The sequence below is a fragment of the Pseudomonas sp. NPDC088368 genome (assembly GCF_044753445.1).
Lineage (GTDB): Bacteria > Pseudomonadota > Gammaproteobacteria > Pseudomonadales > Pseudomonadaceae > Aquipseudomonas > Aquipseudomonas bambusae.
In genome coordinates, this window is the sequence record NZ_JBIVNG010000005.1 from 171239 (window position 1) to 282414 (window position 111176).

A 111176-nucleotide genomic window follows, 5' to 3' on the forward strand; every position below is an offset into this window, starting at 1 on the left:
TCGGTGTTCGACGTCGATGACATCGATCCCGGTTACCTGATCTTCCGCGCCCAGCTCGACACCGCCAGCTCCTCGCAGGCGTTGCCCGAGTCCCTGCGTTTCTTTCCGGTCGATCAGCTCCCCTACGACCTCATGCCCAGCAACGAAATGCGCTCCGTGATGCGCCGCTACGTTCGCGAGCGCAAGGATCAGCGTTTCAGCATTTACATGGGTTCGAGCGACGGCGGCCGCGTGGCAATGATCGACGGCGCCGCCCGGACCTGGGCCGACTTCTCCCGCGAACAACAACTGTGACAGCAGGAAGACTCATGAAAACGACGGTTAATTCACTGGAAGGCAATCGCCTGGACCTGTTCATTGACGGGCAGTACGTGGCGCCCAGCAAGGGACGCTATGTCGATAGCTTCGACCCCACCACCGGGCAGGCGTGGTACCAGTTTGCCGAAGCGGATGCGGATGACGTGGATCGCGCCGTTCAGGCGGCCCGTCGAGCGTTCGTCAATCCGGCCTGGCGGCGCATGACCCAGACTGATCGCGGCAAGCTGGTGCGTCGTCTGGCCGAGTTGGTGCTGGAAAACGCCGAGGAACTGGCCCTGCTCGAAACCCGCGACAACGGCAAGCTGCTGCGCGAAATGCGTGCCCAGATGCGGGCCCTGCCTGACGCGTACACCTATTTCGCCGGCATGGCGGACAAGCTGCAAGGCGACACCATTCCCGTCAACAAGCTCGACCAGCTCAATTTCAACATTCGTGAACCGTTGGGTGTGATCGGCATGATCACTCCTTGGAACTCCCCGCTCATGCTGCTGACCGGCACCCTGGCGCCCAGCCTGGCCATCGGCAACACGGTCGTCATCAAGCCTTCCGAACACGCCACGGCGTCAACGCTGGCGCTCGCGGAGCTGATCATGGAAGCCGGTTTCCCGGCGGGCGTGGTCAACGTGGTCAGCGGCAACGGTGCCATCACTGGCGAAGCACTGACCCGCCACAAGGACATCGATAAATACGTGTTCACCGGCAGCACTGACACCGGTCGACGCATTGCAGGCAACGCGGCGAACAACCTCGCGCCGTGCCAGATGGAACTGGGCGGCAAATCCCCGCACGTGGTGTTCGCCGACGTGGACATCGAGAAAGCCGTGAACGGCGTCGTCTCGGGTGTCTTCGCCGCCGCCGGACAGACCTGCGTGGCCGGGTCGCGCTGCTTCGTCGAGGCCAGCATTTACGACCAGTTCGTCGAAGCGCTGGTCGCCCGTACGCAGCGCATCACCGTTGGCCATCCGATGGAAGACAACACCGACATCGGCCCGCTGGCCCTGCAAGCCCAATTGCAAAAGCTCCAGCACTACATCGCCTCCGGCTCCAGTCAGGGGGCACGGGTGGCCATCGGTGGCAAGCGCCCCGACACTTCGAACCTGTCCCAAGGCTGGTACTTCGAACCGACGGTCATGGCCAACGCCACCAACGACATGACGTTCATGCGCGATGAGCTGTTCGGGCCTGTGGTGGGCGTGGTGCCGTTCAACTCCGAAGAAGAAATGATCACCTTGGCCAACGACAGCGCCTACGGCCTGGCTTCAGGGGTCTGGACTCAGAACATTGATCGCGCCATGCGCTTCGCCAGCCGCATCGATGCCGGGACCGTGTGGATCAATACCTACCGCTCGGCCGCCTACATGTCGGCCAACGGCGGGTTCAAGGACAGCGGCTACGGGCGGCGCGGTGGGTTTGACGTCATGCGCGAATTCTCCCGTGCCAAAAACATCGTCATCGATTACTCAGGCGCGATGCAGGATCCGTTCGTGATCCGTCTGCGCTGATTTATTCCACGCGTCTGCCCAGGGGGAATACGCATGAAATTCGCTGTCTCGATCAGCATGGAACGCGCGTCGCCGAACGTGCCCATGCACACCGTTATCGCCAACGTGCTGGAACTGGCGCGCATGGCCGATGAAGGCGGTTTTGAAACGCTGTGGACGTCCGAGCACCACACGCTCGAATGCACCATCGCGCCCAACCCGTTTCAGACGCTCGTGTGGCTGGGCCAACACACCCAACGCATTCGGCTGGGCACCGCGACGATTGCGGCCGCCTACTGGAACCCGATTCGTCTCGCGGCCGAAGCGGCGCTGTGCGACCACCTTACCAACGGGCGGCTCGAATTCGGCATCGCCCGTGGCTCGTATCAGTATGAGTTCGACCGCATGAACCCCGGCGTCGTCCAGCAGGAAGGCGTGGCGTACATGAAGGAGCTGGTGCCTGCCGTGCAAAAGCTCTGGCAGGGCGATTACGCACACGAGGGCCATTACTGGAATTTCCCGCTGACCGCTGCTGTGCCAAAACCTTTGCAGAAAGCCCCGCCGATCTGGGTCGCGGCCCGTGATCCCGGCACCTTCGACTGGGCCTTGAGCATCGGTGCGAACATTCTCTCTACGCCGCTTTCTCTGCCCGCTGCCGAGATCAAGGTGCTGAGCGACAAGTTCGAAAAGGCCGTGGCCGATCACCCGGAAGTGCCGCGTCCCCGCTTTATGATGCAACGCCGCACATGCGTGTATGCCCGTCAGGACGACTGGGAAATTCCGGTGCGCCACAGCATGGATTTTGGTCGCACGTTCGAGAATCTGATGCAGAACATCGGCTCGGTTCACGACGGTTTCCCTGAAGCGGTGCCATTCGAAAGTGTGAAAGGCAAAGAGAACTACAATCCGGAAAACATCCGCCGCAACCTGATGTTTGGCACCCCCGAGGAAGTGATCGAGAAGCTACTGGATTACGAGGCCGCCGGGGTGGATCAGTACTGCCTGGGCCTGAGCTTCAACCTGCCGTTTGAACTGCAGAAGCAGACGCTTCGGCTGTTCATCGATGAAGTCATGCCGTTCTTCGCCGAGCGTGAACGCACTCGCCAGCGGGCCGTGAATCAATGAACGCCGTGGCTCAGGATCGGCAACTGACCGTGGGACGCGTCAGCCTGAATTACCGCGTGGACGGCGAGGGCGCCGAGCGGCTGGTGTGCATTCACGGCGTCGGCTCCAGCCTGCTGGCGTGGGAAGGCGTGGTGGAGCGACTGAAGGAGCGTTTCACGATTCTGACTTTCGACTTGCGCGGCCACGGGAATTCCACCCGACTCAAGGGTCGCTATGACATCGACGAGATGGTCGATGAGGCGCTGGCACTGGCCGACGCCATCGGGTTCTCGCGCTTTCATCTGGCGGGGTTTTCACTGGGTGGCCTCATTGCTCAGCGGCTGGCCCTAACCCACCCCGAGCGCGTGCGTCGGCTGGTGCTGCTGTCCACGGTCGCGGGGCGCAACGCGCAAGAGCGTGAAAGGGTCATGGCGCGTTTGGCAGCTTTGCAAGCAGGTGAGCCGGGCTCGCACTACGACGCTTCGCTTTCGCGCTGGCTCACCGAAGATTTCCAAATGAAGAACCCGCAGTTGGTCGCGCAACTGCGCGAGCGCAACGCCCAGAACGACCCCGAATGTTACGCGGCGGCATATCGAATTCTGGCCGAGACTGATTTTGGCGACGCACTCGATCAGATTCAGTGCCCGACGTTGATTGCCACAGGCGCTGACGACGCCGGTTCCAATCCGCGCATGGCGGCTTTCATGCACGAGCGCATAACCGGTTCGCAGTTGCGGATTCTGCCGGGGCTGCGGCATTCGATCCTGACCGAGGCTCCCGAGTTGGTGGCCTCAATGATGCAAGGCTTTCTGCTGGAAACCGCGACTGAACCCGAGGCGCAATCATGATTCTTGAAGAGCGCATTTACCGAATCCGCTCGGGGCAGATGAGCAACTACCTGGCGTTGGTCCGCGAAGAAGGCTTGGCGATTCAGCAGCCGATTCTGGGCCGCCTGATCGGCTACTTCGTCAGCGAAATCGGCCCGCTCAGCCATGTGGTGCACATGTGGGCCTATGACAGTTTCGAGGAACGGGTCAGGCGCCGACAGTTGCTGGCGCAGGATCCGCGATGGCAGGTATTCATTCCCAGACTCACGGCGCTGATCGAGAGCTCGGAAAATCGTATCTTGTTACCCACTGACTTTTCACCGCTGCAATGAACAAAAAACGAGCGTGGTCACGAGGCCGCGCCACTGAGCCTGTTTGCTGATGCGTGCTTGCTCACCGATCGATAAGGCAGCGCCTGGAAGCCAGATTAACGGCTCCGGCGCGAATGCCAGCAACTGCCATCGCCAACAGATTACGGTTTGAATTTCCGCATCTTGGAAAAAATGGAGGCACGGGTGAGTGAACGTCTGAAGATTGAGAACCTGTACAAGGTCTTTTCCTCCACCCCGCAAAGAGCCATGCAGCTCTTGGCGCAAGGGGCGAGCAAGGACCGGATTCTGGCGGAGACCAGCACGGTCGTCGGCCTGAACAACGTCTCGCTGTCGGTCCCCAGTGGCGCGATCTACATGATCATGGGGCTGTCCGGCTCGGGGAAATCCACGCTCGCCCGTTGCATCAATCGCTTGAACGAGCCGACAGCGGGCAAGATCCTGCTGGACGGGCAAGACATCGTCGGCCTGAATGAAAAGGACCTGCGAGAGGTGCGCCGTACGCGCATTTCCATGGTCTTCCAGCATTTCGCGCTGTTGCCCAACAAATCCATCATCGAGAACACCGAGTTCGGCTTGAAGCTGCGTGGCATTGCGCCCGCCCAGCGCCGTCAGCGGGCCGAGGAAGTATTGTCAGTGGTAGGGCTGTCGAAGTGGGCCTATCACTACCCGCATGAGCTGTCCGGCGGCATGCGCCAGCGGGTCGGGCTGGCGCGGGCGCTGACCACGGACGCCGACGTGTTGATCATGGACGAGGCCTTCAGCGCACTCGACCCGCTGATCCGCTGTGAAATGCAGGACGAATTGTTGCGCCTGCAACGCAGCTTGAAGAAGACCATTCTGTTCATCACCCACGACTTTCAGGAAGCGCTCAAGCTCGGCACGCGCATCGCGATCATGGCCGACGGGCAGGTGGTGCGCGAGGGCACGCCGCAATCCATCGTCATGGAGCCGGGCAGCGAGTACGTCTGCGGTTTCACCCGTGAAGTTGATCGCTCGCGGCTGTTCGATGCGCGCTCGGTGATGCAACCGGCCTCGACCTTCCTGGATGACGCGCTGGGCCGTGTGGTGGGTAATCAGCAAGCGTTCCGCAAGGATGCCTTCGTGCTGACACCGGGCAACAAAGTCCTCGGCGTGCTGGACGCGCAATCGCTGCTCAAGGTCCGCGCGGGCAGCCCGGCGAGCAATCTGGTGTCGACCAATTTCGTCACGGTCTCGGCCAACACCAAGCTGGTGGAGATCTCGCGGATGATGAAGGCCGATCAACCGGTCGCGGTCGTCGATGAAAGCGGTGCCTTCATCGGCACGCTGGAGCCGGAAAACATTCTGGAATGCATCGGCACCGTTGCCTCTCCACGAAACCTCACACAAGAAGGTGCACACCATGCTTGAGGCACAAGACCTGGCCGTTTTCCCCGTCGATGAATGGGTGTCGGATGGCGTGCAGTGGCTCGGAATCCACTTCCGGCCCATCTTCCTGGCGATTCGCTGGCCGATCGAAAACCTGCTGGCGTTCAACGACTACCTGCTACACGCCGTTCCGTTCCCGGTGATGGTGGTGCTGATGTTTTTGGTGGCGTACCGCGCCGCGAGCCTGGGCATTGCCTTTTTCAGTGCGGCGTCGCTGATCGCCATTGCCGCGCTGGGCGTCTGGGACGAAGCCATGACCACGCTGTCGCTGATCACCACAGCGATTGTCATGTGCATGATCATCGGCATCCCGATGGGCATTCTCTGCGCCCGCAGCGAGAAGGTCTGGAGCGTCGTCCGGCCGATTCTCGACATCATGCAGACCACGCCCACCTTCGTTTACCTGGTGCCGGTGGTGATGCTGTTCGGCGTCGGCACGGTGTCCGGTGAAGTGGCCGTGGTCATCGCGGCTGCGCCACCGCTGATCCGCTTCACGTACCTGGGCATTCGCATGGTTGATCAGGAAATCGTCGAGGCGGGCCTCGCGTTCGGTGCGGACAAGCGTCAGTTGCTCTGGGAAATCCAGTTGCCGATGGCCATTCCGACCATGCTCGGCGGCCTCAACCAGACGGTTCTCACGGCCATGGTGATGTCGGTCGTGGTGGCAATGATCGGCGCCGAAGGGCTGGGGCTGGTGGTGTTGCAGGGTTTGGGTCGACTGGACGTAGGGCGCGCCGCCGTGGGCGGTATCGCCATCGTGCTGCTGGCCATGATGCTCGACCGCATCACGCAGAAACTCGCGCTGCCAGTCAAACGCGGCAAGCGCCAATCACTGTTCAAACGGCTGGTCAGCCCGAACCGGGTCAACGCCTGATTCATCCGAGGTCCGCACTCACCGAAAAACCGTTCACCCAACGTTGTACCGATCACTGCACCGATTCGTGAAACCACTAAAACAACAATGCGTGCCTGATCTTCATCGCCGTGCTTAGGCTGCAAGAAGCAACTGCCATCACTGAAGAAACGGACACGCCAAGGGGAAACCATGAAACAGATGCTAAAGCGCTTGCTTGCAACGATGACCGCCGCAGTCCTTGTCAGCGCCTCGGTCCTTGCCGTGGCGGCCGACGAGCCTGGCAAAGGCAAGACGGTCCGTCTGGCGCAATCCGACAGCATGGGCGGCAACTACGTGTTGACCACCATCACCGCCGAAGCCCTCAAACAGCTGGGCTACGACGTTAAAGTGAGCACCGTCAACTCGACGCTGTTCTTCCAGGCTGCGGCCCAGGGCGATCTGGACATCGCCATGGACCTGAACTTCCCACAGCGTCAGCCGGGCTTCGACAAGGTCAAGGACAAGGCGCAAATGGTGGGCAAAGGCTCGATTCAGGGTGGCGGCTACAACGGCTACCTGATCGACAAGAAGACCGCCGACAAATACAACATCACTTCGCTGGAACAGTTGAAGGACCCGAAAATCGCGGGGCTCTTCGGCAAGAACGGCAAGGCTGAGCTGATCAACTGCGATCCGGGCTGGAGCTGCGGTGATGTGGTCGAATACCAGCTCGATAAATTCGGCCTCAAAGACACCATCACCTCCGTGCGTGGCAAATATGAAGCGCTGATGTTCGAAGTCGTCGCCCGCGAGAAACGCGGCGAGCCGGTGTTCTTCTACGCGTGGATTCCGTCGTGGATGACTAATGCCCTGGTGCCGGGCAAAGACGTCGTCTGGCTGCCGACCCCGTTCGACGCGCTGCCGCCGAACGTGCCGAATGCCGGCTCCGCGTCGATTCCCGGCGTTCCTGGTTGTGCGGGCAATGCCGACCCATGCCGCATGGCAATGGCGGTCTGGAACTGGAACGCCGTCGCCAACAACACCTTCATCGCGGCTAACCCGGCTGTGAAAGCGCTGGCTGAGCAGATTTCGTTCTCCCGCGAGACGTGGTCCGCCTGGGAAAAAGCCATCAGCACCGGCGGCGGCAGCGACCGCAAGATTCGCAAAATGGCCGAGGACTGGATGAACGAAAACAAGACCACTTTCGATGGCTGGGTCGCCGCTGCGAAGAACGCCGGTTGATTCGCCTCCGCTGACGAAGCGGGCGGGTCCGACAGCACAGTGTGCTGCGTGACAAGCTCAGTTCGGCAGGTCCTGTGGTCCCGAACCGCGATACGGCATCCGCCGTTCGCGGTTTTTTTTAGACTTTTTTCACCCTCCCAGACAAGGCGCTCGTCATGCTCAAACTGCGACTCAAAGACCCCTCCCTGTTCGCTGATCATGCCTACGTGGGCGGCCACTGGATTCAAGCGGACAATGGCGTGACACTCCGTGTGACCAATCCCGCCACCGGCCACGAGCTGGGGCTGATCCCCGCGTTGGGCGTCAACGAGACGCGGCGTGCCGTGGAATGTGCGAACGAGGCCTGGAAAGACTGGCGCCACGTGACGCCCGCCGAGCGCGCCAAACTGCTGGAAAAGTGGCACCAGCTGATTCTGGAGAATCAGGAAGACCTCGCGCAGATCATGACGGCGGAGCAGGGCAAGCCGCTGGCAGAAGCTCGGGGCGAGATCGCCTACGGCGCCAGTTTCGTCAAATGGTTCGCTGAAGAGGCCCGGCGCATTTACGGCGACACCATTCCCGCGCCGACGGCGGATCGCCGCATTCTCACGCTCAAGCAGCCAGTGGGGGTGACGGCCGCCATCACACCGTGGAATTTCCCGAACGCGATGATCACCCGCAAATGCGCCCCGGCCTTGGCGGCAGGCTGTACGGTCATCGTCAAACCCTCCGAGATGACGCCGTACTCCGCATTGGCCTTGGCGGTACTGGCCGAGCGGGCGGGGTTTCCCAAGGGCGTCATTCAGGTCGTCACCGGACTGCCGACGGAGATTGGTGCGGAGCTGACCGGCAATCCGCTGGTGCGCAAGCTGTCGTTCACCGGCTCCACCCGCGTCGGCCAATTGTTGATGAGCCAGTGCGCCAGCAGCATCAAACGCCTGAGCCTGGAGTTGGGTGGCAACGCGCCTTTCATCGTCTTTGATGACGCTGACCTTGAGCTGGCGATTGCCGGGGTCATGCAGAGCAAATTTCGTAATGCCGGACAGACCTGCGTCTGCGCCAATCGCATTCTGGTGCAAGACGGCATTTATGAGCGGTTTGCCGAGCGGCTGGCGGCCGAGGTGGCGAAGCTCATCGTCGGCAACGGGCTGGAGCAGGGCGTGACCATTGGCCCGCTGATTAACCGTGCTGCGGTCACGAAAGTGGCGTCGCACATTGGCGATGCGCTGGAAAAAGGCGCGACGGTGCTGGCGGGCGGGATGCCGGAAGGCGAAGGTTTGTATGTGCAGCCGACCGTCCTGCTGGAAGCGACGCCCGACATGCTGATGGCCAACGAGGAAACGTTCGGCCCCGTTGCGCCGTTGTTTCGGTTTACCGATGAGGCCGAAGCGATCGAAATGGCCAACGCCACGCCATTTGGCCTCGGGGCGTATTACTTCACCCAGGACATGCGTCGCTCGTGGCGCGTCGGCGAAGCGCTGGAATTTGGCATGGTGGGCTTGAACACAGGGATCATCTCCATGGAAGTCGCGCCGTTTGGCGGGGTGAAGCAATCCGGCATTGGACGGGAAGGCTCGAAATACGGCCTCGATGAATTTCTGGAGGTGAAGGCTTGGCACATTGGTGGGTTGGGGTGAGCACACCACCGAAAATAAGGGGTGGCTCCTGCGGGAGAGCGTGGCGGCCTCATAACCTGAGGCGCCTGCAAATTCTGAAGGAGCGAATTCATTCGCGAAAAACGGATCAGGCGATAGAGATGTATCGATTGTCCCGGCCAATCGCGAATAAATTCGCTCCTACAGGGATACGCCTCGTGGGCCCATAACGTGTGACGCCTCTGAATTTCATGCGCCATTTCTTCGATTCAATGGCTCAGCCCGGCTTGAGCAGACTGCGCAACGGCAATGCATTTCTCATGACTGGCGACTTGATCACGATGTAGCTGAAGTACTTCTCGATGCCAATGTTCTTGTCGAGCAACGACTCCATCAACTCCTGGTAGTACTGAATGCTGCCCGTGACGAAGCGCACGAGGTAGTCGTAACCGCCGCTGATCAAGTGGCACTCCAGCACTTCGTCGATGTTGCGGATGCACGACTCGAACTTCACGAAATCGCTGCGTTTGTGATCCGACAGGGTGATCTCGGTGAACACCGTCACCGTGTTCACCAACTTCGAAATGTCCACCTGCGCTTCATAACCGCTGATGTAACCCGCCGCCTCCAGACGTTTGACCCGTTGCAGGCACGGGCTCGGCGACAGTCCCACCGCCTCGGCGAGAGCAATGTTGGTCATTCGCGCATCCTTTTGCAGATGAACCAGAATGTTGATGTCGATCCGGTCCAGCTTCATGCCTGCATGCATCTGACATACCTCGAACACCAAAAGTGAATGGCACCGCGCGAACCCCGGCGCTGGCGTAGTTGTACTGTGTCGAAGGGATGCCCTGCAAACAGAAGCTCGCCAGCCCCGGCAATCGTTATCGCCTTGCCGGGACCGGCGACGGGAAGATCAGGCCCCGGCCTTCAGCAATGCCTGCTTGAGTGCCTGAAGGGCTTCGTCGATCTGTTCAGGCGTGGTCGTCAGCGGCGCCAGGAAACGCACGATGTTGCGATGCACGCCACACTTGATCACCAGCAACCCGGCTTCGCGCGCGTGATCGATCACGTTCTGCGCCAGCACGGCATCCGGGGTTTGCGCCGCATCCGCCGCCACCATTTCAATCGCCAGCATGAAGCCGAGACCCCGTACCTCCCCAATGCGTGGATGGCTTTTCTGCAAGTCCAGCAAGCCCGCCCGCAATTGCGTCGCGAGGCGTTCGCCCTGGGCCAGCAGGTCTTCCTGTTCGAACAGATCGAGCACCGCGAGCGCCGCCGCGCACGCCACCGGGTTCCCGCCATAGGTGCCGCCCAAGCCTCCGGGCGTCGGCGCTTCCATGATCTCGGCGCGCCCGACCACACCGGACAGCGGCAGACCGCCTGCCAGGCTTTTCGCCGTGGTCACCAGATCAGGCTGAACCCCAGAATGCTGGAAACCAAACATCGTACCGGTGCGCCCGAACCCCGCCTGAATCTCATCGCAAATCAGCACGATGCCATGCCGCGTACAGCGTTCTCTGAGGGCTCGCATGAATTCCACCGGTGCCGCGAGAAATCCACCATCGCCCTGTACCGGCTCGACGATGATCGCCGCGACCCGCTCTGGCGCCACATCAGTCGCGAACACCTCGTCCAGCGCCTGCAAGGCTTTTTCGGTGGTCATGCCACGGAACGCATCAGGGTAGGGCGTGTGGAAAATGTCTGCGGGAAACGGACCGAAGTTCTGCTTGTAGGGCTGACTCATCCCCGTCAGCGTGACGCCCAGCAACGTGCGGCCATGAAAGCCGCCGCGAAACGAAATGATCGCCGGGCGATTGGTGTAGCCCCGTGCAATCTTGATCGCGTTCTCCACCGCTTCCGCGCCGGAGGTGAACAGCACGCTTTTGTAGTGCTCGCCGCCGCCGACCAGTTTGTTCAACCGGGCACAGACGTTGATGTAGCTCTCATACGCCACCACCTGAAAGCTCGCGTGGGAGACCTCACCGACCTGCTTGCGCACGGCTTCCACCACCCGAGGATGGTTATGGCCGGTGTTCAACACCCCGATGCCGCCCACGAAATCAAGATAGCGCTTGCCATCGACGTCCCATAACTCGGTGCCTTGGGCGCGGGCGACGACAACCGGATGTGCCGTCGCGACGCCGCGCGCCACATGCTGCTCGCGCAGGGCCAGAAGTTGGTCATTTCGCGTGTTTGCAGAAGTCATGTCGCTCTCCCTCACGGGCCGCCGGAATGGCTGCCAACCTGCTAAGAGGGTAAGCAGACGGCCGCGTGGAGGACGCTGAAGTTGACTGGGCGACTGATCGAATTGGCCGTTTTCATGCCGTCAAACAGCATAAATGACTGGATGATCGATGGGCGCGATTCAGTACCCTCTGAGCCGTTCGATCACGCCTGTCATCGCCTCGCCTCGCTGATGCCGTCGGATGTTGTCCAGCAACGCGCCGAAGGCCGATTGCGGGAAGGTCATCGCGCCGATATGGGGCGTCAGCCAGATCTTGGGGTGATCCCAGAAAGGGTGCTCTTCGGAAGGTGGCTCCTGCTCCAACACGTCAATGACCGCTTGATCGAGGTGCCCGCTGTCCAAAGCCGTCAGCAGATCGGCGTCGACCAGTTGAGCGCCGCGCCCCAGATTGATCACGCTGGCGCCAGAGGGCAGCGCCGCGAACAGGTCGGCATTGAGTATCCCTCGGGTCTCGTCGGTCAATGGCAGCAGACACAGCAGAATGTCGCACTGACTCAGAAACGCGGTCAGTTGCGCTTTGCCCGCATAGCAATCAACGCCTTCGATGTGATGCGCCGACCGCGCCCACCCCAAACGCTTGAACCCATAGGCACCCAAGTGCTGCAACACCGCCGTGCCCAGATTGCCCAGGCCCATGACGCCAATCCGACGCTCGCTGGCCGGCGTCAGCGCGTGGGCTGTCCATTCATGCTGGTGTTGTTGGCGCAGGTAAAGCGGCACGTGTCGATGCAGGCTGAGCACCGCAAGGCTGGCGTATTCGACGATGCCTTGCGCAATGCCAGGGTCCAGCACGCGAACCACCGGCACATGGGCGGGCAGCTCGCTCAGGTCGAACTGATCGACGCCAGCGGACAGCGCATAAATGACTTCCAGGTTGCTGAAGTCCGCGAGATTTTCCGGCGGCAACCACGCCGCCAGATAACGAATCTCGCTCGGGTCGCCCACGTCGGGCCACAGGCGGACTTCGATGTCAGGCGCGTGTTCCGCGAACAGGGCTTTCCAGGTCGGGCCACGGCTGGGGTCGGACTTATAAAGTAGGGCCATAGAACGCTCCTCGAGGATGAGTTACGGCATATTGCCCTGTTGGCGCAGAAGGTTTGCCTGAATGAGGGGGGCTAAACGGCAGATTACGTGGGCCGTTCCTCAACTGATGGAAGGCCGATACTGCAATGCCTCCGCAATGTGGCTTCTGGAAATCGCCTCGACTCGCTCCAGATCCGCCAGCGTGCGCGCGACTTTCAGCAGTCGATGGGCCGAACGAAGTGACAGGCTCAAGCGCTCACAGGCCGTTTCGAGCCAGGCTTCGTCTTCTGGCAGCAAGGCGCAGTGCTGGCGTAAGGCGGGAAGGTCGAGAAAGGCATTGGCGCAGCCCTGGCGCTTTTGCTGGCGCTCGCGGGCTTCGGAGACCAGTCGAGCGGCGCTGGCACTGCTTTCGCCGGTTTGAGCGGTGGCGGCCAGTGATGTCGCTTCACGGGCGACGGTCAGGTGCAGATCGATGCGATCCAGCAACGGCCCGGACAGCTTGTTGCGATAACGCTGAATTTGATCGGTGGAGCAGCGGCAACGCCCGGTCGGCTCGCCGTGATAGCCGCAGGGGCAGGGGTTCATCGCCGCCACCAATTGAAAGCGTGCCGGAAAGCGCACCCGATCCCGGGCGCGGGAAATCACGATATGGCCGGATTCCAGCGGCTCACGCAGCACTTCCAGCACGCGCCGATCAAACTCGGGCAGTTCATCGAGAAACAGCACGCCGTGGTGAGCCAACGTGATTTCGCCAGGTTGCGGGCGACTGCCACCGCCGACCAGCGCTGGCCCCGAAGCAGAGTGGTGGGGTTGTCGAAACGGCCGCTGGGGCCAGCTGGTGAGGGGCGCATGACTGGCCACCGACTGAATCGCCGCGACCTCCAGCGCTTCACGCTCGTCCAGCGGCGGCAACAGCCCCGGAAGACGACTCGCCAGCAGGGTTTTGCCCGTCCCCGGTGGACCACTGAACAGCAAGTTATGCGCCCCGGCCGCGGCCACCAGCAACGCACGTTTGGCAGCGGGCTGGCCCTGAACCTCGCTCAAATCCGGATAAGGCTGGGTTTGCAGAATCAGGCCGTTGGATTTGTACGGCGCAATCGGGGTGTGGCCATTGAGGTGAGACACCAATTCCAAGAGATGACTGACCGCAATCACCTTCAAACCTGACGCCAGACACGCCTCTTCAGCGTTCACCGCCGGGACGATCAGCGTATGCCCCGCCTCCCGCGCCGCCAACGCCGCCGGCAACACGCCTTGCACGGGCCGAATAGCGCCGGACAACGCCAACTCGCCCAGACATTCCACGCCATCGAGCGCCAGCGTGGGTAGCTGCCCACTTGCCGCCAGCAAGCCCAATGCAATCGCCAGGTCGAAACGCCCGCCATCCTTGGGAAGATCGGCAGGCGCCAGATTCAACGTGATCCGCCGCGCCGGAAAGTCCAGCCGACAATTCAGAATCGCCGAACGTACCCGATCCTTGCTCTCCCTCACCGCCCCTTCCGGCAACCCCACCAGCGTCAACGCCGGCAGGCCGTTGGCCAGATGAGTTTCGACGGTCACCGCAGGGGCTTCGACCCCGACTTGAGCGCGGCTGAGAACAATGGCGAGAGACATGACTGATCCTTGAAGGCAGCACCGCTTCCTGCGGCGTGCTGAAGGATAGTCAGGGGAGTGGGGTGAAGGCGGGGGTAAGTTCGACGGGGTGTTTCTGGCGCTTTGGTTGTTGTGTTCGTAGCGATCGCTGTCTACAATTCCGCGTTAATGAATAACGTTAAGCGTTAGCAATGATTGCAAGTTTCAGATGTAGGGATACTGAATCACTTTTTTACCACGGCAAAACACGAGTGTGGTCCTCGATCCTTTCGGTCGTGGAACGCAAACTGACCATGCTGGATGCGGCTACTTCGCTAGCAGATCTAAGGTCTCCACCCGGGAATCGGCTTGAGGCTCTGGACGGCGACCGTAAAGGGCAGCACAGCATACGGATCAACGCCCAATGGCGGATTTGTTTCGTTTGGGGTGCGAATGGGCCGGAAGACGTCGAAATCGTCGATTACCACTGAGGCAACCATGACCAAGAACGGAATGCGGCCGGTACATCCTGGCGAAATTCTCAAAGAAGAGTATCTGGAGCCTCTGGGGCTCACGGCTGCGGCGTTGGCGCGGGCATTGGGTGTTTCTACGCCGACGGTCAACGATATCGTTTTGCAGCGAAGAGGCGTGAGCGCGGACGTGGCGTTGCGCCTTGCCGCTTGCCTTGAAACCACCCCGGAGTTCTGGCTGAACCTGCAACTGACCTACGATCTGCGCAAGGCAGAAATCGAACGAGGAGCGGCCATCAAGGCACAGGTCCAGCGCATCGCGCACTGTGCTTGAGCACACATGACATGCCCGATCAATGACGGGCATGCGGCGATTTCACTATTTCGGCTGCCCCGCCAACTGCGCTTCCATCTCCGCCATCTTCGCTTCCAGTGCCTCAAGACGGGCACGGGTTCGGGCCAGGACGATCATTTGGCTGTCGAATTCTTCCCGGCTGACCAGATCCAGTTTGCTGAAGCCGCTTTGCAGCAGGGCCTTGAACTGGGTCTCGAATTCGTTGCGGGGCAGTGGGGTCTCGCCGTTGAACAACCGCGAGGCGTGGCCGCTCAGGGCATCTAGAAAGGCTTTTGGCGGGAGCATGTTCGTCTTCCGGAATCAGAGGGGCGGCAGTGTATCACGCAGCGTCTATAGTCATTTCACACCGGCGGCGCTGCACGCTTTTCGAGCATTTGGCCGTGCACGTTCGCACTGTTGTTGTGCGACGAGATTGGATGATGGCGATCTGAAGTCGCGTGGAGTGAGCTGAGGGGCCGTAATTCGCGGGTTTTCACGAGATGGCAAGGTTTCTGCTTAGTGGCATATGACCCATGCACTGATGCAGTCGCTGTGACGAATGCAGTGCGGCAGGCGGAGCGGGGAAGTGTTTCGTCAGAAGCGGTTTTCTGGAGTTGACCTGTTTCGCGCCAACGACGCGTTACAAAGCCAGACACTGCGCTTAGACTTGAGACGGGTTTGTTTTCCTGGGGCAAGTCCACCAATTCGGGAGAAAGTTTCATGAAGCTAGTCACTGCCATCATCAAGCCGTTCAAGCTGGACGACGTACGCGAGTCGTTGTCGGAAATCGGCGTGCAGGGCATCACGGTAACTGAAGTCAAAGGCTTCGGACGTCAGAAAGGCCACACCGAGCTGTACCGCGGTGCGGAATACGTTGTCGACTTCCTTCCCAAGGTGAAGATCGACGTTGCGATCGATGACAAGGATCTGGACCGCGTTATCGAAGCGATAACCAAAGCGGCCAACACCGGCAAGATCGGTGACGGAAAGATCTTCGTGGTCAATCTGGAACAGGCTATTCGCATCCGTACCGGCGAAACCGATACCGACGCAATCTAAGCCGCCAAACCCCAACGCCCCAGGAGAAAACAATATGACTCTGCGTCAATTCGCAGGGCTAGGAGCCCTGTTGTCCCTCGTAACCCCTGGCTTGGCCATGGCGGCAGACGAAGTGGCAGCCCCCGCAGCACCTGTACTCAACTCAGGCGACACCGCCTGGATGCTGACGTCTACCGCATTGGTGCTGTTCATGACCGTCCCCGGTCTGGCACTGTTCTACGGCGGCATGGTTCGTCAGAAGAACGTGCTTTCCGTGATGATGCAGTGCTTCGCCATCACCGGCCTGATCAGCATCCTGTGGTGCATCTACGGCTATAGCCTGGCATTCGACACCACGGGAATGGAAGCCAACGTCATCAATTTCAACTCCTTCGTCGGCGGTCTGTCGAAGGCGTTCCTGGCGGGCATCACACCTGCCAGCATCACCGGTGCGACGGCGCTGTTTCCTGAAGCCGTGTTCGTCACCTTCCAGATGACTTTCGCCATCATCACCCCGGCTCTGATCGTCGGCGCTTTCGCAGAACGCATGAAGTTCTCCGCGATGCTGATCTTCATGGCCATCTGGTTCACCCTGGTCTATGCGCCAATCGCGCACATGGTCTGGAGTGGCGTCGGTGGTCTGCTGTGGGACTGGGGCGTTCTCGACTTCGCAGGCGGCACCGTTGTTCACATCAACGCCGGTGTGGCTGGCCTGGTAGCGTGCCTGGTACTGGGCAAACGCAAAGGCTTCCCGACCACCCCAATGGCTCCGCACAACCTGGGTTACACCCTGGTCGGCGCAGCAATGCTGTGGGTAGGCTGGTTCGGCTTCAACGCAGGCTCTGCTGCTGCGGCCAACGGCACTGCCGGTATGGCGATGCTGGTCACTCAGATCGCAACCGCCGCCGCTGCACTGGGCTGGATGTTCGCCGAGTGGCTGACCCACGGTAAGCCAAGCGCACTGGGCATCGCCTCGGGCGTGGTTGCCGGTCTGGTTGCCATCACCCCGGCGGCCGGTACTGTCGGCCCAATGGGCGGCCTGATCATCGGTCTGGCGGCCGGCGTGGTCTGCTTCTTCTGCGCCACCACCCTGAAACGCAAACTGGGCTACGACGACTCTCTGGATGCCTTCGGCGTTCACGGTATCGGCGGTATCCTCGGCGCGATCTTGACCGGTGTCTTCGCAGCCCCTTCGCTGGGCGGCTTCGGCACTGTGACTGACATCGCTGCACAAGTCTGGATTCAGTGCAAAGGTGTGGGCTTCACGATCATCTACACCGCGATCGTGACCTTCATCATCCTCAAGGTGCTGGACGCTGTCATGGGTCTGCGTGTCACTGAGGAAGAAGAAGCGGTCGGCCTCGACCTCGCGCAACACAACGAGCGTGGCTACAACCTGTAATCACGACTCTAAAAAAAAATGCCCGGGTTTCCGGGCATTTTTTTGCCTGGCGTTTGTCGATAGGCAAGACCGCTGACGAGTGATCCGCGAAGCCTGTTCCGGCCCCGTTTCAGGGCATGCTTTGCAATGTTTGCAACGGCTTGCAGTTCCGGGCTTTCGGCTTACAAAAAACGTCACTCATTACGCGCTTTGTTTTTTTTTCCAGCGCGTTAGAATGCGCGCCGAAGGGCGGAGAACGGTATGTGGCAACAGACCAGAATCACGCTGCGGGCCAGGCCTCGCGGATTCCATCTGGTAACCGACGAGATCGTGGCAGGGCTTCCATGGCTGCGTGAATGCCGAGTGGGCCTGCTGCACGTGTGGCTGCAACATACGTCGGCCTCGTTGACCATCAACGAGAATGCCGACCCGGCGGTGCGCCGTGACTTCGAGCGTTTTTTCAACCGGCTCATTCCGCAGGATCAGGCTGGTTTTGAACACGACGACGAAGGACCCGACGACCTGCCCGCGCACTTCAAAGCCAGTTTGCTAGGCTGCCAGCTGACCCTCCCGGTAACGGATGGACGGTTGGCACTCGGGACCTGGCAAGGTGTTTATTTAGGAGAGCATCGCGATTCAGGCGGTGCGCGTAAAGTCCTCGCAACCCTTCAGGGCGAGGCGTACGACCGCTGAGGGTTGGCGGTGGTTGAATTTTTTCTGGCTGTCTTAGAAATTATGTGCAGCTGGGCTATAACTAATCTGCTTTCGCAAGTCATGAGGTAGAACATGAGCGACGACGACAACGACGATCTGGTTGAAGACGGTCTGGAAGACGAGGATGACGGTGAGGAGCTTGCAGCTGCTCCCGAAGACGACGGCTCCGAGATAGACGACAGTCCTGAAGCGGCGGCCACCCCCACCAAAGGCAAGGCCAAGGCTGCGGTCTCGGTCGATGAGCTGCCTAGCGTTGAGGCCAAGAACAAAGAGCGTGATGCTCTGGCTCGCGCGATGGAAGAGTTCCTCGCCCGTGGCGGCAAAGTGCAGGAAGTGGAGGCCAACGTGGTCGCCGATCCGCCCAAGAAGCCTGACAACAAGTACGGTAGCCGCCCTATCTAAAGGGTGTCAGATACCTGCTGAAAAAAGCCCGCTGTCGCTGCGGGCTTTTTTTTGGCTGCCGGAACGTGCTCCTGCAGTCGGCGTCACCCCCAACGCGCCAGAACCCCAGGCAACTGCGTCAAACTCCTGATCTCCGCATCCGGCAATTTGTCGGCCTCCCACGCCTTGCCACTCGGGTTGTACCAGATGGCGCGCAAGCCGGCCTGCTGGGCGCCAGCGATGTCGTCGCCGGGGTGATCCCCAACGTGCACGGCATGGGCGGCTTCGGACTTTCCGCGTTTCAGCGCTTCGAGAAATGGCGCAGGATCAGGTTTGCCGATGCCCAGGTCTTCCGCGCACAGCGCGAACGCAAAATAATCGGCCAGGCCCAGTCGGCGCACGTCGGCGTTGCCGTTGGTGACCACACCCAAGGTGTAGGACTTGGTCAGAATCTCCAGCGTTGGCACCACCTCCGGGAAGATATCCAGCTTGTGCCGCCCTTGAAGGAACACTTCGAAACTCTGTTCGGCGAGGTCTTCGGCTTCGGTATGGCCGTAACCGGCATCCTCCAGCGCGTGAAACAGTACGCGACGACGTAGCGCACTGATGCGGTGCTTGAAGCTTGGGTCCGCGTCCACCAGCCGCGAGCGGATTTCCCACAGGTGTTCCACCGGGACCGGACCCAATTTAGGGGCGTTCTCGGCCAGCCAATCCCGCAACATGGCCTCCGCGCTCACGATAGCCGGTGCGGTTTCCCACAGGGTGTCGTCCAGGTCGAAGGTGATCAGCTTGATGCTCATTCGGAAGAATCCTTGCGTTTGGCCCTTGGATGGGCGCTGTCGTACACCGTCGCCAGGTGCTGGAAATCCAGGTGGGTGTAGATCTGAGTCGTTGTGATGTCGGCGTGGCCGAGCAATTCCTGTACGCCACGCAGGTCTTGAGAGGACTCCAGCAAGTGGCTGGCGAACGAGTGACGCAGCATGTGCGGGTGCAGATTCTGCCCCAACTCGCGCTCACCTGCCGCCTTGACCCGCAGCTGAATTGACCGCGGCCCGAGGCGTCGGCCCTGCTGGCTGATGAACACAGCATCGTCTTTGGGATTGGCGAACTCGCGTTGTTTCAGCCATGCCTCCAGCGCTTCCCGAGCCTTGCGGCCCACGGGCAAAACGCGGGTCTTGCTGCCTTTGCCGAGCACTTCGACCAGCCCGTCGGCCAGATCGAGCTGGGCGCAATTCAGCCCCGTCAGCTCAGAGAGGCGCAGCCCTGACGAGTAAAACAGTTCGAGGATTGCATGGTCGCGGCGGGCGAGAAATTCGTCCTCAACGCCGCCTTCCAGCAGCTGCAAGGCGCGGTCGGCATCCAGCGTTTTGGGCAGTCGGCGTTCGCCTTTGGGCGGCGACAGGCCGTTGGCCGGGTCGTGCTCGCACAAGCCTTCACGATTGAGGTAGTGATAGAAGCCGCGCACCGCCGACAGCAGCCGAGCAATGCTGCGCGATGACTGACCGTCCTGATGCAGACGCGCAACGAGACTGCGCATGGACTGTACGTCCAGCGCTTTCCAGCTCTCGATGCGTTGTTTTTCACAGAACCCGAGCACTTTGCTCAGGTCGCGGCGGTAGGCTTCCAGCGTGTGGCCCGACACTTGGCGCTCACTGCGCAGGTGCGTGCAGTAAGCGTCCAGCTGCCGTTCCATGACTAGCGGACCGAGCGCAGGGCGTTGGTGAAACGCGGCAGGAGGCGGCTCAGCACATCGGCGATGTAAGTGAGAAACAGCGTGCCCACCGAGCTTTTGTAGTGCTGCGGATCGCGGCTGCCGATGGCCAGAACGCCGTGCAGGCCCTGATGGTTCAGCGCGACGATGGCGGTTGAGCCGACTTCCTTGCTCTGCTCGGCGCCAAACAGAAACTCCAGCTCATGCTCGCGCAACGCGCCACACACGGTCTTGCCGCCAGAAATCAGGCCGCCGATGGCTTTTTGCGCTTCGGCGCTGCTGACCCAGCGGCCCACGGTCATCGGGTTATCGCTGAACAGAATCAGGCTCACGAACGGCACCTGAAACTCCTGACGCAGACTGTCTTCTACAGCGATGACAATCTCTTCAAGGCTGGTGGCGTCCATCAAGACGAGGATCAGGCGACGGGTCTTCTCGAACAGACGGTCGTTGTCGCGCGCGACGTCCATCAGCTGCGACAGGCGGTGGCGCATCTCGATATTGCGTTCACGCAAAAGTTTGAGCTGGCGCTCGACCAGCGAAACGGTGTCGCCGCGCTGGTGGGGGATGCGCATCGCGGTGAGCAAATCGTCGTGCTCCGCGAAGAAGTCCGGATGTTGTTGCAGCCAGGCCGCAACGGCCTCGGCTTCAAGGGCAGGCACTTTGGTATCGGCAGGTTCGCCGGGCGTGTCGGTTGAAGTCTGAGGCAAATCGGTCATCGGATACTCTCACTCATAGACGTACTTGGCCTTCGTAGACCCGGACGGCCGGGCCGGTCATCACGACCGGATGACCCGGACCCGCCCACTCGATGGACAGACGCCCACCCGGCAGATCGATCAGCAGTGGCGAATCCATCCAACCCTGGCTGATGGCGGCGACCGCAGCGGCACACGCGCCGGTGCCACACGCCTGGGTTTCGCCCGCGCCGCGTTCCCACACGCGCAATTGTGCACGCTGGCGATCGACGACGTGGAGGAAGCCCACGTTCACCCGCGCCGGGAAGCGCGGATGGTGCTCGATTTTCGGACCGAGGCTGTGAACCGGCGCATTGTTAATGTCGTACACCCGGAGCACGGCGTGGGGATTGCCCATCGACACTGCGGCCAGTTCAACGCTCTCGCCCTCGACATCCAGTGTGTAACTGAGTGCCTGTTGCGGCGCCTCGAAGGGGATGTCCGCAGGGACCAGACGCGGTGCGCCCATGTCGACGCTGATCTGGCCGTCGTTACGGATGTCCAGCTCGATGATGCCGCCTTTGGTCTCGACGCGGATCTGCTTTTTGGCCGTCAGGCGCTTGTCCAGCACGAAGCGGGCAAAGCAGCGGGCGCCATTGCCACACTGTTCGACTTCAGAGCCGTCGGAGTTGAAAATCCGATAGCGAAAGTCCACGTCGGGGTTGCTCGGCGCTTCAACCAACAGCAGTTGATCGAAACCGATGCCGGTGTGCCGGTCGCCCCATTGCTTGGCGTGCTTGGGCAGAATGTGCGCGTGCTGGCTCACGAGGTCCAGCACCATGAAATCGTTGCCCAGGCCATGCATCTTGGTAAAACGCAGCAGCATGGGGATTACTCCGGCAGCAGGCTTTCGCCGGCATACAGCTCAGTCACGGTTTCACGACGACGCACTTCGAACGCCTGATCGCCATCGACCAACACCTCGGCGGTACGGCCGCGCGTGTTGTAGTTGGAGCTCATGACGAAACCATAGGCGCCTGCGGAGTGCACAGTCAGCAGATCGCCTTCGGCCAGCGCCAGTTCGCGATCCTTGGCGAGAAAGTCGCCGGTTTCGCAGATTGGGCCGACGATGTCGTAAGTGCGCGCAGCGCCGTCGCGGGGTTGCACGGCCTTCACGTCCATCCAGGCTTGATACAGGGCCGGGCGGATCAGGTCGTTCATCGCGGCATCAACGATGGCGAAGTCTTTGTGTTCGGTGTGCTTGAGGTATTCGATGCGGGTCAGCAGCACGCCAGCATTGGCGACGATGAAACGGCCCGGTTCGAACATCAGCGCCAGGTCACGACCTTCGATACGTTCACGCACGGCCTTGATGTAATCGCCTGCCAGTGGCGGCTCTTCATCGCGGTAACGCACGCCCAGACCACCGCCCAGATCAAGATGGCGCAGATGAACACCGCAATCGCTCAGGCGATCGACCAGATCCAGCAGGCGATCCAGCGCATCGACGAACGGGGAAAGCGTGGTGAGTTGAGAGCCGATGTGGCAATCGACACCGATCACTTCCAGATTCGGCAACTGCGCGGCGCGAATATAAACGTCTTCGGCGTCAGCGATGGCGATGCCGAATTTGTTTTCTTTCAGGCCGGTGGAAATGTACGGGTGAGTGCCCGCATCGACGTCCGGGTTGACGCGCAGAGACACCGGGGCGCGTTTGCCCATCTCGGCGGCCACGATCTGCAGGCGTTCGAGCTCGTCGGTGGATTCGACGTTGAAGCAATGCACGCCAACTTCGAGTGCGCGGCGCATGTCGTCACGGGTCTTGCCGACGCCGGAGAACACGATTTTGTCCGCCTGACCGCCTGCGGCCAGAACACGCTCCAGCTCGCCACGGGACACAATGTCGAAACCGGCGCCGAGGCGCGCCAGGACATTGATTACACCCAGGTTGGAGTTGGCCTTGACCGCGAAGCAGACCAGGTGCGGCATGCCGCTCAATGCGTCGGCGTACGCGCGGTACTGGGCCTCGATGTGGGCTCGGGAGTAGACATAGGTCGGCGTGCCGAAACGCTCGGCAATGGCAGACAATGCAACTCCTTCCGCGAACAGCTCACCGTCGCGGTAGTTGAAGGCGTCCATGGTCAATCCCTAGTAGGTCGAGGTCTGATGCTTGTGCGAGTGCGATGAGGTCTCGCTGCCAGGCGCATTGGACGTTTCGCCATCGGGCAGGTACAGCGGACCTTTTTGACCGCAGGCAGAGACCAGGCACGCAACAGCGAGGAGCGCGGCCAGGGAGGAAATCAGGCGCTTCATGGCGAAATCCTTTGTATAAGCATTAATTGCGCCCGAGTATACCGACCACCCGACAGATTGCCTATGCGCCACGGCTCCCGTCCGGCGGGGCTTTGACGCAACTGCCGGATATGTTGGCGATGGTCGCGCATTTTTTGGCGCGTCGACCTGCAAATGGGCGGGTATGCTTTGCAATTGGCTGGAAGCGACCGTATCTTGCGTCGCTGCGCCATCCGTAGACACTTTCGAGGTTCCTGCAATGAGTTTGACCGAAGCCCGCTTTCACGACCTGGTCGATGCGACCCAAGAAAAGCTCGAAGACATCTTTGACGAGAGCGATCTGGACCTGGACCTTGAGAGTTCGGCCGGCGTGTTGACCGTCAAATTCGAAAACGGCACGCAATTCATCATCAGCCGCCAGGAGCCACTGCGTCAGCTGTGGTTGGCGGCGCCTGCCGGTGGTTTCCACTTCGATTACGACGAAGAAGCAAAACGTTGGGTCTGCGACAAGAGTGAAGAGCTGTTGGGCGAGATGCTTCATCGTCTGGCGTTGAAGCAGGCCGGTGTCGAGATCGAGTTCGACGATGTTGACGGTCATGAAGACGGAAACCGCCAGTGACCAACGCTGCACCTGCCAAAGCACCCAAGCCGTTGTTCAGCAACGTCAGCCCTGCCGTACCGTCGCCCTGCATCAGCGTCTGCCGACTCGATGAGCAGAAAGTCTGTACCGGCTGTCATCGCCATGTCGAAGACATCCGCGAATGGCGTGCGGCGACGGATGAGCGCAGACGCGAGATTGTGAGCCAGGCCGATCAACGCCGGGCTCAATGCTGATTCAAGGTTGAAGCCGAACGGCCGCGGGAGCGAACTGGCTCCCGATTGGTCGTTACAGCCGATACGTCTCCGCCGCCTGATCTACCTTCGCGAATGAATTCGCTCCCACAGGATTCGCAGCCACCTCAAATCTCCGGCCTGCGACAGGTGCCATCTGTGGGAGCGAATTCGCAGGCACCTCAATTCTTCGGTCTGCCACCGGAGCCATCTGTGGGAGCGAATTTATTCGCGATTGGCCGGTACAGCCGATGCATCTCTGTCGCCTCGTCTACTTTCGCGAATAAATCCTCTCCCACAGGGATCAGCGTTCTCGGATATCGACGCCCTGGCGGCTCACGCCTCTTCCATCGCATCATTCAGCGACTTCTCAAGCTCGGCCTTGTACCGCAGGAACAGTATCGTCTGCCCTCGCGTGTCCGCCAGAATTCCCGACAAATCCAGGTCCGTGATGTAGCAGCGATAGCGTTGCGGCTCCCGGCGCTGATCGAGAATCTGCCGCGCCACGACGCTGAACAGTTGCTCGCCAAACTCCAGTTCCGAAAACTCCATGCCGTCGCAATACAGCGTCACGCTCACCTGGCCCGGTGACGCCTCTTCGACGATGGCCTGCACGTCGTAAAACGGCTTGTCGGTGGACATGACCGGCCCCAGCCGTTGCTCGACGCGCCGCGCCCGGCCCGCGCCATCCGGCGTTACGCGGTAATACAAGGTTTCCAGGTTTTGCGGCTCAAGCGGGTTATCCAACGGTAACAGCGCACCGCGCCGAAACATCAGCGATTGCAGAAAACGTTGCAGTGGCACCAGCAGGCTGGGCTCATCGTGATACGGCACGCGCTGATGCCACAGTGCGTTATGTTCATCCAGCACGTACAGGTCCGCGTTGGGTTCGTTGATCCGGTAGAACACCTGAATGCATTCCGGCTGACCATGAGGAATGATCAGCGAGAGGTCACTGTCATTCAGCGCCTGCGGGTCGAGATGAATCGGGCTGTAGGCGGGTAGCTCTTCACCCAGGTACTCGTAGAGCGTTGGCAGGTCATCGAGCGTGACGTGGGTGACTTGGCCCGGCGTCATCTCCATGACGTGATAGTGATGCTGAACCTGAATCAGATAGCGATGGTTCAGGCCGCGAGACAGCAGCAATTGCGCCGTCTGAATCAGCTCTTCAACACGCTGGGCGATGGCGGGCGCGCGGTTGTGGCAGAAGCAGCGCACGCTGATCACCGGTTTTGGCAACGTCGCGGGCAGGTTGTTGAGCAAGTCGGTCATGCAATCGAGCAACGCATTGGGCCCGTCGAATCGATTGACCAACACCTCGTTCCAACTGTTGAGCGTGATCTGGTCGAAGGTCAGCACCAGGTTTTCCCGGACCCCGGCGTAACTCAGGGAGTCGGTCCGCTCGGTGGTCATCAGGATGTTCAGGTCCTTGTGGTGTTTGAGCGGATCGACGCCCACGTTCACCAGCAGCAGGATTTCGCTCGGCACGCTGGGGCGCAGCAGCACGTCTTCGGCCACCGTGCCCAGCGGCATCGGGATGCTGTGTTGCAGCGCACCCTGGAGGTTAAACAACTCGAACTCGGTCAGGTCGCTGCTGCCGGGGTGCAGGGCCAGGCGGGTGCTGCTGTCGATCACGTTATTGCGGTGGCACCACGCGAGCAGTTCCAGCAACTCGCGGCTGCGCTTGATCGGAGCGAAAGATTCCCACTCGTGGGCGCCGAGGTTGCCGTTGTACAGGCCCCATTGATATTTGCCAGGCTCGCGTTTGTTCGGTGACTGCACCAGCGTCAGCGTGTCTTCGGCCAGGTCCGGCGAAATCCCGGGATTGATGAATTCGACCTTGCCCGCCTTGCGTTCAAACGCGGCGTACAGCCGACGACCCAGGATGTTGAGGTCGCGTTTGTTGATCGAGTTAACCGTGTTTTGCTCGCGGGCAAATTGGGTCAGGAAGCGGTAGCTGTAATTCAGCTCGCTGACCAATGCGCGGCGTTCGCTGGCCACCTGACGCACCTTCCACTGGCTGCGGCTGTCGAGCAACGCCAGTTGGCGCTCATCCCACTTCCATTCTTTCGCCAGACGCTCCAGCAACAGCCGCTGCCAGCTCGTGGTGCGTTGACGGGGCAAGCCGGTGAGCTTCTTGTTCACTTTCAGGTACAGGCTGCGGCGCACCAGTTCGAGTCGTTCCGGTTCGCCTCGGGCCAGCAGATATTCCTCAATCCGGCGATACACCATCATGTATGGATCAAGTTCGTCGAGGTTTACGCGATTGGCGAACACCTCTTTTTTCAGGCGCATGCTCAAGCACTGCACCTGCGGGTGCTCACTGGCGTAGGCCTCGGTCAGCAGCAGCTTGAGGACGGACTTGTAGGGCGATTCGATCCCTTTGAACAGCTGCCAGAGGCCCGCGCCGAGGAATTCCCCCGGCGGGATGTGGGACATGTTGCCAAGGTCCAGCACTTCATCCTCCCGGATGAAGCGCTTGGACAGCAGCGTGTGGGTGTATTCCGCGTAGCGCGTTTCTTCGTAGACCGGCACCAACCACCAGATGGGGATGCGCCCGGCCAGCCAGATCGCAGTGCGGTAGAACTCGTCGAGCAACAGGTAATGCTGAGTCGTTCCGCAATCCTCGCCACTGAGCTGCGCGTCGCGCTCGCCGAGCACGAAACGTTCAGGGTCGATCAGGAAAAAATGCGCTTCTGCCCCCATCGTGGCGGCCCAGACTTCCAGCGCGTGGCACTTTTTGCGCAGCTCCAGAATTTCGTCGGGCGAGAGGTTCGTGTCGTGACAGATCCACACGTCCATATCGCTGTCGTCGGCCTGCGCCAGTGTGCCCAGGCTGCCCATCAGGAAAATGCCGCGGATCGGCTGCGGCGGGTTGCCTCGGCGGGGTTTGTAGGAAAACGAGCGCGTGAGCCGTTGCGCTTCGGCGAGGGCCTGGGCGTCAGGTTCGTAATGTGAAACCCCGGCCGGGGTTGCGCTGGAAACGTAGCCAGGCAACAGCGGGTGGTTGACGTGGAAAAACAGCGGCAGCAGCGCCAAAACTGATTGTTGGCGGGTGGACAGCCCTTCGTTGGCGCGGCCGAGCCGCCCTTCGTTGAGGGTCAGAAATCGGTTGCGCAACTGGCTGAGGACCTTACGGTCGATGCCCTCATCCAGATCGGGGCGGATCTCGAAACTACGGGTCATCGTGACTCAAGGCCGACGAACGGCACTGCTGGGGAACAAGAATGGCGACGGCAAGAAGACCCAGCATCAGGCGGCTGTGAGTTTTTATGGCGCCAATTTTTTATCGGCGCAGCATCTTACAAATGAAGGGTTCGCGAAACCTTTATTTAATGCCTCTTGGTAAAGGTTTCGCGAGGCGGTGATGTCAGGCCGCTTCCTGGGTCGTGGCAAGGATGATCAGCAGGGATTGCGCGTGTTCGGCGGCATCCAGTCCCAGACTGGTGAGGTAGCCCCCGTCGACCTGAGTTGTCAGGCCTTTCTCGAAAAGACGTTTGGCGGCGGCAACGGCAGAAGGCGCGGCCACGTGATGGACCTTGAGGCCCTCCTGGGTATTGCGCAGATTGAACAGTGACAGGATTTCCAGTTCGGCAACCAACTCAGGGGTATACGACATAGAGGCTCCAGACTTTTTGTAATGGATGACGCGGCGAAGGAATCGCAGACGTGACAGCCCCGTAGGTCAAGCGGCAGCGAGGCCTCTGCAGTGTAGTTAGGGTCTGGGAATTTTGCAGGAAGTATCTGGCCGGTCGTCAGGTTAAGCGTCCTCAGACCTGAAAGTCCGCCCCCACGCGTTCGGCAGAAGCGGGCCGCACGTTATTCATGGGGTATGCAAAGCCGCTCTTGATTCAAGCCGAAGGCCGTGGGAGTTGGCTTGCCTACGATCTGCCGGGAACCGGCAGCCAATCCTGCGCATGCGGCGTATCTGACACAGCCGAGGTGTTTGGTGGTGCTGCCGCTGCGCGCCAGATCGTAGGCAAGCCAACTCCCACGGCCTGCGGCCAAAAACCAGACCGCATACGGCGGGAGGGCCACGCCGTTACTCGCTGTCGTCCAGCTTCACGCCCGGTGGCAGTTCTGGCAGGGCGCGAAGGGCTTTTTCGTACCATTCGGTGTTGAACGGGCGGTCTTCTTCGAGAATGCCGTCAATCTCGACGGCCAGCACGTGAGCCATCATTTCCAGAATGTCTTCACACTCGTAACCCACCAAGGTCAATTTGTTGAACGTGGCTTTGGCGGCAGGCGGGTTGTCGCTCTCGATCTGGTTTTCGATGGCCTGGATCAGGGTCGATTCAGCGAACTCTTCTTCGTCGTTGTCGATGCGGTCGCTCATGGCGGACTCCTCAGGAAAGGCCGGCAGTTTAACTGCAATCGGGCGTCAGGTGATCGTCAGTGCGCATGACGCACGTCAAGCCCGAAGACGTAACCGGTTGTTAGGGTTCCTTCGCTCAGGTCCGGCAACGCGTGTCGGACAGGGCTGAAATGACCGCTTCAAAAGGCCAAGGAGGCCTGCCAATGTTCAAGCTTTACGGATTCGCCTCAAGCAACTATTTCAACATGGTCAAACTGGCGCTGCTGGAGAAGCAGCTGCCGTTTGAAGTCGTGTCCATGCACGGCTGCCAGAACCCGGAAACCCTCGCCGTCAGCGCGCGGGGCAAGGTACCGGTTTTGCAGACGAACGAGGGGTTCATCAGCGAAACCGACGTCATCCTGCGCTACCTCGAAGACACCCATCCTCACATTCGTCTGTTGCCCGCTGACCCGTTCCGCCGTGCTCAGGTCTGGACGACCGCCAAGGAAATCGAGCTCTACATCGAACTGCCCGCACGGCTGTGTTATGTCGAAGTGCTGTTCGGCGGTCGTGCGACACCTGACGCGCTGAAGGCCAAGGCCAAACGGGATCTGATCAAGGGATTTGCGGCGCTGGCGAGACGGGCGCGCTTCGCCCCCTATCTAACGGGCGCTGACTTTACGTTGGCGGACATCTATTTCATGTACAGCGTGGATCTGGCGCAGCAGGTGGGCGAGCGCCTGATGGGCTTGAATCTGCTCGATGAGGTGAAAGGGGCGAGGGAGTTGCTGGCGCGACTGAATGACCGGCCGAGTGCGCGCATCGTGGCGGCGGATCGGGAGTTGGATTATCCGGTGTTTCTGGAAAGGGTCAGGCCCACAGGGGCAGCGTAGCGGGGCCTTTGAGGAGCGCGCTTGCCCACATCATGGGCAAACGCGCTCCTACTGAGCCAGGGTCAGCGGGCCGCGAGCAGTTGCTTGCCGCGTCCGACCGCTGCTTTCACTTGCGCAGGCGCAGTGCCGCCGATGTGGTTTCGGGCGTTGACCGAACCTTCCAGCGTCAGAACAGCGAACACGTCCTGTTCGATCTGATCGCTGAACTGACGCAGTTCCTCCAGCGTCATTTCCGCCAGGTCCTTGCCGGTTTCCACGCCGTATTTAACGGCATGACCCACGATTTCGTGGCAGTCACGGAACGGCAGGCCACGACGAACCAGATAGTCGGCCAGGTCGGTCGCCGTCGAGAAACCACGCAGGGCCGCTTCACGCATGATCGCGTGTTTAGGCTTGATCGCAGGAATCATGTCGGCGAAGGCTCGCAGCGAGTCGCGCAGGGTATCGGCAGCGTCAAACAGCGGTTCTTTGTCCTCCTGATTGTCCTTGTTGTAGGCCAGCGGTTGGCCCTTCATCAAGGTCAGCAGGCCCATCAGCGCGCCGAACACGCGGCCGCTCTTGCCACGGACCAGCTCCGGCACGTCAGGGTTTTTCTTTTGCGGCATGATCGAGCTGCCGGTGCAGAAGCGGTCCGGCAGGTCGATGAACTGGAACTGCGCACTGGTCCACAGCACCAACTCTTCGGAGAAGCGCGACAGGTGCATCATCGCCACACTGGCCGCCGAGCAGAATTCAATGGCGAAGTCGCGATCGGACACGCTGTCCAGCGAGTTGCCGCCCACGGCTTCGAACCCCAGCAACTGGCAGGTCAGTTCGCGATCAATCGGATACGTAGTGCCGGCCAGCGCGGCGCTGCCCAGCGGCATGCGGTTGGTGCGCTTGCGGCAATCGACCAGACGCTCGTAGTCGCGGCTCAGCATCTCGAACCAGGCGAGCATGTGATGCCCGAAGGTCACAGGCTGTGCGGTTTGCAGGTGGGTGAAACCCGGCATGATGGTGTCGGCTTCGCGCTCGGCCAGACCCAGCAGGCCTTCTTGCAGGCGAGTGATCTCAGCCAGAATCAGGTCGATTTCATCACGCAGCCACAGGCGAATGTCGGTGGCTACCTGATCGTTACGGCTGCGACCGGTGTGCAGCTTCTTGCCGGTGATGCCGATGCGGTCGGTCAGACGCGCTTCGATGTTCATGTGCACGTCTTCCAGGTCCACGCGCCAGTCGAACGCACCTGCTTCGATTTCGCCCTGAATAGTCTTCAGGCCATCGATGATGGTGTCGCGTTCGGCATCGGTCAGCACGCCGACTTTGGCCAGCATCGTGGCGTGGGCAACCGAGCCCATGATGTCGTGGCGGTAAAGGCGCTGATCGAAGGTGACGGAGGCGGTGAAGCGTGCGACGAAGGCGTCGACGGGTTCACTGAAGCGGCCGCCCCAGGACTGGTTGGTCTTGTCGGTGCTCATGGTTTCGCTCGCTGCTCTGCTGATGGCTGTGCTGATTTAAAAAAGGCGCGGGCGATGATAACAGCATTGCCGCTTTTTTATCCCGGACAGCTTGCCCACCGGGGTGCGAGCGCAGAGACTGGGCCCATGCAAACCGAGCGCAACAAACCGGGCCAGAGCGCTTCTCCCGGCAAAGAGTTCTTCCTTCCGGAACTGTGCCTGCCTCAGGCGCTACTGGTGCTGGTCGTGCTCGCCGAGCTGCTGGTGCTGGTCCTGGTGCTGGTGGAGCCGATGCATCCAGGCTTCGACTGGGTACGGCTGGCGCTGATTTCACTGTTCGTGCAGTGGATCGTGTTGCTGTCGGCGGCGCTGCTGTGCGGTTTGCGCCCTTGGTTGGCGCGTCTGAAACCCGGCGTGGCAGGCGCGATGGGCTGCTTGCTGGTGGTGGCAGTCACGCTGGCTTGCACGGCCGTGACTGACTACTGTCAGTTGGACGGAGCCTTGCCGGTCGACAGCGACATCGAACGCTACCTTCGTTATTCATTGATTGCGCTGATCATGTCGGCGCTGATGTTGCGCTACTTTTACTTGCAGAGTCAGTGGCGCAAACAGCAACAGGCCGAATTGCGAGCCAGGATCGAGTCTTTACAGGCCCGCATCCGGCCGCACTTTCTGTTCAACACGCTCAACAGCATCGCGAGTCTGGTCACCAGCGACCCGCTCAAGGCCGAGCAGGCGGTGCTGGATTTGTCGGACCTGTTCCGCGCCAGTCTGGGCAAGCCCGGCAGCCTGACGACATGGGGGGAAGAACTGGAGTTGGCCAGACGTTATCTGTCGATTGAGCAATATCGACTTGGCGAGCGTCTACAGTTGGACTGGGACGTCAGCGCAATTCCCGACGACTTGCCGATTCCCCAGCTAACCTTGCAGCCATTACTTGAGAACGCGTTGATCTATGGCATCGCTCCCCGTGTGGAGGGTGGCGTGGTCAGGGTCGAGGCGAACTACGAACGGGGAGTATTTATATTGCGCGTCAGTAATCCCTATGACGAAGTCGCCCTCCGGCAGACTTCAAGCGGCACTCAGCAGGCCTTGGCAAACATCGGCGCTCGAATCACGGCACTTTTTGGCCCTCTCGCGAGTCTGAGCGTGGAGCGCCGTGACGGTCGTCACTTCACCTGTCTACGCTATCCTTGTGCGAGACTCACGCAGGAAGCCAGAGCAATATGAATGTCCTGATCGTTGATGACGAACCCCTAGCCCGTGATCGCCTGAGCCGTCTGGTTGGCGACCTTGAGGGTTACCGGGTCCTTGAACCCAGCGCCACCAATGGCGAAGAAGCCTTGACGCTGATCGATAGTCTGAAGCCCGACGTGGTTTTACTCGACATCCGCATGCCGGGCCTGGATGGTCTGCAGGTTGCGGCCAAACTATGCGAACGCGACACACCACCAGCCGTGGTTTTTTGCACGGCTCACGACGAGTTTGCCCTGGAGGCATTTCAGGTCAGCGCCGTGGGGTATCTGGTCAAACCGGTGCGTCCTGAAAACCTGCTTGAAGCACTGCGCAAGGCCGAGCGCCCGAACCGCGTGCAACTGGCGGCGATGACCCGTCCGGCCGCCGAGAGCGGGAACGGCCCACGCAGCCACATCAGTGCTCGCACCCGCAAGGGTATCGAGCTGATTCCGCTGGACCACGTGATCTATTTCATCGCGGACCACAAATACGTGACCCTGCGCCATGAAGATGGTGAGGTCCTGCTCGATGAACCGCTCAAGGCGTTGGAGGATGAGTTCGGGGATCGCTTCGTGCGCATCCACCGCAATGCGCTGGTGGCTCGCGATCGCATCGAGCGTTTACAGCGCACGCCTTTGGGGCATTTCCAGTTGTTCCTCAAGGGGCTTAATGGCGATGCCTTGATCGTCAGCCGCCGGCACGTGGCCGGTGTGCGCAAGATGATGCAGCAGCTGTAGCTCGTGTCTGTCTGGCGTGTGGGGATCTTCTGTGGGAGCGAATTTATTCGCGAAAAATAGTCCAGGCGACAACGATGTGTTGAATGTACCGCCGCTTCGCGAATGAATTCGCTCCCGCAGGTCTATGTGCAGTGAGGCGAGCAGTGGAAAGCGACACGCCGTCGCATGGCTTCCGTGCATCGATTGAGAACATGATGCGAGCAGATTGACGACAGTCATTCGGCCCGATTGGGCCGAGCTGTTATTATCCGCCGCATTCACTCAGTACGGATTGATCCATGTCCACTCGCGAAATCCGCATCGCTACGCGCAAAAGCGCGCTGGCACTCTGGCAAGCCGAATACGTCAAGGCTCGCCTGCAGGAAGCTCACCCCGGTCTGACTGTAACGCTGGTGCCAATGGTGAGCCGGGGCGACAAGCTGCTGGACTCACCGCTGTCGAAAATTGGCGGCAAGGGCCTGTTCGTCAAAGAGCTGGAAACCGCGCTGCTGGAAAACGAAGCGGACATCGCCGTTCACTCGATGAAAGACGTGCCGATGGATTTTCCGCAAGGCCTGGGTCTGTTCTGTATCTGCGAGCGCGAAGACTCTCGCGACGCATTCGTCTCCAACACCTTCGCCAGCCTCGATGAGCTACCAGCGGGCAGCATCGTCGGCACGTCGAGCCTGCGTCGTCAGGCGCAATTGTTGGCGCGGCGTCCCGACCTGAAAATCCATTTCCTGCGTGGCAACGTCAACACGCGTCTGGCCAAGCTCGACGCGGGCGAATACGACGCGATCATTCTGGCAGCCGCAGGCCTGATTCGGCTGGGCTTCGAAGACCGCATCACGTCCGCGATCAGCATTGAACATAGCCTCCCGGCAGGCGGGCAGGGCGCCGTCGGCATCGAGTGCCGCAGCGTCGACACTGAACTGCACGCTCTGCTGACTCCGTTGCACCACACCGACACCGCTTTGCGCGTCACCGCCGAGCGGGCGCTGAACAAGCACCTCAATGGTGGCTGCCAAGTGCCTATCGCCTGTTACGCCGTACTGGAAAACGACCAGTTGTGGCTGCGTGGCCTGGTGGGCGATCCGGCCGGCAGTGTGCTGTTGCACGCCGAGGCCCGTGCACCCCACGCTGATGCCCAAGCGTTGGGCGTGCAGGTTGCTGAAGCGTTGTTGGCACAGGGCGCCGCAAAAATTCTCAAAGCAGTCTACGGCGAGGCGGACGAGGAGTGACGGGCTGGCGCCTGCTGCTGACGCGGCCAGCCGAAGAGTCGCAGGCGTTGGCCGAGACCTTGGCGCAAGCGGGCGTTTTCAGCGCCAGTCTGCCGTTGCTGGACATCGAACCGTTGCCGGTCTCGGAAGAAAATCGCTCGATCATTTACGACCTCGCGGCCTACTGCGCGGTGATCGTCGTCAGTAAGCCAGCCGCGCGACTGGGGCTGGAAATGGTCGACGAAATCTGGCCGCAGCCGCCCATGCAAACGTGGTTTACCGTCGGCGCCGCCACCGCGCAGATTCTCGACGACTACGGCCTTCGCGTGTTCTTTCCCGAACACGGCGACGACAGCGAAGCGCTGCTTGATTTGCCTCAGCTTCAAGACGCCATTTCCGGTTACGACCCCAAGGTGCTGATCATGCGCGGCGAAGACGGCCGCGAATTGTTGGCCGAGCGCTTGCGCGAACGAGGTGTTAGTGTCGATTATCTGCCGCTGTACCGCCGCAACCTGCCGCAATACCCGGCGTCCGTCTTGCCACAGAGGGTGGCGGCGGAACGCTTGAACGGGCTGGTGGTCAGCAGTGGACAGGGTTTTCAACATCTGCGTGATTTGGCGGGCGATGCATGGCCGTCCCTGGCGCAGATGCCTTTATTCGTACCGAGCCCTCGGGTCGCTGAACTGGCGCGTGAAGCCGGGGCTCTGACCGTAGTGGACTGCCGTGGCGCCAGCGCTTCGGCCTTGCTGGCAGCGTTGCGGGCTCAGCCTGCACCTGCCTCTCAGGCGTAATGATCGACGGGTCGGATTACGCGATTACGCCCAAATGCAAAGGATGGATACGTGAGCGAAACAGTCTTGCCAAAAGATGACGTTGAACCGGTACTGGTCAAACCTGAGCCGCTGCCTGATTCCGCGCAAAAAGAACCTTCTCCCCGCCGTTCCAGCAACGGGCTGGCCGTTTTGGCACTCTTGTTGGGTGCGGCAGGCGTGGCGGTCGGTGGCTGGAGCGTGTGGCAACTGCGCGCGATCCAGGCCGGTCATCAGCAGCAGTCAGGGGAGCTGCAGGACCTCGGTTCGCAAACCCGCTCCCTCCAGCAAAGCGAGCAGCAATTGTCGGCACGTCTGGCGCAACTGCCGCCTGCGCAGGAGCTTGAAGACCGCCGCCGTCTTGTCACTCAATTGCAGGGCGATCAGCAGCGTTTGAGCCAGCGCGTCGAGACAGTGCTGGGCGCGAGCCGCAAGGATTGGCGTCTGGCCGAGGCTGAGCATCTGCTGCGTCTGGCAAGCCTGCGGTTGTCTGCGCTGCAGGACATCAACAGTGCCCAGGCGCTGGTGCAGGGTGCCGACGAAATTCTGCGCGAACAGGATGATCCGGGCGCCTATGCCGCACGTGAGCAGTTGGCGAAGAGCCTGGCGGCCTTGCGCAGCGTCGACCAACCGGACCGCACCGGGCTGTTCCTGCAACTGGCCGCCCTGCGCGATCAGGCCCTTCAATTGAACGCGCTGGCGCCGGAATACAAAGACAAAGGCGAGTCGCTGCTGGGCCTGACCGATGGCAGCGAAGACAGCTACTGGGCGAAATGGTGGGACAAGATTTCCCAATACATCCGTCTCGACTTCCACGCCGACAAAAACATTCGTCCGCTGTTGGCGGGCCAGAGCCTGACCCAAGTACGACTGGCGTTGAGCCTGACGCTGGAGCAGGCGCAGTGGGCCGCGCTCAATGGTGAGCAGCCGGTTTACGCCAAAGCCGTTGCCGAAGCGCGTAGCGTGCTGGACGCCAACTTCAATCAGGACAACCCACAAAGCAAGATGCTGGGCGAGCGTCTGGACGAACTCGCCAAACAGCCTGTGGCTGTCATCACGCCTGACCTGACGCAGAGCCTGAGCTCCGTGCAAGCCTACTTAGAGCAGCGCCACACCCCGGTGGGCGGAGCATTGGGGCAACCTGCTGAAGGGGCGCAGCCGGGGAGCAAACCATGAAGCGCGGCTATGTGATCGTCTTCGTCCTGATCGTCGTCGCGGCATTGGTCGGCCTGGCGATTTCCCGTCACGCCGGTTACGTGCTCATCGCCTATGACACCTTCCGCTACGAGTCGAGCCTGTGGGCCGCCTTGGCGCTGTTGGTCGCCATTGTGATCCTGGCCTGGCTGGTGCGGGGTCTGATACGGCTGCTGACGACCTCGGGCGGTGTGGTCAATCCGTGGTCGCGCCGTAACCGCAGCCGTCGTGCGCAGATTGCTATCGAGCGTGGCCAGATGGACCTCGCCGAGGGGCGTTGGGCCAGCGCTCAGCGCCACCTGCACCGCGCGGCGGAGGCTGAACCTCAACCGCTGCTGTATTACCTCGGTGCCGCCCGTGCGGCGAACGAGCAAGGCCGTTATGAGGAGAGTGACAACCTGCTTGAACGCGCCCTTGAACGTCAGCCTCACGCCGAGCTTGCGATTGCCCTGAACCATGCTCAGTTGCAGCTCGACCGTGGAGACAGCGACGGTGCGTTGAGCACACTGCAGGCGATGCACGAACGTCATCCGCACAACCCTCAGGTGTTGCGTCAGTTGCAGCGTCTCTATCGTCAGCGCGGCGAATGGTCTGAGCTGATTCGACTGATGCCTGAGCTGCGCAAGGACAAGGTGTTGCCTGCGCAAGAACTGGCTGAGTTGGAAAAGCGCGCGTGGGGCGAGAACCTGTCGCTGGCGGCTTATCGCGGAAACGATAGCGAGACGGGTCCGGCGGGTCTGCCTGCTCTGGAAACGGCTTGGCAGCAACTGACCTCGGCTCAGCGACAAGAGCCAGCGTTGATCCTGGCGTACGCCGAGCAACTGCGTCGCCACGGCGCTGACGTGCAAGCCGAAGAGGTGCTGCGCAACGCAATGAAGCGTGACTACAACAGTCATTTGGCGAGACTCTACGGTCTCGTCCGAGGGAGTGATCCCGGCAAGCAATTGCAAACGGCGGAGGGCTGGTTGAAGCAGCACTCAGACGATCCTGGCCTGTTGCTGACGCTGGGGCGCCTCTGTTTGCAGAGCAGCCTGTGGGGCAAGGCGCGGGATTATCTTGAAGCGAGCCTTAAGCTACAACGCAATCCCGAAGCCTGCGCCGAGTTGGCACGGTTGCTCGGTCAGTTGGGGGAAACCGACCGCAGCAATCTGTTGTTTCAGGAAGGCTTGGGCTTGTTGGACGAGCGTTTATTGGCGCGACCGCTTCCCGCACTCGCGCGCGCCTGATCCTCGGCAGGTTTGCCGCAAAAGGCCCGCTCTGCGGGCCTTTTTGTTGGGTTGTCGCCAATTCGTGTAGGGCGTTTCTCAAAATGCGACAGGATTTTTTCTCGCTTGATGCCAGTTAGCGTAAATTCCTATTTGTGTGGTCGGTAAATCCTTACTCACGCTAAGAAATATCCTCCTCTGGTTGCCTTGAAAGCGAGTCTCGCTTTCCTCTACCGTAACCGCCTTCGTCTTTTGTTACGGATTTTCCATGCATCTGGCCCGCACCCGCACCCTGTTCTTTCTGGCGTTTATCGCCTGTGCGTTGATCGTGTGCGCGACGTTTTATCTGGAACGTGTGGTGGGAAATGCCCCATGCCCACTCTGTTTTGCTCAGCGCGTGCTGTTGCTCAGTTGCTCGGTCGTTTGTCTGGTGGCTACGGTCCACGCGCCTCGCGCGCTCGGTTGGCGTATCTATTCCGGCGTTCTTCTGCTGGCTTCCTTGACGGGAGCGGGGCTGGCTGGGCGGCAGGTCTGGCTGCAGGCCTCACCGCCTGAAAACCCCGCCGCTTGCCTGGTCAACCTCCAATATCTGCTCGATACCCAGCCTTGGCTAAAGGTGTTGGCCATGATTTTCGCAGGCCACGCCGGATGCTCGGAAATCACTTGGTCGTTGTTCGGCATCAGTCTTCCGGAGTGGAGCCTGCTGGCATTTTCGGGTGTTGCGCTGTTTGCGATGTATTACGCGTTCATCGAATTTTGCCGATTCAGATCAATGGATACGGACATGACAGATTAAACACTTGTATGAACTTTATCGTCTGCGTACCTTGAAGGCCTGGTCGCACGGGCATAATCTGGCCCGCACGCGTCATCGGAATAATGCTGCTGTCGACGTATTTCAGAGCCGGTTTTCATACGCATCCGGCCGTATCGCCAAGCGATTACAGGCAGCATGCCCCTGAAGGGAAGAGAGAACATCATGCTCGAAAGTTGTCAGAACGCTCAGGAACGCTGGGGTGGGGTTCACAAGCTGATTGATCGTTGGTTGCTGGAGCGCAACGAACTGATCAAGGCTTACGATGTTCTAGGTGCAGAGCCGAACGCGTTGTCTGAAACCACGAAGCAGCTGCAGGAATTTTGCGGCACGCTCGTCGACTATGTGTCGGCCGGTCATTTTGAAATTTATGAGCAGCTGACAGGCGAAGCCAAGGCGTTCAATGACCAACGCGGGCTTGAGTTGGCGGACACCCTTTACCCTCGCATCGATGTGATCACCGAGAAGCTGCTGGCTTTCAATGATCTGTGTGATGAAGGGAAGTGCGTGGCGGAGAAGTTCAAGGAGCTGGGTGGTTTGCTCCATGAGCGTTTCGAGCTGGAAGATTGCCTGATCGAAGTGCTGCACAACGCGCACAAAGAACAGGACGCGGTTCAGGCCTGATTCGGTTCAGGTTAAAAAAGGGCGCCATCGAGGCGCCCTTTTTTATTGCGTGGGGGTTCTACTGAGAGACCGCCAGCAGTTCGATCTCGAACACCAACGGGGTGTAGGGATCGATCAGGTCGCCTGCGCCCTCTGCGCCGTAGGCTTGTGCGGAAGGGATCACCAGTCGCCATTTCGCACCGACCGGCATGTCCACCAACGCGGTGGTCCAGCCCGCGATGACGCTGTCCAGACGGAACCATTGAGGCTGTTGGCTCTGATCGAAGATCGTGCCGTCAGGCAGGCGTCCGACGTATTTCACTTGGACGCGGCCATTGATATCGGGCTTGGCACCGCTGCCGGGCGTCAGTTCGGTCATCAGGATGCCGTCGGCCAACTGGCGAACGCCAGGCTTGGCTTTTTCGGCGTCCATGAATTTGCGTTCTTCTTTCAGCGCGGCTTCGGTCTGGGGTTCGGACTGGCCGGAATTTTCCGCTTGCGCGAGCGCCGCATCGTGATCGCTGAGGATCTGCTCCATGCGCTCCGGCTTGATGGCGAGCGGCTTGTTTTGATACGCCTGTTGCAGGCCTTCGATCAGCGCAGGCAATTGCAGGTCCGGCGCCTCCTGGCGCAGCCGTTCACCCAGGCTCGCACCCAGGCTGTACGACAGATCGTGGGCGTTGTCGGAAGCGGGAGCGTCGGTCGCGTGGGCAAGGTTTACCAAGAGGAACAACGACATTAACAAATAGCGCGACATGAATGCTCTCCGGCCTGGGAAGTGGCGATTATGCCAGCGCCGGCTGCCAAATGTGATGACGATGTGAAGGGATTTTGGCCGAACTGCAACAGAGCCCGATTTGTAGTGTCAAGATGCCCTAGCGGCGGTGCGGGCAGAGGTCTAGTATGAGCCGCATTCAAATCAGCCAGGAGGTAAGTCATGTCGGCCACCAAGAAGCCAGTAAACACTCCGTTGCATTTGCTCCAACAGCTTTCGAGCAGCTTGCTCGAACACCTTGAAGATGCCTGTTCCACAGCGTTGGCTGATGCCGAGAAATTGCTCGCCAAGCTTGAGAAACAACGCGGCAAGGCGCAGGAAAAACTGCACAAGTCCCGCATTAAATTGCAGGACGCCGCTGCCGCTGGCAAAGCCAAGGCGCAAACCAAGGCGAAAGGCGGCGTCGCGGAGCTCGAAGCTCTGCTCGACGCGTTGAAAGATCGTCAGACCGAAACGCGCGCCTACATTCTCAACCTCAAACGCGATGCCCAGGAAAGCCTCAAGCTGGCGCAAGGCGTGGGTCGTGTGAAAGAAGCGGTAGGCAAAGCATTGAGCGATCGTGCAGCCAAGGCACCCGCTAAAGTGACCAAACCTGCTGCTAAAGCGGCTGCCAAACCTGCCGCGAAGGCTCCGGCGAAAGCGCCTGCCAAGGCCGCTGCTAAACCAGCCGCCGCTGCCAAGCCCGCTGCGAAAACCACTGCTGCCAAGCCCGCCTCTGCGAAAGCGCCTGTGAAAGCTGCCGCTGCGAAGCCAGCTGCGAAAACCGCCGCTGCTAAACCGGCTGCCGCCAAAGCGCCGGTTGCTGCCAAGCCAGCGGCTAAGCCAGCTGCCAAGGCTGCGAGCAAACCTGCTGCAAAACCCGCCGCGAAAGCACCTGCCGCTGCGAAGGCGCCTGCTAAAACTGCAGCCGCAAAACCTGCTGCCAAACCTGCGACCGCTGCTGCCAAGCCGGCTGCTAAAGCTCCGGCTGCAAAAACTGCCCCTGCCAAGCCAGCGGCTAAAGCTCCAGCTGCAAAAGCTGCCGCCGCCAAGCCAGCGACTGCCGCTGCCAAACCGGCCGCCAAGCCAGCGACTGCCGCTGCCAAACCGGCCGCTAAGCCCGCCGCTGCCAAGCCCGCTGTCGCCAAACCAGCCGCTGCGAAACCAGCCGTGAAGCCAGCGGCCAAACCTGCCGCCGCGAAGCCTGCTGCGAAACCAGCGGCCAAGCCTGCCACTCCGGCAGCGGCTGCGAAGCCCGCGACTTCGGCTCCAGCAACGTCCGCTTCGACCACGCCAGCCGCTCCTGCTGCGCCGACCGCGCCAGCGGCTACGCCAGCGACCGGTTCGACGTCGAACAGCGCGTCCTAAGTAAGATCCTCACCGACGCGTTGCAGCACGTGCAGCGCGTTGGGAGCTTCTTTTCCAGCGTTACCCGCGAGCGCATTCAGCCAGACAGCCGCATGCTCCGCGTCATGCTCAGGCCAGTCCTGAATCAGCCGCTGCAATCGCACCAGCAATTCCCGCTCGGCATCCAGCTCCAACCCCTTCACACGTTCCCGTAGCGCACTGAGTTCTTCGTCCGTCACTGCGGCGGCTTTCCATTGCGTACGCACAGCCCGTAGCGGCCCAACAACCTGGTCGTGCCAAGGCGTAGCCAATTGTCTGATTTCCTCTGCCCGTTGCGGATTGAACGAGATGTTGCGCTGATCCAGCCAGACGCCACACAGCAAGGCGCAGACGTTGCCGCCCTTGGCCTGCAGCGCCAGACACGCCTGCTCGACGCCCGGTCGGGCATAGAAATCGAGGGTGAAACTCCAAAGGTCGGAAGGCATAGTCATCTACCTGTTTTGGACGAAGCTGGTAGACTCCGCCGCCATTATGATCAGACTTCAAAGCCTTACCTTACAGCGTGGTCCGCAACGTCTGCTAGAAGACGCCGAGCTGACCCTGCACGCTGGCCAGAAAGCCGGCCTGATCGGCGCCAATGGCGCCGGCAAATCCAGCCTGTTCGCTTTGCTGCGGGGTGAACTGACCCCCGACAACGGCGACTGCTCGCTGCCCGCCGATTGGCGCATCGCGCACATGCGCCAGGAGGTCGATACCCTCGAACGTCTGGCCGTGGACTATGTGCTCGATGGCGACCTGCGTCTGCGTCAGGTGCAGCACGACTTGGCAGCGGCCGAGGCCGCCCACGACGGCGCGGCTCAGGCACGTCTGCATTCGGAGCTCGACAGCGCCGATGGCTACACCGCCGACGCCCGTGCCCGCAAATTGCTCGCGGGCCTGGGCTTCACCAATGAGCAGATGGAACGACAAGTCGGCAGCTTCTCCGGTGGCTGGCGGATGCGTCTGAACCTGGCGCAGGCACTGATGTGCCCGTCCGACCTGCTGTTGCTCGACGAACCGACCAACCACTTGGACCTCGACGCCATTCTCTGGCTTGAGGACTGGCTCAAGGGTTATCCGGGCACGCTGCTGCTGATTTCCCACGACCGGGATTTCCTCGACGCCGTGGTCGATCAGATCGCTCACGTCGACCAGAAAAAGATCACGCTCTATCGCGGCGGTTACAGCGCGTTCGAACGTGCCCGCGCCGAACGTCTGGCCCAACAGCAGCAGGCCTACGAGAAGCAGCAAGCGCAGCGTGCGCACATGGAAAAGTACATCGCCCGCTTCAAGGCGCAAGCCACCAAAGCCCGTCAGGCGCAGAGCCGGATCAAGGCACTGGAGCGGATGGAAGAGCTGTCGGCCGCCCACGTCGATTCGCCGTTCAACTTCGTTTTCCGCGAGTCCGACAAGATTTCCAGCCCGCTGCTGGACCTGTCTGACGCACGTCTGGGCTACGGCGACAAAGCCGTGCTGCAGAAGGTGAAGCTGCAACTGACGCCGGGAGCGCGGATCGGACTGCTCGGCCCGAACGGTGCCGGTAAATCCACCCTGATCAAGAACCTCTCCGGCGAACTTGAGCCGTTGAGCGGGCGCTTGGTGAGGGGCGAGAACACGGTCGTCGGTTATTTCGCCCAACACCAATTGGACTCCCTCGACGCCAAGGCCAGTCCGTTGCTGCATTTGCAGCGCATCGCGCCGACCGAGCGTGAGCAGACGCTGCGCGACTTCCTCGGTGGCTTTGACTTCCGTGGTGCGCGTCTGGAAGAGCCGGTGCTGAATTTTTCCGGTGGCGAGAAGGCTCGTCTGGCGTTGGCCCTGATTGCCTGGGACAAACCGAACCTGCTGCTGCTTGACGAACCCACCAACCACCTGGATCTGGAAATGCGCCTGGCCCTGACCATGGCGTTACAGGAATTCAGCGGCGCGGTACTGGTGGTTTCTCACGATCGTCATTTGCTCAAAAGCACGACCGACAACTTCCTGTTGGTCGCCGATGGCGTGGTCGAAGAATTCGACGGCGATCTGGACGACTACACCCGCTGGCTCGCCGATTACCGTCAGCGCCATGCGCCGGTCAGCAACACCCCGGTCAACGCCGACAAGACCGACAAGAAAGCCCAGCGTCAGCAGGCCGCAGCGCTGCGTCAGCAACTCGCCCCGCACAAACGCGAAGCCGAGAAGCTGGAAAAGGAACTCGGCACGGTTCACGAAAAACTGGCGAAGATCGAAGCGGCCCTTGGCGACAGTGCGATCTACGAAGCGGCCAACAAGGACAAGCTGCGTGATTTGCTGGCCGACCAGGCCAAGCTGAAAACCCGCGAATCCGAGCTGGAAGAGGCGTGGATGGAAGCCTTGGAGCTGTTGGAATCGATGCAGGCCGAGCTGGAAGCGTTGTCCTGATGGAGGCGTTGGCGCTACCGGTTCCGGCGTACTGGATCGAGCCGATCCTGATTGGCTTGCAGATTCTGTTGATCCTGCTGATCGGCTACACCTTGCAACGATTCGTCGCGCGTTTCCTGACTCGGATGGCCGAGCGTTATCCGCTGCTGCCACCCGAGCTTTTGGTGATGGTTCGCGGCGGGTTGCGCTGGTTGATCATGGGCACGGCTTTCGTGGCTGTCCTCGGTCGTCTCGGTGTTTCCGCTTCGGTGTTGTGGGCGGCGCTTTCGGGGTTCGTGGCCGTGGCAGCTGTGGCGTTCTTTGCCATGTGGAGCGTGCTGTCGAACCTGCTGTGTGCGGTGTTCATCTTCACCATGGGGCCGTTTCGCATTGGCGATGTGGTCGAACTGGTGGACACCACTGACAAGCCCGGCATCAAAGGCCGCGTGACCGCCATCAACCTGATGTTCACCACACTGGTCGAGCCAGCCGAGTTGGGCGGCACATTGGTGCAGGTGCCTAACAGCCAGTTCTTTCAGAAGTCGATCCGCCGCTGGCGGGGCAACGACGGCATGGCGATCATCTCTGGCGAAAAACGCTCAAGCGACGGGCCCGCGCCGAAATCGCCTCACAGCTGAGTGCAAAACAGCTATTCGTGAATCTGGCGTAACAGTTAGAAATCATTGGTCTTTGGGCCGCGTAAACACTAGGTTAGACGGAGTTTCCGTTCTGCCTGAGGTGCGTCATGTCGCTCGAAACGTGGTTGGCCTTTTTCGCCGCCTGTTGGGTCATCAGTCTTTCTCCGGGGGCCGGTGCCATTGCATCGATGTCCAGCGGTCTTCAATACGGATTCTGGCGCGGTTACTGGAATGCGCTTGGCCTGCAACTCGCGTTGATCGTCCAGATCGCGATTGTTGCCGCAGGCCTCGGCGCCGTGCTGGCGACGTCGGCATTGGCGTTTACGCTGATCAAATGGTTTGGTGTCGCGTACCTGGTGTACCTCGGCGTCAAACAATGGCGCGCCCTGCCAAGCGATCTTTCTGACGATGCGGCTATTCGCCCGATCGGCAAACCGCTGGCATTGGTCACCCGGGGTTTTCTCGTGAACATCAGCAACCCCAAGGCGCTGGTGTTCATGCTCGCGATCCTGCCGCAGTTCATCGACACCCACCTGCCGTTGCTGCCGCAGTACCTGACGATTGGCGTGACGATGGTCACCGTGGATTTGATCGTGATGGCGGGCTACACCGGGCTGGCGTCGAAAGTGTTGCGCGCGCTCAAGACGCCGAAGCAACAGCGCCGAATGAACCGCACGTTTGCCGGTTTGTTCGTGAGTGCGGCGGCGTTTCTCGCGACCCTGCATCGCGCATAAGCCCCGATGCAGCGACCTGTAGGAGCGAATTCATTCGCGATGGGCCGGAACATCCGAAAGAGATCGATTGGATGTACCGCCGCATCGCGAATGAATTCGCTCCTACTGGTGATAGGCGTGGGGCTTACGCTCAACGCAGGATTTTCGGCGCCTCATCACGTGGCAGGTTGTTGCGTGGCGCAGGCTGATCCTGTGAATACTCAACCTCACCACGCAGTTGCTCTCGCAGCTGTCGCGCCACATCCAGTCCGAAGGACTTCGACACTTCCTTCACCACCCGACCCCGATTCGGCGTGACGCGTACGTCATTGCCATTCAACAGCTTGGTGTCCTGACCTTCGCCCATCGCCGTGAACGCCGAGGTGATTTCGAAGGTGCGGGTGTTGATCAGGCTGAAGTCGCCCACCAGCGTGAGGCCCAGCACCGCAGAGTGGGCGTTGGTGTTGGCGATTTCGTTAACGTCCTGACGGAAGTCGATGTCCGACACGGTGCCGAACAGCACGTAATCAGCCCCTTTGAAGTTGCCATTCTTGATGCGCTTGATCACGTCGTATACGTCTTCCTTAGCGCTCGCCGTGTAAGGCGTGCCCTGCACCAGCTGGAACATCCCGGACTTGAGAATCTCGCCCTTGATGTCGCCGCTGAATTTTCGCAGCTCGCTTTGTTCGATGTACGTGGTGCGCGCTTCGTATTCGTTGTAGCTCGACGAGCCGCTGGCACCGTAGCGATTGACCTGAACGTTGGTCTGCGCTGACACCGTGTGGATGTATTCCTCCACCTGTTGCTCGAACGCCAGGTCAGTGACCGCGATTTTCGGTGCGGCCTGGGCGCCGAACGCGCACACCAGACCCAGAATGCCGATCCATGCACGCATCATCAGCGCTCCGTGGTCTTGCGGATTTCTTTCTCGTCCATCCACTCGGCCAGACCGCTTTCGACGTCGATCAATTGCAGGCTGAATTTGTAGAAGACGTCTTTGTAGTCGCTGCTGCGCTTGACGATGGAGCTGATCGAGCCTTCAAGGCGGTATTTGGCCGCGACCATGTTGCCGGTTTTGCTGACCGTAGACTGTTTGTACAGGCCACTCTGGTTTTGCAGCTTCAGTTGATCGACCTGGCTCTGCATGTCGGTATTGTCGCTGGCGAAACGCGCGGTGCCGGACTTCATGAGCTGGGTCTTGATCGACGTGGTGATTTCGCGCGTGTCGATGTATTCGCTGGTCTTGTTCTTCACGTCATAGACCTGCACCACCGGGCGCCCCTGTAAAGTGCCGGACTGCGCCAGTGAGCGGGTCATGCTCTCTGCGATCATTTGCAGGTCGGTGGAGCCGAATTCGTTGGTCACGGTTTCAACAGCCTTGGTGTCGCCGTAGCTGATGTTCTTGCTGCCCAATGTGGGCGAGTTGTTGGCGCAGCCGGTGGCCAGCAGGGCGACGGCAGCGAGCAGAGAAAGGCGAATGAATGGCATGAAAGGGGTCTCTTTTGCTGAGCGAATAAGGGGCATCAAGGGGTTTTGACTTCGAGGCGGAAGTCCGTGGCCCTGGGCACGGGCGCGATGGCGGGGAGGAAACTGCTCTGCGAGCCGTACAGTGTCAGGCTTTTCCAGGTCTCGGGCTCAGCGACCGGGAAGCCGTCATTGCCCAGCCAGGCAAAGCGGTAGTACATCGTCTTGTTGTAGCTGCTGGTGTTGTTCAGCGAGACGTTGACGGTCAGGAAGCCGTTTTCACGGGCGACCCGCATCGGCCCGATGTCGATGTTTTTCAGGTCACCCAAAGCGACCACCTTGCTGGCGGCGCTGCCCGGGGCGGGTGGCGGCGGGGTGGCGCAACCGGCGAGCAACGCCAGGGCCATCAGGGCGCAGATCTTGCGAAGCATGTTGTGTCTCCGTTCAAGGGGTGTTGAGTGCCACGGCTTGCGGCAGGGTCGACGGGATCACCTGCGCGGCCAGGCCGCTGGTGAACACCTGATTGCCGATGGCACGCAGGGTGACCACTTGGTAAGGGCGGTCGATGTTGAGTTGCACATGAGCACCGCCCAGCGAAGAGGGCAGAGTCACCTGATGCTCGCCCGGTTTGAGGCGCATGCGTGCCACCAGGGTGTGGTCCGGTAAGGTGCGCCAAGTGCGGGTGTCGGCGCCTTCCGTGACGGCGGACGCAATGCCGACGGCCAGCCCTGCCAGCGGATTGACTTCGTTGAGCTTCTTCTGCGCGACGCCACGGCTGATGGCCCGCACGGTGGTGCGCAGCAAAATGCCCGGCATGTCGTCACGCAGGGCGCGGCGGGACATGGCGGTGGTGCTGTTGAGCGACGTCAGGTTGACGGGCTGACCGTCCACGCCGACCTGATTGAAGAACGGCGTCGAGTTGTCGGCTTTGATGACTGGAAACGACAAAGTGGTGATGACCAGATTGTTGTCGATCGGCAATGGAAGCGGGATACGAATCGAATCACGCGCAGGTGCGAGGCCGACCTGCACCACCAGCAATACGTCGCTGCCGTCGGTGGCGGTGTTTTTGCTGCCTGCGGCATCGAGGTCCAGCAGGGCCTGATCCAACAGCGGTGTGTTGGGGCGTAGCTCAGCCGCCTGACGATAGCCCGGCGCTGCCAAGTCTTTTTCGCCCAGCGCTTCGTACACGAAACCGGCAAGGTAGTGACTGAACGCGCTCTGATAGCTGTTCTTCAGGTTTACGACTTCCGGTGCGTCGAGGGTTTCGACCGGATAGCCCTTGAGGTCCTTGTACTGGAACGTCATGCCCTGGCTTCGGGCGTCGTCTTCGCTCTTGAGGTACTGCTTGTCGCGCAGCTCGGCGATCACGGCTTCGCGCTCGTGGGTTCGCTTGATGTCAGTGCGAGCGCCATCGAAGTCGTTTTCCGCCAGCCGGTTCAGCGCCATTTGCGTGGTCAGCATGACTTTTTCGTAGTCGTAGCCTTCATAGCGCCGCACTTTGTCGTTCACCAGGTAGCTGCCGAACCCGGCCAGGTACTTGCCGCTGTCCAGCTTGACGGCGTCTTCCCAAGCGATGACCGTCTGGTCCGCACGCCCCCACGCCAGTTGGCTACCCGCGAGATCGCCTTTGGAACGCAACAGTTCGCCTTTCTCGAAGTAGTAGAGAAGGTCCTTGTCGTCCCCGGTGTTGTGTTTTTCCAGCAGCATCAGGGCGCCGTCGACGTTGCCTCGGGTGAGTTGCTGGTTGGTCTGCTGCAGCTCGGTGTCGTAGCTGCGAAACGCAGCGCAGCCGGTCAGTTGCGCGGCAATGATCAGCACCAGTGTGCCGAGTGCGCGAGAGCACATCGAATCTGTCCTTGAGTGAGCCAGCCGGTTTCCATGACGCTCGGCTGTGCAATTCCTTTTTTGAGAAGCGGGGCTTCCAGCGGGCCAGTCATCAAGTGATGGCTGTGTGCCACGAAGTGGCGGCGGAGGATTATAAGGACAGAGACACTTTAAACAATGGCTTTTTGATGTCGCGCGGGATTTTCAGACACGTCTTACACAGCCCCTGTGCCACGCTGTTTTCGAAAAAAATTGATGTGTCGCACCTTGGCCTGCAAAAAACGGCACGAAAGACGCCGTAAAACTTGAGTGCAAGTCTCTCAACATGAACAATGACAACCCTTCGCATTCCTGTTTGAGATCCACTCATGTTTTCCCCTTTACGCTTCATGGCCGGCTTGGGTCTGGCGCTGCTGGTCCTGCTTAGCGTGACCGCTCGCGCGGATTCCGATGATGGAGCCGCACAAGCCCTTCACCTGTTCAACTACGTCAGCGCTGACTACCCGGCGACGGTGGCGGACGGCAAGGTGATCGACGAGGCTGAATATCGGGAGCAACTCGAATTTCTCGGCGCTGTTCAGGGTTTGATCGCGGGCTTGCCCGAGCGGCCGGAGCGTGCCGAACTCACGCAAGGCGCGAAGGCGCTGCTGTCGGCTGTCGAGCAAAAGGACGATGGCGCGCAGGTCGCGCATCAAGCACGGCAGTTGGGGGCGAAGTTGGCCGTGGCGTACGAAGTGAGCCAGGCACCGGTCATCACCCCGGACCCGACACGCGGTGCGCCGCTGTACGCGCAGTATTGCTCGGTCTGTCACGGCAATGCGGGAGCGGGTGATGGTCCTGCGGCGGTCGGCATGTCGCCACCCCCTGCGAACATGCGTGATGCGTCGCGGTTTGATCGCCTGAGCCTGTATGACGTCTACAGCACGTTGGGCCTGGGCATCGAAGGCACGGACATGCCGTCGTTCGCCGACCAACTGGATGACCGTCAGCGCTGGGATGTGGCGACCTACATCGCAAGCTTCACGGCCGACCCCAAAGCCGAAGCGGTCAAGACGTTCAACCTCGCGGACTTGGCCCGCCAGACTCCGACAGAAGTGCTGGTTGTAGAGGGCCCGAAAGCCGCCGCGGCCTTCCGCGCCCAGCGTGCCCAGCCACCGCAGGTCCAGCGGGGTCCCTCGCAACTGCTCGATTACACCAGCTCGACGCTGGACAAGAGCCTGGCCGCGTACCAGGCCGGTGATCGCGAGCAGGCCTATGACCTGTCGGTGGCCGCCTACCTGGAAGGTTTCGAGCTGGTCGAAAGCTCGCTGGACAACGTCGACGCCACGGTGCGCAAGGACACCGAGAAGGCGCTGATGGCCTACCGTCAGTCGTTGCAGGACGGGCTGCCCGCTGCAGAAGCGGCTGAGAAACTGGCCGCGGCGAAGGCAAAACTCAAAGTGTCTGCCGATCTGCTTGGCAGCGATGGCCTCAGTACGTCCCTGAGCTTCATCTCGGGCCTCTTGATTCTGTTGCGCGAAGGGCTGGAAGCGATTCTGGTGCTGGCGGCGATTCTGGCGTTCCTGCGCAACACCGGCCAGCAGTCGGCGGTGCGCAGCGTCAACGTGGGTTGGGGTTTGGCGCTGCTGGCTGGCTTGGGAACGTGGGCGCTGGCAGCGTACGTGATCGATGTCAGCGGCTCGCAGCGCGAGTTGCTGGAGGGGGCGACAGCGCTGTTCGCCAGTGTCATGGTGCTGTGGTTGGGCGTGTGGATGCACGACCGTCGTCACGCGGCGGCGTGGCAGGACTACATCAAGAGCAGCCTGGTAGGCGGTGGCGGTCGGTTCGGCTTCGCAGTGCTGGCATTCTTCTCGGTGTACCGCGAGCTGTTCGAGGTGATTCTGTTCTACGAGACGCTGTGGCTGCAGGCAGGTCCCGCCGGGCATAACGCCGTGCTGGCTGGCGGTGCCACGGCGCTGGTGCTGTTGGTGGGCCTCGCGTGGGTGATTCTGCGCGGTTCGGCGAAACTGCCGTTGGCGATGTTCTTCGGTATCAACGCTGCGCTGCTGTGCGCGTTGTCGGTGGTGTTCGCCGGGCATGGCGTCAAGGCGCTGCAAGAGGCTGGCATCTTTGGCACGCGGCCTGTGCCGTTCTTCGAGTTCGATTGGTTGGGCATTCACGCCGATGCGTATTCCTTGGGCGCGCAGGCGGTTGCGTTGCTGGCGATTGCGTTGCTGTATGGTCGCAGCCGGTGGGCGGACAAGCGTCGGATCGAAGCGGCGTAACCCACTCCTACAACGGCAGATTGATGGAGTTCTAAAATGCGCGTCTGGATCGATGCCGATGCCTGTCCGAAAGCGGCCAGGGATCAAGTGGTCAAATTCGCCCTCAAGCGCCAGTTCGAGGTCGTGCTGGTGGCGGGGCAAGCGGTGCCTAGGCCTGCGTTCGCGCTGGTCAAGCTGATCGTGGTGCCCAGCGGCCCTGATGCGGCTGACGATTACCTGGTCGAGCATGCCGCGCCGGGCGAACTGGTGATTTGCAGCGACGTGCCGCTGGCGGATCGACTGGTGAAAAAGGGCGTTGCGGCGCTGGACCCGCGTGGCAAGGAGTTCGACGAGCAGAACATGGGTGAGCGACTGGCGGTGCGCAATCTGTTCACCGACCTGCGTGAGCAAGGGCAGGCCAGCGGTGGGCAGGGGGCTTACGGGGATCGCGAGAAACAGGCATTCGCTAATTCGCTGGACCGGATTCTGACCCGGTTGACGCGAGAGAGGGATGCACGCGGTTGAAGCTGTGGGACCGAATTTATTCGCGAGAGGCCGGTACATCCGACGCATCTCTGATGTCTGGAACATTTTTCGCGAATGAATTCGCTCCCACAGAGGTTTTGCGTCAGCAGTGATAGCAGTGTGTCCGGCAGACACAGACTCCCTGTAGGAGCGAATTCATTCGCGATTGGCCGGTGCAGGCGACACATCGCTACGGTCTGACCCATCTTCGCGAGTGCATTCGCTCCAACAGATTGAGTCCGGTGTATTTCGGTCCAATGGTGTATCAGGCCGAAACTTCCTCACTTTCCTGCACCAACTCCAGCACCCGATCCACCAGCTTGTTGATCCCCGACGCTGCTTCGCCAATCGACTTGGCAACCATGTATGCCGGGGTGCTGACCAGCTTGCGGGCCTTGTCTTCAACGATGTCCGTGACGTCGCATTCTTCGTGCTGGCCACCCATCCTGGTGATTTTGGCGGCGGTTTCAGGACAATTGCCAACGGTGCAGGTCACGCCCGGGCCGTAGATCTTGGCCGCCAACGCGGGCGACACACAGATCAATCCAATGGGCTTGCCCGCCATGGCGAAGGCTTCTGCCATGGCCAGCACTTCCGCTTGAACCTTGCAGCCTGACCCTTCTGAGGCGAAGTTCGACAGGTTCTTCGCCGCGCCAAAGCCGCCCGGGATGATCAGCGCATCGAACTCAGTGACGTCCGCCTCGCGGATGTCCTCAATGGCACCCCGCACGATGCGCGCTGATTCCACCAACACATTGCGGGTTTCGGGCATCTCTTCGCCAGTGAGGTGATTGATCACGTGGTACTGAGGGATGTTTGGCGCGAAGCATTTCACCTCGGCGCCGCGTTGATCCAGACGCAGCAGGGTGAGCACGCTTTCGTGAATTTCCGCGCCGTCCTGAACGCCGCAACCGGAAAGAATGACGGCCACTTTTTTGCTCATGCCTGTGTTCCCTCTCTTGAGCGATCCGGGCTAGACCGGGTACGCCGGTGATGTCGTGTTCCCTGGCGCTTACGAGCGGCTCGCCGCGCCAACGATGTCCTCAAATGTCTACTAATTTGTCATCTGTTGCCATAGGGTTTTGCCGTGGTGACGCCTAATCTTCGAGGTTTCGTTGTCGGGTGGCGTCGATGAATTTCATTCTGTACGCAGTGCCGTTTTTCTTCGTGCTGATCGCTGTCGAGCTGGTCGCCGACCGTTGGCGCAAGGTCAACAATTACCGGGTCGCCGATGCGATCAACAGCCTGAGTACTGGCGTGTTGTCGACGACCACGGGCCTGCTGACCAAAGGCGTGGGGCTGGTCACCTACGCCTTTGCGCTGGAGCATCTGGCCTTGTGGCGGCTGTCTGCCGAGAGCGTCTGGGTCTGGGTGTTCGCCTTCATCTTCTACGACTTCTGCTATTACTGGCTTCATCGGATGGGGCACGAGCGCAACATTCTCTGGGCCGCGCACTCCGTGCATCACCAGAGCGAGGACTACAACCTCTCGACCGCCTTGCGCCAGACCAGCACCGGCTTTCTGCTGAGCTGGATTTTCTATCTGCCGCTGGCCGTGGTCGGCGTGCCGCTGGTGGTGTTCGTGGCGGTGGCCTCGCTCAATCTGCTTTATCAATTCTGGGTCCACACTAGGCACATTCCCAAGCTGGGCTGGTTCGAATGGTTCTTCGTGACGCCGTCTAATCATCGCGCTCACCACGCGCAGAATCTTGTCTACATGGATCGCAACTACGGCGGGGTGTTCATTGTTTGGGACCGGCTGTTCGGCACCTTCCAGGAAGAGCTGGATGAGGAGCCGCCGATTTTCGGGGTGACTACGCCGCTGAGAAGCTGGAACCCGCTGTGGGCGAACGTGCAGTTTTACACCCAGTTGGCAGCGGATGCCCGGCGCGCTGGATCGACGTGGGATAAATGGCGGATCTGGTTCATGCCGACTGGATGGCGGCCCGCGGACGTGGCGGCGAAATACCCGATCATCAAGCCAGACCTGGCGCAGTTCCGTAAATTCGAAGTGCCGTTGGGCCTGACGCAGCAGCTGTACGTTGGTGCGCAGTTTTCGCTGTACACACTATTGGGCAGCTATCTGCTGTCGAATGGCGACGTGTTGCCGTGGCCTGCGCTGATCGTCGGCTGGTCATGGGTTGCGCTAGGATTGTTCGTGTTTGGCGCGGCCCTGGAAAACCGACCGTCGGCGTTGAAACTGGAAGGATTGAGGCTGGCGGCGAATCTGCCGCTGATGGCGCTGGCCCCCGTGGTGGGGCTATGGCCCGCGAGTGCATTGGGCTGGACGGTGCTGCTGACTTACACGCTGTTGAGCGCAATCACGGTGTATTGCGCTCGGGGCCGTTTCACTCGTCTGGCCGGTCCTTGACCTCGACGGGAGCCGTCGCGGGCACCGCCAGCTTGGCCTCGCGAGCGATGCGGGCATTCTTGATGCGGCGTCGCAGCCACAGCAGGCCACCGATCACCAGCAGGGCGCCAAGTACCCAGAGCTCGTATTTCTTGACGTTGCCCAGCAATCCTTCGAGAACCGCGCCGAATTTGTATGCCGCAGCCCCCAGCGCCGCCGCCCAGACCGCAGCACCGATGCCGTTGAGCAGCAAATAACGCCCCGGCGGATACCCGGAAAGGCCGATGGCTACCGGCATGACGGTGCGCAAACCGTAGACAAAGCGGAAGCTCAACACCCAGATGTCGGGGTGCCTGCGAATGTGTTCCAGCGCACGGTCGCCCATCAGTTGCCAGCGCGGTTTGCGTGCCAGAAGCTTGCGGCCATGCTTGCGCCCCATGAAATACCAGAGCTGATCGCCTGCGTAGCTGCCGAAGAAGGCAACCACCACGACCAGATTGATGTCCATGTACCCTCGAAACGCGAGAAATCCAGCGAGCACCAAAATGGTCTCACCTTCAAAGAAGGTTCCAAGGAAGAGGGCGAAGTAGCCAAATTCTTGTAAAAAATGCTGGAGCATCATATGGGTGCTGGCGAAATGAACGCGCAGCCTAACGCGCCGGACACATTCAGGAAAGTGTCCAAATGTGTCACTACGTTAAAGTTTCTTACGACCCAAGCAGAATTGTCGTCTAGGAAGCGCATTTAAGTCCTACACGGTATGGTGGACATCCCACTGTCATGCGTCAGTCATAATGCTGGCTTATAACTGTCACGTTTGCCCGCGCGCTCGGGCCCGCAGGTGTCCGGTGTGACCGGTCTGCGCCGCTGATCGTCCCTTTTGTCGTGAAGGGACCGACAGATCGATCTCTTCGGCCGTTCTCCCGGCCCAACTGTTACAGGGCAAAAGCCTTACAGGATTATTCATGAGTACCGAAGGAAGCACCGAAGCCTCAATTGAACTCGAGCCCACCGTCTCGTCTCCTGAAGTCACCGCCGTGGTCGAACCGACCATCGAGGTGCTGCCCGCTGTCGAGCCGCAGCAGCCTGCCAGCCCGGCGATCGTGATCCCCAACCTGGATGACAGCAGCCTCTATATTCACCGCGAGCTGTCGCAGCTGCAGTTCAATATTCGCGTACTTGAGCAGGCGCTGGATGAATCCTACCCGCTGCTCGAACGCCTCAAGTTTCTGCTGATCTTCTCCAGCAACCTGGACGAATTCTTCGAAATCCGCGTCGCGGGGCTCAAGAAACAAATCACCTTCGCCCGTGAGCAAGCCGGTGCCGACGGCTTGCAGCCTCATCAGGCGCTGGCCCGCATCAGCGAGCTGGTTCACGGTCATGTGGACCGCCAGTACGCCATCCTCAACGACATCCTGTTGCCCGAGCTTGAAAAGCATCAGGTGCGCTTCATCCGTCGTCGTTACTGGACCACCAAGCTGAAGACGTGGGTCCGTCGTTATTTCCGCGACGAAATCGCACCGATCATCACACCGATCGGCCTCGACCCGACGCACCCGTTCCCGTTGCTGGTCAACAAATCCCTGAACTTCATCGTCGAGCTGGAAGGCATCGATGCCTTCGGTCGCGATTCGGGTCTGGCGATCATCCCGGCCCCGCGCCTCTTGCCGCGCATCATCAAGGTGCCGGAAGACGTCGGCGGCCCGGGCGACAACTATGTGTTCCTGTCGTCGATGATCCACGCCCACGCCGATGACCTGTTCCAGGGCATGAAGGTCAAGGGCTGCTACCAGTTCCGCCTGACCCGTAACGCCGACCTGGCGCTGGATTCCGAAGACGTAGAAGACTTGGCCCGCGCCCTGCGTGGCGAGCTGTTCTCCCGTCGCTACGGCGATGCGGTGCGTCTGGAAGTGGCCGACACCTGCCCGAAACACCTGTCCGACTACCTGCTCAAGCAGTTCAACCTGAGCGAGACCGAGCTGTATCAGGTCAACGGTCCGGTGAACCTGACGCGTTTGTTCAGCATCACCGGCCTGGACAGCCATCCGGAGCTGCAATACCTGCCGTTCACCCCGGCCATTCCGAAGCTTTTGCAGAACAGCGAAAACATCTTCAACGTGATCAGCAAGCAGGACATTCTGCTGTTGCACCCGTTCGAATCCTTCACGCCGGTGGTGGATTTGCTGCGTCAGGCCGCAAAAGACCCTCACGTTCTGGCTGTGCGTCAGACGCTGTACCGCAGCGGCGCCAACTCAGAAATCGTTGATGCGCTGGTGGATGCCGCGCGTAACGGCAAGGAAGTCACGGCAGTCATCGAGCTGCGCGCACGGTTCGATGAAGAGTCCAACCTGCAACTCGCCAGCCGCTTGCAGGCCGCCGGTGCGGTGGTGATTTACGGTGTGGTCGGCTTCAAGACCCACGCCAAGATGATGCTGATCCTGCGTCGCGAAGCGGGCGAAATCGTGCGTTACGCCCACCTCGGGACCGGTAACTACCACGCGGGCAACGCCCGTCTGTACACCGACTACAGCCTGCTGACCTCCGACGACGCCTTGTGCGAAGACGTCGGCAAACTGTTCAGCCAATTGATCGGCATGGGCAAGACGCTGCGCATGAAGAAGCTGCTGCACGCGCCGTTCACGCTCAAGAAGGGCATGCTCGACATGATTGCCCGCGAGACGCAGTTCGCGACCGACGGCAAACCTGCGCACATCATCGCCAAGTTCAACTCGCTGACTGATCCGAAGATCATCCGCGCGCTGTACAAAGCCAGCCAGATGGGGGTGAAGATCGATCTCGTGGTGCGGGGCATGTGCTGCCTACGTCCGGGGGTTCCGGGCGTGTCGCACAACATTCAGGTGCGCTCGATCGTGGGTCGCTTCCTGGAGCACACTCGCGTGTTCTACTTCCTGAATGGCGGCGACGAGCAAATGTTCCTGTCCAGTGCCGACTGGATGGAGCGCAACCTCGACAAGCGCGTCGAGACCTGCTTCCCGGTAGAGGGCAAGAAGCTGATTCTGCGCGTGAAGAAGGAGTTGGAGGGGTATCTGACCGACAACACCCACGCGTGGTTGTTGCAGCCGGACGGGCGCTACCTTCGCAGCACGCCAACCGGCAACCAGAACGCCCGCAATGTGCAGGCGTCGCTTCTGGAGAAGTTGAGCAACCCGGTCCTCAGCGTACGCTGAGGTTGATGTTGACTCGGGTCAGCCACTCCGCTTCCAGCGCGAAGTCGGCCTGAGTCAGCTGGTTGTTTTCCAGCCAGCCATCCGGGAACAGGATGTCGAGGTCGTTGCCGTTGGCGGTCAACACAGGTTGCGGCATCTCTTGGGTGCCGCGAATGTGGTGGAACAGGATCGCGAAACGCAGCAGCACGCACAGACGAATCAGCTTCACGCCTTCATCGCCAAATTCGGCGAACTTGTCTTTGGGAATGTTCCGACGATGGCCGCGCACCAGCAGCGCGAGCATCTGTTGGTCTTCCCGCGAGAAACCCGCCAGATCCGAGTGCTCGATCAAGTACGCGCCGTGTTTGTGGTAGTGATAGTGGGCGATGTCCAACCCCACTTCATGCACCTTGGCGGCCCAGCTGAGCAGTTCGCGATACAGATCGTCTTCCAGTTCCCACGCCGTGGCGACCTGCTCCAGCGCTGACAGCGCCTTGCGCTCGACCCGTGCGGCCTGTTCCAGATCGACGTGATAACGGTCCATGAGCGAGCTGAGAGTACGCTCACGCACGTCTTCGTGATGATGACGGCCCAGCAGGTCATACAGCACGCCTTCGCGCAGCGCGCCTTCGCAATGGTCCATGCGCTTCAGTTCGAGGGCGTCGAAGATCGCTTCGAGAATTGCCAGACCGGCCGGGAAAATGGCGCGGCGATCTGGCTTGAGTCCGTCGAAGTCGATCTTGTCCACTTCGCCGAGCTTCATCAGCTTGCGTTTGAGCCAGGCGAGGCCTTCGGCATTGACTTCGCCAGTGCCGTGGCCGCCTGCTTTGAGGGCCAGGCCGATGGCGCGGATGGTGCCGGACGAGCCAATTGCCTCATCCCACGTCAGACGATGCAACGCGTGCTCAATGCTCATGATCTCCAGCCGCGCCGCCGTGTAGGCCTGGGCGTAACGCGCCGGGGTGATCTTGCCGTCTTTGAAGTAACGCTGGGTAAAGCTCACGCAACCCATTTGCAGGCTTTCGCGCAGCAACGGTTCGAAGCGCTGGCCGATAATGAACTCGGTACTGCCGCCACCGATGTCCGCCACCAGGCGTTTGCCTGGTGTGTCGGCGAGGGTGTGGGACACGCCGAGATAGATCAGGCGCGCCTCTTCACGGCCGGAAATGACCTCGACAGGGTGGCCGAGGATTTCTTCAGCGCGGTGGATGAATACGTTGCGATTGCGCGCTTCGCGCAGGGCGTTGGTGCCGACGATCCGCACGGCGCCCGGTGGCATGCCGTTGATCAGTTGGGCAAAACGCTTGAGGCAATCGAGCCCCCGCTGCATGGATTCTTCGTTGAGCTTGCGCTCGTCGTCGATGCCGGCGGCCAGCTGCACTTTCTCGCCGAGCCGCTCAAGAATGCGGATTTCACCCTGATTCGCTTTGGCGACCACCATGTGGAAGCTGTTGGAGCCCAAGTCGATCGCGGCGATCAGCGAGAGGTTTTTGGCTGTGGATGGCGACATGGTCAAAAGGTCTCGGTCGTTAACCCCGACATCGTGCCACGAACCATCACTGCCGCCAAACGCGCATTTAAGCGTTGGGCGTGACGTGATTGTTTACAGGTCGATGGCCAGCGACCTGTTCAGGCGTGTTCGACCGATCCAATGAAATTCGCCAGCTCCGGCGTTTTCGGATTGGCCATCAGCTCTCTTGGATCGCCCACCTCATGCACCTTGCCCTGATGCATGAACACCAGCTTGTCGCCCACTTCCCGGGCGAAACGCATTTCGTGGGTCACCATGATCAGCGTCATGCCGTCTTTCGCCAGCTCGCGCACGACGCTGAGCACCTCATTCACCAGCTCCGGGTCCAGCGCCGAGGTGATTTCATCGCACAGCAGCACTTTTGGCGACATCGCCAAGGCGCGTGCAATCGCCACGCGCTGCTGCTGGCCTCCCGACAAACGATCCGGGAACGCGTCGAACTTCTCCCCAAGTCCGACGCGATGGAGCATTTCTTTGGCAAGCTGCGTCGCTTCAGCCTTGGAGACTTTTTTCACCACCTGCGGCGCGAGCATCACGTTTTCGCCCACGGTCAGGTGCGGGAACAGGTTGAACTGCTGAAACACCATGCCGACTTTCTGCCGCAGGCTGCGCAGATCAGCCCGCGCTGCATCGAGGTATTCGCCATCGACCTCGATCACGCCGTCGTTGATCGACTCCAGCCCGTTCAGCGTGCGCAGCAATGTGCTTTTGCCCGAGCCGCTGCGGCCGATGATCGCCACGACCTGGCCTTCCTCGACGCTGAGGTCGATGCCTTTGAGCACGTGGTGATCGCCGTAGTATTTGTGCAGGGCGGAAATTCTAAGCAGAGGCATGAAGTCTCCTTTCCAAGTAACGGGCGCTGAGCGACAGCGGATAACACAGCAGGAAGTAGCCCAGAGCGACGAAGCCGTAGACCATGAAAGGCTGGAACGTGGCGTTGGCGAGCATGCCGCCGGTCTTGGTCAGCTCCGTGAACCCGATGATCGACGTCACGGCGGTGCCTTTGACGACCTGCACCGAAAAGCCCACGGTCGGTGCCACGGCGATGCGCAAAGCCTGGGGCAGAATCACATACCGCAGTTGCTCGAAAGGCGTCAGCGCCAGACTTGCCGACGCTTCCCACTGACCGTTGGAAATCGATTCCACACAGCCCCGCCAAATTTCAGCCAGGTACGCGCTGGTGAACAGTGTTAACGCCAGCGCTGCCGCGACCCAGGGCGAGATGTCCACACCCATCAGCGCCACGCCGAAGAACACCAGAAACAGCTGCATCAGCAGCGGCGTGCCCTGAAACAGCTCGATGTAGCACCGCGCGAGCCGGCGCCAGAAACTCTTTTCAGAGATGCGCATCGTCATCACCAGCAAGCCGATCAGGCCGCCGCCGATGAACGCCACCAGCGACAGCGCCAGCGTCCATTGCAGGCCTGTGAGCAGGTTGCGCACGATGTCCCATAGCGTGAAATCCATCAGCGGCTCCTCGCGATGTAGCGACGTCCGATCCACGCCAGCAACTGACGAATCATCAGCGCCATGAACAGGTAGATCAGCGTGGTGATGATGTACGTCTCGAAGGCGCGGAAATTACGCGACTGAATGAAGTTGGCGGCGAAGCTCAATTCTTCCGTTGCAATCTGAGAGCAGACCGCCGAGCCGAGCATGACGATAATGATCTGGCTGCTGAGCGCGGGCCAGACCTTGCCCAGGGCCGGAATCAACACCACATGGCGAAACGTCTCGAAGCGCGTCATCGCCAGTGCGGCCGAGGCTTCCAGCTGCCCGCGAGGAATCGCCTGAATGCCTGCGCGAATGATTTCGGTCGAGTACGCGCCGAGGTTGATCACCATCGCCAGCACCGCTGCCTGCCATTCGGAAATCTGCACCCCCAGCGACGGAAGGCCGAAGAAGATGAAGAACAGCTGCACCAGAAACGGCGTGTTGCGTATCAGCTCGACGTAGACCCCAAACAGGGCCGAAAACGGCTGGATCTTCCAGGCCCTGACGATGGCGCCGACAATACCGACGCTGACGCCCAGCAGAGTGCCGATGGCCGTCAGCTCAAGGGTGAACAAAGCCCCACGAACCAGCAGGTCAGCGTTTTGCAGGACCGGAATAAAGTCGAACTTATAGGCCATCTGAAAACCTCAACCAGACGCAGTGACTAAAGCGGGGCGATCAGAGATCGGCAGGCAGCGGCTGTTTCAGCCAGGTCTGCGAGTTCTTCTCCAGCGCGCCGTCTTGCTTCGCCGCTTCCAGAATCTCGTTGACCTTGGCCAACAGCTCCGGCTGGCCCTTGTTCACGCCGACGTAGACCGGCGAATCCTTCAGCTTCACTTTCAGCGACGGGATGCGTTTCGGATTCTTTTCGCTGATCGCGACCATTACCACGTTGCCGCTTGCAATCAGGTCGGTCTGGTTGGCGAGGTAGGCGGCGATGGTCGAGTTGTTGTCTTCGAAACGCTTGATGGTGGCTTCTTTCGGTGCCACGGCAGTCAGCTCGATGTCTTCGATGGCGCCACGGGTCACGCTGATGGTTTTGCCTTTGAGGTCGTCCACGCCGTTGATGGCAGCGTCAGGTGGACCGAACACGGCGAGGTAAAACGGCGCGTAGGCATGGGAGAAGTCGATGACTTTCTCGCGATCCGGGTTTTTGCCCAGGCTGGAGATCACCAGATCGACCTTGCCGGTGGTGAGGAACGGGATGCGGTTTGTGCTGTTCACCGGGGTGAGTTCCAGCTTCACCTTGAGCCGGTCGGCGATCAGTTGCGCGGTGTCGATGTCCAGGCCGCGTGGTTTCATGTCCGGGCCTACCGAACCGAAGGGCGGGAAGTCTTGCGGTACGGCGACTTTCAGCGTGCCGCGCGCGGTCACATCATCCAGCCCGTTGGCGTGGGCAGGGGCTTGGCCGAGCAGGAAGCTGGCAAACAGGGCGGCAAGCAGAGCGCTGTAACGCTGGGTCATGGGACGTCTCCGAATCGAACGAGGTGAAGGCAATGCATGGGTGATGTTCAAGGGCCAGTGCACAGCCCATGCCATCGCTGCGTTTGCGACCGTGGAATGAGGGCTGGCGCCCTGATCCGGTCTAACTGGTCTGAACAGTTGGGCGCCGGGTCGCCCCGCTTTGGCGCGCCTGAAAGCCTCGCCGCCCTTCACTTGGGCGTCACTTGCCGAATCAGCGGGATGACTATAAAAGAAGGTTTTCCACGGTCATTGCGCCTGAAAACCCATGCACACGAGCCCGATTGCAGTACCCGAAGCCGCCTTCCAGGCGATCCGCAAATTGATCGCCGAGCAAGGCTATGGCCCTGGCGACAGCCTGCCCTCGCAGCGGGATCTCGCGGTTCGTCTGGGGGTCAGTCGCGCTTCGTTGCGCGAGGCGTTGTCGTCGTTGAGTGCGTTAGGTGTAGTCAGCGTGCAGCCCGGTAAAGGGGTGTTCGTTCAGGCGATTTCTGAACCACAACAGCGCACGAGTGGTTTTTCCTGGCCTTTTGCGGCCCATGCTTCGCCGTCGGAGACGTTTCAGCTGCGTTACGCGCTTGAAGGTTTTGCGGCAGGGCTGGCGGCTGTGACGCTGACGGCAGATGAGCGCGATGTCCTGGAGGACAACGTCGAAGCCATGCGCCTCGAACTCAAGGCCGGGGATTTCGACGGCGCCGCCAAACTGGACTTCGATTTCCACCGACGTATTCTCGTGGCCAGCGGCAATCAGGCGATTCTTGGGATCATTACCGCCAGCGCCGACATTTTTCTGGAGAGCCAGAAGCTGCCATTCATTCGCGCGGGCAGGGCGATGGAAACCTGGCAGGAACACCGCAAGATTCTCCGCGCCCTGGCACGTAATGCTTCAGGCCCGGCGCAGAAGGCCATGCAGGAGCATATAAGAGGCGCTGCGCTGCGTACGGGGATTGTGTTCGTGGCGCCTTCGGCCTGATTTCGGTCCCAAACGGGGCGCTTGTCTGGAATTCGAACGCATGACCTGTGGGAGCGAATTCATTCGCAATGCGGTGGCACAACCGATGGAGGTCCGTCGGATGCGCGGGCCAATCGCGAATGAATTCGCTCCCACAGGGATGGTGCCCCACGCGCCAACGGGGCCGGCTCTTACCTGATTGGGGTCACTCCAATAAAGCTAGTCATCTAAACCCATAGCAAGAGACAATCGCCTCTACCTTCCTGTCACGACCCGACACAGTTATGATGGTCCACGTTTTTTTGCCTATGACCTCGGAGAAATCTCATGAGTAGCGACCTTATCAAACACGTCAGCGACGCGAGCTTCGAAGCCGATGTCCTGAAGGCACAAGGCCCTGTGCTGGTAGACTACTGGGCTGAGTGGTGCGGCCCTTGCAAAATGATCGCCCCGGTTCTGGACGATATCGCTGGCACCTACGAAGGCAAACTGACCATTGCCAAGCTGAACATCGACGAAAACCAGGAAACCCCGGCCAAGCACGGCGTTCGTGGTATTCCGACCCTGATGCTGTTCAAGGACGGCGAAGTCGCTGCCACCAAGGTTGGCGCTCTGTCCAAGTCGCAGTTGCAAGCGTTCCTCGACGCCAACATCTGATGGCGCAAAGGCCCCGCAAATTGCGGGGCTTTTTTCTGGCGTTGTACTAGACGCTTCGAAAATCAAGTGGTACATTCGGCCCCGCAACGGCTTCTCCGTTGCCCCCTGCTAGCCGTCGCCGACGCTCTCCTTTCGATTTGTACGCGATCCTGTCGCCTTCTCTGCGGCGCGGCCTCATTAAGCCAAAAGCTTAATTTCCCCCTCATACACGATTACGTCATTCCTATATGAACCTGACTGAACTCAAGCAAAAGCCTATTACCGATCTGCTCGAAATGGCCGAACAGATGGGCATAGAAAATATGGCCCGTTCGCGCAAGCAGGATGTGATCTTCTCCCTGCTGAAAAAGCACGCTAAAAGCGGCGAGGAAATCTCGGGTGATGGTGTGCTGGAGATCCTCCAGGACGGCTTCGGCTTCCTCCGCTCTGCAGACGCTTCCTACCTCGCGGGCCCAGACGACATCTACGTCTCGCCTAGCCAGATCCGCCGCTTCAACCTTCGCACGGGCGATACCATCGTTGGCAAGATCCGCCCGCCGAAGGAAGGCGAGCGTTACTTCGCACTGCTCAAGGTCGACACCATCAACTTCGACCGTCCAGAAAACGCGAAGAACAAGATTCTGTTCGAAAACCTGACGCCGTTGTTCCCGACGATTCGCATGAAGATGGAAGCCGGTAACGGCTCCACCGAAGACCTTACCGGTCGTGTCATCGACCTGTGCGCCCCTATCGGCAAAGGTCAACGCGGTCTGATCGTTGCTCCGCCGAAAGCGGGCAAGACCATCATGCTGCAGAACATCGCGTCGAACATCACCCGTAACAACCCTGAAGTTCACCTCATCGTTCTGCTGATCGATGAGCGTCCGGAAGAAGTGACCGAAATGCAGCGCACCGTGCGCGGTGAAGTGGTTGCCTCGACGTTCGACGAACCGCCAACCCGTCACGTGCAAGTCGCCGAAATGGTGATCGAGAAGGCCAAGCGCCTGGTCGAGCACAAGAAAGACGTGGTCATCCTGCTCGACTCCATCACCCGTCTGGCTCGCGCCTACAACACCGTGATTCCAAGCTCCGGCAAGGTACTGACCGGTGGTGTTGACGCCCACGCGCTGGAAAAACCAAAGCGCTTCTTCGGTGCGGCTCGTAACATCGAAGAAGGCGGCTCGCTGACCATCATCGCCACCGCGCTGGTTGAAACCGGTTCGAAGATGGACGAAGTGATCTACGAGGAATTCAAAGGCACCGGCAACATGGAGCTGCCTCTGGATCGTAAGATCGCCGAGAAGCGCGTCTTCCCGGCCATCAACATCAACCGTTCCGGCACACGCCGCGAAGAGTTGCTGACGGCTGACGACGAGCTGCAACGCATGTGGATTCTGCGCAAGCTGCTGCACCCGATGGACGAAGTCGCTGCCATCGAGTTCCTGGTCGACAAGCTGAAACAGACCAAGACCAACGATGAGTTCTTCCTGTCGATGAAGCGCAAGTAACACGCTCAACGGCACGCGCTGAACGGCTATAGAAAAATGGTGTCCTTTTGGGGCACCATTTTTTTTGACTTTTTTTAACAAGAAAGCGGACAAGGAGCGTCATGCACACCTTTGGCAATCGTCGGGACATCGACGGACTGCGCGCGTTGGCCGTCATTCCCGTGGTGCTTTACCACTTCGGGTTTGGCCTGTTCAGCGGCGGGTTCGTGGGCGTCGATATGTTCTTCGTTATCTCCGGCTTCCTGATCACCTCGATCATCTTTCGGGAAATCAGCGCCGGGCGCTTCAGCTTTGTCGATTTCTGGGCGCGTCGCGCCCGACGCATCATTCCCGCCCTGAGCGTCATGATGCTCGCCGCCTTGCTGGTCGGCTGGGTGCTGATGCCCGCGAACGACTATTCACAGCTGGGCCGCGCCGTCCGGTATCAGGCGATGTTCGCGTCCAACATCCTGTTCATGCGTCAGGACGGTTATTTCAACCCCGCCTCCGATTTCAAACCGCTGCTGCACACCTGGTCCCTGTCGGTGGAGGAGCAGTACTACATTCTGTTTCCCTTGCTGATGGTGTTGTTGACCCGTTACCTGCGGCAGTGGCGCTGGATGCTGTTTGGGCTCTTAGTGGTGTCGTTCGCGCTCAACGTCTGGGTGATCAAACGCAACCCCGACGAGGCTTTTTTCCTGCTGCCGATGCGGGCATGGGAGTTGTTGTGCGGCGCGATGCTGGCGGTGCTTCCCGTCTCGGATCGCAAGATGCCGCATTGGATGTATGAGGCGGTGAGCCTGGCGGGGCTGCTCGCGGTGCTGTACGCGATTTTCGGTTTCGACAAATACACGCTGTTTCCCGGGTGGGCGGCGCTGTTTCCGGTCCTTGGCGCGACGGCGATGATCTGGGCGAATGGACAGGCCTCCACATTCGTTGGACGGCTGTTGAGCGTGAAAGGGATGGTCGGCGTCGGGCTGATTTCCTATTCCTGGTATCTCTGGCACTGGCCGGTGTTCGTGTATGCCAATGCGGTGTCTGTCGATGGCATGCAGGCGCTCGAAGCGTCGGGATGGGTCGTGCTCACGCTCGTGCTCGCGTGGCTCAGTTGGCGTCTGGTTGAGCTGCCGTTCCGTGAAAAACGGGTGCTGGCAGAGCGTAAGCCCGTGCTGTTTTCGGGTTTGGCGACGCTGTTGATTATCGGCCTCGCAGGCCAACTGATACGCACCAGTGATGGTGTACCGCAGCGCATTTCGGGACAGGCTTTGCAATACGCGGAGGCGCGGGACTGGCAGCGTGGGCAGATGGACTGCCTTCTGCAACGCGACAGCCCGGACATGAGCAAAATCTGCCGCTTTGGAGGCAGTGAGCAAACCGCGCCCGTGCAGCTCGTGTGGGGAGACAGCCATGCGGCGGCTTTGCTGCCAGCCATTGAGGCTGACGCTAATCGCTACGGCATCCCGGTCTGGCTGGCCAGCCTGTCGGGTTGCCTGCCGATCCTCGGGCATGAAACCCGCCAGCAATGTCAGGATTTCAATCAGGCTACGCTGCAATCCATTCGCGAGCACAAGATCCGCGATGTCGTGCTGGCGGCACGTTGGAGCCTGTATCTGTACGGCGAAGAGGACGGCGACATGCAGCACGTTCTGTATCCGGACGACAGCCGCCCCGTCGCCGAGCAGGAAGTGGCCAAAGACCTGACTGCAATGGTCCACAGCCTGCGCGACGCGGGTGCGCGGGTGTGGATTTTCAAGGAAGTCCCTCTTCAACGGCAGGGCACGGTGGCGCGGTTGGCCAGTCTGGCGATGGTCGGGCGTTCTGCCGAACGATTGGGACGACCCATCGCCGAGCACCTGGCGCGCCAGCAGTTTCTGAACACGCTGTTTACACAGCTCAGCCAGCAGGACCCGAACGTGCGCGTCCTCGACCCTGCGCCCTTGATGTGTCCCGGCGGGATTTGTCGCGCCGAATTCGACGGCTATTCGCAATACATGGATGAAAATCACCTGTCGGATAAAGGCGGCGAGCGCATGAAGCCTTTGCTGGCGCCGATTTATCTCAGCGAAAACGCCGCTCAGGGCAGATGAATCCGCGTTCGGCTGCTGCCGTTGCCCGCCAGAGCAGGTAGGATGTGCATCTATTTGTTAAGTGGCCGGGTTAATGAAATTCAAGGATCTACGGGATTTCGTGCAGCAGCTTGAGCAGCGCGGAGAGTTGAAACGCATTCAAGTGCCTATTTCTCCTGTGCTGGAGATGACCGAAGTCTGCGACCGGACCCTGCGCAACAAGGGGCCGGCCTTGCTGTTCGAAAACCCGACGGGTTTTGACATTCCTGTGCTTGGCAACCTGTTCGGCACGCCAGAGCGCGTGGCCATGGGCATGGGCGCCGAGTCCACCGAAGAGCTGCGGGAAATCGGTAAGCTGCTCGCATTCCTCAAGGAACCCGAGCCGCCGAAAGGCCTGAAAGACGCCTGGTCGAAGCTACCGATCTTCAAGAAAGTCATCTCCATGGCGCCGAAAGTCGTCAAGGACGCCCCGTGCCAGGAAGTGGTCATCGAAGGCGAGGACGTCGATCTGGGCATGCTGCCAGTGCAGACGTGCTGGCCTGGCGACGTTGGCCCGCTGATCACGTGGGGCCTGACCGTCACCAGAGGCCCTAATAAAGAGCGCCAGAACCTGGGCATCTATCGTCAGCAGGTCATTGGCCGCAACAAGGTCATCATGCGCTGGCTTAGCCATCGCGGTGGCGCGCTGGACTTCAAGGAGTGGTGCGATAAGCATCCCGGTCAGCCTTTCCCGGTCTCCGTCGCACTGGGCGCTGACCCGGCGACGATTCTCGGCGCGGTCACGCCAGTGCCGGACAGCCTGTCCGAGTACGCGTTCGCGGGCCTGTTGCGTGGCAACCGCACCGAACTGATCAAATGCCGTGGCAACGACCTGCAAGTGCCGTCGAGCGCGGAAATCGTCCTGGAAGGCGTGATTCATCCGGGCGAAATGGCCGATGAAGGCCCTTACGGCGACCATACCGGCTATTACAACGAAGTCGACCGCTTCCCGGTCTTCACCGTCGAGCGCATCACTCACCGCATCAAGCCGATCTACCACAGCACCTACACCGGACGTCCGCCGGATGAGCCGGCCATTCTAGGTGTAGCGCTGAACGAAGTGTTCGTGCCGATCCTGCAAAAGCAGTTCCCGGAGATCACCGACTTCTACCTGCCCCCCGAAGGGTGTTCGTACCGCATGGCGGTCGTGACCATGAAGAAGCAGTACCCCGGCCACGCCAAGCGCGTGATGTTGGGTGTGTGGTCGTTTTTGCGACAGTTCATGTACACCAAGTTCGTTATCGTCACCGACGACGACATCAACGCCCGTGACTGGAACGACGTCATCTGGGCGATTACCACGCGCATGGACCCCAAGCGCGACACCGTGATGATCGACAACACGCCGATCGATTACCTCGATTTCGCCTCGCCGGTTTCCGGGTTGGGATCGAAAATGGGGCTCGATGCCACGCATAAATGGCCGGGCGAGACCACCCGTGAGTGGGGTCGCGCCATCGTCAAGGACGAAGCCGTCACCCGCCGGATTGACGATATCTGGAACCAGCTGGGAATAGATTGATGCGCGTAACTTTGCAGCCGTCGGGCGCAGTGCTTGAAACCTTGCCCGGCGAGCGGATTCTCGACGCCGCCCAGCGACTGGGCTACGAATGCCCGCAAAGCTGTCGCAACGGCAATTGCCATATCTGCTCCGCGCTGTTGGTCGAAGGCAGCGTCGAGCAGGGTGGTGAAGTGCGCGGGCATGGCGAAATCTACACCTGCCTGGCCGTGCCGCAAGAAGACTGCGTGGTGCTGTGGGACAGCGTCTTGCCTTTGGGAGAGTTGCCCGTGCGAACGTTCGCGTGTCAGGTCACTGAATGCGTTGAGGTCGGCGGTGATGTCTGGCGCGTGATGCTCCGTGCCCCCGCAGGCAGGCCGCCGCGTTATCACGCCGGTCAGTACCTCATGATCGCCCGCGACGACGGTGAAAAGTCCGCCTTCTCCATGGCATCGGCGCCAGAAAGCGGTCGGGATCTGGAATTTCACGTCCTGGCTCGCGAAGCCAGTGCGCAAAATTTGATCAAACAGCTTCAGCGCGACGGCATGGCCCGGGTCGAGCTGCCGTTTGGCGATACCCATTTGGGCGAGTTGCCCGATGGCCCGCTGGTGCTGATCGCCGCTGGCACGGGCATGGGTCAGATGCACAGCCTCATCGAACATTGCCGCTCCAAAGGTTTTCCGTATCCAGTACACGTTTATTGGGGCGTGCGACGTCCTGAAGACTTCTACGAACTGAAGCACTGGGACGAGTGGAAAACCCTGCCAAACCTGCATTTGCACAAAGTCGTCAGCGACCTGTGCGATTGGGAAGGGCGTTGCGGAATGTTGCATGAAGCCGTGTGCGAAGACTTCGCAGACCTGAAGTCGATTCAGGTCTATGCCAGTGGATCGCCCAACATGGTGTATTCCACGCTGGACGCGCTGGTCGTCGCAGGAATGGACGCTCATCAAATGCGCGCGGACGTGTTCGCTTACGCGCCGCGTGCGTGACCGTCCGCCCGATGGCAGCTGCCGTGGAGAGCTAATTGCATCAGAATATGTGCAGGGTCGGTTTTAAGGCGTCACGACCTGCAAATTGCTCAGAACCGTGAAAAGGTGTTGATTCACTGTTGCCTGAGCCGCTTCGACCGTTGTTCAGCACTGCACTGGCGTTATCTCTGGCCAGTGAGGGAGCCAGATGGAGAACCAAATCAATAGCTTGGTGGAGGCCGTACATGACGGTCTTGGGCTGTCTTACCCACCTGTTATCGACCTCGGGCCAAAACTGACCCGCGAACAACTCCTTGCTTCCATGCACACCACGATGAGCCGACACACTGGCGGCCCTGTCTGGCTGTTTGCGTACGGCTCACTGATCTGGCGTCCCGAATGCTCCGCCGTGGAGCGCGTGCGCGGCCGAGTGCACGGCTACCATCGCGGTTTGTACCTTTGGTCCCACGAACATCGCGGCACGCCGGAACAGCCAGGGCTGGTATTCGGCTTGGATCGCGGCGGCTCGTGCAGTGGCTTCGCCTATCGTCTTCCCGAAGAAAACATCGAAGCCTCGTTGCTGGCTTTGTGGGAGCGGGAAATGCCATTCCCGTCCTACCGCCCCCACTGGCTCAGCTGCCGCCTTGAAGACGGCACCAAGGTTCAGGCCCTGGGTTTCGTGCTTGAACGGCATTTGCCCAGCTACGCGGGGAACCTGCCCGACAGCGTCCTGACCCAAGTCCTGGCCAGCGCCAGTGGTCGTTATGGGACGACGTGGGAATACGTCGAGCAGACGATTCACGCGCTGCGAAATCATGCGATGCCGGATGTGAGTCTGGAAGAGCGGTTCAAACGGTGTAAGCCGATTTTGTTGGCGGTTTAACATCCGGTTGCCACGTCGCTGTCGTCTGCTGCCCGCGAAGCGTTAGTTTTCGCTGACTTACACAGGAGGTATCCCGTGAGCGCTCAACTTTCTCCGATCGTTTCCGAGTTTGAATCAGAAGAACAGGCCGCGAGCTACGATGCTTGGTTCCGCGCGAAGGTACAGGCGTCTCTGGACGATGAGCGACCTAGCATCTCTCATGACGAAGTGATGGCCGAGATGAAGATGAGGTTGGCCGCCAAGCGCGAAAAGCGTCGCAATGATCGTTGATTGACGACCGAAAGCACGAATACATTGATGAGCGAAACCCGAAAGCAGCTGACGCGCTACAGGCGGAAATAGAAAGAGCGACTTCCGCCCTTCCTGAACATCCTTATCTTTACCGAATAGGCCGAGCGCCAATGACCCGGGAGATATTGTTTATCCGAATTATCTGGTCGTTTATCAAATCACTGATCGGATTGAAATCGTGAGCGTTCTCCATGCTCGTCAGGAATATCCCTGAGCGGAGTTCGGCGCGATAGGCCCCAGGACCTACCGCGCCGTAGCTTCAGACCACTAAGCCGCAGTGTCACGCGACTGACTGGCCACGCGCGTATGCCGTAACGTCGGTGCCAGAAACACCATCGCCAGCACGCATGATGAGACGAGTATTACGAAGCCACCATCCCAGCCGAAATGGTCCACGGTGTAGCCCATCAGCGCACTGGCCGCGACCGACCCACCCAAATACCCGAACAGCCCTGTGAAGCCTGCCGCCGTGCCCGCTGCTTTTTTAGGCGCGAGTTCCAGCGCTTGCAGGCCGACCAGCATCACCGGCCCGTAAATCAGAAAGCCGATTGAGATCAACGCGATCATGTCGATGGTCGGGTTGCCCGGTGGATTGAGCCAGTACACCAGCGTCGCTACGGTCACCAGCAGCATGAACACGATGCCGGTCAGTCCACGGTTGCCACGGAAAATCTTGTCCGACATCCAGCCGCACAGCAGCGTCCCCGGAATGCCCGCCCACTCATAGAAAAAGTAGGCCCACGACGTCTTGTCCACGTCGAAATGCTTGGCCTCTTTCAGATAGGTCGGTGCCCAGTCGAGTACGCCATAACGCAGCAGATACACGAACACGTTCGCCAGCGCGATGTACCAAAGCATTTTGTTGCGCAGCACGTATTTGACGAAGATTTCCTTGGCGCTGAATTCCTCTTCGTGGCTCGCGTCGTAGCCTTCCGGGTAGTCGTTCTTGTATTCCTCGACCGGCGGCAAACCCACGGATTGCGGGGTGTCGCGCATGGTGATGAACGCGAACAGTGCGACGAACAGCGCGACCGCCGCTGGCACGTAGAACGCCGCGTGCCAGTCGTTGGTCCAGCCCAGGCCGAGCAAGAACAGCGGGCCGATCAGACCACCGCCCACGTTGTGCGCCACGTTCCACACCGACACCACGCCGCCGCGTTCTTTCTGCGACCACCAGTGCACCATCGTCCGCCCACTCGGCGGCCAACCCATGCCCTGCGCCCAGCCGTTGATAAACAGCAGAATAAACATGATCGCCACGCTCGACGTCGCCCAAGGCGCGAATCCGAACACGAACATCGTCGCTGCAGACACCAGCAAGCCAAACGGCAAGAAGTAGCGAGGGTTGGATCGGTCCGACACCAGCCCCATTAAAAACTTCGACAGGCCGTAGGCGATGGCGATCGCCGAAATCGCCAGCCCCAACTCACCCCGTGTGTAGCCCTGATCGATCAGGTACGGCATGGCCAGCGAGAAGTTCTTGCGCAGCAAGTAGTACCCCGCATAGCCGAAGAAAATACCGGCGAAAATCTGCCAGCGCAGGCGACGATAGGTGCTGTCGACACGCTCGGCAGGCAATGGGGCCTGATGCGCGGCAGGTTTGAAAAAGGCAAACATCGAGACACTCCGAGTTCTTATTTTGGTATGCGATTTCGAATATTACATTTTCATTACAGAAAATAGGAAGGCTTCTCGTCAGATGAACCGCCGAAATTTGGCTGTTTTGCGTGTTGGAATATGAACATGGCGCAGATGTGTAATCAGGAGCGGGAGCTTTCGGATTCGTCCTACTTGAGAACCAGAATCGATCACCTTACTGACGAGCACGCAGACCCCTACCATCCCCGCCATCTGCCACAGGGCGTTCGGGGACGAGGTAAGGGTGAAATCACAATGGAAGGTGTCAGCCATTTTGAGTGGCTGTGCGCTGATGCTGAGCATGTCCGTCGGTGCGCGCGAGATGCACCCCCTCTTCGAGCGCTATGTCTCGCCGACATATCCCTCTGCGTTGCGCGGCGGGAAGCTGTTTTCAAGCGTGCGGGTCCACTACGACATCCACCATGACGGCACTGTCACTGACGTCAGGGTCGTGGAGCAAACCGATCAGAAAGCCGCGAACTCTGCGCTGTCCGCCGTCAAACGCTGGCAGTTCGAGCCGTGGGACGTGACAGAAGAAATGCCCGCCCGGATCGGTGAATCCGTGCATTTCGTTTTCGATCAGGAGCGGCTGGAGAAGCGATTGCGGATAGTGATCTCGTGGGCGCGGAGGGATGTCTCATGAGCGGCCTGAAACAGTTTGCACGATGGCTGCTGTGGTGGTCAGTGCTGATGTCTGCATCCTTGCACGCCGGCCAAAACCCCGAATACGAACGCCAGATCCCACCACCCTATCCCCGAGCCTTGTACGAAGAAGGTCTGTCGGGGTTGGTCATCTTCGAATATCGCGGGCACAACGACGGCTCGGTCACGGATGTGAAAATCATCGACAGCTCCCATCGCCACTTCGCCAAATCCGTTGAACGTACCGTCCCCAAATGGCGGCTCAAACCTTGGCAAGTCACTGCGCAGGCGCCTGAAACGATGAGCTTCCGGCAAGAGTTCTATTTCACCCACACGCGCGAGCGGAACGACCCGCACAGCTGGATGCGTCGATACCTGCGAACCCTGTCGTGCAACGCCTTCAACAAAGCGCTGACAACGTTCAAGGCCGAGTCACCCAGCCAGAACGTGCACGACCTGCACTTCATCACCTACACCTTCAGAGTGTTGGGCAAGGCCGCCACGCGGCACAAGATGACAGACAATCAGCGAGCGGAATTAGGGGATGAGTTTGATCGGGCGATTCCCGGGGTGGTCGAGCAATGCGCAGCGCAGCCTGGGCTGCGTTATAAGCAAGTGTTGCCGGAGAGTGTCCGTGCATTGCTCTGAGTCAGCCTTTATCAAGCCCCGAACTGAGCCGGGGCTTGGGAGCAATCATCTGACCCCAACCACCACCTTCCCAACCGCCTTCCTCTGCCCCAACGAATCAATCGCTTCACCCGCCTGTTCCAGCGGATAAACCTTCGACACGAGTGGCTTCAGTTTCCCCTCTCCGAACCATTTGAAAAGTTGCTGAAAATTCGCCGCATTGTCCTGCGGCTGACGCTGGGCAAACGAGCCCCAGAACACGCCGACCACCGAGGCGCCTTTCAATAGCGCGAGGTTGACGGGCAGTTCGGGGATGCGGCCGCTGGCGAAGCCGACGACGAGGAGGCGGCCGTTCCAGGCGATGGAGCGTACGGCCTGGTCGAAGAGGTCGCCGCCGACGGGGTCGTAGATGACGTCGACGCCGTTGCCGTTGGTGAGGCGTTTGAGTTCGTCCTTGAGGTTGGTTTCGCTGTAGTTGATGAGCTCGTCGGCACCGGCGTTTTTGGCGACTTCGAGTTTTTTGGCGCTGCTGGCGGCGGCGATGACGCGGGCGCCCAGGGCTTTGCCGATTTCAACCGCAGCCAGGCCGACGCCGCCGGACGCCCCGAGGACGAGCAGGGTTTCGCCGGGTTGCAGGTTGGCGCGCTGTTTGAGCGCGTGCATGGAGGTGCCGTAGGTCATGCTGAACGCCGCAGCGGTGGTGAAATCCATGGCCTCGGGAATCGGAAGAACGTTGTACCCGGCGACGGCGATCTGCTCGGCGAAGCTGCCCCAACCGGTGAGGGCCATTACCCGGTCGCCGACTTTCAGGTGGCTGACTTTTTCACCCACGGCGGCTACGACACCCGACGCTTCGCCCCCTGGCGAGAAGGGGAAGGGCGGTTTGAACTGGTACTTGCCCTCGATGATCAGCGTGTCGGGGAAGTTGACCCCGGCGGCGTGCACGTTCAACAGAATCTCGTTTTTCTTGGGTTCTGGGGTCGGAACGTCTTCCAGCACAAGGTTTTCGGCAGGGCCGAAGGCTTTACAGAGCACGGCTTTCATCGGGGACTATTCCTTTTCCAGTGATGGCCGATAAGTGTAGGTAGAGGGGGTGTGGGGTCAATGAGCATGCCCCGGCCTGATAGGCGTGCATAAGCTGGAGTAAGCTATGGCGCGAACCGGACGAGGAGTGGGACTGTGAAAGCGTGGATTCTGATGTTGTTGGCGTTGTCGATGCCCGTCGTGGCAATGGCCGAAGAGGGCGGTGGCGAGAAAGAAGACCCGAACAAGGTCTCTTATGTGGCGTTAACGCCGCCGTTCGTGGGCAACTACGCGCTGGACGGCAGCCCCAAGCTCCACGTGTACAAGGCCGACGTGGCGTTGCGTGTGACCGGCGCCGAAGCGCAGAAGCTGGTCAAGGCGAACGAGCCGTTGATCCGCAATCAGTTGGTGGCGCTGTTCACTCAGCAAACGATTGAGAGCATGAGCAACGTCGACGCTAAAGAGAAGCTGCGTCAGGAGGCGTTGAAGCAGACCCAGCAGGTGTTGAGCCAGGAAACCGGCAAGCCTGTGGTGGATGACCTGCTGTTCAACAACTTCATCGCGCAGTAAATATTGGCCTGAATCTGTAGGAGTGAGGTTGCTCGCGATTGCATAGCGTCAGGTAGCAAACAATCGCTGACAGGGCGTAATCGCTAGCAAGCTCACTCCTGCAAGTAATAGGCGTCCGCGAGTTCAACGCAACGCCAACACCGCCGCCCACTGTTCGGGCGTGACGGACATGACGGAAAGCCGACTGCCCTTTTGAACCAGCGGTAGTTGTTCCAGCGCGGCCTGCTGTTTCAAATACCCCAGGCTCAATACCTTCGGAAACGTCTCCACGAACGCCACATCAATGGCGCTCCATGGATTTTTCTCGTCATTGGCTTTGGCGTCGAAGTAATGGCTGTTCTTGTCCAGCGCCGTGGGATCGGGATACGCCGTCTTGGTGATTTTCCCGATGCCCGCGATCCCCGGTTCAGGGCAGCTGGAGTGGTAAAAGAAAAACTCATCGCCTTCAGCCATGGCCCGAAGAAAGTTGCGCGCCTGGTAATTTCGAACGCCATCCCAGCGGGCTTGGCCGAGAGTTTGCAAGCCAGTGATCGACAGCTCGTCGGGCTCGGATTTCATCAGCCAATAGGCCATGGATTGGGGCTCCTGAAGACGTAATGGACAGGTTGTCCGACGCTTTTATGACAAACCGACGGTCGGTTGACGCCAGCATTTGCGTGTTGCATCACGTTAACGCAGAATGCCGCCATTTTCAGCGCCACACCGTTTCGCGGCCTATAGAAACATGTCGTGAACGACAGCTTTTTGATTTGCCAAAGGGGGGCAATCAATGCAACGCAAGCCGGATTTACTATGGATTTTGGTCATTTTGTTCGGCTTGGGCATTGTCACCACGGGTTACGCACAAAGTTTGTGGTCCGCGAAGCCGGATGCACCGGTTGAAGTTACGCAGCAACAGCCTCAACAGACGCGTCGTTGAGCGCCTGATACCTTCGCCTTATCAACTGGGGGACCGAATTCATTCGGAAGCGGTGTTACAGCCGAGATGATGGGTCGGATGTACCGGTCTATCGCGAATGAATTCGCTCCTACAGAGCATTCCGCGCCTCAGCCATCACGCTATATACCAACGCTTGTCAGACACCGTTCCCTGCAACGGCACATCCCAACTGGCCACCGCCAGTTTTCCAACCTTCTGACACTCATGCGCTAAACCAAGCAACACCGGTTTCTGCCAGGCTTTCCGACGTGCCTGATACGCCAGGCTGCGGTCGTAGAAACCACCGCCCATGCCCAGCCGACCACCCTGATCGTCGAACCCCACCAGCGGCATCAGGATCAGGTCCAGCGCCCAAATTTTGCGCTGCTGGCGGGGGTTGATGTGCGGCTCGGGGATGCGAAACCGGTTGGGCCTGAATTTATCTCCCGGTCGAACCCGCTGAAACACCATCTTGGTCCTAGGCCATGCACTGAGCACAGGCAGATAGGTCGCCTTGCCCCGACGTTGTGCTTCGCGCAGCAGCAGGCGTGGGTCGATTTCACCGTCCATCGGAAGGTACAGCGAAACATGCCGGGCGCGGCGAAAAAGCGGGTTCTGCGCCAGCTGGCGGTACAAACCTTGCGCCGCCTGTCGCTGTTCGGCTCGATTGAGCGAGCGACGCGCCTTGCGCAACAAACGGCGCAATTGAGGGCGGGAAAGGGTCGAGGGATCGTTCAGGGAAGCGGCGCCAGAAGAGGTCATGCAGGCGGGTCCGAGAGAGTAGGAGAGGGACTGTCTGGAATCAGGGCGATTCACGATGGTCCCCGGTTCCACCGCCAGACAGGACGTCTGGCAATGGCTTGAGAATTTGAGACTCCCCGACGAACCGCTGTCGGTGTAGCCCTTGAACCCGAAAGTTCAAGGTGGAGATTGCAGGAGGCTTTAAGGCTTTCCGTCGAGCGGACATGCACACCAACCCCAACGTGCAACCCCCGTGGTTGTGCGTATCGGCTCAGGGACATGACCGACTGGCAAGCACTCCAGGGAGCGGTCGCCAGTATAACGAATGATGCTCGAACAATCAGCCTTGTGCTTTTGGCTCATCCGTGGCAAGGACGAGGTCTACGCGGTCCAGCAGGTCACGCACTTGCTCGCGAGTCGAGCCGCTGGTTTGAGTCTCGGGCAGTTCCTGTTTGTGCAGCAGGTCATGAGTAATGTTCAGCGCGGCCATCACGGCAATGCGGTCGGCACCGATGACTTTGCCGCTGCTGCGGATCTCACGCATCTTGCCGTCCAGATAACGCGCGGCGCTAACCAGATTGGTGCGCTCCTCTTGAGGACAGATGATCGAATATTCTTTGTCGAGGATTTGCACGGTGATGCTGTTGCCATTACTCATGAGTCTTGCTCCAGGGCCTTGAGGCGCGAAATCATGGACTCGACCTTTTGCCGGGCGATTTCGTTCTTTTCAATGAGGTGAGCGCGTTCCTCGCGCCAGGTTTTTTCCTGAGCTAATAGGAGTCCGTTTTGACTTTTTAGTTGCTCGACCCGATTGATCAATAATTCCAGTCGGGCCATCAACGCTTGCAGGTCGTTGTCTTCCATCGTTTTCCACTGATTATTTTCTGATGAGTGGTGCAGGAGCTGGCCTCAGGAACTGCCTTGAATGTCGCCTGGATAGCTTGGGCGCGTCTGCCGGTGCTACGATACAAGGCCTCCATTCTAGACATTGCGCCGCTTGGCGCCTAGTTGCCCATGCCTAATCAGAATTCCCCGTACAACGCATTCGCCACCCTGCTCACCAGCGGTGGTCATCCTGTCTCTCCCGCCGAGTTGCACGGCCTGTTGCTGGGCCGCAGTTGCGCGGGCGCCGGCTTCGACGCCGAAGGCTGGTTCGACGACGCACACGAACTGCTGCAGACCGAGCCTGAGGCCAATGTCCGTCAGGCTTTGATCGGCTTGCAGGAGATGGTCAAGAGCGAGCTGACCGGCGACGACATGGCTGTCGTGCTGCTGTTGCCCGGCGACGATGAATCGCTGACCGCCCGCACCACGGCGATTGGCCAATGGTGCCAAGGCTTCCTCCACGGCTTCGCGCGCGTCGGTGGACAGCCGATGAGCGACGATGCCAAGGACGTCTTGCAGGACCTGGCCGCCATCGCCCAGATTCAGGACTCGCTGGACGAGTCCGAAGACGGCGAAAGCGACTACATGGAAGTCATGGAATACCTGCGCGTCGCGCCGCTGCTCCTGTTCACTGAGTTCAACAAGAAAGCGGAGCCTGAAGCGAAGCCTTCCCTGCACTGATTGCCATCGTTGTCGTTCGGTCATTGGCCTGCGTGCGCTGATGACCGGAGCGCCCACCCGGAGGACCGCACTTGCCCATGATCCATATCCCGAAAGCCGAATACGCCCGTCGCCGCAAAGCCTTGATGGCGCAGATGGAACCCAACAGCATCGCCATTCTCCCGGCAGCCGCTGTGGCCATTCGAAATCGTGATGTCGAACATGTGTACCGCCAGGACAGCGACTTCCAATACCTGAGCGGCTTCCCCGAGCCGGAAGCGGTGATCGTGCTGATCCCCGGTCGGGAATATGGCGAGTACGTGCTGTTCTGCCGTGAGCGCAATGCCGAGCGAGAACTGTGGGATGGCTTGCGTGCCGGACAGGACGGCGCGATCAGCGAGTACGGGGCCGACGACGCATTCCCCATCACGGACATCGACGACATCCTTCCGGGCCTGATTGAAGGGCGCGACCGGGTGTATTCCTCGATGGGCAGCAACCCCGAGTTCGATCGCCATGTCATGGAGTGGATCAACGTGATCCGCTCGAAGGCGCACTTGGGCGCGCAGCCGCCGAAAGAATTCGTTGCGCTGGATCACCTGCTCCACGACATGCGCCTGTATAAATCGGCAGCGGAAGTGAAGGTGATGCGCGAAGCGGCGCAAATTTCTGCTCGCGCCCACGTTCGGGCCATGCAGGCCAGTCGTGCCGGTCTGTACGAGTTCAGCCTCGAAGCCGAGCTGGATTACGAATTTCGCAAGGGCGGGGCAAAGATGCCGGCCTACGGCTCCATCGTCGCGTCGGGCCGCAACGGCTGCATTCTTCACTACCAGGAAAACGACGCGCCATTGAAGGACGGCGATCTGGTGTTGATCGACGCGGGCTGCGAGATCGACTGTTACGCCAGCGACATCACGCGGACGTTTCCAGTCAGCGGGAAGTTTTCAGCAGAGCAGAAAGCGATCTACGAACTGGTGCTCAAATCCCAGGAAGCGGCGTTCGCAGCGATCAAGCCGGGCAATCATTGGAACCAGGCCCATGAGGCCACGGTGCACGTGATCACTGCCGGGCTGGTCGAACTGGGCCTGTTGCAAGGCGAGGTCAGTGAACTGATCGCCAGCGAGGCGTACAAAGCTTTTTATATGCACCGCGCCGGGCACTGGCTGGGCATGGACGTGCATGACGTCGGCGAATACAAGGTCGGCGGCGAATGGCGTGTGTTGGAAGTCGGCATGGCGCTGACCGTTGAGCCCGGCATTTACGTATCGCCGGACAATCAGAACGTCGCGAAAAAATGGCGCGGGATTGGGGTACGAATCGAGGACGATGTCGTGGTGACCAAAAAAGGCTGTGAAATCCTCACCGGTGGCGTGCCCAAGACGGTGGCTGACATCGAGGCCCTGATGGCCGCTGCGCGAACCGAAGCTGCATGAGCCGTTTCAATCTGGCGATTGTGGGTGGCGGGCTGGTCGGCGCGAGTCTGGCGCTGGCGTTGCAGGCGGGTGCCAAGGCGCGGGGCTGGAAGATCGTCATGATCGAACCCTTCGCGCCGGGCGATACCTATCAACCGAGTTACGACGCGCGCTCATCGGCGCTGTCCTTCGGCGCTCGGCAAATTTATGAACGCCTGGGCCTGTGGCAGCAGATCAGCCGCCGCGCCGAGCCGATCCTGCAGATTCAGGTGTCCGACAAAGGCCGTTTTGGCGCCGCGCGACTGTCCTCGATGCAGGAAGGCGTACCCGCGCTGGGCTATGTGGTGGAAAACGCCTGGCTCGGCCAATGCCTCTGGCAGGGTCTTGATAAAGACGTGATCACCTGGCGCGTGCCTGCTGAAGTCAAACAGATGCAGGCGCAGCCCGAAGGCTATCGCCTGACCCTGAACGACGACACCCAGCTGGACTGCGATTTGGCGATTCTTGCCGACGGTGGCCGGTCCAATCTGCGCGAACAGCTCGGCATCGGCGTGCGCGCGACGCCTTATGACCAAAGCGCGTTGATCGCCAACATCACGCCCGGCGAGGCCCATTGCGGACAGGCGTTCGAGCGCTTCACCGAAGAAGGCCCGATGGCGCTGCTTCCGTTGCCGGAAAATCGCTGCGCGCTGGTCTGGACCCGCAAGCCGGACGAAATCAAACGGCTGATGGGATTGGACGACCGCAGTTTCCTCAGCGAATTACAGAGCGTGTTCGGTTACCGACTCGGCGCGCTGAAGCAGGTCGGCGTACGCCACACTTACCCGCTGTCATTGATCGAAGCGGAAGAGCAAGTGCGCTCGCATCTGGTGGTGTTGGGCAACGCCGCGCACAGCCTCCACCCGATTGCCGGCCAGGGCTTCAACCTGTCCCTGCGCGATGCCGCGTCGTTGGCCGAAGCGCTGCTCGCCAGCGATGCGACGCCGGGGGATCTGGCGACCTTGCAGGCCTACCGCGACCGCCAATTTCTGGACCAGAAACTGACCGTGGGCTTTTCCGATCAGGTCACGCGCCTGTTCGGTAGCCAGCAGGCGGCGATCACGGCAGGGCGCAATATCGGCCTGCTCGGTCTCGACCTGCTGCCGTCGGCCAAAAGCTGGTTTGCTCGTCAGGCCATGGGGCTGGGAACGCGGGCCGATGTTTGACCCCTTCTTTTATTCGTGGCTAATGCCGCACTTCATTCCGTGGCGCCAGCCACCAACGAGACGATTCAAAGCATGGAAACGCGCGCAGATCTGCTGATTGTCGGGGCCGGAATGGTCGGTAGCGCACTCGCGCTGGCGCTGCAAAACAGCGGGTTGAACATTCTGGTGGTCGATGGCAGCCCGTTGAGCGTCAAGCCGTTCGACGCGAGCACGCCCTTCGAGCCGCGTGTGAGCGCGTTGTCGGCAGCGAGCCAGCGGATTCTTGAGCGTCTGAACGTCTGGGAAGGCATGGTCTCGCGGCGCGTCAGCCCTTACAGCGACATGCACGTGTGGGACGGCAGCGGCACGGGCAAGGTGCACTTTTCCGCATCCAGCGTGCACGCGCAGGTGCTGGGTCATATCGTCGAAAACCGTGTGGTTCAGGATGCGTTGGTCGAGCGTTTGCACGATTCCGACATTGGCCTGCTGGCCAATGCGCGCCTGGAGCAGATCCGGCATTCCGGGGATGACTGGCTGCTGACCCTGTCCGATGGCCGCACCCTGCGTGCGCCACTGGTGGTCGCTGCCGACGGCGCCAACTCCACGGTTCGACGCATGACCGGCATGGCCACCCGCGAATGGGACTACCTGCATCACGCCATTGTCACCAGCGTGCGCACGGCACAATCCCACCAAAGGACGGCGTGGCAGCGTTTCACCGACGAAGGCCCTCTCGCGTTCTTGCCGCTTGAGCGTGAAGGCGAGCATTGGTGCTCCATCGTCTGGTCGGTCACGCCCGAAGAGTCCGAGCGCTTGATGAGGCTGGAAGATGACGCGTTCTGTCGCGAGCTGGAGAAGGCGTTCGAAGGCTGTTTGGGTCAAGTTATTTCAGCCGATCCGCGTTTGTGTGTCCCGTTGCGTCAGCGTCATGCCAAGCGGTACGTGGCGGGCGGGCTGGCGTTGATTGGCGATGCGGCGCACACCATTCACCCATTGGCAGGCCAGGGCGTAAACCTGGGGTTCCTCGATGCGGCCGTGCTGGCCGAAGTGCTTCACAACGCCGTAGAGCGCGGCGAGCGTCTGGCGGACCAAAAGGTGTTGAGTCGCTTTGAGCGCCGTCGCATGCCTCATAACCTGGCGCTGATGGCCGCGATGGAGGGCTTTGAGCGTCTGTTTCAGGCTGATCCGTTGCCGGTGCGTTGGTTGCGCAATACCGGTTTGAAGATGGTCGATCAGTCATCTGAAGCCAAGGCGATGTTCGTTCGCCAAGCATTGGGGCTGACCGGCGATTTGCCGGAGCTGGCGAAGATCTGATCCCGCCTCTTTTCACGCTGCAACATCTGGTAACTGCTCGATCCGGACTTCGCGGATGCGATTTACTACCATTTGGCCTCATTTTGAAAACGTGAGATTTCAGCATGCAGGCGAGCAAGCGTCTTCTGGCTGTCCTGGCATTGTCCGTGCTCGGCAGCACCGCCCAGGCCGCTGATGAAGTGGTGGTGTATTCCTCCCGAATCGACGAGCTGATCAAACCGGTCTTCGATGCCTACACCGCCAAAACCGGTGTGCAGGTCAAGTTCATCACCGACAAGGAAGCGCCTCTGATGCAGCGCATCAAGGCCGAGGGGCAGAACGCGACGGCGGACCTGCTGCTCACGGTCGATGCCGGCAACCTCTGGCAGGCCGAACAGATGGGCATTCTCCAGCCCTTCACCTCGCCGGTGATCGACGAAAACATTCCCCCGCAATACCGCGCTGCCAGTCACGCCTGGACCGGCTTGAGCCTGCGCGCGCGGACTATCGCGTATTCGACCGACCGGGTTAAGCCAGCGGAGCTGACCACCTACGAGTCGTTGGCTGACAAACAGTGGGAAGGCCGCCTGTGCCTGCGGACCGCGAAGAAGGTTTACAACCAGTCGCTGACCGCCACGCTGATCGAAACCCACGGCGCCGAGGCTTCAGAAAAAGTGCTCAAGGGCTGGGTCAACAACCTTTCCACCGACGTGTTTTCGGATGACATCGCCGTATTGGAAGCGATCAACGCTGGGCAATGCGATGTGGGGATCGTCAACACCTATTACTACGGCCGCCTGCACAAGCAAAACCCGGATCTGGCCGTGCGCCTGTTCTGGCCCAACCAAACGGACCGTGGCGTTCACGTCAATCTGTCGGGCATCGGCCTGACTAAATACGCGCCACACCCCGAGGCTGCGAAAGCGTTGGTGGAGTGGATGACCGGGCCTGACGCGCAAAAGATTTTCTCGGGCATCAACCAGGAATTCCCCGCAAACCCGAAAGTGGCACCGTCGGAAGAAGTGGCGAGCTGGGGCGAGTTCAAGGCCGACACCATTCCTGTGGAAATTGCCGGACGCCGCCAGGCCGAGGCGATCCGCATGATGGATCGTGCGGGTTGGAATTGATTCTGCGCCGCATCGGTATCTGATTGATCATCGACTCCGAGGGCAACACACGTTTCTGTGGGAGCGAAGTCATTCGCGAAATATGCGTCAGGCGATGGAGGTGTATGCGCCTTGGCGCCGCATCGCGAATGAATTCGCTCCCACAGTGATTCTCTACGACTCACAGACTTTCTGAGACCCCCTTTGGCCCATCCCGCCCAGCGCCGCTGGTATCCCCTCGTTTTTGCCATCGCTGCGCTCGTCCTTCTGCCGCTGAGCGTTTTGCTGCTCTCCTGGGAGACCGTGGATCATGAAATCTGGTCGCACCTGTGGGAAACCCAGATGCCGCGCCTGCTTGGCAACACCCTCACGCTGGTGATCTGTGTGGGCGTGGGCGTGACGATTTTGGGCGTTAGTCTGGCGTGGCTTACGGCCCTGTGTGAATTCCCCGGCCGTCGCTGGCTCGACTGGGCCTTGATGCTGCCGTTTGCCATCCCTGCCTATGTATTGGCCTTTGTGTTCGTCGGCCTGCTCGACTTCGCAGGTCCGGTGCAAACGCTGATGCGCGAATGGTTTGGCACCGGCGTCCGCTTCCCTCGCGTACGCTCCACGGGCGGGGTGATCGTCGTGCTGGTCCTGGTCTTCTATCCCTACGTTTATTTGCTGGCGCGCACAGCATTTCTCGCGCAGGGCAAGGGTTTGATGGAGGCGGCGCGGATTCTCGGGCAGTCTCCCTGGCAGGCGTTCTGGCGCGTGGCGCTACCGATGGCACGACCGGCAATCGGCGCGGGCGTCGCGTTAGCCCTGATGGAAACCCTCGCAGATTTCGGTGCGGTTTCCGTTTTCAATTTCGACACCTTCACCACCGCCATTTACAAGACCTGGTATGGGTTCTTCAGCCTGTCGAGTGCAGCTCAGCTTGCGAGTCTTCTGCTGCTGGCGGTGATGCTGCTGTTGTACGGCGAGCATCGTGCGCGGGGCGCCAGTCGCACCAGCAACGAGCGGCCCCGAGTCCAAGCCCTCTATCACTTGCACGGCCTCAAGGCGGTTGCGGCATCCACTTGGTGTGGGCTGGTGTTTGCCTGCGCGTTTGTGGTGCCGCTGTTGCAATTGATCGTGTGGGTCTGGCAGCGCGGGCGTTTTGATCTGGACGAGCGTTACACCGGGCTGATCCTGCACACGCTGTATCTCGGCGGTATCGCGGCGCTGGTGACGGTCAGCGTGGCAATGGTTCTGGTATTCGCTCGCCGACTGGCGCCGACCCGTGCGATTCGTTCGGGTGTCAGCCTGGCCAACATCGGCTATGCGCTGCCGGGTTCCGTGCTGGCGGTGTCGATCATGCTGGCGTTCAGCTATCTGGACCGTGAGCTGGTGGTGCCGCTGTCCAGCTGGCTGGGGGGCGCGGGCAAGCCACTGTTGCTCGGCAGCCTGGCAGCATTGGTGCTGGCATACCTGGTGCGCTTCATTGCCGTGGCGTACGGCCCCCTGGAAAACAGCCTGTTGCGGATTCGCCCGTCGCTCCCCGAGGCGGCCCGCAGCTTAGGTGTCAGTGGGCCACGTTTGTTTTTCAAGATTTATCTGCCGTTGTTGATTCCCGGCACCTTGAGCGCCGCATTGCTGGTGTTCGTCGACGTCCTTAAGGAAATGCCCGCCACGTTGCTGATGCGCCCGTTTGGCTGGGACACGCTGGCGGTGCGCATCTTTGAAATGACCAGCGAAGGCGAGTGGGCGCGAGCGGCTTTACCGGCGCTGACATTGGTCCTTGTCGGTTTACTCCCGGTGATTGGCCTGATCAGACGTTCTGCCAGACCCATCGGCTAGGTGCGGGGGCACGACCTTGCGGCTACAATGCGCCGCAATCGACGCGGTCTGTCAGACAATTCCGCACATTCGCAAAGGCTTCAGACCCCAAATTACGGGGGATTTGCGGTAATTGTGAGAGGCCCCGTCTTCGCCAAGCCCGGAAGGAGACACCCATGGGACAGCGCACACCGCTCTTCGACCTGCATCTCGCCCTCGGCGCGAAGCTGGTCGATTTTGGTGGTTGGGATATGCCGTTGCACTACGGATCACAAGTCGAAGAGCACCATCAGGTGCGCCGCGACTGTGGGATTTTCGACGTGTCGCATATGCACGTCATCGACATCACCGGCAGCCAGGCCAAGGACTGGCTGCAATACCTGCTGGCCAATGACGTCGGCAGGTTGCAGCACACCGGGCGCGCGCTCTACGGCGCGATGCTCGACACCCAGGGTGGGATCGTCGACGACATGATCGTCTACCTCACCGACTCGGGTTATCGATTGGTGGTCAACGCAGCCACCGGCGCCAAGGACCTGGCCTGGATGAACGCCCACCTTTCCGGTTTCGACGTGCACCTGACGCACCGTTCCGAGTTGGCCATGCTGGCCATTCAGGGGCCGCACGCCCGACAGAAAATCGCCGAACTCGTCACACAAGCCCGCACTGAGCTGATCCACACCTTGCGTCCGTTCGAAGGCCAGCAGGAGGGTGACTGGTTCATCGCGCGCACCGGTTACACCGGTGAAGACGGGTTGGAAATCATCCTGCCGAGCGACCAAGCTTGCAGCTTTTTCAATGACATGGTGGGCGCAGGCATTCCGCCAATTGGTCTGGGCGCTCGTGACACGCTGCGTCTCGAAGCGGGGATGAATCTCTACGGTCAGGAAATCGACGAACAGGTCTCACCGTTAATCTCCAATATGGCCTGGACAGTCGCATGGACCCCAGAGGATCGCGATTTCATCGGACGCGCCGCGTTGGAGGCTGAACGAGCGAAAGGGGCTGCCTCAAAGCTTGTAGGCCTTGTCCTTGAGGAGCGTGGTGTTTTGCGCGCACATCAGGTCGTCCGAATAGCGGAAGTTGGCGAAGGAGAGATCACCAGTGGTAGTTTCTCTCCTACGCTAAGCAAGTCGATTGCCTTGGCACGTGTGCCGGTTGCGACAGGTGACCGCGCCGAGGTGGAAATTCGCGGCAAGTGGTACCCGGTTCGCGTGGTTCAGCCGACTTTTGTGCGACACGGCAAGACCCTGGTTTAAACCCGGTTTTCAAGAACAATTCCCTTTAGCGGGCTTTCCGCTGACCTGATGATGTAGAGAGGACAAAGACTATGAGCAACGTTCCCGCCGAGCTGCGTTTTGCCGAAAGCCACGAATGGGCCAAGCAAGAGGGCGACCTGATTGTTGTCGGCATCTCCGATCATGCGCAGGAAGCGCTGGGTGACGTGGTATTCGTCGAGTTGCCGGAAATCGGCAAAGTGTTCGCCGCGGCTGGCGACGCGGCTGGCGTGGTCGAGTCCGTGAAAGCTGCCTCCGACATCTACTCGCCGGTTGCTGGTGAGGTGGTTGAAGTGAATGAGGCACTGGGCGACAAGCCTGAGTCGCTGAACGAAACGCCTTATGACTCGTGGATCTTCAAGGTAAAACCGAGCAATGCCGACGGCGATCTGGCCAAACTGCTGGACGCTGCGGGTTACAAGGCTGCCATCGGCGAATAAGTCGCCGGTGATCAACGAGTAGGAGCGCGATTGCCCGCGATAACAATGTGTCGGTGACCACTTGGTGTCTGACACACCGCTATCGCGGGCAAGCGCGCTCCTACGTTGTGTCTTACTGCTCAGCCACCAGATTCTTAGCCAGAATCGCGTTGGCCAGATCCATGTCCGACGCATTCAGGCTCGGATTGTCCTGACGCACCTGATTCAGCGCCGCTTCCAGATACGGGCCACGAATGGCGCCGTTGCTGGCGACGAAGCTGCCTGCATCGTCCTGCGCTGCGACGATCAGTTTGTGATGCCGGAAGGTCAGGTAGGTCGAACCGGTGGTGGCGCCAGACGACAGAACGTCGCGCAGGAAACCGTCAGCCATTGCTGAACCGACCGGCAGGGAAAGCAAAGCTAACGTGGCTACAGCAAGTTTTAGACGCATGACGGGGGTACTCCGACTTTGGTTGTTCTGAAACGATTTGATACGCCGCGTCCTGATCTAGTTCCACAACCTCCGTTAAAACCTCGTGGCAGTCACTCCTCTAGCGCCTTCTCGATTCGACAAATCACGCTGCTTCGACCTTCAAAATCGCGCCTTCCTGCGCAATCACGCGCACATGATCCCCAGCAGGCGTATCTGGCCCGACCACCATCCACACCCCGTCACCGACCTTGATCTTGCCGCGCCCGCCGACGATCGCGTCATGCACGACGAAGGTCCGGCCAATCAGCTCCGAGCCCCGCATGTTCAGGCCTGGCTGGTCAGATTTGCGCAACACGTTACGCTGTCGCCGCCACCAGTACAGCGCCGTAAGCACCGATAGCACGGCGAACAGCAGAAACTGCACTTCCCAGCTCATGGCCGGGATGATGTACGTGAGGATGCCGACACCCGCCGCTGCCACGCCGATCCAGAGCAGATAACCGCCCGCACCGAAGACTTCCAGAATCAGCAGCACCGTGCCAAGTCCCAGCCAGTCCCAGAACGACAGGTCTTGCAGGTATTCCCACATGGCTCAGACCCGCTTGCCGGTGTCGGGTCTGCTCTTGTCGAGCGGTCCCTTGTCGAACGTCGCTTTGACGATTTCCCCGATTCCGCCAATGGCGCCGATCATTTGGCTCGCCTCCAGAGGCATCAGGATGACCTTGCTGTTGTTCGCCGACGACAGCCTGCCCAGCGCGTCGATGTATTTTTGCGCGACGAAATAATTGATGGCTTGCACGTCTCCGGCGGCAATGGCTTCGGACACCACTTGCGTCGCACGGGCCTCGGCTTCTGCCTGACGTTCCCTGGCTTCGGATTCGAGAAACGCGGCCTGACGCTCACCTTCGGCTTCGAGGATCTGTGCCTGTTTCTTGCCCTCGGCGGTCAGAATGGCCGACGCGCGAAGGCCCTCGGCTTCAAGAATCTGTGCGCGCTTGATCCGCTCGGCTTTCATCTGCCCGGACATGGCCGCCATCAAGTCGGCGGGCGGGCTGATGTCCTTGATCTCGATTCGTGTGATTTTGATGCCCCACGGGGCAGTCGCCTCATCGACGATGCGCAGCAGGCGTTCGTTGATGCCATCGCGCTGGCTGAGCATGGCGTCCAACTCCATTGAGCCGAGCACGGTACGGATGTTGGTCTGCAGCAAGTTGCGAATCGCATGCTGCAGGTTGTTGACCTCGTACGCCGCCTGGGCGCAGTTGACGACCTGATAGAAGCATACCGCGTCAATTTGCACCGTCGCGTTGTCGGACGTGATGACTTCCTGCGGCGGGATGTCGAGCACGGTTTCCATCATATTGATCTTGTGCCCGATGCGATCCACCACCGGCACAATGATGTTCAAACCTGGTTTGAGGGTGTTGGTGTAGCGACCGAAACGCTCGACGGTCCACTGATACCCCTGCGGCACGACCTTGAATCCCATGAACACGATGGCGATGGCCAACGCGACGAACAGTAAAACCACACTACCGATTTGCATAACCTGTCCCTGTCGATTGCTGAGTGAAGAATGCGGCGAAGAGTACGGGGATCGGAATCCGTTCTGCGAATATTTCTTGTAACAGCCCCGCTCATGGCGCCAGCGTATGGATCACGCAAGCGACTCATTGAAGAATAGCTCGCGCATCAGGTTGAAGACCGTGGTCTTCACGGCAGTGTCGAGCGAGGTCCACGCAAGCCCGGTCACGGCACGGTAATCGCCAAGCTGCAAAGGTCGCGACGCGACGTTGGGCGGCAGCGCCCGTCCCGCGTGATAGGGCAGCAGGCCGATGCCCAGCCCTGCGGACACGAGGGCGAGCATCGTCGTGAATTCGCCCAACTCTTCCGCCACCTCAAGCTTGCCGCCCTCATGAGCAATCGCCCGCAACAGGCCGTCGTGAAAACCTGCCGCGTAGCGCCGGGCAAGCATCAGGACAGGCAGATGCGCCAGGGCTTGCACGTCGAGGCTTTCCAACGCCGTCAGCGGGTGATCGGCGGGCAGGGCGACGATGATGGGTTCGTGCAGCACCACTTGCGTCTGCACACCGGCATGGGGCGCTGGCAGGCGCATCAGGCCGAAGTCGAGCTGTCCGCTTTTGAGGGCGTGCACCTGTTCCGGCCCCGGCATGTCCTTGAGTTCAAGCTGAATGCCGGGATAACGCTGGTGCGACTGCCGAATGAGCATCGGCAGCAACTCGGGCAGCACCGAGGACACGAACCCCAGACGAATCCGCCCCGTCTCGCCTCGCCCCAATCCGCGCGCCACATCGGCTGAATGCTGCGCCTGATGCAGCGTTGCCCGGGCTTCGTCGAGGAACAGCCGTCCGGTCTCGGTCAGCGTCACCGAATGCCGATTGCGGTCGAGCAGGCGAACGCCCAGCCACGTCTCCAGCGACTTGATCTGCATGCTCAAGGCGGGCTGAACAATGGCCAGCCGCTGGGCAGCTCGACCAAAATGCAGCTCCTCCGCCAGCGTGACAAAGGCCCGTAGATGCTTGAGTTCCAAGGCAACTCCGTTGGTGATCAAAAAGAATGATCAGCCGATCACCAACGACCATTGGACCCGGTACGAGGGATGCGCTGAAGTATCGACTTTTACGGATGATGGACGTTGAAGCGACTCATCACAACGGATGATTCGATATCGGTCTGACACGAGGAGAACACCATGGCCGTTCTGGAAAGCTTTCGCCTTGATGGAAGAGTGGCGCTGATCACCGGGTCCAGTGCGGGTATCGGCCTGGCGATTGCGCGGGGGCTGGCAGAGGCGGGCGCGCGCGTCGTCCTCAATGGGCGCAACGTCGAAACGCTGCAATCGGCGGCTGCGGCGCTGGCTGCTGAGGGGCACGAAGTCCACACTCAGTCTTTCGACGTCACCGACAGCACAGCAGTGAGCGCGGCGGTTCAGGACATCGAACAGCGCGTCGGCCCGCTGGACATTCTGGTCAACAACGCAGGCATTCAGCGTCGCGCGCCATTGGCCGAATTCAGCGAAGCGAACTGGAGCGAGCTGATGCGGACCAACCTAGACAGCGCTTTTTTCGTCGGGCAGGCCGTCGCCCGCTGCATGATTCCTCGCGGGCGGGGACGGATCATCAATATCTGCTCGGTGCAGAGTGAGCTGGGACGCCCGAACATCGCCCCTTACGCCGCGAGCAAGGGCGCGCTGAAAATGCTGACCAAGGGCATGGCGATCGATTGGGGCCCTTACGGGCTGAACGTCAACGGCATCGGGCCGGGGTATTTCAAGACTGAGCTCAATGCGGCGCTGGTCGCGAACCCCGAGTTCAGCGACTGGCTGGTGCAGCGCACGCCGAGTCGTCGCTGGGGTGAAGTCTCTGAACTCGCAGGGGCTGCGGTCTTCCTCGCGGCCGAGGCCTCCAGCTTCGTCAACGGCCACATTCTTTATGTCGACGGCGCCATCACGGCGTCGTTGTGATTCGGAGAGCTTCCATGCAAGCCATTGTCTGCCACGCCCCGAAAGACCTGCGCGTCGAAGCTGAGGAGCAAGTCCCCGCGCTGACCTCTGGTCAGTTGCGCGTGCGCGTCGCCCGGGGCGGCATCTGCGGTTCGGATCTGCATTACTACCAGCACGGCGGTTTTGGGGCCGTGCGCCTGAAAGAGCCCATGGTGCTGGGCCATGAAATCTCGGCAGTCGTCCAAGAAGTGGGGGACGAGCAGAGCGGTTTCAGTGTCGGCCAGCGCGTTTCGGTCTCGCCTTCGCGCCCCTGTGGCGGCTGCAAATACTGTCACGAAGGGCTGCCCAACCACTGCCTGAACATGCGTTTTTACGGCAGCGCGATGCCATTCCCTCATATTCAGGGTGCCTTTCGCGAAACCCTGGTGATCGACAGCAGCCAGGCGCACCTGTTGGCGCCGACGACGACCCTGGCCGAGGGCGCGCTGGCCGAGCCGTTGTCGGTAGGATTGCACGCGATCCAGCGTGCGGGCGGTGTGTTCGGCAAGCGCGTGCTGGTGACCGGCTGCGGACCGATAGGCAATCTGTTGATTGGCAGCTTGCGCGCCGCCGGTGCGTTGCAGATCGTGGCGGCAGACCTGAGCGACAGCGCCTTGGCCTGCGCTCGACGAATGGGTGCCAGCGAAACGCACAACCTGAAAGATGAGCCTGAAGCGTTGACGCGCTACACCGCCGAGAAAGGGCATTTCGACGTGATGTTCGAAGCCTCCGGAAGCGCTCAGGCCTTGCGCGACGGCCTGACCTGCGTACGGCCCCGAGGCGTCGTCGTGACGGTCGGGCTTGGTGGCGATGTGTCGATCCCGTTGAATCTGGTGGTCGGTAAAGAGATCGACCTGCGCGGCACCTTCCGCTTTCACCCTGAATTCGCGCAGGCGGTGGATTTGTTGAACCGCAAGGTGATCGATGTGAACCCGGTGATTTCTCACACGATCCCGTTCAATGACGCGGTTCAGGCGTTCGAATTGGCGGGGGACAAGCAGCAAGCAATGAAAGTGGTGCTGGATTTTGGGGTCAAGGATCTGTGAACACCTGTTGTGGGAGCGAGTTATTCGCGAGAAATGGCGTGACCGATACGGCTTTATCGTCTGGTCTGCCGCCTCGCGAATAAATTCGCTCCCACAGTGGAATGAGCGTCTGACTCAGACCAGGCGGCACAGATAAACCTCTGTAGGAGCGAATTCATTCGCGATTGGCCAGGACAGACGACGGAGATGCAGTAGATGTTCTACCTTTCGCGAATAAATTCGCTCCCACAGGGAGGGGGGGCGCTCATCCCGGTGCTATCGCTGTTCGCTCTGCGGCGTCACGCGCAGCACTTCTTCAATCGTCGTCAATCCCGCCGCGACTTTTTGCGCGCCCGAAAGGCGCAGGCTGCGCATGCCGTCCTTGAACCCCTGCCGACGTAACGCGGTGAGGTCGAGGTCGGCCGTGATCAGCGTTTTGACGGCGTCCGACATCAGCATGATTTCGTACACGCCGGCCCGTCCTCTGTAGCCCGTATCTCGACACTCTGCGCACCCCACCGCCCGATGCGCACCGCTCGGTACGCCTGCTTGCCACGGGCGGGTCAGGGCCTGCCAGTCCGCTTCGTCGATTTCCACCGGCGCTTTGCAATGCGGGCACAGCGTTCGCACCAAACGTTGCGCCATGACCCCCAAAATCGTGGCTTTGAGCAGGTAATGCGGCACGCCCAGTTCCAACAGACGGCTGATGGCACTCGGCGCATCGTTGGTGTGCAGGGTCGAGAGCACCAAGTGACCGGTGAGCGCGGCCTGAATCGCCATTTCAGCGGTCTCCAGGTCGCGAATCTCGCCAATCATGATGATGTCCGGGTCTTGCCGCATCAGCGCGCGCACACCGCTGGCGAAGGACAGATCGATATTGTGCTGCACCTGCATCTGGTTGAACGCAGGCTCGACCATCTCAATCGGGTCCTCGATGGTGCAGAGGTTCACCTCCGAAGTCGCCAGCTTTTTCAGTGTCGTGTACAGCGTGGTGGTCTTGCCGGAACCCGTCGGCCCGGTCACCAGAATGATGCCGTTGGGCTGGTGGGTCATGCCTTCCCAGCGCCGCAGGTCATCACCGGAAAAGCCCAATTGGTCGAAGTCCTTGAGCAGCACTTCCGGATCGAAAATCCGCATCACCATCTTTTCGCCGAACGCGGTGGGCAGCGTCGAGAGACGCAACTCCACTTCGCCGCCATCGGGGGTCTTGGTTTTGACGCGGCCGTCCTGAGGTTTGCGCTTCTCGGCAACGTTCATCCGGCCCAGACTTTTCAGGCGGCTGGTGACCGCCATCGTCACCTGTGGCGGGAATTGATAGACGTTGTGCAACACGCCATCGATGCGAAAGCGCACGGTGCCCGCTTCGCGACGGGGCTCGATGTGAATATCGCTCGCGCGCTGTTGATAGGCGTACTGGAACAGCCAATCCACGATATTGACGATGTGCGCATCGTTGGCGTCTGGCTCCTGATCGCTGGCGCCGAGCTTGAGCAACTGTTCGAAGTTGCCCAGATTGCTCACTTTTTGATCAGTCGCGCTGGCCCCACTGACCGATTTCGCCAGCCGGTAAAATTCCACGGCCAGTTTCTGCACATCGACCGGGTTGGCGACCACGCGCTTGATCGGCATTTTCAGCACATGCATCAGGTCGGCTTCCCACGCCTTCACGTACGGCTGGGCGCTGGCGATGGTCACGCATTCCCGGTCTACGGCGACGGCGAGAATCTTGTGGCGCTGGGCGAAGGCGTAGGACATCAGCGGCGTGACGGCGGCCACGTTGATTTTCAGCGGGTCAATGCGCAGGTAGGGCTGACCCGCCTGCTCGGCGAGCCAGGCGGTGAGGGATTCGAGGTCGAGTTTTTTGCCGGTGCGCTTGAGGTTTTCAAACTGCTGTGCGGCGATGAATTCAAGAGGATGGGTTTGCAGGTTCTGCGCGGTGCGGCGCAAGGTCAGTGCGTATTCGGCATTGTCCTGATCGAGATAACCCTGTGCGACCAGATCGCGCAGAACTTCATTGAGATCCAGCCAGCGGTCCTGGGACGAGGGGGCAAGGACGGACATGCGGGCTCCTTTGGACGAGACGGCTTACTTCGTAGGTAAGCAAGAGTAGTCCCAAGCGTGCCAGTTGTTGCGTCCTGCAGGTAGTGAAGCGTTGCCAATATTTTCGGCGTTCTCAACCGACAGCCAGTGAGACGGGCTCGGATAGGACGTGAAAATCGCCGATGGGTTCCAGCTCCACTGAACAAACATTGATCAAATTGCGCATTTTTTCGCCAATCACCTGCGCGCGATGCCACGTCATGCCGTCCACTTCCACTTCGATCATCAGCATCCCTTCCTGCTGCAAAACGCTGACCTGTTGCGGGGTCAGGTACTGCATCGCGAAGTAATTCAGCACCCGGCAGATCAGGTCTGGCTCGGCTTCGGCAAGAATCTGGTAACGCGAGCAGCAGTGCGCGTTGTTGGCCGACCAGGCGTCATGACGATGCGGGGTAGGAACGGCTTCGAGGTGCGGCATGCTGAACTCTCCTGTTTCGCTTGTGAAATGAGTTGGCTGACGAGTGGAAGAGAGTTTTACATGCTGAAAAAGAAATATCTGGTCGGTCTTGGGCCGTATTAAACTTATTTCGACTTGTTAATGCGCCATCAAACGTTGATGAGAATAAATTATGCAAATCGAGCTGGATGCCTACGACCGTAAGATTCTGGCGCTGCTTCAAGAGGACGCGTCGCTCTCAAGTGCGCAGATCGCCGAAGCGGTCGGACTGTCGCAATCGCCGTGTTGGCGCAGGATTCAGCGACTCAAGGACGAGGGCGTGATCCGGCGCCAGGTCACGCTGCTGGACCGCAAGAAAATCGGGTTGAACACGCAGATTTTCGCCGAGGTGAAACTCAACGCCCACGGCCGCTCGAACTTCACGGAATTCACCGAAGCGATTCGCGGGTTTCCGGAAGTGTTGGAGTGTTACGTGTTGATGGGGTCGGTGGACTTCTTGCTGCGCATCGTCACGCCAGACATCGAGGCGTATGAGCGGTTTTTCTTCGAGAAACTGTCACTGGTGCCGGGGATTCAGGAGGTGAATTCGACGGTGGCGTTGTCGGAAATCAAATCGACGACGAGTTTGCCGATTGTCCGATGACGCAGATCCCTACAGGGATAGACTGGAATCGTTATCTGTAGAAGCCGGCTTGCTGGCGAATGCGTCTGTTCAGTCACTTGGGTGGTGAACCAAACAACGACTTCGCGGGCAAGCGCGCTCCTACAGTAGGTATTGCAGCGCCGAAGATCAGATCTTCAACAACGTCTTCCACGCCCGGCTTTGCAGCACAGTGATGGTCTGTTGCACGCGGGCGTCGAGGATTTCGTCGCTGATGTCCAGGTGTGCCAGTTGCTCCAGCTTGTTCAGCTCGCCGTATAAACGGTCCAGCTCAGGCAGTTCAACGGTCTGGCGGGCGTAGTGCAGCCAGACTTGAATGCGCTCGATGCGCGGCAGTTGCTCGGCCAGGTCTTCCGGCTGCTGCTGATAACGCGCGAGATTCAACGCAATGGCCTCGTCACCGAGGAAGCGTGGCACCCAGCTGCTCAGCATCGCGTTGCCCTGACGATTGCCGCGGTTGTTGCGCTCGGCGGTCCAACTGCGCTCCATCAGCCAGCGCGAGGTCGTCAGCGAGAACAGGCCCCAGCGCGGGTCTTCCAGCTCTTCGATGAATTGCTCGTGAGCAGCGGCACGGACATCCGCGTCTTCCTGACCGGCCTGAACCAGCGTGCGCCAGTCTTCGAGCAGGGCGTCCAGCGCGGCGCGCAGGTCATGGGTACTGGCGCGTGGGGCGGCCTGGCCGAGGCTTCCGGTCAAGGCGCGCAGTTCGGCGAGCACTTCCACCCACTCCTGCAGCAGGCTCCAGTGGCCATTGAAGCGATATTGTTCGGCCAGACGCTGGCTGCTGCCCAACAGATACCAGGCCAGCGCGCTGTAGGCGTCGTCCACGGATGTTTCGGCATGCAGCTCTGGCAGCGGCAATTTGACCGAGTAGCTGCCGGCATCGAACAGGCGATAGCCGCGCTCGGCCTTGCTGATGTCACACGGCATCAGCGCCAGTTTTTCAGCCAGCTCGGCGGCCAGTTCCAACAACGCGGCAGGCTCACCTTCGCGCAGCTCGAGTTCCAGCTCGCAGATTTCTTCCTTCTGCTTGCCGACGATCACGTTGCCCAAGTCGAGCGCCGCTTCGATCACGACCTTGGATTTGCCACGACCCCAGGCGATTTCGGCTTTCTCACGCACGAAATCGGTGGTGAACAACGGCTTGATGGTTTTCTTGTCCAGATCGGCCAGTTGCTCGGGCCAGCATTCGCCGTCGAGCTTTTTCAGGTCCAGCTTGGCCTTGGGCAGATCCCAGTTGTACTCGTTGCGCTCGGACAGCCCGGCCACGCTCTGGCCACGGGTCTTCAACGTCTGGATGATAGCGTCGCCATCACGGCGCAGGCGCAGAGCCACTTTGGCGTGGGCCAGCTCGCGCTCGGGCGTGTCGAAGTACTGGTTGAACAGCTCCAGCCGTTCCCAGCCACTTTTGTTGCGCTTTTTCAGCAACGGGTGCTCGCGCAGGGCAGTCAGGGTTTCGCGGCTGACGCGGAGTTTGATTTCGGTTTCTTTCTGCATGGCCGGGAATCCAGGCGCGCTATCGCGGATAGGCGCTCTATCTCTTGAACAAGGGGACGCAGCCGGAATCGACACAGCTGCGCGGGTCGTGCAGTGTACAGGACATCACCCATGACAGTTTATTCCTGCGGCCCAATCACCCTATGATGGTTCGCACATTGCGCCTGCATTAGAGGACACGCCTATGCCGTTGCCGTCCATGAAAGACCAGTTCGCGGCCCTGATCGCCGCGCCTTCTGTGAGCTGCACGCAGCCCGCGCTGGACCAATCCAACCGCACCGTCATCGACCTGTTGGCCACGTGGTTGGGCGATCTGGGTTTCGCGTGTGACATCCAGCAAGTCAGCCCTGGCAAATTCAATCTGCTGGCGACCTACGGCACCGGCCCCGGTGGCCTTGTGCTGTCGGGCCACAGCGACACCGTCCCGTATGACGACGCGCTGTGGAAGACCGATCCGCTGAAGCTGACAGAAGTGGACGGCAGTTGGGTGGGACTCGGCAGCTGCGACATGAAAGGCTTTTTCGCGCTGGCCATCGAAGCGTTGCAGCCCTTGCTCGACAAACCCTTCAAGCAACCGCTGATCATCCTCGCGACCTGTGACGAGGAAAGCTCAATGGCGGGCGCCAAGGCCCTCGCGGCAGCGGGAGGCGTGTTGGGGCGTGCCGCAGTGATTGGCGAGCCCACAGGCCTCAAGCCGATTCGCCTGCACAAAGGCGTGATGATGGAGCGCATCGACATTCTCGGGCGCAGTGGCCATTCGTCGGACCCCAGCCTGGGGCACAGCGCTCTCGAAGCGATGCACGACGCGATTGGCGCGCTCAAAGGCCTGCGCCAGCAATGGCAAACCCAGTTCAACAATCCCCAATTCAGCGTGCCGCAGCCGACCATGAATTTCGGGTGCATCCACGGTGGCGACAACCCCAACCGCATTTGTGGCCAGTGTTCGCTGGAGTTCGACCTTCGCCCGCTGCCGGGCATGGACCCTGAGATGCTCCGCGCTGCGATTCGGCAGAAGCTGCAACCGCTGGCCGAGCAGCATCAGGTGAAGATCGACTATGCGCCGCTGTTCTCGGAATGCGCGCCGTTCGAACAGAGCGCCGATGCGGAACTGGTGAGGGTCGCCGAGCGTCTGACGGGTCATACGGCCGAAGCAGTGGCATTTGGCACCGAAGCGCCTTATCTTCAGCGCCTTGGTTGCGAAACGATCGTGCTGGGGCCGGGCGACATTGCTTGCGCGCACCAGCCGGGCGAATATCTCGAAATGTCACGTTTGCAGCCTACAGTGCGTCTATTGCGTCAATTGATCGAACATTACTGCCTGACTCCGATGTGAGTTGGCACTACAGCCCAAACCCATCCAGAAGGAGAGTACGCGTGTTGCGATGCCTGTTCCGACGATAAAGCTCATGCCGCTGTGAGTGTTTTTACCCTTCGTCCCTCTTTATTACAGGCTCATTCGGATATGCCCGATTACGTCAATTGGCTCCGCCACGCGTCTCCCTACATCAATGCCCACCGGGATTGCACTTTCATTGTCATGCTGCCCGGCGACGGCGTTGAACACCCGAACTTCGGCAACATCGTCCACGACCTGGTGCTCTTGCACAGCCTGGGCGTGCGTCTGGTGCTGGTTCACGGCTCTCGTCCGCAAATCGAAAGTCGCCTTGAAGCGCGCGGTATCACGCCGCATTTCCACCGCGAATTGCGTGTCACTGACGCTGCCACGCTGGAATGCGTGATCGACGCCGTGGGCGCGCTGCGGATTGCTATCGAAGCCCGTCTGTCGATGGACATGGCCGCGTCGCCGATGCAGGGGTCGCGGCTGCGCGTCACTGGCGGCAATTTCGTCACGGCCCGCCCGATTGGCGTGCTGGAAGGCGTCGACTATCAACACACTGGCGAAGTCCGTCGGATCGACCGCAAAGGGATCAATCGCCTGCTCGACGAGCGCTCCATTGTGCTGCTGTCGCCTCTGGGCTACTCGCCGACGGGAGAAATCTTCAACCTCGCCTGCGAAGACGTCGCGACCCGCGCCGCCATCGACTTGGGTGCGGAAAAGCTGCTGCTGTTCGGCGCCGAATCCGGCCTGATGGACGAGCAAGGGCGTCTGGTGCGTGAACTGCGACCTCAACAAGTTCCGGCCCACCTACAGCGCCTTGGCAGCAACTATCAGGCGGAATTGCTGGACGCCGCTGCACAGGCTTGCCGTGGGGGCGTGGCGCGTAGCCATATCGTCAGTTATGCCGAAGATGGTGCGCTGCTCTCCGAACTCTTCACCCGTGCGGGCGGCGGTACGCTGGTGGCGCAGGAACAGTTTGAGTTGGTGCGCGAGGCGTCGATTGGCGACGTTGGCGGCCTGATTGACCTGATCACGCCGCTGGAAGAACAGGGCATTCTGGTGCGTCGTTCCCGCGAAGTGCTGGAGCGCGAGATCGAGCAGTTCAGTGTGGTCGAGCGTGAAGGGCTGATCATTGCCTGCGCGGCGTTGTACCCGATTGCCGATTCTGAAGCGGGCGAGCTGGCGTGTCTGGCGGTGAATCCCGAATACCGTCACGGCGGGCGCGGCGACGAGCTGCTTGAGCGCATCGAAGAGCGCGCGAAGGCTCAAGGCTTAAAGACGTTGTTCGTCCTCACGACCCGTACCGCCCACTGGTTCCGCGAGCGCGGTTTCGAGCCGAGCAGCGTTGATCGCCTGCCGAGCGCCCGTGCGTCGCTGTACAACTATCAGCGTAATTCGAAGATTTTCGAGAAGGCGATCTAAGCTCCACGCGGATTTTACGGCCTTCGGCAGAAACCGATTCGCGGCGCCTGCGTGGTTGCTGATTCTGGCCGAAGGCCGTAGGAGCTGGCTTGCCTGCGATCTGGCGCGCAGCGGCAGTAAACCAGACGACCTCATGGTGTCAGGATGGTCGCGGTTGCAGACATTGCTGCCGCTTCGCGCCAGATCGCGAGCAAGCTTGCTCCTACGCCTTCGGCAGAAACCGATTCGCGGCACCAGCGGGGCTATTGATTCTGGCCGAAGGCCGTAGGAGCTGGCTTGCCTGCGATCTGGCGCGCAGCGGCAGTAAATCAGACGACCTCATGGTGTCAGGATGATCACGATTGCAGACATTGCTGCCGCTACGCGCGAGATCGCGAGCAAGCTTGCTCCTACGCCTTCGGCAGAAACCGATTCGCGACGCCAGCAGGGCTGATGATTCTGGCCGAAGGCCGTAGGAGCTGGCTTGCCTGCGATCTGGCGCGCAGCGGCAGTAAACCAGACGACCTCGTAGTGTCAGGATGGTCGCGATTGCAGATATTGCTGCGTGCATCAGAAACAAAAACGGCGCGCCTGAGGCACGCCGTTTTTTCGTTCAGGCATCGATCAGTTACTGATCGCCAGAATGCTCGCCTGATAGGCCCCGACGAAGGTGTCGAAATCCACCGGCTCTTCGGCCTGTTCCAGCTCGGATTGCTGGGCCAGGGATTCGCGGGCGCGGGTTTCGAAATCCGTTTGGTCGTCGACGCTCAGCGGGCGGCTGCGGAAGTATTCCGCGTGCACCTGCGCCTGACGCAGCGAGAACGCCGTAAAACCTTCCTTGCGCTCCGTCATGGCGGCCAGTACTTGTGCCGACGGTGTCAGTGACGCATCCGCGACCTTGGCCCGTTGAACGGCCAGCGATTCTGCGTGTTCAGCGATCCCTTGGCTCTTGTCCAACAACGTGATGATCGGTTCGATCTTGTCCAGCAACTCATCCGCCCAGACTTTCAGGTCGATGGTGGACGTGTTGCGGCTCAGTTGCAGGCCAGGACGACGGCCTTCCTTGACCACGGTGAGGAAGTTGCTGCTGGCATTTCCGCATTCGCAGTCAGCCAGTTGTGGGCTTTCCTGCAGGGCACAGAACAGAATGAAGGCGTCGATGAAGCGCGACTGTTGCAGGTCGATCCCGACCGGCAGGAACGGGTTAATGTCCAGGCAACGGACTTCGACGTACTGAACGCCCCGGGCCATCAAGGCCTGAATCGGACGCTCGCCGGAGTAAGTCACGCGCTTCGGACGGATCGTCGAGTAGTACTCGTTTTCGATCTGCAGCACGTTGGTGTTGAGCTGAATCCACTCGCCATCCTTGTGCGTGCCGATTTCGGTGTACGGCGCGTAGGGCGTTGCCACCGCTTTGCGCAGGCTGTCGGTGTAGGTCAGCAAATCGTTGTAGCACGGCGTCAGGTCGGCCTGGGCGTTGCTCTGATAACCCAGATCGCTCATGCGCAGGCTGGTGGCGTAAGGCAGGTAGAGCGTGTCGGCGTCGAACTGCTCCAACTGGTGCGAGCGACCGCGCAGGAAGCTGGCATCCAGTGCAGGCGAGGCGCCGAACAGATACATCAATAGCCAGCTGTAACGACGGAAATTGCGGATCAGGCCGATATAGCTTTCGGACTGGAAGTCGCGATCGGTGCCGTCGAAATCTTCGGTCTTGCGCAGAACGGCCCAAATGTCTTCAGGCAGCGAAAAGTTGTAATGGATGCCTGCGATGCATTGCATCGTCTTGCCGTAACGCAAGGCGAGGCCCTGGCGGTATACGTACTTGAGCTTGCCAATGTTCGACGTGCCGTAATAGGCGATCGGGATGTCTTCCTCGGCCGGCAGCGGGCACGGCATCGAAGGGCTCCAGATGTACTCGTTGCCCAGCTTGCTATAGGCGAAGCGGTGGATCTTTTCGAGGCTGTCGAGGGTGTCGGCAGGATTGGCCAGTGCTGGCGTAATGAACTCCAGCAACGACTCCGAATAGTCGGTGGTGATCTGCTCGTTGGTCAGTGCAGAACCCAGGCTTTCAGGGTGTGGCGTCTGGGCCAGGCGGCCCTCGCTCGTAACGCGCAGGCATTCACGCTCGATACCGTGCAGGCACTTCTCCAGAAGGGAGAGGTGAGATTGCTCGCCGAGCAGAGCCAGGCGGCGATTGAGAAGTTCGCTCAAGTTGGATTCCTTCACGCGTCAGTCGGCCCTATATGGGGGCGATATGGCGATCTACAAGGGTGAAGAAAGGAACTGGCGTTTTCGCCTCGTTTTCGGTCCGAACGCCGATGCCCGTCACTGACCATTTCCACAGGCTTTCATGTGGGAATGACCAGAAAATTTCGACACTGATACACAGCGCCGAAATTAACCCATATCCCTATCGGACAGCTACACGATCGCGAATGTGCCTTGTGCTTTCGCGACCAGTTTGTCGGCCTGATGCACGGCAGCTTCGACTACCAGTGTGCGCCGACCGGCGTGCAGCACCGTCGCGACACAGGTGACTTCGCCATCCGCCACGCCGCGCATGTAGTTGATCTTGCACTCGACAGTCACGCTTTGCTTGTCGAAGCCATGGGCGCTGGAGCAGGCCAGCCCCATGGCGATATCGACCAGACTGAACAGCGCGCCGCCGTGCATGACATTGCCGCGATTGCGCAGATGTGGCTCCAGCGCCAACGCCACCTCTGCGACGCCTTCCTCACTGAGGCGCACGACACGGCAGCCCAGAGTCTTGAAATAAGCGCTTTGTGTCAGCTCGTCCGGAATATCCATCAGCGTTTCTTCAGTTGCTTGGCGTTGGCGAACAGCGAAGCCATGGCGTTGTTGGCCGGGGCGGCTGTCGCGGTTTCTTTGCGCGGCGCGCTGGTTTGTTGCTGCCGTGGCGCTGCCCCAGGCCGTGCACCACGGGCGCCGTCGATTTTCTCGCCCGGCGTGTCGCTCATGCGCATCGACAGGCCGACGCGTTTGCGTGGGATGTCGACTTCCATGACCTTCACTTTCACCACATCACCGGCTTTGACGGCTTCGCGAGGGTCTTTGATGAATTTCTCCGACAGCGCAGAGATATGCACCAGGCCGTCCTGGTGAACGCCAATATCGACGAACGCGCCGAAATTGGTCACGTTGGTGACGACACCTTCGAGGATCATGCCCAGTTGCAGGTCTTTCAGGTCTTCGACGCCGTCCTGGAACTCGGCGGTCTTGAATTCCGGGCGCGGGTCGCGGCCCGGTTTCTCAAGTTCTTGAAGAATGTCGGTGACGGTTGGAAGACCAAAGGTCTCGTCGGTGAATTTCTTCGGGTCCAGACGCTTGAGGAAGCTGGCGTCGCCGATCAGCGAGCGAATGTCGCGGTCGGTTTCGGCAGCAATACGTTGTACCAACGGGTACGCCTCAGGGTGAACGGCGGACGAATCCAGCGGGTTGTCGCCGTTCATGACTCGCAGAAAGCCTGCGGCCTGTTCGAAGGTTTTCTCGCCCAGGCGCGCGACTTTCTTCAGCGCGGCGCGGGTTTTGAAAGCGCCGTTCTCGTCACGGTGAGTCACGATGTTTTGCGCCAGTGTCGTGTTCAGACCGGAAATACGGGCGAGGAGGGCGACCGACGCCGTGTTCACATCGACGCCCACGGCGTTTACACAGTCCTCAACTACGGCGTCCAGACCGCGTGCCAGCTTGAGCTGCGACACATCGTGCTGGTATTGGCCGACCCCGATGGATTTCGGGTCGATCTTTACCAGCTCGGCCAGTGGGTCCTGCAGGCGACGAGCGATGGACACCGCGCCACGGATCGACACGTCCAGGTCCGGGAATTCCTTGGCGGCCAGTTCCGACGCCGAGTACACCGATGCACCCGCTTCGGAGACCATGACCTTGGTCATTTTCAGGCCTGGGTATTTTTTGATCAGCTCAGCGGCCAGTTTGTCGGTTTCGCGACTGGCGGTGCCGTTGCCGATGGCGATCAGATCGACCGAATGCTTGGCGCACAGGGCAGCCAATACGGCGATCGTCTGGTCCCACTGGTTTTTCGGCACGTGCGGGTAAACCGTAGCGTGGTCCAGCAGTTTGCCGGTGGTATCGACCACGGCCACTTTGCAACCGGTGCGCAGGCCCGGGTCGAGACCCAGTGTGGCGCGCGGGCCAGCCGGGGCGGCCAGCAGCAGGTCATGCAGGTTGTGGGCGAAGACGTTGATCGCCTCGGTCTCGGCGCCATCGCGCAGCTCGCCCAGCAGGTCGGTTTCCAGATGGGAATACAGCTTCACCTTCCAGGTCCAGCGCACGACTTCACTCAGCCATTTGTCGGCCGGACGGTTCTGATTTTGCAGGCGGAAGCGCTCGCTGATCATCATCTCGCACGGGTGCAGCGTGCCTGGCAGCTCTTCACCGACTTTCAGCGCAGAGCTGAGAATGCCTTCGTTGCGGCCGCGGAAAATGGCCAGCGCACGGTGGGACGGCATGCTTTTCAAGGGCTCGTCGTGTTCGAAGTAGTCGCGGAACTTGGCGCCTTCTTCTTCCTTGCCTACCACGACGCGGGCGCTGATCACGGCTTCCTGCTTGAGGAAGCTGCGCAGTTTCTCCAGCAGCGTGGCGTCTTCGGCGAAACGCTCCATCAGGATGTATTTGGCACCTTCCAGCACGGCCTTGACGTCAGCGAAGCCTTTTTCTGCATCGACGAAGCGCGCGGCTTCGGTGTCCGGCGTCAGGCTCGGGTCGTTGAACAGGCCATCCGCCAACTCGCCGAGATCGGCTTCGAGAGCGATCTGGCCTTTGGTACGGCGCTTCTGTTTATAAGGCAGGTACAAGTCTTCGAGGCGGGTCTTGGTGTCGGCGAGCTTGATGTCGCGCGCCAGTTCCGGGGTCAACTTGCCTTGCTCTTCGATGCTCGCAAGGATGCTGATGCGGCGCTCGTCCAGCTCTCGCAGATAGCGCAGACGCTCTTCCAGATGACGCAGTTGCGTGTCATCGAGGCTGCCAGTCACTTCTTTACGGTAGCGAGCGATGAACGGCACGGTAGAGCCTTCATCCAGTAACGCGACGGCCGCTTCGACCTGTTGCGGGCGGACGCCGAGTTCCTCGGCGATGCGGCTGTTGATGCTGTCCATAAAACCACCTGGCAAATGTGTGTGCAAAAAATCCGGCTGCTGGCGAAGGCCTTGAGCGAGTGGTGTCTGATCTTGAGGGCGGCGCATTATACCCAGTGAACCCGGATTAGGGGATTGCCTCGTCGGAGGGCTTGTCAGGGCTGCACGGCTACTCTGTAGATATCTGTAATGCCCCGCGCAGAGCATCAGTGTGACCCCAGGAAAAATCTGCTAACAATGCACACGGTGCACATAACAGCAGCTACGCCATAATGCGCGCCGAGATCAAAGGAGCTTCCAATGAGCAGCACTGCACAAACGGCTGAAGGCGAGAAAATCCTCATCGTTGATGATGACCCGGGTCTGAGCAGCCTGTTAGAACGTTTTTTTACCAGCAAGGGCTACCGCGCCCGTGCTGTGCCCAATGTCGAGCACATGGATCGTCTGCTGGCTCGGGAAGTGTTCCATCTCGTCGTGCTGGATTTGATGCTGCCCGGCGAAGACGGCTTGTCTGCCTGCCGCAGACTGCGTGCCGCGAACAACCAGGTGCCGATCATTATGCTGACGGCCAAGGGCGACGAGTTGAGCCGCATCAAAGGGCTGGAACTGGGCGCCGACGATTACCTGGCCAAGCCATTCAACCCCGATGAACTGATGGCCCGTGTCAAGGCGGTCCTGCGACGCCAGTCCGCGCCGGTGCCCGGTGCGCCTGCCAGTGAAGACGAAACCGTCACGTTCGGTGAATACGAGCTGTCGCTCGCCACTCGCGAGCTGAAAAAGGGTGATCAGGTTCACATGCTCACCACCGGCGAGTTCGCTGTTCTCAAGGCGTTGGTCATGCACGCTCGGGAGCCGCTGACTCGCGACAAACTGATGAATCTTGCCCGAGGCCGCGAGTGGGACGCGTTGGAGCGATCCATCGATGTACAGATTTCACGCCTGCGCCGTTTGATCGAAGTCGATGCCGCCAAACCGCGTTATATCCAGACCGTCTGGGGTGTGGGTTATGTGTTCGTGCCTGACGGTGCTAACAAGCAGTAAGCACATCGACAGGTTGCCTGTGGGGCGCTTTGATCGCCTGCTTACGCCAGCCAGTCATTTCGCGCCTCCCAAGAGGAGGTGTCGAGGTGGCTGGTTTTGCTGTCTCTTGCCATCCGCGACATCTCGCGAGTTTACCTCGCTCCTGCAAAGTGTATAGCCACCGTTATGAAGACTCCGCTCTGGTTCCCGCAAAGCTTCTTTTCCCGCACCCTGTGGCTGGTGCTCATCGTCGTGCTGTTTTCCAAGGCGCTGACGCTGGTGTATCTGCTGATGAACGAAGACGTGCTGGTCGACCGTCAGTACAGCCATGGCGTCGCGCTCACCTTGCGGGCGTATTGGGCGGCAGATGAAAGCGACCGACAGACGATCGCCGATGCGGCGGGGCTGATTCGTGTCGTTGGCGGTGGCGTACCGGAAGGCGAGCAGCACTGGCCTTACTCGGAAATTTATCAACGCCAGATGCAGGCCGAGTTGGGAGCCGACACCGAAGTACGGCTGCGGGTCCACGCGCCGCCAGCGCTGTGGGTGCGGGCACCGAGTCTGGGTGATGGATGGCTCAAGGTCCCTCTGTATCCTCATCCGTTACGCGGTCAGAAAATCTGGAGCGTGCTCGGCTGGTTCCTCGCCATCGGTTTGCTGTCGACGGCGTCGGCCTGGATTTTCGTCAGCCAGCTGAATCGGCCACTCAAACGTTTGGTGTTCGCGGCTCGCCAATTGGGGCAGGGGCGTAGCGTCCGTTTGCCCGTCAGCGACACCCCCAGCGAAATGACCGAGGTGTACCGCGCCTTCAATCAGATGGCGGAGGACGTCGAACAGGCAGGGCAGGAGCGGGAGCTGATGCTGGCCGGGGTTTCCCACGACCTGCGCACGCCGCTCACGCGATTGCGTCTGTCGCTGGAATTGATGCCCAAGGACAACGAATTCATGGATGGCATGGTCCGGGACATCGAGGACATGGATGCCATTCTCGATCAGTTTCTGGCGTTCATTCGTGATGGGCGCGACGAAGAAGTCGAAGAAGTCGATCTGGTCGAACTGGTTCACGAAGTGGTGGCGCCGTACAACAGCCCTGTCGAGCAGGTGCGTTTATGCCTGGAATCGATTCCGCCGTTTCCGCTGCGCCGGGTGTCGATGAAGCGCCTGCTCGCCAACCTCATCGGGAACGCCATGCACCATGCGGGAGATGGCGTTGAAGTGGCAGCTTATGTGTCCGGTGACAGCGGTGCGCCTTATGTCGTGCTCAGCGTGCTGGACCGAGGCATGGGCATTGACCCCTCCGAGCTGGAAGGCATCTTCAACCCTTTCATCCGCGGCGACCGTGCCCGCAGTGGCAAAGGCACCGGGCTGGGCCTTGCCATCGTCAAACGCATCGCTGCCATGCACGGCGGCAACGTCGAACTGCGCAATCGATCAGGAGGCGGGTTGGAAGCGAGGGTTCGGCTGCCGTTGGGGTTGATGTTGCCGAGGGATGCGGATTAAGCGTCCGATCCTGTAGCAGCCTGGCTTGCCGGCGGTCGCGTCAGACGCATCGCCACCGCCGGCAACCCGGACTGCTACGCACATTCATGGCGAGTTAGCGAATCACCCCTTTCCCTTCGTCCGCGTCATGTGCGGGCCGCCGTTTTTCTCGATGTATTGGATGATCATCCCTGCCACGTCCTTGCCGGTCGTGGCTTCGATGCCTTCCAGGCCCGGCGATGAGTTCACTTCCATCACCAGTGGCCCGTGGTTCGAGCGCAGGATGTCGACGCCCGCAACGCTCAGGCCCATGACCTTGGCGGCGCGGATGGCAGTCATGCGTTCTTCCGGCGTGATCTTGATCAGGCTGGCGGTGCCGCCCCGGTGCAGGTTGGAGCGGAATTCACCGGGTTTGGCCTGACGCATCATCGAAGCGATCACCTTGTCGCCCACCACGAAGCAGCGAATGTCCGCGCCTCCGGCTTCCTTGATGTATTCCTGCACCATGATGTCCTGCTTGAGGCCCATGAAGGCTTCGATCACCGATTCCGCTGCCGTTGCCGTTTCGCAGAGTACGACGCCGATGCCTTGGGTGCCTTCCAGCACCTTGATCACCAACGGCGCGCCGTTGACCATCTGGATCAGGTCGGGGATGTCGTCAGGGGAGTGAGCGAAACCCGTCACCGGCAGGCCGATTCCGCGCCGCGACAACAATTGCAACGAACGCAATTTGTCCCGGGAGCGCGCGATGGCGACGGATTCGTTGAGCGGGAACACGCCCATCATCTCGAATTGACGCAGCACGGCGCAGCCGTAGAAGGTCACGGAAGCGCCAATGCGCGGAATGACCGCGTCAAAGCCTTCCAGGGGTTTTCCTCGATAGTGAATCTGCGGCTTATGACTGGCGATGTTCATATAGGCGCGCAGGGTATCGATCACCACGACCTCATGGCCACGCTGAATGCCAGCTTCGACCAGACGGCGAGTTGAATACAGACGCGGGTTTCGCGAAAGCACAGCGATCTTCATGCAACACCTGTGGCAGAGGGATTGGAGGCCGGAAAGACCGGTTTGTCCTGAACGTAAGTAATGCCCGGATTGACCACCAGTTGGCCGTCAATCAAAGCTTTGGAACCCAATAACAACCGGTAACGCATGGCCTTGCGGCAGGCCAGGGTGAATTCCACCGGCCAGACCCGATCTCCCAAGGCAAGGGTGGTGCGAATCACGTATCGCACCTGCGCCTGGCCGTTTGAGCTCTTGATTGTCTTCATCGCCACCAACTGCGCTTCACAACGGCGATGTCGTAACTGCACGACGGTCCCCAAGTGAGCGTTGAAGCGAACCCACTTTTCGCCGTCGCGTTCGAAAGGTTCGATTTCCGTGGCATGCAGGCTGGATGTGCTGGCCCCGGTGTCGATTTTCGCGCGCAAGCCTGCCACCCCCAAGTTGGGCAGCGCCACCCATTCGCGAAGGCCGATGACTGTGAGATGGTCGAATGTTTTCAAAGCGATTCCGTCAAGTTGCGCGTTCTCCCTGACACCCGAAAAGCCAGGGCCAAGGCTTGAAATGCAGGCTGCTCAATGCCAGCGCCGATGACTTTAACGGCCAACGCGGTCTGCTGTGTGACAATCCGGGAACGATAGCCGCACGAGCGATAAAGCGCATGCCCTTACGCATGTGCGGGGAATTCTAATCAAGGTTTGAGATTACTGCGCCCCCGGCGTTGCGTAGTACAGTTCTGACTATTAACCGATTGAGGAATTCAGATGGCACAAAAGGCAGAAGAGGACGACAAGGTTCGTCTTGACAAATGGCTCTGGGCAGCGCGTTTCTTCAAGACTCGCGCGTTGGCGAAAGCAGCGATTGAAAGCGGCAAGGTGCATTGCCGAGGCGAGCGTTGCAAGCCCGGGAAGGAGCCGCGCATTGGTGACGAGTTTCAGATTCGAGCCGGGTTCGATGAGCGCACGGTGGTGGTTCAGGCGCTGTCCATCGTTCGTCGGGGGGCGCCGGAAGCTCAGTTGCTGTACAGCGAAACACCGGAAAGCCTCGCGAAGCGGGAACAGGCGGCCGAGATGCGCAAGGCTGGGAGCCTGGGCGTGACCACGGACGGCAAACCGACCAAAAAGCAGCGACGCCAGCTGTTTCATTTTCGGTCGGGGGATGACTGAGTGCGCGCTCGCGGGGTGAACGTCTGGTCGCGGTGTGTAGGAGCCACGCCCGGCGGCCCCTGCCAATGCGGATCTCTTACAATCGTGCGCCTGGCTTCATGATGCTCAGACAGCCCAGCAGCGGCACCTTGGCGAACAGGTTGAAAATCGGCGCCGTGACTTGCAACAGAAAGCGTGTGGCCACTGCCACGAACGGCGTGTAACAACTCCAGGCCAACGCCAGCAGGGCGATCATCACGCCGCCAATGTAATCGTCCTGACCCCAATGAGCGCCAGCCACCAGGCGGGGCATCATGAACAGCAGCGCCAGCACCCAGATGATCACGCGCTGACTCACCGTACGGCTGAACACAGTCATGAACATCGCCCAGATCAGCAGCACCGAAGCGTGGTCGCCCGGAAAGCTCTGGCTAGAGCGGTCCTTCAACTGCCATTTGTCTTCCAGTGTGGGGAAGATTTCGCTGAGCTTGATCGCGTCCGGGATCACCATGGAGGCGCTGTCATGTTGCAGGGAGGTGTGATCGATGATTTTGGAGAACACCGTGCGAATGATCAGCAACAGAATCAACGTGAGTACGAAGCCGATCAGCGCGGCGCGGGTTTGTACCGCTTTGAATACCCAGTCGCCCTTGATCAGCAGCACCAGCAAGATCAGCCCGACGACGATATCGAACGGGCGCATACTGGCAATCGTCCAGACCCACAACCACACTTTGTTTTGCTCAAGCGGGCGGTTCAGCAAATGGAAAAACCATTCGTCGAATTGGGTGAAAGCGGCGTGGCCTGTGGGCCAGATCCACACCAGCAGCAGTGCTAGGGCGATCAGATTACACAGCAGGAATTTTTTGGCGTTCCACTTGGCTTGGAACAACGCGGGATAGTCCATAAGATGCCCCCATCGGCATGACAGTGCACCCATCGGTGCTAAACGGCGTTTTATAAGCGCTTGTCATCACTTTGTCATTACTCAGATACCTTTCTTCATATGCAAAATTTCCCGGACATCGATTACACCCAACGTTTCATCTTCGACGAGAGCGACGTTCGCGGTGAGCTTGTGGCACTGGAGCGTAGCTACGCTGAGGTACTTGCCAAGCACCCTTACCCCGAACCGGTTGCGCAACTGCTCGGCGAAATGCTCGCTGCAGCTGCCTTGCTGGTCGGCACGCTGAAATTCGACGGCTTGCTGGTCTTGCAGGCGCGCTCGCTGGGGCCGGTTTCGCTGCTGATGGTCGAGTGCTCCAGCGACCGCGAAATCCGCGGCATCGCCCGTTATGACGAAAGCCTCATCACCCCGGCAGCCACGTTACAGGAGCTGATGCCAGACGGCGACCTGACCATGACCATCGATCCTCGCCAGGGTAAACGCTACCAAGGGATCGTGGGGCTGGACGGCGTCGACCTGTCGGCTTGCCTCTCCAGCTACTTCGTGATGTCCGAGCAATTGCCTACGCGCTTCTGGATCAAGGCTGACGGCAAGCGAGCGCGCGGTCTTCTGCTTCAGCAACTCCCTCCCGCACGTCTCACTGACGCGGAAGAGCGCGAAGCCAGCTGGCAGCACGTCAATACCCTCGTCGATACCCTCACCGCCGAAGAGCTGCTGAGCCTGAACAACGAAACCGTGCTGCATCGTCTCTTCCATGAGGACGCCGTGCGCATGTTCGACATTCAGCCGCTGGTGTTCCGTTGCAGCTGCTCCCGCGAGCGCTCCGCTAACGCGCTGGTCAGCCTGGGCCTTGAGGATGCGCAGCAGTTGGTGATCGAACACAACGGTATGGTCGAGATCGATTGCCAGTTCTGTAATCAGCGCTACCTGTTCGATGCCGCTGACGTGGCGCAGCTGTTTGCAGGCGGTGGGATCGATACCCCTTCTGACACCCGTCATTAATGTAGTGTCGATGTAGTGCCAAGGTCGGGCTGAATGGTTTCCGCCCGGCCTGCTTGGCTCTGGATTATGTAGTTCTGACAGTTGGCCCCTACCTTTTTTGGCCTTTTCTGGCATAATCCGGCCCACTTTTCAGCTGTAGTAGTTTGGGTTTTTCTACTACAAAACGTTTGGAGCACTCGGCCAGCGGGCCGACGGGGAATCTCATGACGCAAGCCAACAACGCCGTTTACACCGATCTCAGTGTCGACGAACTGGTTAAAGAAGCCCTCAAACGCGAAGAAGGCGTACTGTCCGACACCGGCGCGCTCGTCGTCGAAACCGGTCACCGTACAGGTCGCTCGCCAGCGGACCGTTTCATCGTCGATGAGCCGAGCACGTCGTCGGCCATCGCCTGGGGTCCGATCAACCGCAAATTCCCTGCTGACAAGTTCGATGCCCTGTGGGCGCGTGTCGAGTCGTTCAACAACGCTCAGGAACATTTCGTTTCTCACGTCCACGTAGGCTCGGCATCCGATCACTACCTGGCCGTCAAGATGACCACTCAGACTGCCTGGCAGAATCTGTTCGGTCGTTGCCTGTTCATTAATCCGGCCCAGTACAACCCTGCCGGTCGCCAGGAATGGCAGGTGCTGAACGTTGCCAACTTCATCTGCGAGCCAGAACGCGACGGCACCAACTCCGACGGCTGCGTCATCCTCAACTTCGCACAGAGGAAGGTGCTGATCGCAGGCATGCGTTACGCCGGCGAGATGAAAAAAGCCATGTTCTCCGTGCAGAACTTCCTGCTGCCGGCCGCTGACGTGCTGCCAATGCATTGCGCCGCCAACATTGGCGAAGAAGGCGATGTGACCCTGTTCTTCGGTCTGTCGGGCACTGGCAAAACCACCTTGTCCGCAGACGAGAGCCGTTACCTGATCGGCGACGACGAGCACGGCTGGGGCGAAGGTGTCGTGTTCAACATTGAAGGCGGTTGCTACGCCAAGTGCATCGACCTGTCCGAGAAGAACGAGCCGGTCATCTGGAAGGCCATCAAGCATGGAGCTGTGCTGGAAAACGTCGTTCTCGACGCCAACCAGCACGCCGACTACGCCGACAGCAGCCTGACCCAGAACAGCCGCGCCGCGTACCCGCTGGAACACGTTGAAAAGCGCTCCGAGAAAAACTTCGGTGGCGAGCCAAACGCTGTGATCTTCCTGACCTGCGACCTGACCGGTGTTCTGCCGCCCGTGTCGATCCTCAGCGAAGAACAGGCCGCTTACCACTTCCTGTCGGGCTACACCGCGCTGGTCGGTTCGACCGAAATGGGTTCGGGGGCGGGCATCAAGTCGACCTTCTCCACCTGCTTCGGCGCACCGTTTTTCCCGCGTCCGGCTGGCGAATACGCTGAGCTGCTGATCAAGCGTATCCGCGGCTTTGGCTCGAAGGTTTACCTGGTCAACACCGGCTGGACCGGCGGCGGCTACGGTGTTGGCAAACGCTTCAACATCCCGACGACCCGTGGCGTTATTGCTGCGATCCAGAGCGGCGCGCTGATCGGTGCAGAAACCGAGCACCTCGACACCGTTAACCTGGACGTGCCGAAATCCGTTCCAGGCGTCGACACCGGGCTGCTGAACCCACGCAACACCTGGGCCGACAAAGCAGCGTACGACGAAGCGGCCAAGGCACTGGCCGGTCTGTTCATCGAGAACTTCAAGAAGTTCGAGGTGAGCGATGCGATCAAGGCAGCGGGTCCGAAGTTGTAAGACCGGGCTTCGCTGAACAAAAAACCGCCTCCAGGGGCGGTTTTTTTATGGATATCTTTTAGCGTCAGTCTTGCCCGATCTTATGGCTCAGCCGGATTTCTCAGTCACCGGAAAATCCTGGGTGATGTCGAAACTGCCCTTGGCAACGACGTTCTTCGCGTTGCACAGCTTCGCGTCGAAACCGGGGTGGCGTTCGCCGTGTTGGGCCGCGAAGGCGGCGGCTTCTTTGGTGCATTCGTCGG

General features: G+C 60.2%; 112 protein-coding genes, 1 other RNA gene and 1 pseudogene (2 of these 114 running past the window's edge). 65 read left to right on the top strand and 49 right to left on the bottom strand.

Going from position 1 to position 111176, the window contains the following annotated elements:
- The 9 genes from ACIQAL_RS12265 to ACIQAL_RS12305 form a co-directional block, all read left to right on the top strand.
- Positions 1-294 carry the final stretch of a flavin reductase family protein gene (locus tag ACIQAL_RS12265; RefSeq protein ID WP_341960876.1) on the top strand. The gene continues 699 nt to the left of window position 1, outside the view, so 294 of the gene's 993 nt are visible here — the last part of the coding sequence; its start codon lies beyond the left edge, outside the window; the stop codon is at positions 292-294.
- 14 nt (positions 295-308) lie between these two features.
- On the top strand, positions 309-1820 hold the full coding sequence (locus tag ACIQAL_RS12270) for an aldehyde dehydrogenase (protein ID WP_401145590.1): 1512 nt from the start codon (positions 309-311) through the stop codon (positions 1818-1820).
- Between the two features lie 33 nt (positions 1821-1853).
- On the top strand, positions 1854-2924 hold the full coding sequence (locus tag ACIQAL_RS12275; RefSeq protein WP_166594073.1) for an LLM class flavin-dependent oxidoreductase: 1071 nt from the start codon (positions 1854-1856) through the stop codon (positions 2922-2924).
- The gene (locus tag ACIQAL_RS12280; RefSeq protein WP_401145592.1) at positions 2921-3751 is read left to right on the top strand and encodes an alpha/beta fold hydrolase; all 831 of its coding nucleotides are present in this window, start codon (positions 2921-2923) and stop codon (positions 3749-3751) included. The genes ACIQAL_RS12275 and ACIQAL_RS12280 overlap by 4 nt, the downstream gene beginning before the upstream one ends.
- Positions 3748-4062 carry an NIPSNAP family protein gene (locus ACIQAL_RS12285; RefSeq protein WP_166594074.1) on the top strand — a complete coding sequence of 105 codons (315 nt, stop codon included), beginning with the start codon at positions 3748-3750 and terminating at the stop codon, positions 4060-4062. Before ACIQAL_RS12280 ends, ACIQAL_RS12285 begins: the two co-directional genes overlap by 4 nt.
- Positions 4063-4245: 183 nt before the next feature.
- A complete protein-coding gene (locus ACIQAL_RS12290; protein WP_401145595.1) occupies positions 4246-5451 on the top strand; it encodes a glycine betaine/L-proline ABC transporter ATP-binding protein in 1206 nt (401 codons plus the stop codon).
- Positions 5444-6343: a proline/glycine betaine ABC transporter permease gene (locus tag ACIQAL_RS12295; protein ID WP_341960869.1), complete on the top strand. Its 900-nt coding sequence runs from the start codon at positions 5444-5446 to the stop codon at positions 6341-6343. The genes ACIQAL_RS12290 and ACIQAL_RS12295 overlap by 8 nt, the downstream gene beginning before the upstream one ends.
- A gap of 171 nt (positions 6344-6514) precedes the next feature.
- Entirely contained in the window at positions 6515-7546 is a 1032-nt protein-coding gene (gene proX, locus ACIQAL_RS12300) for a glycine betaine/L-proline ABC transporter substrate-binding protein ProX (protein ID WP_401145599.1), read from the top strand.
- 155 nt (positions 7547-7701) lie between these two features.
- Entirely contained in the window at positions 7702-9162 is a 1461-nt protein-coding gene (locus ACIQAL_RS12305) for an NAD-dependent succinate-semialdehyde dehydrogenase (protein WP_401145602.1), read from the top strand.
- 235 nt (positions 9163-9397) lie between these two features.
- Here ACIQAL_RS12305 and ACIQAL_RS12310 read toward each other — a convergent pair whose 3' ends face one another.
- The 4 genes from ACIQAL_RS12310 to ACIQAL_RS12325 all read right to left on the bottom strand — a co-directional run bounded on the left by ACIQAL_RS12310 (position 9398) and on the right by ACIQAL_RS12325 (position 14005).
- Complete coding sequence (locus ACIQAL_RS12310) at positions 9398-9889, bottom strand: Lrp/AsnC family transcriptional regulator (RefSeq protein ID WP_401145605.1); 492 nt, start codon at positions 9887-9889, stop codon at positions 9398-9400.
- 147 nt (positions 9890-10036) lie between these two features.
- A complete protein-coding gene (gene gabT / locus ACIQAL_RS12315) occupies positions 10037-11329 on the bottom strand; it encodes a 4-aminobutyrate--2-oxoglutarate transaminase (protein ID WP_401145608.1) in 1293 nt (430 codons plus the stop codon).
- 159 nt (positions 11330-11488) lie between these two features.
- The gene (locus ACIQAL_RS12320) at positions 11489-12412 is read right to left on the bottom strand and encodes a 2-hydroxyacid dehydrogenase (RefSeq protein WP_401145611.1); all 924 of its coding nucleotides are present in this window, start codon (positions 12410-12412) and stop codon (positions 11489-11491) included.
- Between the two features lie 99 nt (positions 12413-12511).
- Positions 12512-14005 carry a YifB family Mg chelatase-like AAA ATPase gene (locus tag ACIQAL_RS12325; protein WP_401145614.1) on the bottom strand — a complete coding sequence of 498 codons (1494 nt, stop codon included), beginning with the start codon at positions 14003-14005 and terminating at the stop codon, positions 12512-12514.
- A 170-nt stretch (positions 14006-14175) separates the two neighbouring features.
- On the opposite strand from ACIQAL_RS12325, the gene ACIQAL_RS12330 reads away from it, so the two are divergent.
- Both ACIQAL_RS12330 and ACIQAL_RS12335 read left to right on the top strand, forming a co-directional pair.
- Positions 14176-14454, top strand: a complete 279-nt coding sequence (locus tag ACIQAL_RS12330; RefSeq protein WP_341960856.1) for a type II toxin-antitoxin system RelE/ParE family toxin — start codon at positions 14176-14178, stop codon at positions 14452-14454.
- Positions 14455-14461: 7 nt separating this feature from the next.
- Positions 14462-14767, top strand: a complete 306-nt coding sequence (locus ACIQAL_RS12335; RefSeq protein WP_341960855.1) for a HigA family addiction module antitoxin — start codon at positions 14462-14464, stop codon at positions 14765-14767.
- Between the two features lie 45 nt (positions 14768-14812).
- Here the strand turns inward: ACIQAL_RS12335 and ACIQAL_RS12340 are convergent, their stop codons facing one another.
- On the bottom strand, positions 14813-15073 hold the full coding sequence (locus ACIQAL_RS12340) for an accessory factor UbiK family protein (RefSeq protein WP_401145619.1): 261 nt from the start codon (positions 15071-15073) through the stop codon (positions 14813-14815).
- A 414-nt stretch (positions 15074-15487) separates the two neighbouring features.
- Here ACIQAL_RS12340 and glnK point away from each other — a divergent pair, with 414 nt between their 5' ends.
- The 4 genes from glnK (at position 15488) to sutA (ending at position 18302) form a co-directional block, all read left to right on the top strand.
- Entirely contained in the window at positions 15488-15826 is a 339-nt protein-coding gene (glnK, locus tag ACIQAL_RS12345) for a P-II family nitrogen regulator (RefSeq protein WP_002555808.1), read from the top strand.
- Positions 15827-15860: 34 nt separating this feature from the next.
- Positions 15861-17207 (top strand): ammonium transporter, encoded by a 1347-nt coding sequence (locus ACIQAL_RS12350; protein ID WP_166594083.1) that lies wholly within the window; start codon positions 15861-15863, stop codon positions 17205-17207.
- 240 nt (positions 17208-17447) lie between these two features.
- Complete coding sequence (locus tag ACIQAL_RS12355) at positions 17448-17879, top strand: secondary thiamine-phosphate synthase enzyme YjbQ (RefSeq protein WP_401145621.1); 432 nt, start codon at positions 17448-17450, stop codon at positions 17877-17879.
- Between the two features lie 93 nt (positions 17880-17972).
- On the top strand, positions 17973-18302 hold the full coding sequence (sutA, locus tag ACIQAL_RS12360) for a transcriptional regulator SutA (RefSeq protein WP_166594085.1): 330 nt from the start codon (positions 17973-17975) through the stop codon (positions 18300-18302).
- Positions 18303-18385: 83 nt separating this feature from the next.
- Here sutA and ACIQAL_RS12365 read toward each other — a convergent pair whose 3' ends face one another.
- The 6 genes from ACIQAL_RS12365 to ACIQAL_RS12390 are packed head-to-tail and all read right to left on the bottom strand — an operon-like array spanning position 18386 to position 22982.
- Positions 18386-19081, bottom strand: a complete 696-nt coding sequence (locus tag ACIQAL_RS12365; protein WP_401145625.1) for an HAD family hydrolase — start codon at positions 19079-19081, stop codon at positions 18386-18388.
- A complete protein-coding gene (gene xerC / locus ACIQAL_RS12370) occupies positions 19078-19974 on the bottom strand; it encodes a tyrosine recombinase XerC (protein WP_401145628.1) in 897 nt (298 codons plus the stop codon). The genes ACIQAL_RS12365 and xerC overlap by 4 nt, the downstream gene beginning before the upstream one ends.
- Positions 19975-19976: 2 nt before the next feature.
- Positions 19977-20711, bottom strand: a complete 735-nt coding sequence (locus ACIQAL_RS12375; protein WP_401145631.1) for a DUF484 family protein — start codon at positions 20709-20711, stop codon at positions 19977-19979.
- 13 nt (positions 20712-20724) lie between these two features.
- Complete coding sequence (dapF, locus tag ACIQAL_RS12380; RefSeq protein ID WP_401145634.1) at positions 20725-21555, bottom strand: diaminopimelate epimerase; 831 nt, start codon at positions 21553-21555, stop codon at positions 20725-20727.
- Between the two features lie 5 nt (positions 21556-21560).
- Positions 21561-22808: a diaminopimelate decarboxylase gene (lysA, locus tag ACIQAL_RS12385; RefSeq protein ID WP_401145637.1), complete on the bottom strand. Its 1248-nt coding sequence runs from the start codon at positions 22806-22808 to the stop codon at positions 21561-21563.
- Positions 22809-22817: 9 nt separating this feature from the next.
- Complete coding sequence (locus ACIQAL_RS12390; RefSeq protein WP_166594091.1) at positions 22818-22982, bottom strand: lipoprotein; 165 nt, start codon at positions 22980-22982, stop codon at positions 22818-22820.
- Between the two features lie 238 nt (positions 22983-23220).
- Here ACIQAL_RS12390 and cyaY point away from each other — a divergent pair, with 238 nt between their 5' ends.
- Positions 23221-23580, top strand: coding sequence for an iron donor protein CyaY (gene cyaY, locus ACIQAL_RS12395; protein WP_166594092.1), 360 nt, complete (start codon positions 23221-23223; stop codon positions 23578-23580).
- Positions 23577-23795: a DUF1289 domain-containing protein gene (locus tag ACIQAL_RS12400; protein ID WP_166594093.1), complete on the top strand. Its 219-nt coding sequence runs from the start codon at positions 23577-23579 to the stop codon at positions 23793-23795. Before cyaY ends, ACIQAL_RS12400 begins: the two co-directional genes overlap by 4 nt.
- Positions 23796-24128: 333 nt before the next feature.
- Here ACIQAL_RS12400 and ACIQAL_RS12405 read toward each other — a convergent pair whose 3' ends face one another.
- The 3 genes from ACIQAL_RS12405 to ACIQAL_RS12415 all read right to left on the bottom strand — a co-directional run bounded on the left by ACIQAL_RS12405 (position 24129) and on the right by ACIQAL_RS12415 (position 28128).
- Positions 24129-26978: a class I adenylate cyclase gene (locus ACIQAL_RS12405; RefSeq protein WP_401145642.1), complete on the bottom strand. Its 2850-nt coding sequence runs from the start codon at positions 26976-26978 to the stop codon at positions 24129-24131.
- Between the two features lie 184 nt (positions 26979-27162).
- Entirely contained in the window at positions 27163-27411 is a 249-nt protein-coding gene (locus ACIQAL_RS12410) for a TIGR02647 family protein (RefSeq protein ID WP_166594095.1), read from the bottom strand.
- 423 nt (positions 27412-27834) lie between these two features.
- Positions 27835-28128, bottom strand: a complete 294-nt coding sequence (locus ACIQAL_RS12415) for a hypothetical protein (RefSeq protein ID WP_401145646.1) — start codon at positions 28126-28128, stop codon at positions 27835-27837.
- A gap of 182 nt (positions 28129-28310) precedes the next feature.
- Here ACIQAL_RS12415 and ACIQAL_RS12420 point away from each other — a divergent pair, with 182 nt between their 5' ends.
- Positions 28311-28979 (top strand): glutathione S-transferase family protein, encoded by a 669-nt coding sequence (locus ACIQAL_RS12420; RefSeq protein ID WP_401145649.1) that lies wholly within the window; start codon positions 28311-28313, stop codon positions 28977-28979.
- A gap of 62 nt (positions 28980-29041) precedes the next feature.
- On the opposite strand, the gene argH is transcribed toward ACIQAL_RS12420, so the two are convergent.
- The gene (gene argH / locus ACIQAL_RS12425) at positions 29042-30436 is read right to left on the bottom strand and encodes an argininosuccinate lyase (protein WP_401145652.1); all 1395 of its coding nucleotides are present in this window, start codon (positions 30434-30436) and stop codon (positions 29042-29044) included.
- 126 nt (positions 30437-30562) lie between these two features.
- On the opposite strand from argH, the gene ACIQAL_RS12430 reads away from it, so the two are divergent.
- The 8 genes from ACIQAL_RS12430 to rsd all read left to right on the top strand — a co-directional run bounded on the left by ACIQAL_RS12430 (position 30563) and on the right by rsd (position 38233).
- Complete coding sequence (locus ACIQAL_RS12430; RefSeq protein WP_341960776.1) at positions 30563-31645, top strand: sensor histidine kinase; 1083 nt, start codon at positions 30563-30565, stop codon at positions 31643-31645.
- Positions 31642-32388 (top strand): LytTR family DNA-binding domain-containing protein, encoded by a 747-nt coding sequence (locus tag ACIQAL_RS12435; protein WP_074754601.1) that lies wholly within the window; start codon positions 31642-31644, stop codon positions 32386-32388. Before ACIQAL_RS12430 ends, ACIQAL_RS12435 begins: the two co-directional genes overlap by 4 nt.
- A gap of 278 nt (positions 32389-32666) precedes the next feature.
- Complete coding sequence (gene hemC / locus ACIQAL_RS12440; RefSeq protein ID WP_401145657.1) at positions 32667-33608, top strand: hydroxymethylbilane synthase; 942 nt, start codon at positions 32667-32669, stop codon at positions 33606-33608.
- Positions 33605-34378, top strand: coding sequence for a uroporphyrinogen-III synthase (locus ACIQAL_RS12445; protein WP_401145660.1), 774 nt, complete (start codon positions 33605-33607; stop codon positions 34376-34378). Before hemC ends, ACIQAL_RS12445 begins: the two co-directional genes overlap by 4 nt.
- A 51-nt stretch (positions 34379-34429) precedes the next feature.
- Positions 34430-35572, top strand: a complete 1143-nt coding sequence (locus tag ACIQAL_RS12450; RefSeq protein ID WP_401145662.1) for a uroporphyrinogen-III C-methyltransferase — start codon at positions 34430-34432, stop codon at positions 35570-35572.
- On the top strand, positions 35569-36816 hold the full coding sequence (locus tag ACIQAL_RS12455; protein ID WP_401145665.1) for a heme biosynthesis protein HemY: 1248 nt from the start codon (positions 35569-35571) through the stop codon (positions 36814-36816). Before ACIQAL_RS12450 ends, ACIQAL_RS12455 begins: the two co-directional genes overlap by 4 nt.
- A 247-nt stretch (positions 36817-37063) precedes the next feature.
- On the top strand, positions 37064-37591 hold the full coding sequence (locus tag ACIQAL_RS12460) for a disulfide bond formation protein B (protein ID WP_401145668.1): 528 nt from the start codon (positions 37064-37066) through the stop codon (positions 37589-37591).
- A gap of 183 nt (positions 37592-37774) precedes the next feature.
- Positions 37775-38233, top strand: coding sequence for a sigma D regulator (gene rsd, locus ACIQAL_RS12465; protein ID WP_166594283.1), 459 nt, complete (start codon positions 37775-37777; stop codon positions 38231-38233).
- Between the two features lie 58 nt (positions 38234-38291).
- Here rsd and ACIQAL_RS12470 read toward each other — a convergent pair whose 3' ends face one another.
- Complete coding sequence (locus ACIQAL_RS12470) at positions 38292-38969, bottom strand: FKBP-type peptidyl-prolyl cis-trans isomerase (RefSeq protein ID WP_166594105.1); 678 nt, start codon at positions 38967-38969, stop codon at positions 38292-38294.
- A gap of 180 nt (positions 38970-39149) precedes the next feature.
- Here ACIQAL_RS12470 and ACIQAL_RS12475 point away from each other — a divergent pair, with 180 nt between their 5' ends.
- Entirely contained in the window at positions 39150-40334 is a 1185-nt protein-coding gene (locus tag ACIQAL_RS12475; protein WP_401145672.1) for an AlgP family protein, read from the top strand.
- Here ACIQAL_RS12475 and ACIQAL_RS12480 read toward each other — a convergent pair.
- Entirely contained in the window at positions 40331-40798 is a 468-nt protein-coding gene (locus tag ACIQAL_RS12480; protein ID WP_401145675.1) for a TIGR02444 family protein, read from the bottom strand. The genes ACIQAL_RS12475 and ACIQAL_RS12480 overlap by 4 nt on opposite strands.
- A 46-nt stretch (positions 40799-40844) precedes the next feature.
- Here ACIQAL_RS12480 and ACIQAL_RS12485 point away from each other — a divergent pair, with 46 nt between their 5' ends.
- The 3 genes from ACIQAL_RS12485 (at position 40845) to ACIQAL_RS12495 (ending at position 44106) form a co-directional block, all read left to right on the top strand.
- Entirely contained in the window at positions 40845-42755 is a 1911-nt protein-coding gene (locus ACIQAL_RS12485) for an ATP-binding cassette domain-containing protein (protein WP_401145677.1), read from the top strand.
- Positions 42755-43372: a mechanosensitive ion channel domain-containing protein gene (locus ACIQAL_RS12490; protein ID WP_401145680.1), complete on the top strand. Its 618-nt coding sequence runs from the start codon at positions 42755-42757 to the stop codon at positions 43370-43372. Before ACIQAL_RS12485 ends, ACIQAL_RS12490 begins: the two co-directional genes overlap by 1 nt.
- A gap of 107 nt (positions 43373-43479) precedes the next feature.
- Positions 43480-44106 carry a LysE family transporter gene (locus tag ACIQAL_RS12495; RefSeq protein ID WP_401145683.1) on the top strand — a complete coding sequence of 209 codons (627 nt, stop codon included), beginning with the start codon at positions 43480-43482 and terminating at the stop codon, positions 44104-44106.
- A 130-nt stretch (positions 44107-44236) separates the two neighbouring features.
- Here the strand turns inward: ACIQAL_RS12495 and ACIQAL_RS12500 are convergent, their stop codons facing one another.
- From ACIQAL_RS12500 to ACIQAL_RS12515, 4 genes are read right to left on the bottom strand one after another with little or no spacing between them, the layout of a single operon-like run.
- Positions 44237-44980, bottom strand: coding sequence for a penicillin-binding protein activator LpoB (locus ACIQAL_RS12500; RefSeq protein WP_401146210.1), 744 nt, complete (start codon positions 44978-44980; stop codon positions 44237-44239).
- Positions 44981-44982: 2 nt separating this feature from the next.
- Positions 44983-45573 carry a penicillin-binding protein activator LpoB gene (gene lpoB, locus ACIQAL_RS12505; protein WP_401145685.1) on the bottom strand — a complete coding sequence of 197 codons (591 nt, stop codon included), beginning with the start codon at positions 45571-45573 and terminating at the stop codon, positions 44983-44985.
- A gap of 35 nt (positions 45574-45608) precedes the next feature.
- Positions 45609-45980, bottom strand: a complete 372-nt coding sequence (locus tag ACIQAL_RS12510; RefSeq protein ID WP_401145687.1) for a YcfL family protein — start codon at positions 45978-45980, stop codon at positions 45609-45611.
- A 13-nt stretch (positions 45981-45993) separates the two neighbouring features.
- A complete protein-coding gene (locus tag ACIQAL_RS12515; RefSeq protein WP_401145690.1) occupies positions 45994-47397 on the bottom strand; it encodes a COG3014 family protein in 1404 nt (467 codons plus the stop codon).
- Between the two features lie 11 nt (positions 47398-47408).
- Between ACIQAL_RS12515 and ACIQAL_RS12520 the strand changes: the two genes are divergently transcribed.
- The 3 genes from ACIQAL_RS12520 to ACIQAL_RS12530 all read left to right on the top strand — a co-directional run bounded on the left by ACIQAL_RS12520 (position 47409) and on the right by ACIQAL_RS12530 (position 50144).
- Positions 47409-47678, top strand: coding sequence for a hypothetical protein (locus ACIQAL_RS12520; RefSeq protein ID WP_401145692.1), 270 nt, complete (start codon positions 47409-47411; stop codon positions 47676-47678).
- 66 nt (positions 47679-47744) lie between these two features.
- Positions 47745-49640, top strand: a complete 1896-nt coding sequence (locus ACIQAL_RS12525) for an FTR1 family protein (RefSeq protein WP_401145694.1) — start codon at positions 47745-47747, stop codon at positions 49638-49640.
- A 36-nt stretch (positions 49641-49676) separates the two neighbouring features.
- Positions 49677-50144, top strand: a complete 468-nt coding sequence (locus tag ACIQAL_RS12530; RefSeq protein ID WP_401145696.1) for a YaiI/YqxD family protein — start codon at positions 49677-49679, stop codon at positions 50142-50144.
- A 265-nt stretch (positions 50145-50409) separates the two neighbouring features.
- On the opposite strand, the gene elbB is transcribed toward ACIQAL_RS12530, so the two are convergent.
- Complete coding sequence (elbB, locus tag ACIQAL_RS12535; RefSeq protein ID WP_401145698.1) at positions 50410-51087, bottom strand: isoprenoid biosynthesis glyoxalase ElbB; 678 nt, start codon at positions 51085-51087, stop codon at positions 50410-50412.
- Positions 51088-51275: 188 nt separating this feature from the next.
- Here elbB and ACIQAL_RS12540 point away from each other — a divergent pair, with 188 nt between their 5' ends.
- On the top strand, positions 51276-52514 hold the full coding sequence (locus tag ACIQAL_RS12540; protein ID WP_401145699.1) for a sterol desaturase family protein: 1239 nt from the start codon (positions 51276-51278) through the stop codon (positions 52512-52514).
- On the opposite strand, the gene ACIQAL_RS12545 is transcribed toward ACIQAL_RS12540, so the two are convergent.
- Positions 52492-53115, bottom strand: coding sequence for a DedA family protein (locus ACIQAL_RS12545; protein WP_401145701.1), 624 nt, complete (start codon positions 53113-53115; stop codon positions 52492-52494). The genes ACIQAL_RS12540 and ACIQAL_RS12545 overlap by 23 nt on opposite strands.
- Before the next feature lie 343 nt (positions 53116-53458).
- On the opposite strand from ACIQAL_RS12545, the gene ppk1 reads away from it, so the two are divergent.
- Positions 53459-55681 carry a polyphosphate kinase 1 gene (ppk1, locus tag ACIQAL_RS12550; protein ID WP_401145702.1) on the top strand — a complete coding sequence of 741 codons (2223 nt, stop codon included), beginning with the start codon at positions 53459-53461 and terminating at the stop codon, positions 55679-55681.
- Here the strand turns inward: ppk1 and ppx are convergent.
- The 5 genes from ppx to ACIQAL_RS12575 form a co-directional block, all read right to left on the bottom strand.
- The gene (ppx, locus tag ACIQAL_RS12555) at positions 55668-57170 is read right to left on the bottom strand and encodes an exopolyphosphatase (RefSeq protein ID WP_401145704.1); all 1503 of its coding nucleotides are present in this window, start codon (positions 57168-57170) and stop codon (positions 55668-55670) included. The two genes, ppk1 and ppx, sit on opposite strands and share 14 nt — an antisense overlap.
- Before the next feature lie 119 nt (positions 57171-57289).
- Positions 57290-58024 (bottom strand): amino acid ABC transporter ATP-binding protein, encoded by a 735-nt coding sequence (locus tag ACIQAL_RS12560; protein ID WP_401145707.1) that lies wholly within the window; start codon positions 58022-58024, stop codon positions 57290-57292.
- Positions 58011-58661: an amino acid ABC transporter permease gene (locus ACIQAL_RS12565; RefSeq protein ID WP_401146213.1), complete on the bottom strand. Its 651-nt coding sequence runs from the start codon at positions 58659-58661 to the stop codon at positions 58011-58013. Before ACIQAL_RS12565 ends, ACIQAL_RS12560 begins: the two co-directional genes overlap by 14 nt.
- A complete protein-coding gene (locus ACIQAL_RS12570) occupies positions 58658-59323 on the bottom strand; it encodes an amino acid ABC transporter permease (RefSeq protein WP_401145709.1) in 666 nt (221 codons plus the stop codon). Before ACIQAL_RS12570 ends, ACIQAL_RS12565 begins: the two co-directional genes overlap by 4 nt.
- A 40-nt stretch (positions 59324-59363) precedes the next feature.
- On the bottom strand, positions 59364-60149 hold the full coding sequence (locus ACIQAL_RS12575) for a transporter substrate-binding domain-containing protein (protein ID WP_401145712.1): 786 nt from the start codon (positions 60147-60149) through the stop codon (positions 59364-59366).
- A gap of 265 nt (positions 60150-60414) precedes the next feature.
- Between ACIQAL_RS12575 and ACIQAL_RS12580 the strand changes: the two genes are divergently transcribed.
- From ACIQAL_RS12580 to ACIQAL_RS12620, 9 genes and pseudogenes are all read left to right on the top strand, one after another.
- Positions 60415-61119, top strand: a complete 705-nt coding sequence (locus ACIQAL_RS12580; protein ID WP_166594125.1) for a FadR/GntR family transcriptional regulator — start codon at positions 60415-60417, stop codon at positions 61117-61119.
- Between the two features lie 306 nt (positions 61120-61425).
- Positions 61426-61755, top strand: coding sequence for a thioredoxin TrxA (gene trxA / locus ACIQAL_RS12585; RefSeq protein WP_166594126.1), 330 nt, complete (start codon positions 61426-61428; stop codon positions 61753-61755).
- A 227-nt stretch (positions 61756-61982) separates the two neighbouring features.
- Positions 61983-63242, top strand: coding sequence for a transcription termination factor Rho (gene rho / locus ACIQAL_RS12590; RefSeq protein ID WP_110948772.1), 1260 nt, complete (start codon positions 61983-61985; stop codon positions 63240-63242).
- Between the two features lie 101 nt (positions 63243-63343).
- Positions 63344-65308 carry an acyltransferase family protein gene (locus ACIQAL_RS12595; protein WP_401145715.1) on the top strand — a complete coding sequence of 655 codons (1965 nt, stop codon included), beginning with the start codon at positions 63344-63346 and terminating at the stop codon, positions 65306-65308.
- Between the two features lie 73 nt (positions 65309-65381).
- Entirely contained in the window at positions 65382-66848 is a 1467-nt protein-coding gene (gene ubiD, locus ACIQAL_RS12600; protein WP_401145718.1) for a 4-hydroxy-3-polyprenylbenzoate decarboxylase, read from the top strand.
- On the top strand, positions 66848-67816 hold the full coding sequence (locus ACIQAL_RS12605; RefSeq protein ID WP_401145720.1) for a CDP-6-deoxy-delta-3,4-glucoseen reductase: 969 nt from the start codon (positions 66848-66850) through the stop codon (positions 67814-67816). The genes ubiD and ACIQAL_RS12605 overlap by 1 nt, the downstream gene beginning before the upstream one ends.
- Positions 67817-68003: 187 nt before the next feature.
- Complete coding sequence (locus ACIQAL_RS12610; protein WP_401145722.1) at positions 68004-68678, top strand: gamma-glutamylcyclotransferase; 675 nt, start codon at positions 68004-68006, stop codon at positions 68676-68678.
- 75 nt (positions 68679-68753) lie between these two features.
- Positions 68754-68948, top strand: coding sequence for an antitoxin (locus ACIQAL_RS12615; RefSeq protein WP_166594131.1), 195 nt, complete (start codon positions 68754-68756; stop codon positions 68946-68948).
- 23 nt (positions 68949-68971) lie between these two features.
- A pseudogene (locus ACIQAL_RS12620) lies at positions 68972-69183 on the top strand (type II toxin-antitoxin system RelE/ParE family toxin).
- Positions 69184-69236: 53 nt separating this feature from the next.
- Here ACIQAL_RS12620 and glpT read toward each other — a convergent pair.
- Positions 69237-70586: a glycerol-3-phosphate transporter gene (gene glpT / locus ACIQAL_RS12625; RefSeq protein WP_341960739.1), complete on the bottom strand. Its 1350-nt coding sequence runs from the start codon at positions 70584-70586 to the stop codon at positions 69237-69239.
- A 265-nt stretch (positions 70587-70851) separates the two neighbouring features.
- Here glpT and ACIQAL_RS12630 point away from each other — a divergent pair, with 265 nt between their 5' ends.
- Positions 70852-71250 carry a TonB family protein gene (locus ACIQAL_RS12630; protein WP_341960738.1) on the top strand — a complete coding sequence of 133 codons (399 nt, stop codon included), beginning with the start codon at positions 70852-70854 and terminating at the stop codon, positions 71248-71250.
- Between the two features lie 47 nt (positions 71251-71297).
- Positions 71298-71897, top strand: a complete 600-nt coding sequence (locus ACIQAL_RS12635) for an energy transducer TonB (protein WP_401145726.1) — start codon at positions 71298-71300, stop codon at positions 71895-71897.
- Positions 71898-71942: 45 nt separating this feature from the next.
- On the opposite strand, the gene ACIQAL_RS12640 is transcribed toward ACIQAL_RS12635, so the two are convergent.
- A complete protein-coding gene (locus ACIQAL_RS12640) occupies positions 71943-72920 on the bottom strand; it encodes an NADPH:quinone oxidoreductase family protein (protein ID WP_401145728.1) in 978 nt (325 codons plus the stop codon).
- A 135-nt stretch (positions 72921-73055) separates the two neighbouring features.
- Here ACIQAL_RS12640 and ACIQAL_RS12645 point away from each other — a divergent pair, with 135 nt between their 5' ends.
- Positions 73056-73469 carry a flagellar basal body-associated protein FliL gene (locus ACIQAL_RS12645; RefSeq protein ID WP_401145730.1) on the top strand — a complete coding sequence of 138 codons (414 nt, stop codon included), beginning with the start codon at positions 73056-73058 and terminating at the stop codon, positions 73467-73469.
- 123 nt (positions 73470-73592) lie between these two features.
- On the opposite strand, the gene ACIQAL_RS12650 is transcribed toward ACIQAL_RS12645, so the two are convergent.
- The 5 genes from ACIQAL_RS12650 to ACIQAL_RS12670 all read right to left on the bottom strand — a co-directional run bounded on the left by ACIQAL_RS12650 (position 73593) and on the right by ACIQAL_RS12670 (position 75993).
- A complete protein-coding gene (locus tag ACIQAL_RS12650) occupies positions 73593-74042 on the bottom strand; it encodes an EVE domain-containing protein (protein ID WP_401145732.1) in 450 nt (149 codons plus the stop codon).
- Between the two features lie 481 nt (positions 74043-74523).
- Positions 74524-75150, bottom strand: coding sequence for a 5-formyltetrahydrofolate cyclo-ligase (locus tag ACIQAL_RS12655; protein WP_401145734.1), 627 nt, complete (start codon positions 75148-75150; stop codon positions 74524-74526).
- A gap of 109 nt (positions 75151-75259) precedes the next feature.
- Positions 75260-75438, bottom strand: a non-coding RNA gene (gene ssrS, locus ACIQAL_RS12660) — 6S RNA.
- A gap of 31 nt (positions 75439-75469) precedes the next feature.
- Positions 75470-75787 carry a cell division protein ZapA gene (locus ACIQAL_RS12665; protein WP_166594140.1) on the bottom strand — a complete coding sequence of 106 codons (318 nt, stop codon included), beginning with the start codon at positions 75785-75787 and terminating at the stop codon, positions 75470-75472.
- Positions 75784-75993: a TIGR02449 family protein gene (locus ACIQAL_RS12670; RefSeq protein WP_062379587.1), complete on the bottom strand. Its 210-nt coding sequence runs from the start codon at positions 75991-75993 to the stop codon at positions 75784-75786. The genes ACIQAL_RS12665 and ACIQAL_RS12670 overlap by 4 nt, the downstream gene beginning before the upstream one ends.
- Before the next feature lie 150 nt (positions 75994-76143).
- Between ACIQAL_RS12670 and ACIQAL_RS12675 the strand changes: the two genes are divergently transcribed.
- The 8 genes from ACIQAL_RS12675 to gcvH all read left to right on the top strand — a co-directional run bounded on the left by ACIQAL_RS12675 (position 76144) and on the right by gcvH (position 85186).
- Positions 76144-76695, top strand: a complete 552-nt coding sequence (locus tag ACIQAL_RS12675; protein WP_401145736.1) for a YecA family protein — start codon at positions 76144-76146, stop codon at positions 76693-76695.
- 77 nt (positions 76696-76772) lie between these two features.
- Positions 76773-78107: a Xaa-Pro aminopeptidase gene (pepP, locus tag ACIQAL_RS12680; protein WP_341960723.1), complete on the top strand. Its 1335-nt coding sequence runs from the start codon at positions 76773-76775 to the stop codon at positions 78105-78107.
- The gene (gene ubiH / locus ACIQAL_RS12685; RefSeq protein ID WP_401145739.1) at positions 78104-79291 is read left to right on the top strand and encodes a 2-octaprenyl-6-methoxyphenyl hydroxylase; all 1188 of its coding nucleotides are present in this window, start codon (positions 78104-78106) and stop codon (positions 79289-79291) included. The genes pepP and ubiH overlap by 4 nt, the downstream gene beginning before the upstream one ends.
- A 72-nt stretch (positions 79292-79363) precedes the next feature.
- Positions 79364-80584 carry a 2-octaprenyl-3-methyl-6-methoxy-1,4-benzoquinol hydroxylase gene (locus ACIQAL_RS12690; RefSeq protein WP_401145741.1) on the top strand — a complete coding sequence of 407 codons (1221 nt, stop codon included), beginning with the start codon at positions 79364-79366 and terminating at the stop codon, positions 80582-80584.
- Positions 80585-80688: 104 nt separating this feature from the next.
- Positions 80689-81690 carry an extracellular solute-binding protein gene (locus tag ACIQAL_RS12695; protein ID WP_401145744.1) on the top strand — a complete coding sequence of 334 codons (1002 nt, stop codon included), beginning with the start codon at positions 80689-80691 and terminating at the stop codon, positions 81688-81690.
- Between the two features lie 183 nt (positions 81691-81873).
- Positions 81874-83490, top strand: a complete 1617-nt coding sequence (locus ACIQAL_RS12700) for an ABC transporter permease (RefSeq protein WP_401145745.1) — start codon at positions 81874-81876, stop codon at positions 83488-83490.
- A 155-nt stretch (positions 83491-83645) separates the two neighbouring features.
- A complete protein-coding gene (gcvT, locus tag ACIQAL_RS12705) occupies positions 83646-84728 on the top strand; it encodes a glycine cleavage system aminomethyltransferase GcvT (protein WP_401145746.1) in 1083 nt (360 codons plus the stop codon).
- A 71-nt stretch (positions 84729-84799) separates the two neighbouring features.
- Positions 84800-85186 (top strand): glycine cleavage system protein GcvH, encoded by a 387-nt coding sequence (gcvH, locus tag ACIQAL_RS12710; protein WP_401145749.1) that lies wholly within the window; start codon positions 84800-84802, stop codon positions 85184-85186.
- 112 nt (positions 85187-85298) lie between these two features.
- Here gcvH and ACIQAL_RS12715 read toward each other — a convergent pair whose 3' ends face one another.
- The 4 genes from ACIQAL_RS12715 to ACIQAL_RS12730 all read right to left on the bottom strand — a co-directional run bounded on the left by ACIQAL_RS12715 (position 85299) and on the right by ACIQAL_RS12730 (position 88149).
- Positions 85299-85616 (bottom strand): DUF2388 domain-containing protein, encoded by a 318-nt coding sequence (locus ACIQAL_RS12715; protein ID WP_166594149.1) that lies wholly within the window; start codon positions 85614-85616, stop codon positions 85299-85301.
- Between the two features lie 124 nt (positions 85617-85740).
- Positions 85741-86187 carry an NfeD family protein gene (locus ACIQAL_RS12720; RefSeq protein WP_401145752.1) on the bottom strand — a complete coding sequence of 149 codons (447 nt, stop codon included), beginning with the start codon at positions 86185-86187 and terminating at the stop codon, positions 85741-85743.
- A 3-nt stretch (positions 86188-86190) separates the two neighbouring features.
- Positions 86191-87144: an SPFH domain-containing protein gene (locus ACIQAL_RS12725; protein ID WP_166594151.1), complete on the bottom strand. Its 954-nt coding sequence runs from the start codon at positions 87142-87144 to the stop codon at positions 86191-86193.
- A gap of 111 nt (positions 87145-87255) precedes the next feature.
- Complete coding sequence (locus tag ACIQAL_RS12730) at positions 87256-88149, bottom strand: LysR substrate-binding domain-containing protein (protein WP_401145755.1); 894 nt, start codon at positions 88147-88149, stop codon at positions 87256-87258.
- A 162-nt stretch (positions 88150-88311) separates the two neighbouring features.
- Here ACIQAL_RS12730 and ACIQAL_RS12735 point away from each other — a divergent pair, with 162 nt between their 5' ends.
- Both ACIQAL_RS12735 and ACIQAL_RS12740 read left to right on the top strand, forming a co-directional pair.
- Positions 88312-89082, top strand: coding sequence for a glucose 1-dehydrogenase (locus tag ACIQAL_RS12735; protein ID WP_401145757.1), 771 nt, complete (start codon positions 88312-88314; stop codon positions 89080-89082).
- A 14-nt stretch (positions 89083-89096) separates the two neighbouring features.
- Entirely contained in the window at positions 89097-90146 is a 1050-nt protein-coding gene (locus ACIQAL_RS12740; protein WP_401145760.1) for an L-idonate 5-dehydrogenase, read from the top strand.
- A gap of 255 nt (positions 90147-90401) precedes the next feature.
- Here the strand turns inward: ACIQAL_RS12740 and ACIQAL_RS12745 are convergent, their stop codons facing one another.
- Together ACIQAL_RS12745 and ACIQAL_RS12750 are read right to left on the bottom strand one after the other, a co-directional pair.
- Complete coding sequence (locus tag ACIQAL_RS12745; RefSeq protein ID WP_401145762.1) at positions 90402-92186, bottom strand: GspE/PulE family protein; 1785 nt, start codon at positions 92184-92186, stop codon at positions 90402-90404.
- 112 nt (positions 92187-92298) lie between these two features.
- A complete protein-coding gene (locus ACIQAL_RS12750; protein WP_401145763.1) occupies positions 92299-92643 on the bottom strand; it encodes a hypothetical protein in 345 nt (114 codons plus the stop codon).
- Positions 92644-92794: 151 nt separating this feature from the next.
- Here ACIQAL_RS12750 and ACIQAL_RS12755 point away from each other — a divergent pair, with 151 nt between their 5' ends.
- Positions 92795-93265: an Lrp/AsnC family transcriptional regulator gene (locus ACIQAL_RS12755; RefSeq protein ID WP_341960706.1), complete on the top strand. Its 471-nt coding sequence runs from the start codon at positions 92795-92797 to the stop codon at positions 93263-93265.
- A 147-nt stretch (positions 93266-93412) separates the two neighbouring features.
- Here ACIQAL_RS12755 and ACIQAL_RS12760 read toward each other — a convergent pair whose 3' ends face one another.
- Positions 93413-94780 carry an inorganic triphosphatase gene (locus ACIQAL_RS12760; protein WP_401145766.1) on the bottom strand — a complete coding sequence of 456 codons (1368 nt, stop codon included), beginning with the start codon at positions 94778-94780 and terminating at the stop codon, positions 93413-93415.
- 184 nt (positions 94781-94964) lie between these two features.
- Between ACIQAL_RS12760 and argE the strand changes: the two genes are divergently transcribed.
- Positions 94965-96113, top strand: coding sequence for an acetylornithine deacetylase (argE, locus tag ACIQAL_RS12765; RefSeq protein WP_401145768.1), 1149 nt, complete (start codon positions 94965-94967; stop codon positions 96111-96113).
- Positions 96114-96242: 129 nt separating this feature from the next.
- Positions 96243-97541, top strand: coding sequence for an amino-acid N-acetyltransferase (gene argA, locus ACIQAL_RS12770; RefSeq protein ID WP_296187740.1), 1299 nt, complete (start codon positions 96243-96245; stop codon positions 97539-97541).
- A gap of 603 nt (positions 97542-98144) precedes the next feature.
- On the opposite strand, the gene gshA is transcribed toward argA, so the two are convergent.
- The 3 genes from gshA to ACIQAL_RS12785 all read right to left on the bottom strand — a co-directional run bounded on the left by gshA (position 98145) and on the right by ACIQAL_RS12785 (position 102652).
- Positions 98145-99731 carry a glutamate--cysteine ligase gene (gene gshA / locus ACIQAL_RS12775; protein ID WP_401145771.1) on the bottom strand — a complete coding sequence of 529 codons (1587 nt, stop codon included), beginning with the start codon at positions 99729-99731 and terminating at the stop codon, positions 98145-98147.
- A gap of 210 nt (positions 99732-99941) precedes the next feature.
- Positions 99942-100328, bottom strand: a complete 387-nt coding sequence (locus ACIQAL_RS12780) for a PaaI family thioesterase (RefSeq protein WP_401145774.1) — start codon at positions 100326-100328, stop codon at positions 99942-99944.
- Entirely contained in the window at positions 100328-102652 is a 2325-nt protein-coding gene (locus tag ACIQAL_RS12785) for a Tex family protein (protein WP_401145776.1), read from the bottom strand. The genes ACIQAL_RS12780 and ACIQAL_RS12785 overlap by 1 nt, the downstream gene beginning before the upstream one ends.
- A 279-nt stretch (positions 102653-102931) precedes the next feature.
- Here ACIQAL_RS12785 and ompR point away from each other — a divergent pair, with 279 nt between their 5' ends.
- Positions 102932-103672 carry a two-component system response regulator OmpR gene (gene ompR / locus ACIQAL_RS12790; protein ID WP_166594164.1) on the top strand — a complete coding sequence of 247 codons (741 nt, stop codon included), beginning with the start codon at positions 102932-102934 and terminating at the stop codon, positions 103670-103672.
- Between the two features lie 165 nt (positions 103673-103837).
- Complete coding sequence (locus ACIQAL_RS12795) at positions 103838-105151, top strand: ATP-binding protein (RefSeq protein ID WP_166594165.1); 1314 nt, start codon at positions 103838-103840, stop codon at positions 105149-105151.
- Between the two features lie 102 nt (positions 105152-105253).
- On the opposite strand, the gene rimK is transcribed toward ACIQAL_RS12795, so the two are convergent.
- Both rimK and ACIQAL_RS12805 read right to left on the bottom strand, forming a co-directional pair.
- Positions 105254-106159 (bottom strand): 30S ribosomal protein S6--L-glutamate ligase, encoded by a 906-nt coding sequence (gene rimK, locus ACIQAL_RS12800; protein WP_093465889.1) that lies wholly within the window; start codon positions 106157-106159, stop codon positions 105254-105256.
- Positions 106156-106611, bottom strand: coding sequence for an ATP-dependent zinc protease (locus ACIQAL_RS12805; RefSeq protein WP_178115705.1), 456 nt, complete (start codon positions 106609-106611; stop codon positions 106156-106158). Before ACIQAL_RS12805 ends, rimK begins: the two co-directional genes overlap by 4 nt.
- Before the next feature lie 288 nt (positions 106612-106899).
- On the opposite strand from ACIQAL_RS12805, the gene ACIQAL_RS12810 reads away from it, so the two are divergent.
- On the top strand, positions 106900-107301 hold the full coding sequence (locus tag ACIQAL_RS12810) for an RNA-binding S4 domain-containing protein (protein ID WP_166594167.1): 402 nt from the start codon (positions 106900-106902) through the stop codon (positions 107299-107301).
- Positions 107302-107377: 76 nt separating this feature from the next.
- Here the strand turns inward: ACIQAL_RS12810 and ACIQAL_RS12815 are convergent, their stop codons facing one another.
- Positions 107378-108187, bottom strand: a complete 810-nt coding sequence (locus tag ACIQAL_RS12815; RefSeq protein ID WP_401145780.1) for a phosphatase PAP2 family protein — start codon at positions 108185-108187, stop codon at positions 107378-107380.
- A 99-nt stretch (positions 108188-108286) separates the two neighbouring features.
- Here ACIQAL_RS12815 and hslO point away from each other — a divergent pair, with 99 nt between their 5' ends.
- Together hslO and ACIQAL_RS12825 are read left to right on the top strand one after the other, a co-directional pair.
- Positions 108287-109189 carry an Hsp33 family molecular chaperone HslO gene (gene hslO / locus ACIQAL_RS12820; RefSeq protein WP_166594169.1) on the top strand — a complete coding sequence of 301 codons (903 nt, stop codon included), beginning with the start codon at positions 108287-108289 and terminating at the stop codon, positions 109187-109189.
- 203 nt (positions 109190-109392) lie between these two features.
- Positions 109393-110934, top strand: coding sequence for a phosphoenolpyruvate carboxykinase (locus tag ACIQAL_RS12825; protein ID WP_401145783.1), 1542 nt, complete (start codon positions 109393-109395; stop codon positions 110932-110934).
- 87 nt (positions 110935-111021) lie between these two features.
- Here the strand turns inward: ACIQAL_RS12825 and ACIQAL_RS12830 are convergent, their stop codons facing one another.
- A protein-coding gene (locus tag ACIQAL_RS12830) for a hypothetical protein (protein WP_401145786.1) crosses the window boundary here: on the bottom strand, positions 111022-111176 show its final stretch. 562 nt of this gene lie beyond the right edge of the window; the window shows 155 of its 717 coding nt (coding positions 563-717); its start codon lies off the right edge, out of view; its stop codon occupies positions 111022-111024.

What these genes read in the sequence shown, in the direction of transcription:
- ACIQAL_RS12270 (WP_401145590.1), top strand. Translation starts at nt 309, where the DNA reads ATGAAAACGACGGTTAATTCACTGGAAGGCAATCGCCTGGACCTGTTC.
- ACIQAL_RS12275 (WP_166594073.1), top strand. Translation starts at nt 1,854, where the DNA reads ATGAAATTCGCTGTCTCGATCAGCATGGAACGCGCGTCGCCGAACGTG.
- ACIQAL_RS12280 (WP_401145592.1), top strand. Translation starts at nt 2,921, where the DNA reads ATGAACGCCGTGGCTCAGGATCGGCAACTGACCGTGGGACGCGTCAGC.
- ACIQAL_RS12285 (WP_166594074.1), top strand. Translation starts at nt 3,748, where the DNA reads ATGATTCTTGAAGAGCGCATTTACCGAATCCGCTCGGGGCAGATGAGC.
- ACIQAL_RS12295 (WP_341960869.1), top strand. Translation starts at nt 5,444, where the DNA reads ATGCTTGAGGCACAAGACCTGGCCGTTTTCCCCGTCGATGAATGGGTG.
- proX (WP_401145599.1), top strand. Translation starts at nt 6,515, where the DNA reads ATGAAACAGATGCTAAAGCGCTTGCTTGCAACGATGACCGCCGCAGTC.
- ACIQAL_RS12305 (WP_401145602.1), top strand. Translation starts at nt 7,702, where the DNA reads ATGCTCAAACTGCGACTCAAAGACCCCTCCCTGTTCGCTGATCATGCC.
- ACIQAL_RS12310 (WP_401145605.1), bottom strand. Translation starts at nt 9,889, where the DNA reads ATGCATGCAGGCATGAAGCTGGACCGGATCGACATCAACATTCTGGTT.
- gabT (WP_401145608.1), bottom strand. Translation starts at nt 11,329, where the DNA reads ATGACTTCTGCAAACACGCGAAATGACCAACTTCTGGCCCTGCGCGAG.
- ACIQAL_RS12320 (WP_401145611.1), bottom strand. Translation starts at nt 12,412, where the DNA reads ATGGCCCTACTTTATAAGTCCGACCCCAGCCGTGGCCCGACCTGGAAA.
- ACIQAL_RS12325 (WP_401145614.1), bottom strand. Translation starts at nt 14,005, where the DNA reads ATGTCTCTCGCCATTGTTCTCAGCCGCGCTCAAGTCGGGGTCGAAGCC.
- ACIQAL_RS12330 (WP_341960856.1), top strand. Translation starts at nt 14,176, where the DNA reads ATGATTGCAAGTTTCAGATGTAGGGATACTGAATCACTTTTTTACCAC.
- ACIQAL_RS12335 (WP_341960855.1), top strand. Translation starts at nt 14,462, where the DNA reads ATGACCAAGAACGGAATGCGGCCGGTACATCCTGGCGAAATTCTCAAA.
- ACIQAL_RS12340 (WP_401145619.1), bottom strand. Translation starts at nt 15,073, where the DNA reads ATGCTCCCGCCAAAAGCCTTTCTAGATGCCCTGAGCGGCCACGCCTCG.
- glnK (WP_002555808.1), top strand. Translation starts at nt 15,488, where the DNA reads ATGAAGCTAGTCACTGCCATCATCAAGCCGTTCAAGCTGGACGACGTA.
- ACIQAL_RS12350 (WP_166594083.1), top strand. Translation starts at nt 15,861, where the DNA reads ATGACTCTGCGTCAATTCGCAGGGCTAGGAGCCCTGTTGTCCCTCGTA.
- ACIQAL_RS12355 (WP_401145621.1), top strand. Translation starts at nt 17,448, where the DNA reads ATGTGGCAACAGACCAGAATCACGCTGCGGGCCAGGCCTCGCGGATTC.
- sutA (WP_166594085.1), top strand. Translation starts at nt 17,973, where the DNA reads ATGAGCGACGACGACAACGACGATCTGGTTGAAGACGGTCTGGAAGAC.
- ACIQAL_RS12365 (WP_401145625.1), bottom strand. Translation starts at nt 19,081, where the DNA reads ATGAGCATCAAGCTGATCACCTTCGACCTGGACGACACCCTGTGGGAA.
- xerC (WP_401145628.1), bottom strand. Translation starts at nt 19,974, where the DNA reads ATGGAACGGCAGCTGGACGCTTACTGCACGCACCTGCGCAGTGAGCGC.
- ACIQAL_RS12375 (WP_401145631.1), bottom strand. Translation starts at nt 20,711, where the DNA reads ATGACCGATTTGCCTCAGACTTCAACCGACACGCCCGGCGAACCTGCC.
- dapF (WP_401145634.1), bottom strand. Translation starts at nt 21,555, where the DNA reads ATGCTGCTGCGTTTTACCAAGATGCATGGCCTGGGCAACGATTTCATG.
- lysA (WP_401145637.1), bottom strand. Translation starts at nt 22,808, where the DNA reads ATGGACGCCTTCAACTACCGCGACGGTGAGCTGTTCGCGGAAGGAGTT.
- ACIQAL_RS12390 (WP_166594091.1), bottom strand. Translation starts at nt 22,982, where the DNA reads ATGAAGCGCCTGATTTCCTCCCTGGCCGCGCTCCTCGCTGTTGCGTGC.
- cyaY (WP_166594092.1), top strand. Translation starts at nt 23,221, where the DNA reads ATGAGTTTGACCGAAGCCCGCTTTCACGACCTGGTCGATGCGACCCAA.
- ACIQAL_RS12405 (WP_401145642.1), bottom strand. Translation starts at nt 26,978, where the DNA reads ATGACCCGTAGTTTCGAGATCCGCCCCGATCTGGATGAGGGCATCGAC.
- ACIQAL_RS12410 (WP_166594095.1), bottom strand. Translation starts at nt 27,411, where the DNA reads ATGTCGTATACCCCTGAGTTGGTTGCCGAACTGGAAATCCTGTCACTG.
- ACIQAL_RS12415 (WP_401145646.1), bottom strand. Translation starts at nt 28,128, where the DNA reads ATGAGCGACCGCATCGACAACGACGAAGAAGAGTTCGCTGAATCGACC.
- ACIQAL_RS12420 (WP_401145649.1), top strand. Translation starts at nt 28,311, where the DNA reads ATGTTCAAGCTTTACGGATTCGCCTCAAGCAACTATTTCAACATGGTC.
- argH (WP_401145652.1), bottom strand. Translation starts at nt 30,436, where the DNA reads ATGAGCACCGACAAGACCAACCAGTCCTGGGGCGGCCGCTTCAGTGAA.
- ACIQAL_RS12430 (WP_341960776.1), top strand. Translation starts at nt 30,563, where the DNA reads ATGCAAACCGAGCGCAACAAACCGGGCCAGAGCGCTTCTCCCGGCAAA.
- ACIQAL_RS12435 (WP_074754601.1), top strand. Translation starts at nt 31,642, where the DNA reads ATGAATGTCCTGATCGTTGATGACGAACCCCTAGCCCGTGATCGCCTG.
- hemC (WP_401145657.1), top strand. Translation starts at nt 32,667, where the DNA reads ATGTCCACTCGCGAAATCCGCATCGCTACGCGCAAAAGCGCGCTGGCA.
- ACIQAL_RS12455 (WP_401145665.1), top strand. Translation starts at nt 35,569, where the DNA reads ATGAAGCGCGGCTATGTGATCGTCTTCGTCCTGATCGTCGTCGCGGCA.
- ACIQAL_RS12460 (WP_401145668.1), top strand. Translation starts at nt 37,064, where the DNA reads ATGCATCTGGCCCGCACCCGCACCCTGTTCTTTCTGGCGTTTATCGCC.
- rsd (WP_166594283.1), top strand. Translation starts at nt 37,775, where the DNA reads ATGCTCGAAAGTTGTCAGAACGCTCAGGAACGCTGGGGTGGGGTTCAC.
- ACIQAL_RS12470 (WP_166594105.1), bottom strand. Translation starts at nt 38,969, where the DNA reads ATGTCGCGCTATTTGTTAATGTCGTTGTTCCTCTTGGTAAACCTTGCC.
- ACIQAL_RS12475 (WP_401145672.1), top strand. Translation starts at nt 39,150, where the DNA reads ATGTCGGCCACCAAGAAGCCAGTAAACACTCCGTTGCATTTGCTCCAA.
- ACIQAL_RS12480 (WP_401145675.1), bottom strand. Translation starts at nt 40,798, where the DNA reads ATGCCTTCCGACCTTTGGAGTTTCACCCTCGATTTCTATGCCCGACCG.
- ACIQAL_RS12485 (WP_401145677.1), top strand. Translation starts at nt 40,845, where the DNA reads ATGATCAGACTTCAAAGCCTTACCTTACAGCGTGGTCCGCAACGTCTG.
- ACIQAL_RS12490 (WP_401145680.1), top strand. Translation starts at nt 42,755, where the DNA reads ATGGAGGCGTTGGCGCTACCGGTTCCGGCGTACTGGATCGAGCCGATC.
- ACIQAL_RS12495 (WP_401145683.1), top strand. Translation starts at nt 43,480, where the DNA reads ATGTCGCTCGAAACGTGGTTGGCCTTTTTCGCCGCCTGTTGGGTCATC.
- ACIQAL_RS12500 (WP_401146210.1), bottom strand. Translation starts at nt 44,980, where the DNA reads ATGCGTGCATGGATCGGCATTCTGGGTCTGGTGTGCGCGTTCGGCGCC.
- lpoB (WP_401145685.1), bottom strand. Translation starts at nt 45,573, where the DNA reads ATGCCATTCATTCGCCTTTCTCTGCTCGCTGCCGTCGCCCTGCTGGCC.
- ACIQAL_RS12510 (WP_401145687.1), bottom strand. Translation starts at nt 45,980, where the DNA reads ATGCTTCGCAAGATCTGCGCCCTGATGGCCCTGGCGTTGCTCGCCGGT.
- ACIQAL_RS12515 (WP_401145690.1), bottom strand. Translation starts at nt 47,397, where the DNA reads ATGTGCTCTCGCGCACTCGGCACACTGGTGCTGATCATTGCCGCGCAA.
- ACIQAL_RS12525 (WP_401145694.1), top strand. Translation starts at nt 47,745, where the DNA reads ATGTTTTCCCCTTTACGCTTCATGGCCGGCTTGGGTCTGGCGCTGCTG.
- ACIQAL_RS12530 (WP_401145696.1), top strand. Translation starts at nt 49,677, where the DNA reads ATGCGCGTCTGGATCGATGCCGATGCCTGTCCGAAAGCGGCCAGGGAT.
- elbB (WP_401145698.1), bottom strand. Translation starts at nt 51,087, where the DNA reads ATGAGCAAAAAAGTGGCCGTCATTCTTTCCGGTTGCGGCGTTCAGGAC.
- ACIQAL_RS12540 (WP_401145699.1), top strand. Translation starts at nt 51,276, where the DNA reads ATGAATTTCATTCTGTACGCAGTGCCGTTTTTCTTCGTGCTGATCGCT.
- ACIQAL_RS12545 (WP_401145701.1), bottom strand. Translation starts at nt 53,115, where the DNA reads ATGATGCTCCAGCATTTTTTACAAGAATTTGGCTACTTCGCCCTCTTC.
- ppk1 (WP_401145702.1), top strand. Translation starts at nt 53,459, where the DNA reads ATGAGTACCGAAGGAAGCACCGAAGCCTCAATTGAACTCGAGCCCACC.
- ppx (WP_401145704.1), bottom strand. Translation starts at nt 57,170, where the DNA reads ATGTCGCCATCCACAGCCAAAAACCTCTCGCTGATCGCCGCGATCGAC.
- ACIQAL_RS12560 (WP_401145707.1), bottom strand. Translation starts at nt 58,024, where the DNA reads ATGCCTCTGCTTAGAATTTCCGCCCTGCACAAATACTACGGCGATCAC.
- ACIQAL_RS12570 (WP_401145709.1), bottom strand. Translation starts at nt 59,323, where the DNA reads ATGGCCTATAAGTTCGACTTTATTCCGGTCCTGCAAAACGCTGACCTG.
- ACIQAL_RS12575 (WP_401145712.1), bottom strand. Translation starts at nt 60,149, where the DNA reads ATGACCCAGCGTTACAGCGCTCTGCTTGCCGCCCTGTTTGCCAGCTTC.
- ACIQAL_RS12580 (WP_166594125.1), top strand. Translation starts at nt 60,415, where the DNA reads ATGCACACGAGCCCGATTGCAGTACCCGAAGCCGCCTTCCAGGCGATC.
- trxA (WP_166594126.1), top strand. Translation starts at nt 61,426, where the DNA reads ATGAGTAGCGACCTTATCAAACACGTCAGCGACGCGAGCTTCGAAGCC.
- rho (WP_110948772.1), top strand. Translation starts at nt 61,983, where the DNA reads ATGAACCTGACTGAACTCAAGCAAAAGCCTATTACCGATCTGCTCGAA.
- ACIQAL_RS12595 (WP_401145715.1), top strand. Translation starts at nt 63,344, where the DNA reads ATGCACACCTTTGGCAATCGTCGGGACATCGACGGACTGCGCGCGTTG.
- ubiD (WP_401145718.1), top strand. Translation starts at nt 65,382, where the DNA reads ATGAAATTCAAGGATCTACGGGATTTCGTGCAGCAGCTTGAGCAGCGC.
- ACIQAL_RS12605 (WP_401145720.1), top strand. Translation starts at nt 66,848, where the DNA reads ATGCGCGTAACTTTGCAGCCGTCGGGCGCAGTGCTTGAAACCTTGCCC.
- ACIQAL_RS12610 (WP_401145722.1), top strand. Translation starts at nt 68,004, where the DNA reads ATGGAGAACCAAATCAATAGCTTGGTGGAGGCCGTACATGACGGTCTT.
- glpT (WP_341960739.1), bottom strand. Translation starts at nt 70,586, where the DNA reads ATGTTTGCCTTTTTCAAACCTGCCGCGCATCAGGCCCCATTGCCTGCC.
- ACIQAL_RS12635 (WP_401145726.1), top strand. Translation starts at nt 71,298, where the DNA reads ATGTCTGCATCCTTGCACGCCGGCCAAAACCCCGAATACGAACGCCAG.
- ACIQAL_RS12640 (WP_401145728.1), bottom strand. Translation starts at nt 72,920, where the DNA reads ATGAAAGCCGTGCTCTGTAAAGCCTTCGGCCCTGCCGAAAACCTTGTG.
- ACIQAL_RS12650 (WP_401145732.1), bottom strand. Translation starts at nt 74,042, where the DNA reads ATGGCCTATTGGCTGATGAAATCCGAGCCCGACGAGCTGTCGATCACT.
- ACIQAL_RS12655 (WP_401145734.1), bottom strand. Translation starts at nt 75,150, where the DNA reads ATGACCTCTTCTGGCGCCGCTTCCCTGAACGATCCCTCGACCCTTTCC.
- ACIQAL_RS12665 (WP_166594140.1), bottom strand. Translation starts at nt 75,787, where the DNA reads ATGAGTAATGGCAACAGCATCACCGTGCAAATCCTCGACAAAGAATAT.
- ACIQAL_RS12670 (WP_062379587.1), bottom strand. Translation starts at nt 75,993, where the DNA reads ATGGAAGACAACGACCTGCAAGCGTTGATGGCCCGACTGGAATTATTG.
- ACIQAL_RS12675 (WP_401145736.1), top strand. Translation starts at nt 76,144, where the DNA reads ATGCCTAATCAGAATTCCCCGTACAACGCATTCGCCACCCTGCTCACC.
- pepP (WP_341960723.1), top strand. Translation starts at nt 76,773, where the DNA reads ATGATCCATATCCCGAAAGCCGAATACGCCCGTCGCCGCAAAGCCTTG.
- ubiH (WP_401145739.1), top strand. Translation starts at nt 78,104, where the DNA reads ATGAGCCGTTTCAATCTGGCGATTGTGGGTGGCGGGCTGGTCGGCGCG.
- ACIQAL_RS12690 (WP_401145741.1), top strand. Translation starts at nt 79,364, where the DNA reads ATGGAAACGCGCGCAGATCTGCTGATTGTCGGGGCCGGAATGGTCGGT.
- ACIQAL_RS12695 (WP_401145744.1), top strand. Translation starts at nt 80,689, where the DNA reads ATGCAGGCGAGCAAGCGTCTTCTGGCTGTCCTGGCATTGTCCGTGCTC.
- gcvT (WP_401145746.1), top strand. Translation starts at nt 83,646, where the DNA reads ATGGGACAGCGCACACCGCTCTTCGACCTGCATCTCGCCCTCGGCGCG.
- gcvH (WP_401145749.1), top strand. Translation starts at nt 84,800, where the DNA reads ATGAGCAACGTTCCCGCCGAGCTGCGTTTTGCCGAAAGCCACGAATGG.
- ACIQAL_RS12715 (WP_166594149.1), bottom strand. Translation starts at nt 85,616, where the DNA reads ATGCGTCTAAAACTTGCTGTAGCCACGTTAGCTTTGCTTTCCCTGCCG.
- ACIQAL_RS12720 (WP_401145752.1), bottom strand. Translation starts at nt 86,187, where the DNA reads ATGTGGGAATACCTGCAAGACCTGTCGTTCTGGGACTGGCTGGGACTT.
- ACIQAL_RS12725 (WP_166594151.1), bottom strand. Translation starts at nt 87,144, where the DNA reads ATGCAAATCGGTAGTGTGGTTTTACTGTTCGTCGCGTTGGCCATCGCC.
- ACIQAL_RS12735 (WP_401145757.1), top strand. Translation starts at nt 88,312, where the DNA reads ATGGCCGTTCTGGAAAGCTTTCGCCTTGATGGAAGAGTGGCGCTGATC.
- ACIQAL_RS12740 (WP_401145760.1), top strand. Translation starts at nt 89,097, where the DNA reads ATGCAAGCCATTGTCTGCCACGCCCCGAAAGACCTGCGCGTCGAAGCT.
- ACIQAL_RS12745 (WP_401145762.1), bottom strand. Translation starts at nt 92,186, where the DNA reads ATGTCCGTCCTTGCCCCCTCGTCCCAGGACCGCTGGCTGGATCTCAAT.
- ACIQAL_RS12750 (WP_401145763.1), bottom strand. Translation starts at nt 92,643, where the DNA reads ATGCCGCACCTCGAAGCCGTTCCTACCCCGCATCGTCATGACGCCTGG.
- ACIQAL_RS12755 (WP_341960706.1), top strand. Translation starts at nt 92,795, where the DNA reads ATGCAAATCGAGCTGGATGCCTACGACCGTAAGATTCTGGCGCTGCTT.
- ACIQAL_RS12760 (WP_401145766.1), bottom strand. Translation starts at nt 94,780, where the DNA reads ATGCAGAAAGAAACCGAAATCAAACTCCGCGTCAGCCGCGAAACCCTG.
- argE (WP_401145768.1), top strand. Translation starts at nt 94,965, where the DNA reads ATGCCGTTGCCGTCCATGAAAGACCAGTTCGCGGCCCTGATCGCCGCG.
- argA (WP_296187740.1), top strand. Translation starts at nt 96,243, where the DNA reads ATGCCCGATTACGTCAATTGGCTCCGCCACGCGTCTCCCTACATCAAT.
- ACIQAL_RS12780 (WP_401145774.1), bottom strand. Translation starts at nt 100,328, where the DNA reads ATGGATATTCCGGACGAGCTGACACAAAGCGCTTATTTCAAGACTCTG.
- ACIQAL_RS12785 (WP_401145776.1), bottom strand. Translation starts at nt 102,652, where the DNA reads ATGGACAGCATCAACAGCCGCATCGCCGAGGAACTCGGCGTCCGCCCG.
- ompR (WP_166594164.1), top strand. Translation starts at nt 102,932, where the DNA reads ATGAGCAGCACTGCACAAACGGCTGAAGGCGAGAAAATCCTCATCGTT.
- ACIQAL_RS12795 (WP_166594165.1), top strand. Translation starts at nt 103,838, where the DNA reads ATGAAGACTCCGCTCTGGTTCCCGCAAAGCTTCTTTTCCCGCACCCTG.
- rimK (WP_093465889.1), bottom strand. Translation starts at nt 106,159, where the DNA reads ATGAAGATCGCTGTGCTTTCGCGAAACCCGCGTCTGTATTCAACTCGC.
- ACIQAL_RS12810 (WP_166594167.1), top strand. Translation starts at nt 106,900, where the DNA reads ATGGCACAAAAGGCAGAAGAGGACGACAAGGTTCGTCTTGACAAATGG.
- ACIQAL_RS12815 (WP_401145780.1), bottom strand. Translation starts at nt 108,187, where the DNA reads ATGGACTATCCCGCGTTGTTCCAAGCCAAGTGGAACGCCAAAAAATTC.
- hslO (WP_166594169.1), top strand. Translation starts at nt 108,287, where the DNA reads ATGCAAAATTTCCCGGACATCGATTACACCCAACGTTTCATCTTCGAC.
- ACIQAL_RS12825 (WP_401145783.1), top strand. Translation starts at nt 109,393, where the DNA reads ATGACGCAAGCCAACAACGCCGTTTACACCGATCTCAGTGTCGACGAA.